The sequence below is a fragment of the Streptomyces antioxidans genome (assembly GCF_000968685.2).
In the GTDB taxonomy this organism is placed as follows: domain Bacteria; phylum Actinomycetota; class Actinomycetes; order Streptomycetales; family Streptomycetaceae; genus Streptomyces; species Streptomyces antioxidans.
On sequence record NZ_LAKD02000024.1, the window covers coordinates 1 to 104,233 of the forward strand.

The 104,233-nt window shown below is 71.0% G+C and carries 92 protein-coding genes and 1 tRNA gene; 50 read left to right on the plus strand and 43 right to left on the minus strand.

Annotated elements, in window-relative coordinates; translation table 11 throughout:
- Positions 1-188: 188 nt before the first annotated feature.
- Complete coding sequence (locus VT50_RS09610; RefSeq protein ID WP_046088214.1) at positions 189-872, minus strand: DedA family protein; 684 nt, start codon at positions 870-872, stop codon at positions 189-191.
- Positions 869-1,651, minus strand: a complete 783-nt coding sequence (locus tag VT50_RS09615) for an MBL fold metallo-hydrolase (protein WP_046088213.1) — start codon at positions 1,649-1,651, stop codon at positions 869-871. Before VT50_RS09615 ends, VT50_RS09610 begins: the two co-directional genes overlap by 4 nt.
- 107 nt (positions 1,652-1,758) lie before the next feature.
- On the opposite strand from VT50_RS09615, the gene VT50_RS09620 reads away from it, so the two are divergent.
- The 3 genes from VT50_RS09620 to VT50_RS09630 all read left to right on the plus strand — a co-directional run bounded on the left by VT50_RS09620 (position 1,759) and on the right by VT50_RS09630 (position 4,478).
- Positions 1,759-2,316, plus strand: coding sequence for a MarR family winged helix-turn-helix transcriptional regulator (locus VT50_RS09620; RefSeq protein ID WP_046088212.1), 558 nt, complete (start codon positions 1,759-1,761; stop codon positions 2,314-2,316).
- Entirely contained in the window at positions 2,309-3,178 is an 870-nt protein-coding gene (locus VT50_RS09625; RefSeq protein ID WP_046088211.1) for a DMT family transporter, read from the plus strand. The genes VT50_RS09620 and VT50_RS09625 overlap by 8 nt, the downstream gene beginning before the upstream one ends.
- Before the next feature lie 274 nt (positions 3,179-3,452).
- Positions 3,453-4,478, plus strand: coding sequence for a dipeptidase (locus tag VT50_RS09630; protein WP_046088210.1), 1,026 nt, complete (start codon positions 3,453-3,455; stop codon positions 4,476-4,478).
- Between the two features lie 10 nt (positions 4,479-4,488).
- Here the strand turns inward: VT50_RS09630 and VT50_RS09635 are convergent, their stop codons facing one another.
- Positions 4,489-5,289: an alpha/beta fold hydrolase gene (locus VT50_RS09635; RefSeq protein WP_046088209.1), complete on the minus strand. Its 801-nt coding sequence runs from the start codon at positions 5,287-5,289 to the stop codon at positions 4,489-4,491.
- The gene (locus VT50_RS09640) at positions 5,286-6,488 is read right to left on the minus strand and encodes an FAD-dependent oxidoreductase (protein ID WP_046088208.1); all 1,203 of its coding nucleotides are present in this window, start codon (positions 6,486-6,488) and stop codon (positions 5,286-5,288) included. The genes VT50_RS09635 and VT50_RS09640 overlap by 4 nt, the downstream gene beginning before the upstream one ends.
- Before the next feature lie 182 nt (positions 6,489-6,670).
- On the opposite strand from VT50_RS09640, the gene VT50_RS09645 reads away from it, so the two are divergent.
- Positions 6,671-7,408, plus strand: coding sequence for a TetR/AcrR family transcriptional regulator (locus VT50_RS09645; RefSeq protein ID WP_046088207.1), 738 nt, complete (start codon positions 6,671-6,673; stop codon positions 7,406-7,408).
- 73 nt (positions 7,409-7,481) lie between these two features.
- On the opposite strand, the gene VT50_RS09650 is transcribed toward VT50_RS09645, so the two are convergent.
- Positions 7,482-8,015, minus strand: a complete 534-nt coding sequence (locus VT50_RS09650; RefSeq protein ID WP_046088223.1) for a GNAT family N-acetyltransferase — start codon at positions 8,013-8,015, stop codon at positions 7,482-7,484.
- 243 nt (positions 8,016-8,258) lie between these two features.
- On the opposite strand from VT50_RS09650, the gene VT50_RS09655 reads away from it, so the two are divergent.
- The 5 genes from VT50_RS09655 to VT50_RS09675 all read left to right on the plus strand — a co-directional run bounded on the left by VT50_RS09655 (position 8,259) and on the right by VT50_RS09675 (position 14,435).
- Positions 8,259-10,856, plus strand: a complete 2,598-nt coding sequence (locus VT50_RS09655) for a SpoIIE family protein phosphatase (RefSeq protein WP_240529107.1) — start codon at positions 8,259-8,261, stop codon at positions 10,854-10,856.
- Positions 10,853-12,019: a sugar ABC transporter substrate-binding protein gene (locus VT50_RS09660; protein WP_046088206.1), complete on the plus strand. Its 1,167-nt coding sequence runs from the start codon at positions 10,853-10,855 to the stop codon at positions 12,017-12,019. The genes VT50_RS09655 and VT50_RS09660 overlap by 4 nt, the downstream gene beginning before the upstream one ends.
- A gap of 24 nt (positions 12,020-12,043) precedes the next feature.
- Positions 12,044-12,826 carry an ATP-binding cassette domain-containing protein gene (locus tag VT50_RS09665; protein WP_046088205.1) on the plus strand — a complete coding sequence of 261 codons (783 nt, stop codon included), beginning with the start codon at positions 12,044-12,046 and terminating at the stop codon, positions 12,824-12,826.
- Positions 12,823-14,034 (plus strand): sugar ABC transporter permease, encoded by a 1,212-nt coding sequence (locus VT50_RS09670; RefSeq protein WP_107424763.1) that lies wholly within the window; start codon positions 12,823-12,825, stop codon positions 14,032-14,034. Before VT50_RS09665 ends, VT50_RS09670 begins: the two co-directional genes overlap by 4 nt.
- A gap of 122 nt (positions 14,035-14,156) precedes the next feature.
- Positions 14,157-14,435, plus strand: coding sequence for a hypothetical protein (locus tag VT50_RS09675; protein ID WP_046088204.1), 279 nt, complete (start codon positions 14,157-14,159; stop codon positions 14,433-14,435).
- On the opposite strand, the gene VT50_RS09680 is transcribed toward VT50_RS09675, so the two are convergent.
- Positions 14,432-15,058: an aminoglycoside phosphotransferase/kinase family protein gene (locus VT50_RS09680; RefSeq protein WP_046088203.1), complete on the minus strand. Its 627-nt coding sequence runs from the start codon at positions 15,056-15,058 to the stop codon at positions 14,432-14,434. The two genes, VT50_RS09675 and VT50_RS09680, sit on opposite strands and share 4 nt — an antisense overlap.
- 300 nt (positions 15,059-15,358) lie before the next feature.
- Between VT50_RS09680 and VT50_RS09685 the strand changes: the two genes are divergently transcribed.
- The 3 genes from VT50_RS09685 (at position 15,359) to VT50_RS09695 (ending at position 19,593) form a co-directional block, all read left to right on the plus strand.
- Positions 15,359-17,482 (plus strand): alkaline phosphatase family protein, encoded by a 2,124-nt coding sequence (locus VT50_RS09685; RefSeq protein WP_420822183.1) that lies wholly within the window; start codon positions 15,359-15,361, stop codon positions 17,480-17,482.
- A gap of 138 nt (positions 17,483-17,620) precedes the next feature.
- The gene (gene proP, locus VT50_RS09690) at positions 17,621-19,084 is read left to right on the plus strand and encodes a glycine betaine/L-proline transporter ProP (RefSeq protein WP_046088202.1); all 1,464 of its coding nucleotides are present in this window, start codon (positions 17,621-17,623) and stop codon (positions 19,082-19,084) included.
- A 137-nt stretch (positions 19,085-19,221) separates the two neighbouring features.
- Positions 19,222-19,593, plus strand: a complete 372-nt coding sequence (locus tag VT50_RS09695; protein WP_046088201.1) for a nuclear transport factor 2 family protein — start codon at positions 19,222-19,224, stop codon at positions 19,591-19,593.
- A gap of 34 nt (positions 19,594-19,627) precedes the next feature.
- On the opposite strand, the gene VT50_RS09700 is transcribed toward VT50_RS09695, so the two are convergent.
- Positions 19,628-20,431, minus strand: a complete 804-nt coding sequence (locus VT50_RS09700; protein ID WP_046088200.1) for a helix-turn-helix domain-containing protein — start codon at positions 20,429-20,431, stop codon at positions 19,628-19,630.
- 81 nt (positions 20,432-20,512) lie between these two features.
- On the opposite strand from VT50_RS09700, the gene VT50_RS09705 reads away from it, so the two are divergent.
- Entirely contained in the window at positions 20,513-20,824 is a 312-nt protein-coding gene (locus tag VT50_RS09705) for a 4a-hydroxytetrahydrobiopterin dehydratase (protein WP_046088199.1), read from the plus strand.
- 19 nt (positions 20,825-20,843) lie between these two features.
- On the opposite strand, the gene VT50_RS09710 is transcribed toward VT50_RS09705, so the two are convergent.
- From VT50_RS09710 to VT50_RS09750, 9 genes are all read right to left on the minus strand, one after another.
- Positions 20,844-22,211 (minus strand): cryptochrome/photolyase family protein, encoded by a 1,368-nt coding sequence (locus tag VT50_RS09710; RefSeq protein WP_046088198.1) that lies wholly within the window; start codon positions 22,209-22,211, stop codon positions 20,844-20,846.
- 60 nt (positions 22,212-22,271) lie between these two features.
- Entirely contained in the window at positions 22,272-23,048 is a 777-nt protein-coding gene (locus tag VT50_RS09715) for an anti-sigma factor (protein WP_079343801.1), read from the minus strand.
- Complete coding sequence (locus VT50_RS09720) at positions 23,045-23,629, minus strand: sigma-70 family RNA polymerase sigma factor (protein ID WP_079343802.1); 585 nt, start codon at positions 23,627-23,629, stop codon at positions 23,045-23,047. Before VT50_RS09720 ends, VT50_RS09715 begins: the two co-directional genes overlap by 4 nt.
- Before the next feature lie 184 nt (positions 23,630-23,813).
- Positions 23,814-24,989: a S1 family peptidase gene (locus VT50_RS09725; protein WP_046086719.1), complete on the minus strand. Its 1,176-nt coding sequence runs from the start codon at positions 24,987-24,989 to the stop codon at positions 23,814-23,816.
- 183 nt (positions 24,990-25,172) lie between these two features.
- Positions 25,173-26,003 (minus strand): aldo/keto reductase, encoded by an 831-nt coding sequence (locus VT50_RS09730; protein ID WP_046086718.1) that lies wholly within the window; start codon positions 26,001-26,003, stop codon positions 25,173-25,175.
- 79 nt (positions 26,004-26,082) lie between these two features.
- Positions 26,083-26,898, minus strand: coding sequence for an effector-associated domain EAD1-containing protein (locus VT50_RS09735; RefSeq protein ID WP_046086717.1), 816 nt, complete (start codon positions 26,896-26,898; stop codon positions 26,083-26,085).
- A 58-nt stretch (positions 26,899-26,956) separates the two neighbouring features.
- A complete protein-coding gene (locus VT50_RS09740; protein WP_046086716.1) occupies positions 26,957-27,631 on the minus strand; it encodes a hypothetical protein in 675 nt (224 codons plus the stop codon).
- Between the two features lie 19 nt (positions 27,632-27,650).
- Complete coding sequence (locus VT50_RS09745; protein WP_107424764.1) at positions 27,651-29,477, minus strand: AMP-dependent synthetase/ligase; 1,827 nt, start codon at positions 29,475-29,477, stop codon at positions 27,651-27,653.
- Between the two features lie 186 nt (positions 29,478-29,663).
- Complete coding sequence (locus VT50_RS09750) at positions 29,664-30,557, minus strand: LysR substrate-binding domain-containing protein (RefSeq protein WP_046086715.1); 894 nt, start codon at positions 30,555-30,557, stop codon at positions 29,664-29,666.
- A gap of 167 nt (positions 30,558-30,724) precedes the next feature.
- On the opposite strand from VT50_RS09750, the gene VT50_RS09755 reads away from it, so the two are divergent.
- On the plus strand, positions 30,725-31,831 hold the full coding sequence (locus VT50_RS09755) for a bile acid:sodium symporter family protein (protein ID WP_046086714.1): 1,107 nt from the start codon (positions 30,725-30,727) through the stop codon (positions 31,829-31,831).
- Positions 31,832-31,833: 2 nt separating this feature from the next.
- Here the strand turns inward: VT50_RS09755 and VT50_RS09760 are convergent, their stop codons facing one another.
- The 10 genes from VT50_RS09760 to VT50_RS09800 form a co-directional block, all read right to left on the minus strand.
- Positions 31,834-32,571 carry a class I SAM-dependent DNA methyltransferase gene (locus tag VT50_RS09760; protein WP_046086713.1) on the minus strand — a complete coding sequence of 246 codons (738 nt, stop codon included), beginning with the start codon at positions 32,569-32,571 and terminating at the stop codon, positions 31,834-31,836.
- Positions 32,572-32,664: 93 nt separating this feature from the next.
- Positions 32,665-34,638, minus strand: coding sequence for an exo-alpha-sialidase (locus tag VT50_RS09765; RefSeq protein ID WP_420822182.1), 1,974 nt, complete (start codon positions 34,636-34,638; stop codon positions 32,665-32,667).
- Between the two features lie 263 nt (positions 34,639-34,901).
- Entirely contained in the window at positions 34,902-35,264 is a 363-nt protein-coding gene (locus tag VT50_RS09770; RefSeq protein WP_046086711.1) for a MerR family transcriptional regulator, read from the minus strand.
- A gap of 210 nt (positions 35,265-35,474) precedes the next feature.
- Positions 35,475-36,341, minus strand: coding sequence for a formate dehydrogenase accessory sulfurtransferase FdhD (fdhD, locus tag VT50_RS09775; protein ID WP_046086710.1), 867 nt, complete (start codon positions 36,339-36,341; stop codon positions 35,475-35,477).
- A gap of 5 nt (positions 36,342-36,346) precedes the next feature.
- Positions 36,347-37,219 (minus strand): 2Fe-2S iron-sulfur cluster-binding protein, encoded by an 873-nt coding sequence (locus VT50_RS09780; RefSeq protein ID WP_046086709.1) that lies wholly within the window; start codon positions 37,217-37,219, stop codon positions 36,347-36,349.
- Entirely contained in the window at positions 37,216-39,054 is a 1,839-nt protein-coding gene (locus tag VT50_RS09785; protein ID WP_046086708.1) for an NADH-ubiquinone oxidoreductase-F iron-sulfur binding region domain-containing protein, read from the minus strand. The genes VT50_RS09780 and VT50_RS09785 overlap by 4 nt, the downstream gene beginning before the upstream one ends.
- 2 nt (positions 39,055-39,056) lie before the next feature.
- Positions 39,057-41,006, minus strand: a complete 1,950-nt coding sequence (locus tag VT50_RS09790; protein ID WP_046086707.1) for a molybdopterin oxidoreductase family protein — start codon at positions 41,004-41,006, stop codon at positions 39,057-39,059.
- 27 nt (positions 41,007-41,033) lie between these two features.
- A complete protein-coding gene (locus tag VT50_RS09795; protein WP_046086706.1) occupies positions 41,034-42,032 on the minus strand; it encodes a 2-dehydropantoate 2-reductase in 999 nt (332 codons plus the stop codon).
- A gap of 128 nt (positions 42,033-42,160) precedes the next feature.
- Positions 42,161-42,283, minus strand: coding sequence for an MFS transporter small subunit (locus VT50_RS40955; RefSeq protein ID WP_276207301.1), 123 nt, complete (start codon positions 42,281-42,283; stop codon positions 42,161-42,163).
- Positions 42,280-43,668 carry an L-lactate MFS transporter gene (locus tag VT50_RS09800; RefSeq protein WP_046086705.1) on the minus strand — a complete coding sequence of 463 codons (1,389 nt, stop codon included), beginning with the start codon at positions 43,666-43,668 and terminating at the stop codon, positions 42,280-42,282. The genes VT50_RS40955 and VT50_RS09800 overlap by 4 nt, the downstream gene beginning before the upstream one ends.
- A gap of 175 nt (positions 43,669-43,843) precedes the next feature.
- Between VT50_RS09800 and VT50_RS09805 the strand changes: the two genes are divergently transcribed.
- Positions 43,844-44,521 (plus strand): GntR family transcriptional regulator, encoded by a 678-nt coding sequence (locus VT50_RS09805; RefSeq protein ID WP_046086704.1) that lies wholly within the window; start codon positions 43,844-43,846, stop codon positions 44,519-44,521.
- Positions 44,522-44,589: 68 nt separating this feature from the next.
- Here the strand turns inward: VT50_RS09805 and VT50_RS09810 are convergent, their stop codons facing one another.
- Positions 44,590-44,862, minus strand: a complete 273-nt coding sequence (locus VT50_RS09810; protein WP_046086703.1) for a ribosomal protein L7/L12 — start codon at positions 44,860-44,862, stop codon at positions 44,590-44,592.
- 222 nt (positions 44,863-45,084) lie between these two features.
- Between VT50_RS09810 and VT50_RS09815 the strand changes: the two genes are divergently transcribed.
- The 16 genes from VT50_RS09815 (at position 45,085) to VT50_RS09890 (ending at position 66,577) form a co-directional block, all read left to right on the plus strand.
- Positions 45,085-46,266, plus strand: a complete 1,182-nt coding sequence (locus VT50_RS09815; RefSeq protein WP_046086702.1) for an ROK family transcriptional regulator — start codon at positions 45,085-45,087, stop codon at positions 46,264-46,266.
- A 359-nt stretch (positions 46,267-46,625) separates the two neighbouring features.
- Positions 46,626-48,155: a sugar ABC transporter ATP-binding protein gene (locus VT50_RS09820; protein WP_046086701.1), complete on the plus strand. Its 1,530-nt coding sequence runs from the start codon at positions 46,626-46,628 to the stop codon at positions 48,153-48,155.
- A 71-nt stretch (positions 48,156-48,226) separates the two neighbouring features.
- Positions 48,227-49,228, plus strand: a complete 1,002-nt coding sequence (locus VT50_RS09825) for an ABC transporter permease (RefSeq protein WP_078840742.1) — start codon at positions 48,227-48,229, stop codon at positions 49,226-49,228.
- Positions 49,225-50,283, plus strand: a complete 1,059-nt coding sequence (locus tag VT50_RS09830; RefSeq protein WP_046086699.1) for a substrate-binding domain-containing protein — start codon at positions 49,225-49,227, stop codon at positions 50,281-50,283. Before VT50_RS09825 ends, VT50_RS09830 begins: the two co-directional genes overlap by 4 nt.
- A gap of 59 nt (positions 50,284-50,342) precedes the next feature.
- Positions 50,343-51,533 (plus strand): Gfo/Idh/MocA family protein, encoded by a 1,191-nt coding sequence (locus tag VT50_RS09835; RefSeq protein ID WP_046086698.1) that lies wholly within the window; start codon positions 50,343-50,345, stop codon positions 51,531-51,533.
- Between the two features lie 13 nt (positions 51,534-51,546).
- Entirely contained in the window at positions 51,547-52,554 is a 1,008-nt protein-coding gene (locus tag VT50_RS09840) for a sugar phosphate isomerase/epimerase family protein (RefSeq protein ID WP_046086697.1), read from the plus strand.
- Between the two features lie 283 nt (positions 52,555-52,837).
- On the plus strand, positions 52,838-55,291 hold the full coding sequence (locus VT50_RS09845; RefSeq protein ID WP_046086696.1) for a PQQ-dependent sugar dehydrogenase: 2,454 nt from the start codon (positions 52,838-52,840) through the stop codon (positions 55,289-55,291).
- Between the two features lie 70 nt (positions 55,292-55,361).
- Positions 55,362-56,855 carry a ThuA domain-containing protein gene (locus VT50_RS09850; RefSeq protein WP_078840741.1) on the plus strand — a complete coding sequence of 498 codons (1,494 nt, stop codon included), beginning with the start codon at positions 55,362-55,364 and terminating at the stop codon, positions 56,853-56,855.
- 640 nt (positions 56,856-57,495) lie between these two features.
- Entirely contained in the window at positions 57,496-58,638 is a 1,143-nt protein-coding gene (locus tag VT50_RS09855) for an inositol-3-phosphate synthase (protein WP_046086695.1), read from the plus strand.
- Positions 58,635-59,819 carry an SCO3242 family prenyltransferase gene (locus VT50_RS09860; RefSeq protein ID WP_046086694.1) on the plus strand — a complete coding sequence of 395 codons (1,185 nt, stop codon included), beginning with the start codon at positions 58,635-58,637 and terminating at the stop codon, positions 59,817-59,819. The genes VT50_RS09855 and VT50_RS09860 overlap by 4 nt, the downstream gene beginning before the upstream one ends.
- The gene (locus tag VT50_RS09865; protein ID WP_046086693.1) at positions 59,816-60,718 is read left to right on the plus strand and encodes a sugar phosphate isomerase/epimerase family protein; all 903 of its coding nucleotides are present in this window, start codon (positions 59,816-59,818) and stop codon (positions 60,716-60,718) included. The genes VT50_RS09860 and VT50_RS09865 overlap by 4 nt, the downstream gene beginning before the upstream one ends.
- A 404-nt stretch (positions 60,719-61,122) precedes the next feature.
- The gene (locus tag VT50_RS39950; RefSeq protein ID WP_420822184.1) at positions 61,123-62,007 is read left to right on the plus strand and encodes an EboA domain-containing protein; all 885 of its coding nucleotides are present in this window, start codon (positions 61,123-61,125) and stop codon (positions 62,005-62,007) included.
- Positions 62,007-62,894 carry a TatD family hydrolase gene (locus tag VT50_RS09875; RefSeq protein ID WP_046086692.1) on the plus strand — a complete coding sequence of 296 codons (888 nt, stop codon included), beginning with the start codon at positions 62,007-62,009 and terminating at the stop codon, positions 62,892-62,894. Before VT50_RS39950 ends, VT50_RS09875 begins: the two co-directional genes overlap by 1 nt.
- A 13-nt stretch (positions 62,895-62,907) precedes the next feature.
- Complete coding sequence (gene eboE, locus VT50_RS09880; protein ID WP_046086691.1) at positions 62,908-64,086, plus strand: metabolite traffic protein EboE; 1,179 nt, start codon at positions 62,908-62,910, stop codon at positions 64,084-64,086.
- Positions 64,083-65,522, plus strand: a complete 1,440-nt coding sequence (locus VT50_RS09885; protein ID WP_206269383.1) for an alkaline phosphatase family protein — start codon at positions 64,083-64,085, stop codon at positions 65,520-65,522. The genes eboE and VT50_RS09885 overlap by 4 nt, the downstream gene beginning before the upstream one ends.
- Positions 65,519-66,577: a sugar phosphate isomerase/epimerase family protein gene (locus tag VT50_RS09890; RefSeq protein ID WP_046086690.1), complete on the plus strand. Its 1,059-nt coding sequence runs from the start codon at positions 65,519-65,521 to the stop codon at positions 66,575-66,577. Before VT50_RS09885 ends, VT50_RS09890 begins: the two co-directional genes overlap by 4 nt.
- Positions 66,578-66,641: 64 nt before the next feature.
- Here the strand turns inward: VT50_RS09890 and VT50_RS09895 are convergent, their stop codons facing one another.
- The 4 genes from VT50_RS09895 to VT50_RS09910 all read right to left on the minus strand — a co-directional run bounded on the left by VT50_RS09895 (position 66,642) and on the right by VT50_RS09910 (position 73,223).
- The gene (locus VT50_RS09895; RefSeq protein WP_046086689.1) at positions 66,642-68,033 is read right to left on the minus strand and encodes an OFA family MFS transporter; all 1,392 of its coding nucleotides are present in this window, start codon (positions 68,031-68,033) and stop codon (positions 66,642-66,644) included.
- A gap of 76 nt (positions 68,034-68,109) precedes the next feature.
- Entirely contained in the window at positions 68,110-70,245 is a 2,136-nt protein-coding gene (locus VT50_RS09900) for an acetate--CoA ligase family protein (RefSeq protein ID WP_046086688.1), read from the minus strand.
- Positions 70,246-70,247: 2 nt separating this feature from the next.
- Positions 70,248-71,495 (minus strand): formyl-CoA transferase, encoded by a 1,248-nt coding sequence (gene frc, locus VT50_RS09905; protein WP_046086687.1) that lies wholly within the window; start codon positions 71,493-71,495, stop codon positions 70,248-70,250.
- A 12-nt stretch (positions 71,496-71,507) separates the two neighbouring features.
- Positions 71,508-73,223: a thiamine pyrophosphate-binding protein gene (locus VT50_RS09910; protein ID WP_046086686.1), complete on the minus strand. Its 1,716-nt coding sequence runs from the start codon at positions 73,221-73,223 to the stop codon at positions 71,508-71,510.
- Positions 73,224-73,422: 199 nt separating this feature from the next.
- On the opposite strand from VT50_RS09910, the gene VT50_RS09915 reads away from it, so the two are divergent.
- The 4 genes from VT50_RS09915 (at position 73,423) to VT50_RS09930 (ending at position 77,507) form a co-directional block, all read left to right on the plus strand.
- On the plus strand, positions 73,423-74,640 hold the full coding sequence (locus tag VT50_RS09915; protein WP_046086685.1) for an ATP-grasp domain-containing protein: 1,218 nt from the start codon (positions 73,423-73,425) through the stop codon (positions 74,638-74,640).
- Between the two features lie 13 nt (positions 74,641-74,653).
- Positions 74,654-75,550, plus strand: coding sequence for a succinate--CoA ligase subunit alpha (gene sucD / locus VT50_RS09920; protein ID WP_046086684.1), 897 nt, complete (start codon positions 74,654-74,656; stop codon positions 75,548-75,550).
- A 193-nt stretch (positions 75,551-75,743) separates the two neighbouring features.
- Positions 75,744-77,288 carry an aldehyde dehydrogenase family protein gene (locus VT50_RS09925; RefSeq protein WP_046086683.1) on the plus strand — a complete coding sequence of 515 codons (1,545 nt, stop codon included), beginning with the start codon at positions 75,744-75,746 and terminating at the stop codon, positions 77,286-77,288.
- Between the two features lie 134 nt (positions 77,289-77,422).
- Positions 77,423-77,507 (plus strand) — tRNA-Leu (locus VT50_RS09930).
- A gap of 580 nt (positions 77,508-78,087) precedes the next feature.
- On the opposite strand, the gene VT50_RS09935 is transcribed toward VT50_RS09930, so the two are convergent.
- A complete protein-coding gene (locus VT50_RS09935; RefSeq protein WP_053048593.1) occupies positions 78,088-78,420 on the minus strand; it encodes a hypothetical protein in 333 nt (110 codons plus the stop codon).
- Positions 78,421-79,370: 950 nt separating this feature from the next.
- On the opposite strand from VT50_RS09935, the gene VT50_RS09945 reads away from it, so the two are divergent.
- From VT50_RS09945 to VT50_RS09990, 11 genes are all read left to right on the plus strand, one after another.
- Complete coding sequence (locus VT50_RS09945; RefSeq protein ID WP_158083193.1) at positions 79,371-80,252, plus strand: TauD/TfdA family dioxygenase; 882 nt, start codon at positions 79,371-79,373, stop codon at positions 80,250-80,252.
- 70 nt (positions 80,253-80,322) lie between these two features.
- On the plus strand, positions 80,323-82,089 hold the full coding sequence (locus VT50_RS09950) for a S9 family peptidase (protein WP_240529108.1): 1,767 nt from the start codon (positions 80,323-80,325) through the stop codon (positions 82,087-82,089).
- A gap of 216 nt (positions 82,090-82,305) precedes the next feature.
- Complete coding sequence (locus tag VT50_RS09955) at positions 82,306-83,778, plus strand: Gfo/Idh/MocA family oxidoreductase (protein ID WP_143645206.1); 1,473 nt, start codon at positions 82,306-82,308, stop codon at positions 83,776-83,778.
- Positions 83,765-84,481, plus strand: coding sequence for an SDR family NAD(P)-dependent oxidoreductase (locus VT50_RS09960; RefSeq protein ID WP_075200374.1), 717 nt, complete (start codon positions 83,765-83,767; stop codon positions 84,479-84,481). The genes VT50_RS09955 and VT50_RS09960 overlap by 14 nt, the downstream gene beginning before the upstream one ends.
- A gap of 11 nt (positions 84,482-84,492) precedes the next feature.
- A complete protein-coding gene (locus VT50_RS39265; protein WP_046086679.1) occupies positions 84,493-85,212 on the plus strand; it encodes an alpha/beta hydrolase family protein in 720 nt (239 codons plus the stop codon).
- Positions 85,209-85,811, plus strand: coding sequence for a nucleoside/nucleotide kinase family protein (locus tag VT50_RS09965; RefSeq protein WP_046086678.1), 603 nt, complete (start codon positions 85,209-85,211; stop codon positions 85,809-85,811). Before VT50_RS39265 ends, VT50_RS09965 begins: the two co-directional genes overlap by 4 nt.
- Positions 85,811-86,527, plus strand: coding sequence for an alpha/beta hydrolase (locus tag VT50_RS09970; RefSeq protein WP_046086677.1), 717 nt, complete (start codon positions 85,811-85,813; stop codon positions 86,525-86,527). The genes VT50_RS09965 and VT50_RS09970 overlap by 1 nt, the downstream gene beginning before the upstream one ends.
- Positions 86,524-87,660 carry a glycosyltransferase gene (locus tag VT50_RS09975; RefSeq protein WP_046086676.1) on the plus strand — a complete coding sequence of 379 codons (1,137 nt, stop codon included), beginning with the start codon at positions 86,524-86,526 and terminating at the stop codon, positions 87,658-87,660. Before VT50_RS09970 ends, VT50_RS09975 begins: the two co-directional genes overlap by 4 nt.
- Before the next feature lie 2 nt (positions 87,661-87,662).
- Positions 87,663-88,172 (plus strand): DUF402 domain-containing protein, encoded by a 510-nt coding sequence (locus tag VT50_RS09980; protein WP_046086675.1) that lies wholly within the window; start codon positions 87,663-87,665, stop codon positions 88,170-88,172.
- The gene (locus VT50_RS09985; protein WP_046086674.1) at positions 88,166-88,774 is read left to right on the plus strand and encodes a dTMP kinase; all 609 of its coding nucleotides are present in this window, start codon (positions 88,166-88,168) and stop codon (positions 88,772-88,774) included. The genes VT50_RS09980 and VT50_RS09985 overlap by 7 nt, the downstream gene beginning before the upstream one ends.
- Positions 88,771-90,003 (plus strand): MFS transporter, encoded by a 1,233-nt coding sequence (locus VT50_RS09990; protein WP_046086673.1) that lies wholly within the window; start codon positions 88,771-88,773, stop codon positions 90,001-90,003. The genes VT50_RS09985 and VT50_RS09990 overlap by 4 nt, the downstream gene beginning before the upstream one ends.
- On the opposite strand, the gene VT50_RS09995 is transcribed toward VT50_RS09990, so the two are convergent.
- The 7 genes from VT50_RS09995 to VT50_RS10025 form a co-directional block, all read right to left on the minus strand.
- A complete protein-coding gene (locus tag VT50_RS09995; RefSeq protein WP_053048591.1) occupies positions 89,954-91,201 on the minus strand; it encodes an ATP-grasp domain-containing protein in 1,248 nt (415 codons plus the stop codon). The genes VT50_RS09990 and VT50_RS09995 overlap by 50 nt on opposite strands.
- Entirely contained in the window at positions 91,198-92,436 is a 1,239-nt protein-coding gene (locus tag VT50_RS10000) for an aminotransferase class III-fold pyridoxal phosphate-dependent enzyme (RefSeq protein WP_078840737.1), read from the minus strand. Before VT50_RS10000 ends, VT50_RS09995 begins: the two co-directional genes overlap by 4 nt.
- Positions 92,433-93,281, minus strand: coding sequence for a phytanoyl-CoA dioxygenase family protein (locus VT50_RS10005; RefSeq protein ID WP_046086671.1), 849 nt, complete (start codon positions 93,279-93,281; stop codon positions 92,433-92,435). The genes VT50_RS10000 and VT50_RS10005 overlap by 4 nt, the downstream gene beginning before the upstream one ends.
- 614 nt (positions 93,282-93,895) lie before the next feature.
- The gene (locus VT50_RS10010; RefSeq protein WP_158083194.1) at positions 93,896-94,570 is read right to left on the minus strand and encodes a histidine phosphatase family protein; all 675 of its coding nucleotides are present in this window, start codon (positions 94,568-94,570) and stop codon (positions 93,896-93,898) included.
- Positions 94,571-94,584: 14 nt separating this feature from the next.
- On the minus strand, positions 94,585-95,421 hold the full coding sequence (locus VT50_RS10015; protein WP_046086670.1) for a hypothetical protein: 837 nt from the start codon (positions 95,419-95,421) through the stop codon (positions 94,585-94,587).
- Positions 95,418-96,479, minus strand: a complete 1,062-nt coding sequence (locus VT50_RS10020) for a nucleotidyltransferase family protein (RefSeq protein ID WP_158083195.1) — start codon at positions 96,477-96,479, stop codon at positions 95,418-95,420. Before VT50_RS10020 ends, VT50_RS10015 begins: the two co-directional genes overlap by 4 nt.
- A 220-nt stretch (positions 96,480-96,699) precedes the next feature.
- Complete coding sequence (locus tag VT50_RS10025) at positions 96,700-97,353, minus strand: alpha/beta hydrolase (protein ID WP_158083196.1); 654 nt, start codon at positions 97,351-97,353, stop codon at positions 96,700-96,702.
- Positions 97,354-97,455: 102 nt separating this feature from the next.
- Between VT50_RS10025 and VT50_RS10030 the strand changes: the two genes are divergently transcribed.
- From VT50_RS10030 to VT50_RS10040, 3 genes are all read left to right on the plus strand, one after another.
- Positions 97,456-98,163 carry a hypothetical protein gene (locus VT50_RS10030; protein ID WP_158083197.1) on the plus strand — a complete coding sequence of 236 codons (708 nt, stop codon included), beginning with the start codon at positions 97,456-97,458 and terminating at the stop codon, positions 98,161-98,163.
- Between the two features lie 243 nt (positions 98,164-98,406).
- Positions 98,407-98,817: an O-methyltransferase gene (locus VT50_RS10035; protein WP_338058315.1), complete on the plus strand. Its 411-nt coding sequence runs from the start codon at positions 98,407-98,409 to the stop codon at positions 98,815-98,817.
- On the plus strand, positions 98,814-99,617 hold the full coding sequence (locus VT50_RS10040; RefSeq protein ID WP_046086665.1) for a hypothetical protein: 804 nt from the start codon (positions 98,814-98,816) through the stop codon (positions 99,615-99,617). Before VT50_RS10035 ends, VT50_RS10040 begins: the two co-directional genes overlap by 4 nt.
- 220 nt (positions 99,618-99,837) lie before the next feature.
- Here the strand turns inward: VT50_RS10040 and VT50_RS10045 are convergent, their stop codons facing one another.
- The gene (locus VT50_RS10045; protein ID WP_046086664.1) at positions 99,838-100,530 is read right to left on the minus strand and encodes a 2-phosphosulfolactate phosphatase; all 693 of its coding nucleotides are present in this window, start codon (positions 100,528-100,530) and stop codon (positions 99,838-99,840) included.
- Positions 100,531-100,731: 201 nt separating this feature from the next.
- Between VT50_RS10045 and VT50_RS10050 the strand changes: the two genes are divergently transcribed.
- Complete coding sequence (locus tag VT50_RS10050; protein ID WP_046086663.1) at positions 100,732-101,487, plus strand: class I SAM-dependent methyltransferase; 756 nt, start codon at positions 100,732-100,734, stop codon at positions 101,485-101,487.
- A 1,130-nt stretch (positions 101,488-102,617) separates the two neighbouring features.
- On the opposite strand, the gene VT50_RS40345 is transcribed toward VT50_RS10050, so the two are convergent.
- The 3 genes from VT50_RS40345 to VT50_RS40960 all read right to left on the minus strand — a co-directional run bounded on the left by VT50_RS40345 (position 102,618) and on the right by VT50_RS40960 (position 104,031).
- Positions 102,618-103,022 carry an RNaseH domain-containing protein gene (locus VT50_RS40345; RefSeq protein WP_338058316.1) on the minus strand — a complete coding sequence of 135 codons (405 nt, stop codon included), beginning with the start codon at positions 103,020-103,022 and terminating at the stop codon, positions 102,618-102,620.
- Positions 102,992-103,369, minus strand: coding sequence for an RNaseH domain-containing protein (locus tag VT50_RS41310; RefSeq protein ID WP_420822185.1), 378 nt, complete (start codon positions 103,367-103,369; stop codon positions 102,992-102,994). The genes VT50_RS40345 and VT50_RS41310 overlap by 31 nt, the downstream gene beginning before the upstream one ends.
- 533 nt (positions 103,370-103,902) lie before the next feature.
- The gene (locus tag VT50_RS40960; RefSeq protein WP_020867494.1) at positions 103,903-104,031 is read right to left on the minus strand and encodes a hypothetical protein; all 129 of its coding nucleotides are present in this window, start codon (positions 104,029-104,031) and stop codon (positions 103,903-103,905) included.
- Between the last annotated feature and the right edge of the window lie 202 nt (positions 104,032-104,233).

The following is a 104,233-nucleotide window of genomic DNA, read 5'->3' on the forward strand; positions in this document are numbered from 1 at the left end:
GCCCCTGGTATCGGGAAGGGGCGGGGAGGGGAAAACCCAGCCGGACACCCCGCAAGACGCCAAGGCCCGGGCAACGGCGCCCCTCGCCGCGGAAGGCATGCCGGGCGGGCCGGAGCGGCAGGGACTGCCGCAGCGGGTCGGGCGGTCGAGCCCAGGCATCGAGCCCGTGCCGGGGCGCGAAGGCGGCGTCAGCCCGCGGCCTCGCTCCGGGCGTCGCCCGCCGTACGGCGCCGCAGCCGCCGCCACAGCGCGGGCGCCGTGCTGATCACCACCGTCAGGACCACGGCCGCCGCAACGCCCTCCCACGGCTTGGGGAAGAGCGAGCCGCCCAGGATCCCGATCAGCTGATACGTCGCCGCCCAGGTCAGCGCCGCGGGCCCGGCGCCCCGGACGAATCTCCGCAGCGGCCAGCGCGCCAGCAGACAGGCCAGCATCACCGGAATCCGCCCCGCCGGGATCAGCCGGGACAGCACCAGAACCGCCACCCCGTGCTCCTCCAGCCGCTCCCGCGCCTGCCCCAGCCGCTCCGGCGCCGCGTGGTCGTGGATCCGTTCCAGCCACCGCGAGCCGTTCTTCGAGCGCACGCCGCGCCGCCCGAGCCAGTACAGCGTCACATCGCCGGAGAAGGCCGCCAGCGAGGCCACTCCGAAGACCACCAGCAGCGACAGCGGGGGAGCGGTCTGGTGGATGGCGACCACCGCCGCCGAGGAGACCACCGCTCCGGTGGGCACCACAGGCACCAGCGACCCGAACACCACCAGCAGGAAGAGCGAGGGGTAGCCCACCGCCTGCTGTGTCGACTCGGACGGCACGCTCCGTGCCAGATCCCCCAGCGCGGCCAGGTCCACCAGATCCGTCAGGTCCCCCGTCATCTGGCGGGCTCCAGCCGCACGCACTCCCCGTGCACCAGCCGGTGCACCACCGCGTCGGGGGCGAGCCGCCCTGCGTGGCGTACGAAGTCGTCGCCCGGGGCGTGGAATTCATGCGGACGGATCGCGTCCATGCCGATCGGCCAGTACGTCCCGTAGTGCACCGGCACCGCGCAGCGCGCCTCCAGCCGCGCCAGCGCCTGCGCCGCGCGGTCGGCGTCGAGATGGCCGGGGCCGAGGTACGGGCCCCAGCCGCCCACCGGGAGCAGCGCCACATCGCAGGGGCCCACCGCCTCCGCCATCCGGTCGAAAAGCCCGGTGTCCCCCGCGAAGTACGTGGTCGACTCGCCGCTCAGCACATAGCCCAGCGCGGGCACCCGGCTCGGCCCGTACGGCAGCCGCCGCCCGTCGTGCGCGGCCGGTACCGCCCGGATCCGCACCTCGCCGACCGCGCATACGTCCCCCGGCGCCACCTCGGTCACCCGCAGCCCCCGCGCCGCGACCACCCGCCGCAGCCCGGGCACCGACCGCCCGGCCCCGCGCGGCACCACCAGCCGGGTGCCGGGCAGCAGCTTGGCCAGCGAGCCGGGGTGCAGATGGTCGGCGTGCAGATGCGAGACCAGCGCCACGTCCGCCATCGCCGCGGCCCCCGGTGGCACGGCTCCCCGGCGGCGCCGCAGATGGGCCAGCCGCCGTACGAAGAGGGGGTCGGTCAGCACCCGCACACCGGAGTCCCGCACGGTCGCGGTGGCATGCCCCCACCAGGTGATCTCCACCGACATCTGCCGCCTCCTCCCTCGGGCCATCCGTCCCCGCCCCGATCCTCTCACCCCGCGCCGCCCGCGCCGGGTGGTGCATGGAATCGGGCCCGACCGGGTATGCATGACTCATGCATGATGAGAACGAACCCGATGAGAGGGAACGCGTGGCGAATCTGCTGGGGGCCACGGCGCTGGCGATCACGGACGATCTGCTCAGCGCCCCGGCCGCCGCGTCCCGCCTGAGCATGAGCGCGGCCGCCGCGCTGATCGTGCTCCGTGCCGACCCCGGGGTGAGCGTGACCGAGCTCGGCCGCCGGGTGGGGCTGACCCAGTCCGCGGCGGTGCGCATGGTCGACGGGCTGGAGCGGGACACCCTGGTCGAGCGGCGGCGCGGGATCGGCAATTGGACCGGGGTCCACCCCACCGCCAAGGGACGGCGGACCGCGGCCCAGCTGCTGACCTCGCGCACCTCCCGGCTCACCGGACTGCTGGACGGCCTCGGCGAGCCGGAGGTCCGCGACCTCGGCGCACTGCTGGCCACGCTGCTCGACGGGCTCTACCAGGGCAGTGGCGGCCCGGCCGACCGAATGTGCCGGTTGTGCGACCGGACCGCCTGTACGCCGGACGGTGTGGAGTGCCCGGTCGGGGCCGCGGAGCGGGCCGCCGCCCGGGCGGATCATGGGTGAGCTGCTGGCCGTCGCCTCGGCGCTCTGCTTCGGCACCACCCACTTCCTGAGCGGCCTGGTCTCCCGTCACCGGCACGGGGTGACGGTCGCGGCCTGTGCCCAGGCGGGCGGCACGGCGGTCAGCCTGGTCCCGCCGCTGCTCACCCGGCACGCCAATGCCCCGCCCGCGTCCCTGGGCTGGGGCGCGCTCTCGGGGCTCGGCACCGGTGTGGGCGTGGCATGCCTCTACTGGTCGATGAACCAGGGGCCGATGAGCGTCGTGGTGCCGGTCAGCGACGTCACGGCGGTCGGCCTCCCCGTGCTGGCCGGCATCACCCTCCTCGGCGACCGCCCCTCGCCCCCGGCCCTCACCGGCATCGCGCTTGGGCTGCCCGCGCTGTGGCTGGTCTCGCGGGGGAAGCCGCGCGGGGCACGCGGGCCGCGGGCGGGGCATGGGCCGGGCGCGGACCGGCCGCGAGCGGCCGTCGTCCTGGCGCTGGTCGCCGGAGTGGGCCTGGCGGTGCACTTCTTCGCGCTCGCCCGGATACCGGCCTCGGCCGGATGGTCGCCGGTGGTGGTCAGCCGGGCCGTGTCGGTGGCCGTCATCCTGGCGCTGTTCCCCGCGACCGGCGCCTCCTTGCGGCTGCCCCGCCGGGCGGCCGCCGTGGCGGCGGTGGCGGGCGCGCTCGGCACCCTGGCGACCATCCTCTATCTGCTCGCCACGCGGCAGGAGCTGCTGTCCGTCGCCGTGGTGCTGTCCGCGCTCTATCCGGCGGTGCCGGTGCTGCTCGCGCTGACGTTCCTGCGGGAGCGGATCACTCGGCCCCAGGCGGTGGGGCTGCTCGGCGCGGGGCTGGCCATCGGGCTGATCGCCCTCAACTGACGGCGTGCCGCCCGCGGTCTCACGGGGACGCCCGGCGGATCGTGACGCCTGCGGCGGGCCGCTCCCCTCCCCGACGCCTGACGCTATGCGGCTCCGCCGTGCGGTGGGGCCGGGGTTCAGGGGCTGAGCCCCTGGTACCGGGAAGGGGCGCGGAGAGGGAAGCCCCCTCCGCCGGGCGGAAATCCGTGGACCGGCGGGCCGGCCGTACGGCACGATGACCGCCGCCAACCCCGGGCGCCCGGGGGCCAGTCCACGAAAGGCCGTCGTCGTCCGTATGAGCCCTGCACTCCACCAGCGCGCCGTCGTCGCCGACGCCCACAACGACCTGCTGATCGCCGTCACTGCCCGTCCGCCGCACCGCTGGGCTGGCTACTTCCGGGAGCGCTGGCTGCCGCAGCTGCGCGAGGGCGGGGTGGATCTCCAGGTGCTCCCGGTCTTCATCGACGACCGGTTCCGCCCCGAGGGCGCGTTGCGCGAGACGCTGCGGATGATCGAGTGCGCCCACACCCTCGCCGAGGGCAACGCCGACGAGGTACGGCTCTGCCTGGACGGCGACGACATCGACGCCGCGCTCGCCGATGGCCGGATCGCCCTGGTGCTGGCCCTGGAGAGCGCCCCCGGGCTGGACGCCAACGTCGAGCTCCTTCCGGCCCTCCACCGCCTCGGGGTACGCATAGCCTCGCTCGCCCACTGGGGGCGTACCGCCCTCGCCGACGGCAGCGGTGAGGACGCCACCGGAAGCCGGCTCACCGAGGCCGGGGTACGGGCGCTGAAGGAGATGGAGCGCCTGGGCATCCTCTTCGACGTCTCCCATCTCGGCGCCTCCGGGGTGGCGCACGTGCTGGAGCTGGCCACCCGCCCCGTGATGGCCACCCACTCCTCCGCCCGCGCGCTGCTGGACCACCATCGCAACCTCACCGACGAGCAACTGCGCGGGATCGCGGACACCGGTGGCACGGTGTGCGTCAACTTCCTCGGCGAGTTCCTGGCCACCGCCCCGGCCGACCGCACGGTGGACCGGCTGGCCGATCACATCGTCCACATCGCCGAGGTGATCGGCGTCGGCCATGTGGGTCTGGGGCCGGACTTCATCAAGGAGGTCAGCGTGGACACGACCCCGCCCTGTTGCGAGGGCGTCGAGTACGCCCAGCTGCTGGTCCCCGGTCTCGAAGGTCCCCGCGGACTGCCTCTGGTGACCGAGGCACTGGTCCGAAGGGGCCTTCCGGAGGCGGACATCGAGAAGATCCTCGGCGGCAATGTGCTGGAGCTCTTCCGCGCGGAGCTGGGGCGCCCCGGCTGAGACACGGCGGCTACCGCTCGGCGGCGGCCACGGCCAGGAACGCGTCGATCGCGGCGAACGTGGCCTCCGGGGCCTCCCGGGTGGGGAGGTGGCCCGCGCCCGCGATCAGCTCGAAGCGAGCGCCGGGGATGGCGGCGGCGTACGCGCGGCCGTAGTCGGGCGGTACGACGGTGTCGTTCTCGCCCCACACCGCGAGGGCGGGCACCGTCACCCGGGCGAGCCGGTACAGCAGCTTCGGATCGGACTTCACCGGCCCGGCATAGGCGGCCAGCGCCCGAAGCGCCGTGGGCGAGGGCCCCCGCCGCACCCCCGCCGCACCGGAGCCCTCTCCGGGTCCGGTTCCCTGGGCGAGCCCGAGCCCCTGGGCGCCGGGGCCCTCAGCGGGTGTTGAGTCGGGCGGGGGCGTGGGGAATTGGATTTCGTGTCCCTCGAGTCGTGGTCCGAACGCGCCCATGACGATCAGCCCGCCAATGCGGCGGCCCCGGTCGCGTACCGCCATCTCCGCGGCGATCCAGCCGCCGAAGGAGCTGCCGAGGACCAGGACATCGCGCAGATCCTGATCGTCCAGCAGGTCCAGGTACGTCTCGACGAGGTCGCCCACGCCCGAGAACCACTCGGGCCGAGGGGTGTCCTCCCAGCCCGGGTGGGTCGGAGCCAGCACCCGGGAAGTGGCGGCGAAGTGGTCCACCACGCCGCTCACGCTGGCGGGTCCGGCGCCGCCGTGCAGGACGAGCACGGGGCGGCCCGCGCCCACGTCCCGCACCGTCAGGGGCAGGCCGGGGTAGGGCTCCCATGCGGTGGGCGTCGTCATCGGTCCGCACCTCCGGCGGCGGTCATCGTGATGAAGGCGTCCCGCAGGATCCGCAGGGCGTCCGGCTGGAAGAAGTCCACGAGGTGGTCGGCCGATTGCCTGGCCGCCTCCTCGGCGCGCGGGAACATGGCTGTCTCGTAGGCGTTCAGCGCCGTCTCCAGGTCGTCGTGGGCGGCCAGGGCGAGGGCGAGTTCCGCGCCGTCGAGCATGGCGAGGTTCGCGCCCGCCCCGGCGAAGGGGGACATCAGATGGGCGGCGTCGCCCAGGAGCGTGACGCCGGGCACCCGGTCCCAGCGGTGGCCGATGGGCAGGGCGTGGATGGGCCGGGCTACGAGCGGGCCCTCGCTGTCGGCGATCAGCGCGCGCAGCCCCTCGTCCCAGTCGGGGAAGAGGTCGAGCAGCCGCTTCCTGGCCGCCGCCGGGTCCGCCGGGTCCGCCGGATCCGCTGGGCCTCCCGGGCCCGACCGGTCGGTGAGGCCCGAACGGCTCCACTCCTCCGGCGCCTTGACCGCGGCGTAGACGCGGATCCGGCCGTCGCCGTTGCGCTGGGCGAACAGCCCCTTCTCGTCCGCGAGGGCGAACATCGAGCCCCGGCCCACGAGTTCGGCCACGGCCGGATGCCGGGTGTCCACGTCGTTCAGGAGGCCGTCGACGAACGACACCCCGGTGTAGACCGGTTCGGCGTCGGACAGCAGGGGCCGGACCCGGGACCATGCCCCGTCCGCGCCCACCAGCACATCCGTCTCGACGGACGTGCCGTCGGCCAGGGTGAGCGTGGGCCGCCCCGCCGGGCCGGGGGCGACCGCCCTGACCTTCTGGCCCCAATGGACGGTCCCCTCCGGCAGCGACCCCAGCAGCAGGTCCCGTAGCGCCCTGCGGTCGATCTCGGGACGGCCGTTGCCGCCACCGTCTTCCGGCGGGAGGAGGTGCAAGCTGACGTCGGCGTCCTTGCCGAGCAGCCGCAGCTCCCCGCCCTCGGGGCGGCTCAGCGGCCGGAACGCCTCGAGCAGCCCGGCGTGCGACAGCGCTCGCTGGCCGGACTCCTCGTCCAGGTCCAGGGTGCCGCCCTGGTCGCGTGCGGTCGCCGACGCGTCCAGCTCGTAGACGGTCGAGGGGATGCCGTGCACATGGAGGACGCGCGCCAGCGTCAGCCCTCCCGGCCCGGCTCCGACGATGGCGATACGGGGTGGTGCGGACATGGGTCGTGCGGACATGCGTGGTGCGGACATGGGTCGTGTGGGCATGGCGATGGATGCCTCCCTGGGCCTCCCCGGCTCCTCGGCGCGTGTGCGCCGCCGGATGGGAGGAGCGTAGGGCGACGAACGCGTTCGTGGCAAACACGTTCGTTACGAACGAGTTCGCCAAAGGGTACGATGGCGCCATGACAGCGCACCCCACCGCCCCGCGGAGCCGCCGGGAACGTCCCGCGAAACCGGCCCTGACCCGGGAAGGCATCATCGCCACCACGGTCGACCTCATGCGTGCCGAGGGCCTGGAGCGGGTGACGATGCGCCGCCTGGCCAAGGAGCTGGACACCGGCCCCGCGTCGCTCTACGTCTACGTCCGCAGCATGGCCGAGCTCCACGCGGCCGTCCTGGACGAACTCCTCGGCGGCGTCGACCTGACCCCGGCGGCGGCGGACGGTGAGTGGCGCGACCGGCTGGGGCGGATCCTCACCTCGTACACCTCGGTGCTGTTCGAGTACCCCGGTCTCGCCCAGTCCGCCCTGGTGGCCCGCCCCTTCGGCAAGCACTATCTGAAGCTGGTGGAGGCCCTGCTGGCGCTGCTGGACGAGGGCGGCCTCGAGCCCGACCGGGCCGCGTGGCTGCTCGATCTGCTGCTCCAGTTCGCCACCGCGACCGCGGCCGAGCACGCCCACCGGGCTCCCGGCGACGCCCCCCAGAGCGAGTCGGACTGGCAGGCGCTCGCCACGGTGGTGCGGGACGTCTCGCCGCGGACCCATCCGCATATCGCCGCGCTCGGCACACGGCTGCTCTCCGGGTCCCCGCAGGACCGGCTGGCCTGGGGCTTCGACGTCCTCATCGCCGGGGCGCGGCACGCCCCGCCGCCGGACGTGCTCGCCCCGTCCCCGGTGCATACCCGGGGCACCGAGGGTTGAGGCGGCGGCGCCCAGCCGCGCCCGGCGGGCCGCTCGCCATTCACGGCTGTGGTCGTGTACGCGGTGGGTCCGGTCAACTCCGCCGTAGCGCCTTCACCATGACCAGCTCCCTGGTCACGCCGTCGGCCAGCAGGTCCCCGGGCTCCCGGGTGGCGGCGAAACCGTGCCGCTCGTAGAGGGCGATCGCCGACGCGTTGTCCGGGATCACCGCCAGCCGCAGCGCGGTGGCGCCCATCCGCAGGGCCCAGGTCTCGACCGCCGCGATCAGCAGCCCGCCGACGCCGTGGCCGCGTGCCTCGGGGCTGACCCAGACCGACCTCAGCTCCGGCGGCCGCCCGTCCCCGTCCCCGCCCCCATCTCCGCTCCCGGGATCTCCGTCTCCGCTCCCGGGCATGCCGCCCGCCATCCCGACCGCCCGGCCGTCCAGCAGGGCCACGACGTGGTACGCGTCCGGCATCGCCAGCCGGGCGCGCCACCGCTCCTCGCCGCCGTGGTGCCAGTCGGCGAGCCGGGACTTGAAGGCGTGCGGCGCCTCGGCCAGCGCGGCCCGGCGGACGTCCCGCCACAGTGGCCAGTCGTCCATCGTGACCACCCGCAGCCGCACCACGCGGCCCATTCTCCCGCATCGCCAGTCGCCGTCGGGCCGCGTCGCGCACAGCCGTCCCCGCCGGGAGATGGCCGGGTTCCCCCCGCTGTGCCATGCTTTGAGAAGAGGCGCCATCCCTTTTGAGGGGGCGCGGCAGCGAAGGCCCCGCCGGTGGTCATGACCGGCCGCCGCGCGGAGGCCGATCAGGGGCCCGGGTACGCCACGAGACCGGCGGTCCACGCACGGAGGCGGTGCAGGCGTGCTGTGACCGGGCATGTGCTGACGTTCACGGGGACGGCGTTGGTGGCTGTCTATGTGCTGGACGCGGAAGGTGCCGAGCTGCGATTGGCCGAGACGGTGCGCGGCGCCGGACGGTCGTACGCGCTACCGGCCCGCTATCCCCTGTCCGGGCGCTCTCCCGTCGCCGATGCCTTCCGCGCCGGGCGCCCCCTGTGGCTGACCCCCACCGAGCTCGCCACCTACGGCCCCACCGGGCCCACCACGCCCGAGACCCCCACCACGCCCGGCGTCTCGCTCGGGGCGCTGCCACTCGGCGGGGACGGCAAGGGGCTCGGATGCCTGGTCGTGGTGGACGAGGCACCCGGCGGGATCGACGCCGACCGCCGCGGCTTCATCGAGCTCTACGCCCACCACGTGGCCGCCGGAGTCGAGGCGGCCGGTCCGCAGGCACTCACCCAGCCGCGGCCCGAGCTGCCCGGCCTCACCCTGGACCGGCTGCGGGTCGGCTCGTTCGTACTGCTCCTCGACAGCGGGCGGATGACCGCAGACACCCAGGTGCTCGACCTGTTCGGCATCCCCGGGGAGGACTTCGACGGCCGGGTGGAGACCCTGCTGGCGGTCGCCGTCCCGGACGACGTCCCCGCCCTGATGTCCGTCCTCGAGCCCGACCTGCTGACCTCCGGCACCGCACAGCTGGAGTTCCGGATCCGGCGGCCCAACGGGGAGCTGCGCTGGCTGGGGCTGCGCGCCCGGGTCGAGACGGGGTCGGACGGCATGCCCTGGCGCATGCTCGGCATGATCGCGGAGACCTCGTACCTGCGGCCGAGCGCCGACGAGGTGTCCCTGGTGCAGCGGCTGTCCGCCGCCCTGGCCGGGGCCACCACCGTACGGAACGTGGCCCGGGCCGTGGTCGGCGCGCTGCGCGATCCGCTCGGGGCGGGTCGGCTCGCGGTCGCCGAGCTCCAGGCCGATCAGCTGGTGGTCGGCGTCCTCGCCCCCGCGGAACCCGCCGCCTGGCCCGAGGTGTGGCGGGCCGCCTGGCGCTCCGAATGGCCCGAGCCGCCCAGCCACGCCCTGCCCACGCTGGCCGAGGCGCTGCGGGAGGGGCAGGTCAGCATCTTCCCCGAGGGCGCCGATCTGGAACCCGGGCTCGCCGGTATCGGCCCCGGCGGACTCGCCGTACTCCCGCTCCCCTCCGACGGCCGGATCGTCGGCGTATGCCTGATCGGCTGGGAGGAGCGGCATGAGTTCGGCCCGGAGGAGCGCTCGCTGCTGACCGCGACCGCCGGTCTGGTGGGCCAGGCCCTCGTACGCGCCCACGCCCTGGACGCCGAGCACGAGCTGGCCACCATGCTCCAGCGCAGCCTGCTGCCACGGAAGCTGCCGGAGCTGCCCGGCGGGGTGGCCGTCACCCGCTATCTGCCCGCGACGATGGGCCTTGAGGTGGGCGGCGACTGGTACGACGTGATCCCGCTGCCCGACGGCCATGTGGCACTGGTCATCGGGGACGTGCAGGGCCACAGCGCCGCGGCCGCCACGATCATGGGCCAGATGCGCACCGCCATCCGGGCCTACGCGGTGGAGGGCCACCCGCCCGATGTGGTCGTGGCGCACGCCAACCGCCTCCTCGTCGGCATGGAGACCGACCTCTTCGCGACCTGCTGCTACGCCGATCTCGACATGGAGGAGGGCGAGGCGTGGTTCGTCCGGGCCGGGCACATGCAGCCGCTGCTGCGCCACCCGGACGGCACCACCGAGGAGCTCGACGTCGAGGGCGGCCCGCCGCTGGGCGTGGTCGCGGACGCCGAGTTCCCGATGACCGCGGCCGGGCTGTCCTCCGGCACCCTGCTCGCCCTGCTCACCGACGGCCTGGTCGAGTCCGCCCGGCTCGACCTGGACGACGGGGTGCGCCGGGCCTGCCAGGCGCTGGCCCGCGCCGATCCGTCCGACCCCGGCGGGGTGGCGGACGCGCTGCTCGGCGGGGACAGCCGCCGGGACGACGACGTCGCGCTGCTGTTGCTGCGCTACGACGGGATGCGGGTGCGGCCCACCCGGGCGAGCTGGACCGTGTGGCGGCTGCCCGACGCGGTGATGCACGCCCGCCGCTTCACCGCGCGCACCCTGCGCAACTGGGGGCTGGAGAACGAGCTGGACGTGGCCCTGCTGGTCACCTCCGAGCTGGTCACCAACGCCCTGGTGCACACCCGCGGCGAGGTGCGGCTGAATCTGACGCTGACCGCGGACCGGCTGCGGATCGCGGTGAACGACCTCTCGCCGCGCACCCCCGTCAAACCCACGACGGTGGACTGGGAGGCCACCGGCGGGCGGGGGCTGCTGCTGATCGAGGCGATGTCGCAGACCTGGGGCTCGGTGCCGCTGAGCGGGGGCAAGCAGGTCTGGGGCGAGATCAACTTGTCGTCCCCGCGGAAGGAGCCCCCGGGTGGACCGGCCCCGGGTGGACCCTCCGCGGGCGGACCGCAGGAAGGGCCCGCGCCCCGGGCGGAGCTCCCGGAAGCCCCGGCCGGTGCGGCACCGGACGAGGCAGCCGCCCCGGCAGCGGACGAGGTCATTGAGGGGGTCACGGGGAGGAGGGGGCCACGGAGGAGGAGGGCGAGGGGATGATCCGCTCCCGTACACGGTCCCGTACCCGCTCCCGTACCCGCGACCGCCTCCGTGCCGCCATCGCCGTCGCGGTGGGCCTCATGCTGGCCGTGTCCCTCGCCGCCTGCGGCAAGGCGGCCCAGCTCGGCGAGACGATGAGCGTGGCCGGGAACCACCGCCACGGCCCCCTGCGGATCGGCCTGCTGCTCCCGGAGAACGAGATCGCCCGTTTCGAACGCTTCGACCGGACCCTGATCCAGCAGCGGATCAAGGAGCTGTGTCCGCGCTGCACGGTGAACTACTCCAGCGCCCAGCACGACCCGGCCGCCCAGCGCTTCCAGATCGAAGCCATGGTCTCCAACGGGATCGACGTCCTCATCCTGGACGCGGTGGACACCAAGGCCGTCCGCCACTCCGTGGTCCAGGCCCACCGCGCCCACGTCCCGGTCATCGCCTACGACCGCATCGCGGAGGGGCCCATCTCCGGCTATGTCTCCTTCGACGGCGGAAGCGTCGGCAGGCTCCAGGGCCAGGCGCTGCTGAGGGCACTGGGCCCGAAGGCCAGCGGCAGCCAGATCGTCATGATGAACGGCTCGTCGACCGACCCCAACGCGGCCTGGTTCGAACGGGGTGCGCGGTCCGTCCTCCGGGGCAAGGTCAAGATCGCCAAGTCCTACGAGACCGTCGGCTGGCGCCCGGAGAACGCCAACCGCAACATGTCCGCCGCCATCGCCGCCCTCGGCCCCTACGGCATCGACGGCGTCCTCGCCGCCAACGACGGCCTGGCCTCGGGCGTCATCACCGCCCTCAAGGCGGCCCGGATCCATCCGATCCCCCCGGTCACCGGCCAGGACGCCGAGCTCGCCGGCATCCAGCGGATCCTCGCGGGCGAGCAGTACATGACCGTCTACAAGCCGTTCAAGCCCGAGGCGTACACCGCCGCGGAGATGGCCATCGCGGTGGGACGCGGCAGATCGCTCGACGGGATCGCCACCCACCGGGTCGACAACTCCACCACCCGCGGCATCCCCGCGGTGCTGCTCGATCCGGTGGCCGTCACCGTGCACAACATCAGGAGCACCGTCATCAAGGACGGTCTGTATCGCGTCGATCAGATATGCACCAGGAAGTACGCGGATGACTGCCGCAAGGCCGGGCTCATCGGCCGGAACGGCGCACCGTAGGACGCGGAACGAAAGGAGGCGCGGATGGCCCGACCGTCGGCCCCGCCCCTGTTGGCGCTGAGCGGCGTCTTCAAGCGCTTCGGCGCGGTGCAGGCGCTCACGGACGTCGAGCTGGAGATCCACGCCGGTGAGGTCATCGCCCTGGTGGGCGACAACGGCGCGGGGAAGTCCACCCTGGTCAAGGTGATCGCGGGCGTCGAACCGGCCGACACGGGCACCCTCGAATGGCGGGGCCGCCCCATCCACATCGGCCGCCCGCACGACGCCCAGCACCTGGGCATCGCCACCGTGTACCAGGACCTCGCGCTCTGCGACAACCTCGACGTCGTCGGCAATCTCTTCCTCGGCCGCGAGATCACCCGGATAGGCGTCCTGGACGAGGTGGAGATGGAGCGCCGCACCCGCGATCTGCTGGCCACCCTCTCCATCCGCATCCCCGATGTCCGCCGGCCCGTCGCGTCCCTCTCCGGCGGCCAGCGGCAGACCGTCGCCATCTCCCGGGCGCTGCTCGGCGAACCGAGCCTGGTGATGCTGGACGAGCCCACCGCCGCGCTCGGCATCGAACAGACCGCCCAGGTCCTGGACCTGGTGGAACGGCTGCGTGAACGCGGGCTCGGAGTGCTGCTGATCAGCCACAACCTGGGCGACGTCAAGGCCGTCGCGGACTGGGTCGCGGTGCTGCGCCTCGGCCGCAACAACGGGTTCTTCGACGTCACCACCACTGCCCAGGAGCAGATCGTCTCCTCCATCACCGGCGCGTCCGACAACGCGGTGGTGCGGCGCACGGCGCGGGAGGGGGAGCTGTGAGCATCCCCGGCGGATCCAGCGCCCAGGCCGCCGAACGCTTCGGCGACGCGTTCGGGCGCAAGGTGGGCGGCGGTGCGTTCGGCGCCGTCCCCGTCCTGCTCGGGCTGCTCGCGATCTGGATCACCTTTCAGATCCTCAACCCGCACTTCCTCTCCCCGCGCAACCTCTCCAACCTCAGCGTGGACATCGTCGGCACCGGCATGATCGCGGTCGGCGTGATCTTCGTGCTGCTGGTCGGCGAGATCGATCTGTCGGTGGGCTCGGTGAGCGGCCTGGCCTCCGCCCTGTTCGCCGTGTTGAACGTCAACTTCGGCATGCCCGAGCCACCCGCCATCATCCTGGGCGCCCTCTGCGGTACGGCGGTCGGCTTCGTCCACGGCTACTTCACGGCAATGGTCGGCGTCCCCGCGTTCGTGGTCACCCTCGCCGGGCTGCTGGGGTGGTACGGCCTGATGCTCTCCATCATGGGCACGTACGGCACCATCAACCTCGACGACCAGGGCCTGGTCGCCCAGCTGACCAACTACTACTTCTCCGATGTGGCCGCCGCCTACGCCCTGGCGGCGCTCGGCACCGCCGGGTACTTCCTCACCGTCTGGCGCGACGTCAAGCGCCGCCGCGCCGCCGGAGTGCCCGCCCGCGCCCCGGTCTGGATCGCCGTCCGCACGGGGGTGCTCGCGGTGCTCGCCTTCGCCGCCGCGTATGTGCTCAACGAGTTCCAGGGGCTGCCGCTCGCCCTCCTGATCTTCCTGATCGTCCTCGTCATCCTCGACTTCGTCCTGCGCCGCACGTCCTACGGCCGGATGATCTTCGCTCTGGGCGGGGGCGTCGAAGCGGCCCGCCGGGCCGGGATCAACGTGGCCTGGGTGCGCACCTCGGCGTTCATGATGTCGAGCACGATGGCCGCCATCGGCGGCCTCTTCCTGGCCTCCCGGATCAACTCGGTCAGCCAGACGTCGGTCACCACGGACCTGCTGATGAACGCCATCGCCGCGGCGGTCATCGGCGGTACGAGCCTCTTCGGCGGCCGTGGCAGCACCTGGTCGGCCCTGCTGGGTGTGCTGGTCATCCAGTCGATCGCCTCGGGCGTCGCCCTCATGGACATCCAGACCGCCGTCCAGTTCATGATCACCGGCGGTGTGCTGCTGCTGGCCGTCGTGATCGACACCCTCTCCCGCCGGGCGCAGCGGGCCCACGGCCGGGCCTGATGGTCCGGCGGGCCCATTCGCACTAAGCGGTCGTGTCGTTCCTGCCGCCGGTCGCGGCCGTTGGGCAGGCTGCGGGCAACATTGCCGACCGATCTGTCGAGTCTTTCGGGAAAGGTGGTCCGGTGAAGAAGGTCATTCGCGTAGTGGTGCTGGGTACTTCCGTTACCTGCGCCCTGGTGTTCGGAGGCGTCAACGTGGCACAGGCCCAGCAGTGGCCCGGCCTTCCCGGCGACTTCTTCAGCGACCTCACCACCCTGGGGCCGGGCCAGCACAATCGGTGCGACTCCAGACTGTCGCTGGGAACCCCGGAGGACGGCGGAACCGGTGGAGTCGGCGCCAGCGCGCTCCAGCCCGGCTCGGCCGACGGTCCCGGATCCACCTGCCGGAACACCCGCGGCTAACGCGTCCAGAAGGAGGCGGGCAACGCCTCAACCTCGAGAGCGGCTTGGCGCAGGTAGGCGGCGACCGGCAACAGCCCGGCGTACACCGGGTCGCCGCCACCGGCCAGCCGGTCGATGACATCGGCGTTGGACCGCGCCCGTGCGGGCACCACGTCCGCGAACTCGCGCGACGACGGCCCAGCGGTGTCCCAGTCGAAGAACCCGACGAGATCGGCGTCGCGCCACACCGCGTTCCACGGGGCGGCGTCATGGTGTCCGACGATCAGCCCCGGCCGCCACGTCTCCCCGGCGAGCCAGCGCACGCCCGACGGCGGTACGAACGACTCCGTCGCATCGTGCAGCCGACGGGCCCACTTGCCGACACTCACCAACGCGGTGTCGGAGAACACCCACGCGGGCCAGGGAAACGCCTCACCCGTGGTGTCGCCCGCGAGATGGGTCAAGACCTCACGCCCGCGCCCGTCGGTCCCCAGCACCCGGGGCGCCCCGTCGAATCCCACGGCCTCCAGATGCCGCAGCACCGCGTGTACGGCAGGCGTCCAGGGCTGGGCGGGCCGGTGAACCGCGTCCCCGATACGCACCGCACCGGCGCTCCGGCCACCAGCCAGACGTTCCTCCTCCATGGCCAAGGCTGTATCCCGAGCCCGACCCACCGCGCATGCCCATTTCCCGCTCGAAGCGGGCAGCGCCCGGCGCGTCCGGGCCGCGGTGGACCGTTCCCGGTCGTAAGCGGAATCGATCCATCCCGGTAACCCGCTGTCCGCCGGGTCGCGGGGGCGTTGTGCCACGCTTGAAGCCGGTTCGCGCACATGGTGCGAATCGGTGATGCGAAGTGAGGGCGCGGCGTGCAGAAGCCCCGATGGAAGACCGTGGGGGGAACCCTGCTCCGGGTGGCGGCGGTGTGGGCGGTGTCCACGCTCACGATGCTGGCGCTCGCCGGGATCCTCCCCGACTTCCGCTTGACGTCAGGCGACGGTGACTCCGCGACGCAGATCGCCATCACGGCGGCCAGCGGCGCGGGCGCCTTCGGGGTGCTCAGCGCGCTGGTGTGGCCGCTGCTCGTACGGGCGCTGCTGCTGATGCCCGCGCTGGTGCTGGGGCTCCTGGTGTTCGTGCTCAACGGCTCGATGCTGCTGATCGCCCTCAGCGTGAACCCGGACGGGCGCGGCGCCGCCGAGCCGGAGACCGCCGTCGTGGTGGCGGCCGTGATGTCCGCCGCGTCATCGGCCACGAGCACCTTCCTGACCGTACGGGACGACGGCGCCTACCGGCGTCGGCTGGCGCGGCTGGCCGTGCGGCGCAGACGGCGGCTCGGTGAGGACGGGGGGAGCGACGAACCCCCGGGGACGATGTTCCTGCAGCTCGACGGGGTGGGGCACGCGGTGCTCAGGGAGGCGCTGCGGGAGCGTGAGAACCGGCCACCGGTGATGCCCACCGTCGCGGGCTGGCTCCGGAGCACCCACCAGGTCACGCCCTGGCGCACCGACTGGTCCAGCCAGACCGGCGCCAGCCAACTCGGCATCCTGCACGGCTCCAACGAGGATGTGCCCGCCTTCCGCTGGTACGAGAAGAAGACCGGGGAGGTGATGGTGAGCAACCGGCCGAGCAGCGCGGCGCTGCTCCAGCGCCGCGCCGCCGCCCGGGCGAGACACGACGGACTCCTCACCGTGGACGGGGCCAGCCGGGGCAACCTCTTCACCGGCGGCGCGGAGCAGCTGGCCCTGGTCCTCTCGGTCGCGGCCCGGCGCGGCAAGCACAACCGCTCCCGCTCCGGCTACTTCGCGTACTTCGCCGACCCCGCCAACGCCACCCGCACCGCCGGGTCGTTCCTCGCCGAGGTGGTCCGCGAGATCTTCCAGTCCACCCGCGCCAAGCTGCGCCGCGAGACGCCCCGGGTGAAGCGGGGCGGGCTGTATCCGTTCATCCGGGCGTTCGCCACCGTCGTGGAGCGGGATGTCGTGGTGACGGCGGTGATGGGGGACATCCTGTCCGGCCGTACCGCGATCTACGCCGACCTCGTGGCGTACGACGAGGTGGCCCACCACTCGGGGCCGCGCAGCCGGGACGCCCTGCGGGTGCTGGCCCGGCTCGACCGCTCCATCGCGCTGATCGCCAAGGTCGCCGAGCGCGCCCCGCGCGACTACCGCGTCGTGCTGCTGTCCGACCACGGGCAGAGCCCGGGCGAGACCTTCGCGGGGGCGTACGGGCTGAGGCTGGAGGACCTGGTGCGGGCCGGCTGCGGTCTGCCCGTGCCGCGGCGGGCCGGGCGGACCCCGAGCGGGGCGGAGGCGCGCGAGGCGGGGCGGGCGGCGCTGCACCGTCCGGAGAAGCCGGAGGTGGACGGGGACGACCCGATCGTGCTCGCCTCCGGGAACCTCGGCCTGATCTCCTTCCCCGACGTACCGGGGCGGATGAGCCGCGAGCAGATCGACGCCCGCCACCCCGCACTGCTGCGCACCCTCGCCGACCACCCGGGCGTGGGCTTCGTGCTCGTACGGTCCGAGGCGCACGGTGCGGTGGTGCTGGGCGCGGACGGCGCCGAGCACCGGCTGGACACCGGGGAGGTCGTGGGGGCGAACCCGCTCACGGTCTTCGGGCCCGGCGCCGAGGACGCCGTACGGCGCACCGCGCACTTCCGGAACACCCCCGACGTCATGGTCAACTCCGCCTACGACCCCGCTACCGGCACGGTGCACGCCTTCGAGGAGCAGATCGGCTCGCACGGCGGGCTCGGCGGGGAGCAGGGGCACCCCTTCCTGCTGTGGCCGGCCGGGCTGACCCCGCCGGTGGCGGCGGGGGAGGAACTGGTCGGGGCCGAACGGGTGCACCACGTGCTGCGGCGCTGGCTGGAGGAGGCGGACGGGCCCCAGGTGCCGGAGGAGGAGGAGGAGGCGACCGCCGCCCCGGCGGAGGCCGAGGCGCCCGCCGGCCCACGGCCGGCCAAGGCGCCCGACGCGGCGCGCACCGGGCGGGATTCCCGGTGGGACGGCGCCCCCGCCGCGCCCATTACCGTGGTCAGCCGGGCCGTTCCGGACAAGACCCCGTGACGTTGGCCCAGCACCGGGCCGGCCGATAGCCGATATCGGGAAGCCCGTAATGCGGTGCGGCGAATCCAAATCCGGATACGAATGCCGCGGCGATCGTCGGGTACGCGCAACAGGCCTGTCCACTGAAAAGAGTTGCTTGTGCCTGTCCCAACCGATGTCGAAGCCTCCGCGTCCGCGCCCTCACGGCACCGCCTGCTCTGGCGTGCCGTCCAGCGACGCAAGAACCCTCCACTGCGTCGGAGCGACATCACGGTCACCGAGGAGAAGACCGTCCGGAAAGCGGTGAAGGCGGCCGCGCTGGGAAACGCCATGGAATGGTTTGACTTCGGGATCTACAGCTATCTCGCGGTCACCATCGGTAAAGTGTTCTTTCCATCCGGAAATGACACGGCCCAGGTTCTCTCCTCCCTCGCGACTTTCGCGGTGGCCTTTCTGGTCCGTCCCGTGGGAGGTTTGTTCTTCGGGCCGCTCGGCGACCGGATCGGCCGTAAGAAGGTGCTGTCCTTCACCATGATCATGATGGCGTCCAGCACGCTCGCCATCGGACTGATCCCCAGCTATGCCGCCATCGGCTTCTGGTCGCCCGCGCTGCTCATCCTGTTCCGTATGCTCCAGGGTTTCTCCACCGGCGGGGAATACGGCGGCGCCTCGACCTTCATCGCCGAGTACGCGCCCGACAAGCGCCGCGGCTACTACGGCAGCTTTCTGGAGTTCGGCACGCTGATCGGCTACACCTCGGCGGCGGGACTGGTGACCATCCTGACCGTGACGCTCGCCGACTCCTCGATGGATTCCTGGGGCTGGCGCATTCCGTTCCTGGTCGCCGCGCCGATCGGGCTGGTCGGTCTGTATCTGCGGCTGAAACTGGATGACACCCCCGCGTTCCAGAAGCTGGAGGACGAGGGTTCCACCAACGCGTCCGAGCGCGAAAGCCTGCCGTTCTGGCAGGTGTTCCGCACCCAGTGGCGTGCGATGGCGCTGTGCATCGCACTGGTCGCCGCGTACAACATCACCGACTACATGCTGCTGTCCTACATGCCGACGTATCTGTCGGACACCCTCCACTACAGCAGCACCAGCGCCCTGGTCTCGATCATCATCGTGATGGTGGTGCTGATGGCGGCCATCACCTTCGTCGGCCGGTTCTCCGACCGCATCGGCCGCAAGCCCGTGCTGATGGCCGGTTCGGTCGGCTTCCTGGTCCTCGCGGTGCCCTGCTTCCTGCTCATCAAGCAGGGCGGGATCGTCCCGGTCTTCGCCGGGCTGCTGCTCCTGGGGCTGTGTCTGCTGCCCTATGTGAGTGTGATGTCCGCGTCGCTCCCCGCGCTCTTCCCGACGAATGTGCGCTACGGCTCGCTCTCCATCGCCCTCAACATCTCCGTCTCGCTCTTCGGCGGCACCACGCCGCTGGTGACCGAGGGACTGATCAGCAGCACCGGGGACGATCTGATGCCCGCCTACTACACGATGCTCGCGGCGGTCGTCGGCATCATCGCCGCCGCCGTGATGAAGGAGACGGCCCGCAAGCCGCTGGAGGGCTCGCCGCCCGCCGTGGCCACCAAGGAGGAGGCCATCGCGCTCGTGGAGTCCCAGCGGTCCTGAGTCACCCCGCCTCCATTACCCCGGCGGTAATCGACCCCCGCGCAGGGCGGCGGCAGGGTTGAGGCATCGGGTTCCGGGCCGGCGTCCTCCAGTCCGGGGCCCGTTCCCACCAGGGGATTTCATGGAGGAGTGACCAGATGACGCAGTACGACACCGCCGTCGCCCGCTACTTCGAGGCGTGGAACGCCACCGGCCCCGAAGCCCTCGCCAAGGCGGTGGCCGCCGCCTGGACCGAGGAGGGCGGCTACACCGACCCGCTGGCGGAGGCGCGCGGCCATGAGCAGCTGGCCGCCGTCATCGCCGGGGCCCAGAAGCAGTTCCCCGGCCATGAGTTCCGGCTCACCGGCGCCGTGGACGGCCACCACGACACGGCCCGCTTCAGCTGGGAACTGGTCTCGACGGCCGACGGCTCCGCCCCGGTCGCCGGGACCGATGCGATCACCCTGGCCGGGGACGGCCGGATCCGCTCCGTCCTCGCCTTCCTGGACCGGGTCCCCGCAAGCGGCTGAAGCCGCGCCCTGACGAGCGGCTGAAACCGCGCCCCTAGGGCTGGCTCAGCCGGCCCAGTGCGGCGGCGGTCTCCGGGTCGGCCGGGAGGAAGGTCTCGATGGCCAGCTCGGAGACCGTGACGTCCATGGGGGTGTTGAAGGTCGCGATCGTCGAGATGAACGACAGCACCCGCCCGCCGTGCTCGATCATCATCGGCAGCGCGAAGGGCGGGGTGTCACCGGCGGTCGCCGTCTCCCGGTCGCCGCTCTCGGGCAGCGGATAGGCCGCCACCTCGTCGTACAGCGCACGCAGCGGCGAGGAGCGCATCAGCGCCAGCTGCCGGTCCATCTGGTCCAGCAGATGGCCACGCCACTCGCGGAGGTTGCGGATGCGCGGGGCCAGCCCCTCGGGGTGGAGGGTGAGGCGCATCGCGTTCAGCGGGGGCCGCAGCAGATGCTCCGCCACCCCCTCCAGAAGCGCGGCGATGCCCCGGTTGGCCGCCAGCACCCCATAGGTGCCGTCCACCACGAGCGCCGGATACGGCTCATAGCCGGTCAGCAGCCGCTCCAGGGAGTCGCGCAGGGCGCTCATCGACGGATCGTCCACCGACCGCTCCGGATAGTGCGGGGCGTAACCGGCGGCGATCAGCAGGGCGTTGCGCTCGCGCACGGGGACGTCGAGGTGATCGGCGAGCCGGAGCACCATCTCCTGGCTGGGCCGCGACCGGCCGGTCTCGATGAAGCTGATGTGGCGGGCCGAGGAGTCGGCGCGCAGCGCGAGCTCCAGCTGGCTGATCCGGCGGCGGTCCCGCCACTCGCGCAGCAGTGTGCCCACCCGGGGCGGCGCGGCAGTCGTCATGACCCGAAGGTAGCCGACGCCGGGCGGGGCCCGTGGCAGGGTGGAAGGGCCACCGGTTCACCCGCGACGAAGGGATGTGTCATGGCCGTCGAGCCGCTTACCGACCAGGAGATCCAGGGGCGTCTTGAGCAGCTTCCCGGCTGGTCGTTCGCGGACGACCGGCTCTTGCGTACGTATGTGTTCAAGGGCCATCCGCAGGCGGCCGGGCTGGTGGCGGAGATCGCCACCATCCAGGAGGAGCTTGACCACCACTCCGATCTCACCCTCGGCTACAACAAGGTGGCCGTCACGGTGAACACCCACAGTGTCGGCGGCAAGGTGACCGCGCTGGACTTCGAGCTCGCCGGGCGGATCGAGGAGATCGCCCCGCAGCACGGCGCCCGCGCCGACTGACCGGCCCGGCGGCGCCCGGTCACCCCCGGGCGTGCCGGAAGCGGGCCAGACCCTCCTGGAGGTCCACGATCGGGTCCGGGTAGTCCAGCCGGTCCCGCTCGGCCTTCGGCAGCCGCCAGGGCGTGTGGACGCCGGAGCCGGTCACCCCGGCAAGCTCCGGCACCCAGCGCCGCACATACGCGCCGTCCGGGTCGAACCGCCGGGCCTGCGCCAGCGGATTGAGGACCCGGTTCGGGCGGGTGTCGGTGCCGGTGCCCGCCGCCCACTGCCAGTTCAGCTGGTTGTTGGCCACGTCCCCGTCCACCAGCAGCTCCAGGAAGTGCCGGGCGCCGGTCCGCCAGTCCTGGTAGAGCGTCTTGGTGAGGAAGCTCGCCACCAGCAGCCGCGCCCGGTTGTGCATCCAGCCCTCGTGGCGCAGCTGCCGCATCCCGGCGTCCACCAGCGGATAGCCGGTGCGCCCCGCCTTCCAGGCCGCGACCTCGGCCGCCTCCCCGCGCCACCGATCGCCCCGCGTACGGTAGTCGGTGTACGCGGCGTCCGGCCGGGCGGCCAGCACCTGGTGGTGGAAGTCCCGCCAGGCCAGCTGCCGTACGAACGCGTCGGCGCCCGCGCCGCCCGCCTCCCGCGCCCGGTGCACCAGCTCCACCGGGGACAGACAGCCGAAGTGCAGATACGGGGAGAGCCGGGAGGTGGCGTCGCCCGCCAGGTCGTCCTGCCGGTCGGCGTAACTCCGCAAGCCCGACCGCCACCAGGAGCGCATCCGGCGGCGGCCCGCCGTCTCGCCGCCCTCGGGCAGCCCGGGGGAGGCGCTGCCCGGGGCGAGTGTGGTGACCGCCGCCACCGGCTCCGAGCGGAGCCCGGACGGCACGCTCACCGTGCGCGGCGGGCTGAGCGGCCTGCGCTGCCCGGCCCGCTGCCAGGCGCGGAAGTACGGGGTGAAGACCGCGAAGTGGTCCTTGCCCGCCGGGGTCACCTCGCCCGGCTCCACCGCCGTCACCACCGCGCCGTGCACCCGCAGCCGCCGTCCGTCGGCCTCCAGCGCCTCGCGCAGCCGCCGTTCGCGACGGGCGGCGTAGCCGCTCACCCCGCCCGCGATGTGCACCTCGTCCGCGTCCGCCTGCCGCACCGCCCGCAGGATCTCCGCCACCACCTCCCCCCGGCGTACCACCAGCCGCCCGCCCCGCTCGCGCAGCCCCGCGTCGAGATCGGCCAGGGCGTCGGCCAGGAACGCCACCCGGTTGGGGACCGCGAACCCCGTCCGGGCCAGGCCGCGGTCCACGACGAACAGCGGCACGACCCGCTCGGCGGAGCGGAGCGCGCCGCGCAGTACGGGGTTGTCGGACAGCCGCAGATCGGAGGTGAAGACGGAGAGGGACGTGCTGCTCATCCCTCTCCCTTACCCCACCCGGCACCGCGGATCGGCCACTCCCCGCCCCCTTTCACCCGGTCACGCCGAGGGGAACGCCAACAGGACCAGCGGATCGCCCGTCGGGGCCCTCGACCCTCCGGCGGGCTCGACCGTCACCCCCATGGCCGACGCCTTCCCGACCGCGCCGCTCATGACCGCCGCCGTGCTCCGGCCCGAGGAGTCCAGCAGACCGGCCGGGCGCATCGTGCCGCCGTCGCTGAACCACAGCTGGTAGATCCGCCCGGCGGGCGGTTCGGGCAGCCCCGAGGCGAGGAACACCGCCTTGTCCAGCCCGCGCGAGACCACCACCGTGCCGGTCGAGCCGCCGGTCATCCGCCCGCTGCGGCTGTGCGCGTCGGGCGCGGCCAGCACCTGGGTCAGCTCCTCCGCCCGGGCCGCCCGCTGCTCGGAGCGGCGGGCGGTGTCACGGGCGTCGGACGCCTGCCGGTACTGCCACACCGCGGCCCCGCCGCATACGGCGGCAGCGGCCACACAGGCCGCCAGCGCGACGTTCACGGCCCGCCGCCCGGTGCGCCGCCGGGGGCCCGCGTGGGACTCCCGGGTCTCCCGCGCCGCCAGCCGGGGCGGCTCCTGGCGGACCGTGGCGATCCGCCGCAGCACATCGTCCTTCATCGTCGGTGGCGGTGCCAGGGACGAGGCCACCGCCAGCCTGGCGGCGGTCTCCCGCAGCTCCCGTACCTCCTGACGGCAGGCGTCACAGACCGCCAGATGCCGCTCGAACTCGCCCAACTCCCGCCCCGACAGGGCGTGCACCGCGTACGCCCCGGTCAAGGTGTGCAGATCCGCCCTGGTCATGCGCCGACCCCCAGACAGTCCCTGAGCCGGATGAGCCCGTCCCTGAGTCTGGTCTTCACGGTCCCGAGCGGCAGCGACAGCAGCTCCGCCACCTCACGGTAGGAGCGGCCCCGGTAGTAGGCGAGCGTCACCGACTGCCGCTGCAGCTCGGTCAGCGTCCGCATGCACCGGCGCACCTGCTCGCGCTCGAGCCTGGCCTCCACCTGCTCGGTCACCTCGTCGAACGCCGGGGTGCGCGACAGCAGCGCGGCGCGCTCCTCGCGGTCGGAGGCGGCCTGCGCCGAGCGCACCCGGTCCACGGCGCGCCGGTGTGCCACCGTCATGATCCAGGCCATGGCGCTGCCCCGGCCCGGGTCGAACCGCGCCGCGGACCGCCACACCTCGACCAGGACCTCCTGGGTGACCTCCTCGGCCTGGGCCGGGTCGCGCAGCAGACTGCGGGTCAGCCCCAGGACCGGCCCGCTGACGGCGTCGTAGAGGGTTCCGAACGCGTTCTGGTCCCCGCGGGCCACCAGCTGGAGCAGCTCTTCGAGGTCCGGTCCGCGCGCGGCGGGTCCGCCGATGTACACGGGTTCTCTCACGGGCCGTCCTTCCGGGAACGATGCGGCGCACACGGAGGTGTCGTACCCCATTCGTCGCCCGGACGGGTGCGGATTGGTCAAGGTGCTCCGAACACGTCAAGGAGTGCCGTTGAACGTCGAGCCGTGCCGGACACGCGTGAGGCCGCCGTGGTCCGTACGGCCGCGGCGGCCCCGGCGCCGGGCCTCAGCCGGTGGTGAGGGTGAGCCCGTAGGCGGTCAGGATCGGGTTCACCGGCTGGAAGTACGTCGTGCCGCCGGTGGTGCAGTTGCCGGAGCCGCCGGAGGTGACGCCCTGTGCCTCGCTGCCCGAGATGAACGAGCCGCCGGAGTCGCCCGGTTCGGCGCAGACGTTGGTGCGGGTGACCCCACGGACCGTGCCCTGCGGGTACTGCACGCTGGTGTCGTGCTGCTGGATGGTGCCGCAGTGCCAGCCGGTCGTCGAGCCGGAGCGGCAGACGGACGAGCCAACCGGCGCTTCCTGGGAGCCGGTGACGGTGACATTGGTGCCCTCGGGGCCGATCACCCAGGGCTGCGGGGTCCAGTCGGCGTTGGTGGCCACCCATGCGTAGTCATTGCCGGGGAAGCTGGAGCCCTGGAAGGTGCCCTGCGCCACCCGGTTGAAGCCGGCGGTGGTGTCGCCCTTGCTGCCGCAGTGACCTGCGGTGACGAAGCCGTTCTGGTCGGCCTTGGCCACGGTGAAGCCGATCGAGCAGCGGGCCGTGTCGTTGATGTAGAACGCCTCGCCGCCGCGCAGGTCGTACAGCGGGCCCGGCCGCTCGGCCGACTTCACGACCCGTACCACCTCGGGGTCCGCGCCGCTCGCTTCGACGAAGGCCGCCGCCTCGGTGGGCTGGGCCGACTGCACCACGACGCTGTTGGTCTTGACGTCCACGTACCAGGCGGAGACGACATCGGCGGCCGGGGAGCGCTCGGAGGCGGTGCGGTCCAGCGCCTGCTTGGCGTCGACCAGGGCCTTGAGGCTGTGCTTGACGACGGCGGCCTTGGCGCCGCCCGCCGTGATGGTGCCGCTCTGCTCCTCATCGGTGGTGGCCACGGTGAGTTCGGCGGTGTTGCCGGACACCCACGCGCCGCCGTAGGAGCCGCCCAGGCTCTTGCGCAGACCGGGTTCGGCCTCACCGGCCCGGTACTCGTTGGATATCCGCATCCGCGCCTCATCGGCCGTCAGGCCCAGATCGCGCTGCATCGAGGCCAGCATCTCGGGGGGCACCTCCCTCCGGGGGCGGGGGGAGGGTTCACCGGGGTCGGCCACCGCGGGTATGCCGCTCCCCAGGAAGAGGGCGGCTATCGCGACGGTACAACCGGCGGCCAGCTCAAGGCCGTGACGGCGTCTGCGGGACATCTTCGGTCTCCTCGGCTAGGGATGTGGTCACGCTGTGTGCCCATCTGGGCGCCAAGCGTAATTGCCGGGGACGTGCCGCGCTCGGTGGGCCGCCCATGGGTCTCGGTGGGCTGCCCATGGGTCCGCCCCGCCGCGGGGACGCGACGGGGCGGGATGGTTGCGGAGCCGGTGGCGCGGTCGGGCTCAGCCGTTGAAGGTCTCCGGGTCGAAGCCCAGACGGTTGCCGGTGTCGAGGGAGTCGATCGCCGCCAGGTCCTCCGAGTCCAGCTGGAAGTCGAAGACGTCGATGTTCTCCTTGATCCGCGATGGGGTCACGGACTTGGGGATCACCACGTTGCCCAGGTCCAGATGCCAGCGCAGCACCACCTGGGCCGGGGTCTTCCCGTGCTTCCCGGCGATCGCCGCCAGCTTCGGGTCCTCCAGCAGGCCCTTGCCCTGGCCCAGCGGGGACCACGCCTCGGTGGCGATGTCATGGCGGGCGTTGAAGGCGCGCAGCTCCGCCTGCGGCAGCTGCGGGTGCAGCTCGATCTGGTCGATCACCGGGACGACCGAGGTCTCGGAGAGCAGCCGCTGGGTGTGGGCGGCGTGGAAGTTGGACAGGCCGATGGCCTTGGCGCGGCCCTCGGAGTGGATCTTCTCGAACGCCTTCCAGGTCTCCACGTACTTGTCGACCCCGGGCAGCGGCCAATGGATCAGGTACAGGTCCACATACTCCAGGCCCAGCTTGGTCAGCGAGGTGTCGAAGGCGCGCAGGGTCGAGTCGTACCCCTGGTCGGCGTTCTGGAGCTTGGTGGTGACGAACAGCTCCTCGCGCGGGACGCCCGACGCGGCGAGCGCCTTCCCCGTACCCTCCTCGTTCCCGTATATCGCGGCCGTGTCGATGCTGCGGTACCCGGCGTCCAGTGCGTTGCGCACCGCGACCTGCGCCTCGTCGTCCGGGATCTGCCAGACACCGAAGCCGAGCTGCGGCATCCGTACGCCGTTGTTGAGCGTGATTGAGGGGACCTTGCTCACGAGCAGTCGATCCTAACGTCGGATGTGGATGGGGTGCTTCCCATTACTACAACGGTCAACGGCCCGCCGTCATTCCCGTTCACCAGGGTCGCCCGCGCAGGATGACCACCCCGTCCCGCCCGAGGCGCTCCGCCGCCCGCCGCGCCGCCCGCTCCAGCGTGGGCGCCTCGGCCAGCAGACCGTAGAGCCCGCCCGCGAAGGCCGCCGACGCCGCGCCGTCCAGCCGCCCCCGGTGGGCGACGACCACCTCGGCCGCCCCGGCGAACAGCCCGGCCAGCGGTGCGCCGTCGGGACAGCCGAGCACCACACCGGGCAGTGGGGTGCCGGTCAGCCGGCGGTAGACGGCCAGCAGCCCGGCCAGGCGCTCGGCCGCTGTGTGATGCGCCCGCCCGTCGCCGTCCTCGAAGACCAGCCCGCGCCCCTCACGGCGGCAGACCAGATGCAGCACATCCGGGCGTACGGTGAGGACCCGCCGCAGATCGGCGGCGGCCTCGGCGGGGCACCGGTCCACCGTCAGGGTGCCACGGGCCGCCCGCTGGACCGCGGCTAACTCCTGGCCGCCCGGAGTGGCGCCGGTCACCAGCACCCGCCGGATCACCCGCCCGCCCGGCCGCGCCCGTAAGGCGGTGCGGAACACCTCGTTGTGCGGATAGGAGACACAGGCGGCGGCCAGGACGCGCAGCCTGCCGTCCGCCACCCGGCCCGCGGCGACCGCCCCGGCCACCGCGGACCAGAACTCCCCGGCCGTCGTGGCCGCCGCCGGTACGTGCTCGGCGGGGAAGCCCGCTCTGCGCAGCAGCGCCACGGCGGACGGGCCGGGCGGGAAGACCCGGGCCAACTCCCCGAGCTCCCCGGCCGTCAGCGCCGGATGCCCGTCCCCGTCCTGGCCGTCCACCGTGTTCCGCCGCTCCTCGCCCGTGTTCGTACCGCTCTGTGCCCTCCCGCTGGCGTCCCTACTGCAGCGCGGCCAGGTGCAGCGGTTCCTCGAGCTCCTCCCGGAAGCGGTGCAGGGTGTGCCCCTCGCGCACCGTGGCGCCCACCGCGACCGCCGCCCGGCTCACCGCCCCGCGCGGCGCCCGCACCACCATGGCCAGCCGGTACGTCCCGCCGATGCGCGCCCCGGAGGTGTGCCGGATCTCCCAGCCCGGATCGGAGCGCAGCTCCCGCCGCGCCTCCAGACAGACCCGCTCGCCGTACGCCGTGCCGGCGCCGTCCTGGAACCCGAGCCGCGGGCCGAGGTGGGCCGCGGGCGCCGGTGCCGTCACCCCGGCGGTGAGCTGGTGCGGGGTCATGGACCAGGCCACCGGCTGGAAGGCCGCGGTGCCCCGCCGCACCGGTTCCGCCGTGAGGCTGAGATCGAGATTGACCGAGTGCAGGGCGGGGTCCGGCGCGTCCCGGGCGCAGGTCACCGACAGATGCAGCAGGTGATAGACGGCGTTGTCCGCCTCGGTGCGGAGGAAGTCCAGCAGCTCGGGATCGGGCCCGACGAGGTCGGCCGTGACCGGTGCGGCCACCGGCCCGCCCAGGACGACCCGCCCGGCCAGCCTCGGGCCGCTGGGCTGGGGTGCCTCCTCGGACAGCAGGGCCAGCTCACGTTCGGGAAGTTCGGGGAGAATGACATCGATCATTTCGTGCCCCCTTCGCGGCTCAGGTGGTGTACAGCGCCTCGACCTCGACGGCGTACGCCTGTTCGATGGCCTTACGCTTCAGTTTCAGCGAAGGCGTCAGGAGACCATGCTCCTCGGAGAACTGCGCGGCAAGTATCCGGAACGTACGAATCGACTCCGCCTGCGAAACGGTGGTGTTCGCCGCGACCACCGCCCGCCGGATCTCGGTCTCCAGATCGGGGTCCCGGACCAGCTCGCCCGGCGGCAGCTCCGGCTTGCCGCGCATCGTCAGCCAGTGCGCGACCGCCTCCGGGTCCAGGGTGACCAGCGCCGCGACATACGGGCGGTCATTGCCCACCACGATGCACTGGGCCACCAGCGGGTGCCCCCGCACCCGCTCCTCCAGGCCCACCGGGGAGACGGTCTTGCCCCCGGAGGTCACCAGGATCTCCTTCTTCCGCCCGGTGATGGTCAGATAGCCCTCGTCGTCCAGCGTGCCCAGGTCGCCGGTGGCCAGCCAGCCGTCGCGCAGCACCGCGTCGGTCGACTTGGGGTCGCCGAGGTAGCCGTCGAAGACCTGGCCGCCGCGCAGCCACACCTCCCCGTCGTCCGCGATGTGCACCGTGGTGCCGGGGATCGGCACGCCGACCGTGCCGAAGCGGGTCTGCTCGGGAGGGTTGGCGGTGACGGCGGCGGTGGACTCGGTGAGGCCGTAGCCCTCGTAGATGACGACGCCCGCACCCGCGAAGAACAGGCCGAGCCGCCGCTCCATGCCCGAACCGCCCGACATCGCGTGCCGCACCCGGCCGCCCATCGCGGCGCGCACCTTGCCGTAGACCGCCTTCTCGAAGAACTGGTGCTGCACCCGCAGCGCCGCGCCCGGACCCGGCCCGGTGCCGAACGCCTTGGCCTCCTGCGCCTCCGCGTACCGCACCGCCACGTCCACGGCCTTCTCGAAGACCCCCAGCTTGCCCTCCACCTCGGCCTTGCGGCGCGCCGCCGCGTACACCTTCTCGAAGATGTACGGCACCGCGAGGATGAAGGTCGGCTGGAACGTCTTCAGATCGGGCAGCAGCGCGGCGGCCGAGAGCCTGGGCTGGTGGCCGAGCTTGACCTTGCCGCGGATGGCGGCGACCTCCACCATCCGGCCGAAGACATGGGCGAGCGGGAGGAAGAGCAGGGTGGCGGCCTCATCGCCGCGCTTGGAGTGGAAGGCCTCCTCGTACCGCTCGACGATGTTGTCGCACTCCGCTATCAGATTGGCGTGGGTGATCACACAGCCCTTGGGGCGGCCGGTGGTCCCCGAGGTGTAGATGATGGTCGCGGGCTGCTCGGGCGTCACGGCCTGCCGGTGCCGTTCCACCAGGTCGTCCTCGACGGACTCGCCGGCCGCCAGCAGCTCTTCCAGCGCCCCGGCGTCCAGTTGCCACAGCTGTCTCAGCTGCGGCAGCCGGTTGACCACCGAGCCGACCGTCATCGCGTGGTCCTCATGCTCCACGACACAGGCGGAGACCCCCGCGTCATGCAGCATCCAGCAGACCTGCTCGGCGGAGGAGGTGGGGTACAGCGGCACGCTCTGGGCGCCGATGGTCCACAGGGCGAAGTCGAAGAGCGTCCACTCATAGCGGGTGGGGCACATGATGGCGACGCGGTCGCCGAATCGGACGCCACGGGCAAGCAGGCCCTTGGCGAGCGCCGTCACCTCGTCCCGGAACTGGCCCGCGGTCACGTTCTGCCAGCCGCCGTCCGCCGTTTTGCGCGCCAGGGCAACCCGGAGCGGGTCGGAGTCCGCATGGTCGAAGACGGCGTCCGCCAGTCCTCCGGCCTGAGGCGGCGTCGCCAACGGGGGGACGGTGAACTCGCGCAATACCTGCTCCTTGAAGCCGCTGGGCACAGCGCCGCGACCGTACCCGATCGGACACCCAATGCGGGAGAGGTGTTTTGTGCCCGGAACGCACGGATTGCCGGGCGGACAGTGAGGTGAAAGGGTATCAATCAGGCGCCGACGAGGGCGGATTGCGTGGAGTCTGGTCCTATGCGCCGCGTGTGTGGCTCATATGTAACGGTCTTCTGCACGAAATCTCTCCGATCGTGGCACAGGCCCCGCCAGGATCGCGGCGGCGAGTCGCTCCGCCGCCAGGTGTGAGGCGCCCTCCTGCCGACGCCTTCCGTACAGCAGCACGAAATCCACCGGGCCGAGGTCGGGCAGCCCCGCCCGTTCGGGGACCGGCGCCAGGCCCGGCGGAACCAGGCCCTGGGTGTGGGCCATCACCCCGAGTCCGGCACGGGCCGCGGCGACCAGGCCGTTGAGGCTGCCGCTGGTGCATACGATCCGCCATGACCTGCCGTGCCGCTCCAGCACATCCAGTGCGCGGGCCCGGGTGAGGCCCGGTGGCGGGAAGACGATCAGGGGGAGCGGACGGTCCGGATCCAGCCGCAGCCGCTCGGCGCCGATCCACACCAGCCGGTCCCGCCACACCAGCTGGCCGCCCGGCCGGTCCTCGGACCGCTTGGCCAGCACCAGATCCAGCTTGCCCGCCTCCAGCCGCTCGTGCAGGGTGCCCGACAGCTCGACGCTGAGCTCCAGATCCACCTCGGGGTGGTCGCGGCGGAACCCCTCCAGGATCTCCGGCAGCCGGGTCACCACGAAGTCCTCCGAGGCGCCGAACCGCAATCGGCCGCGCAGCCGGGTGCCCCGGAACCAGCTCGCCGCCCGCTCGTTCGCCTCCAGGATCGAGCGGGCGAACCCCAGCATCGCCTCGCCGTCCTCGGTCAGCTCCACCCCGTGGGTGTCGCGGGCCAACAGCTGCCGCCCCACGGCCGCCTCCAGCTTGCGCACCTGCTGGCTCACGGTGGACTGGCGCACCCCGAGGCGGTCGGCGGCCTGGGTGAAGCTGAGGGTCTGGGACACCGCGAGAAACGTCCGGAGCTGGGCGGGGTCGTACATGGCGACCACTGTACGCCGGGCCATCACGGACGGCGATGACAGTCAGAGCGGTATGCGGGATTCCCGATGGCCTAGATCGGGAGCACTATGGAACGGGCCCCGTCCGTGTCCGACGCCAGGCGAGAACGAACGAGAAACCAGGCCAGAAAGAGCGAGAAAGAGAACGAATGCCGCACCGCCCGCACCTGCGCAAGATCGCCCTTCCCGCCCTTCCCTCCTGGCTTCCCCTGGACGGCTTCATCCTCGGACTCATCGGCACCGTGGCGCTCGCCGTGCTGCTCCCGGTCAGCGGCCGGGCCGCCACCGTCACCGACGGGGCCACCACGGTCGCGGTCGCCTTCCTCTTCTTCCTCTACGGCGCCCGGCTCTCCACCCGGGAGGCGCTGGACGGAGTGCGCCACTGGCGGCTCCATCTGACCGTGCTGGTGTGCACGTTCGTCATCTTCCCGGGCCTCGGGCTGGCCGCGCGCGGCCTGGTGCCGTATGTGCTGACCCACCCCCTCTACACCGGGCTGCTCTTCCTGTGCCTGGTGCCCTCCACGGTCCAGTCCTCCATCGCCTTCACCTCGATCGCCCGGGGCAATGTGGCCGCCGCGATCTGCGCGGGCTCCTTCTCCAGCCTGCTCGGCGTGGTGGTCACCCCGGTGCTGGTCGCGCTGTTGCTGGGCGGCGGCGGAGGGGGCTTCTCGGCCGACTCGATGATCAAGATCGGGCTTCAGCTGCTGGCCCCCTTCCTCGCCGGTCAGCTGCTGCGCCGCTGGATCGGCGGCTTCATCTCACGCCACCGGGTGGTGCTGCGGCTGGTCGACCGGGGCTCGGTGCTGCTCGTGGTCTACGCGGCGTTCAGCGAGGGCATGGTCCGTGGGATCTGGCACCAGGTGACCCCGGCGCGGCTGGCGATCCTGCTCGGTGTCGAGGCGGTCCTGCTCACGGTGATGCTCACGCTCACCTCGTACGGCTCGCGGAAGCTGGGCTTCGTCCGCGAGGACCGGATCACGATCGTGTTCGCGGGGTCGAAGAAGAGCCTGGCCGCCGGGCTGCCGATGGCGAGTGTGCTCTTCGGCGCCCAGGCGAGCCTGGCGGTGCTGCCGCTGATGCTCTTCCACCAGCTGCAGCTGATGGTCTGCGCGGTGCTGGCCCGCCGCTTCGCGGCGCGGGCGCCGGAAGCGGCGGAGACGGGAGCCGGACACCGGCCCGAGGGCCGGGCGCTTGCGGATGGCACGGGCTCCGCGGGCGGCGCGGGCGATGCCGATGTCGTGCTGAGCCGCGTCTGACGTCAGCTTCCGGCGGCCCGGCTTCCGGCGGCCTGGTTTTCGGCGGCCTGGCCTACCGCGGTCTCGCCGTCGGCGGTCTGGTCGTCGGCGGGCGGCAGTGGCTTGCGGGCGATGAGGGACGCCTGCGGGGTCGGTTCCCAGCGCTCCGGTTCCCGTACGGTCCGGGCGCGGACCGGCAGTCCGGCCGCGGCCAGCAGCTCGGCGATCCGGCCCGGCTGCCACCGGCGGAAGGTCAGCGACACCTGATGGCCGAACGCCTCCGTGTAGGCCTTTGGCTCATCGCCCACCTGAAAGCCCACCAGCGCGTATCCACCGGGCTTCAACACCCGGTGGAACTCGGCGAACACATCCGGCAGCCGCTCCTGCGGAATGTGGATCGTCGAGTACCACGCCACCACGGCGGCGAGGGTGCCGTCCGGGATGTCCAGGGCCAGCATCGACCCCTCCTCGAACCGCAGCCCTGGGTGCTCCCGCCGGGCCAGCTCCACCATCCGCGGCGACAGGTCGATCCCGTACACGGACAGCCCCAGACCGTTCAGATGCGCGGTCACCCGGCCCGGTCCGCTGCCCACATCGGCCACCGGTCCGCCCCCGGCGTTCCGCACCAGCTCGGCGAACCCGGCGAACACCGCCCGTTCCAGGGGCTGGGCCGCCAGTTCATCGCGGAAGCGCTCGTCGTAGTCGATGGCCATGGCGTCGTAGGACGCCCGCGTGGAGTGCAAGAAGTCGGCTTCGGTCACGGCCGCCTACCCTACGGGTCCCCTTCCCGCGGCATCGGTATGGGGCTCCGCCGCGTGACAGGGGCGGGCAGGGGGAAGACCCGCCGGACATCCCTAACCGTGGGATGACCGCACATGGTCGAGGGGGAGGCGGACGAGGGCGCCGGAGCGGGGGCCGTCGAGTGGGGCGTTGAACTCGCGGACACGGCGCAGTTCGGTGTCGGACAGGGCGCGGGCGTACAGGCGGAACTCATCGAGATCGCCCGTCATGCGGGAGCGGTTGTCCACGGCCTGGCCGAGGTGGAGTCCGAAGGGCGCGCCGCGGCTCACGGTGCCCGGGGCGTCGGGGGCGGTGACCGCGGTGCCGCCGTCCACGGTGAGGGAGAGCCGTCCGCCGCCGCGGACCAGGGCGAGGTGGTGCCACTGCCCGTCGTTGTACGCGGCGTTGGTGGACACCGAGGCGCTGGTGAAGGTGGCGAAGCCGTTGACCGTGGTCATCAGCGCCCGGATCCGGTTGCTCTCGGGCTCACCCCGCAGCCAGACCTGCGGCTGCTTCTCGCCGATGCCGCCCATCCACAGGAACGGATGCTGCCCGGAGGCGGCCGAGTAGCGGAACCACAGGCTCACGGTGAAGTCGCGGGTGCCCAGCGGCAGGACGTTACGGTACGGGACCCGTACCGCGTCGTCCGTGCCGTCGAAGGACAGCGCGTCGCCGAACCGGCCGTCGTCACGGCCCGCCGCACCGCCGAGCACGGTCGCCGACCGGGCGCCGGGCGCGCGGTCGTCGGTGGTGGGGGAGGGCGGCTGACGGGAGCCCAGCCACGCCTCGGTGAAGCGGGCGAAGCGGATCTCGTCGCGGGCGTCCACCGCACCGCCCTCGTACAGCAGCCCCACCGTGTCACGGGAGATCGCGGCCATGTCGGAGTAGCCGGACCAGTCGGTGGTGATGACCTTGCCGCGGTCCACACCGTCCCAGGTGCGGGCCTCGTCCCAGGAGGAGCGGACCATCATGGTACGGCGGCGGTCGGGGTCGGCGGGGGCGGAGAAGAGCAGCCTGCTGTAGCCGTCGCGGGCCGGGTCGCGCAGCCGCAGGACCGAGCCCTGCACCTGGGGGGTGGGCAGATCGGGGATGGCGCGGAAGGGCGCGGTGAAGCTCTGGCCGCCGTCCCGGCTGATGGCGTAGTCGCGGTGGCCGAGATCGGTGCCGTCCTGCTCCCGGGCGTTGACGTAGATCGAGCCGTCGGCTCGCTCCACCAGCGTCATCTCGGACGGCTTCTGGCGGAAGGTGCCGTCCGCCGCGATCGGGTAGCTGTCCACCGCGCCGATGCGCCAGCGGTTGCCGCCGTCGTCGCTGTAGGCGAGCGCGGCGTGGTTGTCGGTGACGCGGCCGCCGCTGAAGCTCTCGGCGTTGAGGGTGAAGACCAGGCGGCCCTTGTGGCGTCCGCGCTGGAGCTGGATGCCGTGGACGGGTCCGGTGGCGTACCAGGAGTTCCACTGGTCGGGCATCAGCGAGGAGGTCAGATCGCGCGGCGCGGACCAGGTGGCGCCGTTGTCATCGCTGTACTGCAGGTGCGGGGAGCGGTCACAGGGGACGTCACAGCCCTGGGCGTCATCGCGGCCGGTGTTGTAGGTGCTGGCGAGCACGATGCGGCCGGTGCGCTGGTCCACGATGGGCGCGGGGTTGCCGTGGGTGTCACCGCCGCCGTCATTGACCACCTGGAGCGGGCCCCAGGTGCGGCCGCCGTCGGTGGAGCGCTTGAGGACCAGGTCGATGTCCCCGGCGTCACCGCAGTTGTCCACCCGGCCCTCGGCGAAGGCGAGCAGGGTGCCGTCCTTGGCCTTGACGACCGCCGGGATCCGGAAGCAGGAGTAGCCCTGCTCCTGGGCGGACTTGAAGAGGACCTGTTGCTCGAAGCCGGAGTCGGCGCGGGCCGCGGACGCGGAGGAATCCGTGTCCGCGGCCCGAACCGGAAGCGGGGTAAGGGCCAGCGCCGCGGCGGTGAGGAGCACGGCGGCGCGGCGCCGCCACGGTCTGGTACGGGGGCGGGGTGGTCTGGTGCGGGGATGTGTGCGGAGAACTGACGCCATGGTCACGGCCTGCCCTTCAGACTGCCTCGTTGAGGCACCGGCATCTGGATGTGTCGGGACCGTCGGACATCACGCCATGAGGCACCATGCCGTCAGGACATCAAGACATCCCATGTCTCACACATAACTGCGGCTGAAAGTGTCTCCTCCGGTGGTCCCCCTGGACAAGGATCGTGCGTCATATCCTCGTGCGGCCGGGCCAGTTGAGGTGGGGACGCGGCGCGAGGGGACGGTGCCCGCCCCCGGGTGAGGCCCCGCCTCGGTCAGCTCAGGGCGCTCTGACCCGCGGTGATGACCCGGTCCAACAGCGAGCGGGACAGCTCGAGATCCTCGATGGCCGAGGTCATCCGGTCCCGCTCGGCGCGCAGTTCGCCCAGCAGGTCCGGGCAGGTGGGCACAAGGTGCTCACCGTCGTCACGGAGACAGGGCAGGACCTGGGAGATGGTCGCCGTCGACAGCCCGGCGGCCAGCAGCGCGCGGATGCGCCGCACCACCGCCACATCGGACGCCCGGTAGGTGCGATAGCCGCTGGGCAGCCGCTCGGGCCGGAGCAGGCCCTGCTGTTCGTAGTAGCGCAGCAGCCGTTCGCTCACCCCGGTGCGGCGGGACAGCTCGCCGATCCGCATGGTCCCCTCCTCGCGACCGCAACCCACCGAACCCTCCAACGGCTGTCAGAGTTTACGGGCTGCGGGCTTCGGCCGGGTGCTCCGGGTGCTCGGGGCCGGCCAGGCTGGGCCGACGGGCTGCCGGGCCGGAGGGCCCGGTGGGGACCGGCCGACGCAGGGGGCGCTCCCCGTCGGCCGGCCCGCCAACCCGTGCAGCGGGCGGACCGCTCCTCAGGCCCCGCCAACCGCTGTCCGCAGGGCGAGCCGCTGCTCGCCCGCGTACACGTTCATCGAGGTGCCGCGGAGGAAGCCGACCAGGGTCAGCCCCGTCTCCGCCGCCAGGTCCACCGCCAGCGAGGAGGGCGCCGACACCGCCGCCAGGACCGGGATCCCCGCCATCACGGCCTTCTGCGCCAGCTCGAAGGAGGCGCGCCCGGAGACCATCAGCACCGACCCCGAGAGCGGCAGCAGGCCCTGCTGGAGCGCCCGCCCCACCAGCTTGTCCACCGCGTTGTGCCGCCCCACGTCCTCCCGCAGGTCCAGCAGCTCACCGTCCGGGGTGAACAGCGCCGCCGCGTGCAGACCGCCGGTCCGGTCGAAGACGCGCTGCGCCGCGCGGAGCCGGTCCGGGAGCGCGGAGAGCGTCCCCGGCTCGATCCGGACGGCGGGGCCCCCGGCGTCCCCGGGGCCGTCCGCCAGCGGCCAGCGGGCCGTCGTCCGCACCGCGTCCAGGCTGGCCTTGCCGCACAGACCGCAGGACGAGGTGGTGTAGACATTGCGCTCGAGGGTGATGTCAGGGACCGGCACGCCCGGGGCCAGGGTCACATCCACCACGTTGTAGGTGTTGGAACCGTCCTGGGTGGCGCCCGCGCAGTAGACGATGTTCGCCAGCTCGTCCGCGCGCCCGAGGACGCCCTCGCTCACCAGGAACCCGGCGGCGAGGGCGAAGTCGTCGCCCGGAGTGCGCATGGTGATCGCCAGTGGCTTGCCGTTCAGCCGGATCTCCAGCGGCTCCTCCGCCACGAGGGTGTCCGGCCGGGTGCTGACCGCCCCGTCCCGGATGCGGATGACGCGGCGTCGCTCGGTGACCCGTCCCATGTCGATCAGTCCCGGTTCTGTGCGTGGTTCTGTACGTGCTGGTAGCCGAAGCGGCCCTTGATGCACAGGTTCCCGTGGGTCACGGGATTGTCGTGCGGCGAGGTGACCTTCACGATCTCATTGTCCTGCACATGGAGGGTGAGATTGCAGCCCACACCACAGTAGGCGCACACCGTGGTGGTCTCCGTCTGCGCCGTCTCGTCCCACGTCCCCGCCTCCCGCATGTCGAACTCCGTCTTGAAGCTCAGCGCGCCGGTCGGACACACCTCGATGCAGTTGCCGCAGTAGACGCACGCGGAGTCGGTGAGGGGCGCGTCGTGCTCGGTGGAGATCCGGGCGTCGAAGCCGCGGCCCGCGACCGCGATCGCGAAGGTGTTCTGCCACTGCTCGCCACAGGCGTCCACGCACTTGTAGCAGAGGATGCACTTGTCGTAGTCGCGGACGTACAGGTCGTTGTCGACCTTGGGCTCCTCGGCCACCCGGGCGGCGTCCGCGCCGAAGCGGTCCGGCTCGGCCCCGTACTCCTCGATCCACTCGGCGGCACGCGGGGTCGTGGACAGATCGGTCGAGGAGGCCAGCAGCTCCAGGACGACCTTACGGCTGTGCCGGGCCCGCTCGGTGTCCGTGCGCACCTCCATGCCCTGCTCCACCCGTCGGGAGCAGGCGGGGGCGAGGGTGCGGGCGCCCTCGACCTCCACCACACACACCCGGCAGGCGTTCTTCGGGGTGAGGGTGTCGCCCTGGCACAGGGTCGGGACGTCCTTGCCCGCGGCGCGGCACGCGTCCAGCAGGGTGCTGCCCTCCGGGGCGCGGACCGGCTCGCCGTCCAGCGTGAGGTCGACCAGTCGGCGCGGGGGTCGCAGCGGTATCGCGGTCACTTGAAGGCTCCCAGGCGGTCGATGGCGGACTCCACGGCGTTCCAGGCGGTCTGGCCCAGACCGCAGATCGAGGCGTCCCGCATGGCCCGGCCGACCTCGCGCAGCAGCGCGATGTCCCCGGCCGCGGCGGCGCCCGTACGGTCCTTGAGCCGGTGCAGCGCCTCCTCCTGCCGTACGGTGCCCACCCGGCAGGGGACGCACTGGCCGCAGGACTCGTCGCGGAAGAACTCCGCGATGCGCAGCAGGACGCGCGGCAGCTCGACGCTCTCGTCCAGCACCAGCACCACCCCCGAGCCGAGCGTGGTGCCCGCGGCGCGCGTGCCCTCGAAGGTCAGCGGCACATCCAGCTCGTCGGGGCGCACGAAGCCGCCCGCCGCGCCGCCGAGCAGCACCGCGCGCAGGGTCTCGGGCGGCCCCGCGAGCTCCAGCAGCTCCCGCAGCGTCGCCCCGAACGGCAGCTCGTAGACGCCGGGCCTGGCGACCGTGCCGGAGACGCAGAACAGCTTGGTGCCGGTGGAGGTGTCGGTGCCGGTACGCGCATACGCCTGGGCGCCGTCGATCAGGATCGGCAACACATTGACCAGGGTCTCCACGTTGTTGACCGCGGTCGGCTTGCCGAACAGCCCCTTCTCGACCGGGAAGGGCGGCTTGCTGCGCGGTTCCCCGCGCCGCCCCTCGATCGAGTTGAAGATCGCTGTCTCCTCGCCGCAGATGTACGCGCCCGCGCCGCGCCGGATCTCGATGTCGAACGCGAACCCCTGGCCCATGACGTCCTCACCGAGGAGGCCACGGGCCCGGGCCCGGTCGATGGCGGTGCGCAGCCGGTGCAGCGCCCGGGGGTACTCGCCGCGCAGATACAGATACCCGCGGTGGGCCCCGGTGGCGTAGCCCGCGACCGTCATGGCCTCGATGAGCGCGTAGGGATCGCCCTCCATCAGGACCCGGTCCTTGAAGGTGCCCGGTTCGCTCTCATCGGCGTTGCAGACCAGGTAGTGCGGGTGGTCGGGCTGCTGGGCGGTGGCCGACCACTTCCGCCCGGTCGGGAACGCGGCCCCGCCCCGCCCGACCAGACCGGCCTCGGTCACCTCCCGGATCACCCCGGCGGGCCCGAGCGCGAACGCCCGCCGCAGCGCCGCGTATCCGCCGTGGGCGCGGTAGTCGTCCAGCGACCCCGGGTCCACCACCCCGACCCGGCGCAGCAGCACCAGGCCCTCGGCGCCGGTCTGGGGGACCGCGGCCACCGCGGGCGGCTCGGCCGCCGCCTCGTGCGGCGCCGACGCCGCGTCGGCCACCGCCCCGGCGGTGGCGGGGGCGACCACCGCGGTCTGCGGGGTCTCGCCCGCGCGGATCGCCAGGGCCGCCGGGGCGCGCTCGCACAGGCCCAGGCACGGGCTGGGCTGCCAGACGGCCCCGGACCCGGCCGAGCCCGCGGGGCCCACGGCCCGTTCGAGCTGCGCGCACACCTCGGCGGAGCCCCGGGCCGCGCACGCCAGATCCGTACAGACGTGGACGACGGTCGCCGGACGGGGTTTCACCGCGAACATCGCGTAGAAGGTCGCCACCCCGTAGCCCTCCGCCGGGGGGACCGTCAGCCGGCGGCAGAGATAGTCCAGGCCGCCCTCGCTGATCCAGCCCACCCGGTCGTTGAGGGCGTGCAGCCCGGGCAACAGCAGATCGCGCCGCTCCCGTGCCTCCCGGCCGCCACGCGCCCAGCGCAGATCCGCGTCCGTACGGTCGTCCGCGCCCTCCCAGGCGGACCCGGGCGGGCCGAGCAGCGCGTCGACCGCCGTCCGCTCCTCGTCCGTGGGCTTGCTGTCACCGAACCGCAGATCCACGATCAGCTCCTTACGGCGGTCACGGGAATCTTCTCGACCCTTATGGCCGACGCCTTGAACTCCGCCGTCCCCGCGATGGGGCAGTTCGCCTCGATCGTCAGGGAGTTGGTGTCCACCTCGTCGGGGAAGTGCATGGTCATGAAGGCGAGCCCCGGCCGCAGCCCGGGGTCGATCCACACCGGCGCCACCACCGAACCGCGCCGCGAGGTGACCCGCACCCGCTCCTCGGCCTCCACCCGGTAGCGGGCCGCGTCCTCCGGGCACAGCTCGATGTACTCGCCGCGCCGCAGCGGAGAGGCGAAACCGCCGCTCTGCACCCCGGTGTTGTACGAGTCCAGGCGCCGCCCCGTGGTGAGCCGGATCGGGAAGGCGTCATCGGTCAGATCGACCGGCGGATCGTGCTTCACCGGCCCGAAGGGGGCGAGCGGGCCGCGCTGCGCGGGATCGCTCTCCCAGAGGCGGCCGTGCAGATAGGTGGGCTCGAGACGGTCGGTGCTGGGGCAGGGCCACTGGATGCCCTGGTGCTCCTCCAGCCGCTCGTAGGTCATGCCGAAGTGGTCCGGGGAGACGTCGCGCAGCTCGTTCCAGACCTCCTCCGCGCCCTCGAACTTCCAGTCGTGGCCCAGCCGCCGCGCCAGCTCGCAGATGATGTCGATGTCCTCGCGCGCCTCGCCCGGCGGCTCCACGGCCTTGCGCACCCGCTGGACGCGCCGCTCGCTGTTGGTGGTGGTGCCCTCCGTCTCGCACCAGCCGGCGGTCGCCGGGAGCACCACATCGGCCAGCTCGGCGGTCTTGGTGAGGAAGATGTCCTGCACCACCAGGTGCTCCAGCGACTCCAGCCGCCGGACGGCCTGTTCGGTGTCGGCCTCGGACTGGGCCGGGTTCTCGCCGACGCAGTAGACGGCGCGCAGTGCGCCCGCCTCCATGGCCTCGAACATCTCGGTGAGGTTCAGCCCGTAGCGCGGCTGGATGACCACGTCCCAGGCGCGCTCGAACTTGGAGCGGACGGGCGGGTCCAGGATGTCCTGGAAGCCGGGCAGCCGGTTGGGGATGGCGCCCATGTCGCCGCCGCCCTGCACGTTGTTCTGGCCGCGCAGCGGCTGGAGTCCGCTGCCGTACCGGCCGACGTGGCCGGTCAGCAGGGAGAGGTTGATCAGCGCCCGGACGTTGTCGGTGCCGTTGTGGTGTTCGGTGATACCGAGCGTCCAGCACAGCTGGGCGCGCTCGGCGGTGGCGTAGGCGTGCGCGAGGTCGCGGATGGCGTCCGCGGGGACGCCGGTGACCTTCTCGGCGACGCCCAGCGTCCAGGGCTCCACATGGGCCGCGTACTCCTCGAAGCCGGTGGTCGCGCGCTCGATGAAGGCCCGGTTGGCGAGTCCCGCGTGGATGATCTCGCGGCCCACGGCGTGGGCGAGCGGGATGTCGGTGCCCACGTTGAGCCCCAGCCAGCTCTCGGCCCATTCGGCGGTCGAGGTGCGGCGCGGATCGACGGCGTACATCCGGGCGCCGTTGCGGATGCCCTTGAGGACGTGGTGGAAGAAGATCGGGTGCGCGAAGCGGGCGTTGGAGCCCCACATCACGATGAGGTCGGTGTCCTCGACCTCCCCGTACGACGAGGTGCCGCCGCCGGAGCCGAAGACGGCGGACAGCCCGGCCACGCTGGGCGCGTGGCAGGTGCGGTTGCAGGAGTCGACGTTGTTGGTGCCGATCACCACCCGGGTGAACTTCTGGGCCACGTAGTTCATCTCGTTGGTGGCGCGGGCGCAGGAGAACATGCCGAACGCGTCGGGCCCGTGGGCCGCCGTCACGGCCCGGAACCCGGCGGCGGCCCGGCTGAGCGCCTCGTCCCAGGAGGCACGGCGGAGCTCTCCGCTCACCGAGTCCCGCACCAGGGGGTGGGTGAGCCGCGGGTAGTGCTTCTGCTGTCGGTTGCGCTGGCGGTTACGGGCCACGACGGGCTCCTTACGGCGGTCACGCCGTCATGCGGCGTCCGGAAGGCCGGCGCCGGTGCTGGTCGCCGAGAGCAGATCGGCGAGGGCGTGCACGGCGCGCAGGGTGGGCACGGGGGTGCCGGTGAGACCGGCGAGTTCGACGACGGCGGCGAGCAGTACGTCGAGTTCGAGTGGCTTGCCCTTCTCCAGGTCCTGGAGGGTCGAGGTCTTGTGGTCGCCGACGCGCTCGGCCCCGGCCAGCCGCCGCTCGATGGAGATGGCGGGGCGGCAGCCGACGGCGGCGGCGACGGCGAGCGTCTCCCGCATCATCGCCTCGACCAGCGCGCGGGTGTCGGAGTGGCGGCAGATCTGGCCCATGGTGGCGCGGGCGAGCGCGCTGATCGGGTTGAAGGAGATGTTGCCGAGCAGCTTGATCCAGATGTCCTCGCGCAGATCGCGCTCGACGGGGCATTTGAGCCCGCCCGCGGACATCGCCTCGCTGAACTCGAGGCAGCGCCGGGAGACGCTGCCGTCGGGCTCGCCGATGGAGAAGCGGGTGCCCTCCAAGTGGCGTACGACGCCGGGCGCTTCGATCTCGGTGGCCACGTAGACGACACAGCCGATCGCGCGTCTTCGGGGGAGCGTGGCCGAGACCGCGCCGCCCGGGTCGATGGATTCGATCCGGTGGCCCGCCAACGGGCCGTCGAGCCCGTGGAAATACCACCAGGGGATTCCGTTCTGGGCCGCGATGACGGCCGTACGGTCATGGAGCAGGGGGTGTACGAGCGGCCCGCACGCCGCGTACGAGGTGGCCTTCAGGCCCAGGAAGACGTAATCGACGGGGCCGATGTCGGCCGGATCGTCGGTGGCGGCCGGGTGCGCGGTGAAGCCCAGGTCCGGACGGGGGCTGCGCACCACCACGCCGCCCGCCCGCAGCGCCGCCAGATGCGGGCCACGGGCGAGCAGATGGACCTCGGCGCCCGCGCGGTGCAGCGCGGCTCCTACGAAGGCGCCGATCGCACCGGCGCCGACTACTGCGACTTTCATGGTGGGACTCTCCGTTCGGTTGAGGGGACCGAGCGTGTGAGTGTCGTCGACTGAATATTGAATACAGTATACCCGAGAAGGGGGTCAAGGAGTCGGACGACGACACCTCAACCCCCGGTGGAGCGGGCTCAGTCGGTGAAGAGCTGGGTGGCCTTCTGGATGAGTTCGTAGACCCCGTACCCGAAGGGCAGCACCACCCAGGCCCAGACGGCCACGGTCAGCGCGGTGCGGTTGCTGGTGGGCTCGGTCATCGGTCCCCTCCCTTCTCGGCGGGTGCCGTCTCGGACCCGGCCGCCGCGGTGGCCGGTTCGTGGAAGCGCGCGTGGACCGGCCGTATCAGCTCGTTGGCGATGAAGCCGACGACCAGCAGCGCGATCATGATGGTGAGCGAGAGCGAGTACAGACCGGGACCGGTCTTCCCCGCCTCCTCCTGGTGGTCGGCCACCTTGTTGACGATGTACGGGCCGAGCACCCCGGCCACCGACCACGCGGTGAGCAGCCGCCCGTGGATCGCACCCACCTCATAGGTGCCGAACAGGTCCTTCAGATACGCCGGAACGGTCGCGAAGCCGCCGCCGTAGAAGGAGAGGATCACCAGGGCGCACACCACGAACAGCGGCTTGGAGGAGTCTCCGAGCTGTGAGATGGCCAGATACATCAGCGCGCCCACGCCCAGGTAGACCCGGTACATGTTCTTGCGCCCGATGAGGTCGGAGGTGGACGACCACAGCAGCCGCCCGGCCATGTTGGCCGCCGACAGCAGGGCGACGAAACCGGCCGCCGCGGCGGCGGACACGGGGGCGTCGGTGTCCTTGAAGTAGTCGCCGATCATGGGTGCGGCCTTCTCCAGGATGCCGATGCCCGCCGTCACGTTCATGCACAGCACCACCCACAGGAACCAGAACTGCGGGGTGCGGATGGCGTTGCGCGCGGAGACGTCGGCCGCGCTGATCATGTGCCCCTGCTCCCGCGGCGGTTCCCAGCCCGCGGGCCGCCAGCCCTCGGGCGGTACGCGCACCAGCAGTACGCCGAGGGACATGAACACCGCGTAGGTCACGCCGTGCACCAGGAAGGTGGCGGCGATGCCGCCGCTGTCGGTGCCGAAGTGCTCCAGCAGCTTGCTGGACCAGGGCGAGGCGATCAGCGCCCCGCCGCCGAAGCCCATGATGGCGATGCCGGTGGCCATGCCGGGCCGGTCGGGGAACCACTTCATCAGCGTGGAGACGGGGGAGATGTAGCCGATGCCGAGGCCGATCCCGCCGATGAAGCCGTAGCCGAGGACCACCAGCCAGTACTGGCTGGTGGCGGCGCCTAGCGCGGCGACGAGGAAGCCGGAGGAGAAGCAGACGAGGGAGACGAACATCGCCCAGCGCGGGCCGTTGCGCTCCACGAGCGTGCCGCCGAAGGCGGCGGACAGGCCGAGCATCACGATGCCCAGCTGGAAGGGGAGCGCGCTGGCCGTGCCCGAGAGGTCGAGCGAGGACTCCAGGGGCGGCTTGAACACGCTCCACGCGTAGGCCTGGCCGATGGAGAGGTGGACGGCCAGGGCGGCGGGCGGCACCAGCCACCGGCTCCAGCCCGGTGGGGCCAGGGTGCGTGAGCGGCTGAGCGGGCCGGGGCGATCATTGGTGAGCATGTGCCCGGACTTTAAGGATTCAACGAGTCAATGACTAGACGGTGAGGCACCTTGGATGTGTCGGCGGTGTGGAAGGATTGGGTAAACTGTAGACAATAACCAATTCACGGATCAGGTGAATTCGGACATCCGGTGCGTGCGGGTGTCCGGTGAACGGCGAGCCAGAGGGGGCGCGATGCTGTCCAGGGGACTGCCGCAGGGCGCGGTGCCGAAGCTGGAGCGGCCCGGGCCGCTCCGCGAGCGGGTCTACGAGGCACTGCTCGAACTCATCACCACCCGCGCCCTCCGCCCCGGCCAGCACCTCGTGGAGAGCGAGCTCGCGGGCCACCTCGGAGTCTCCCGCCAGCCGGTGCGCGAGGCCCTTCAGCGGCTCAACACCGAGGGCTGGGTCGATCTGCGGCCCGCCCAGGGCGCGTTTGTCCACGAGCCCACCGAGGAGGAGGCGGATCAGCTCCTTACGGTGCGCACGCTCCTCGAGGCCGAGGCCGCCCGGCTGGCCGCCGCGGGGGCCGACGAGAGCGGCGTCACGGCCCTGGAGGACCTGTGCGCGAAGGGCGAGCGCGCGGTCCTGGACGACGATGTGGACGGCGCGGTCGCGGCCAACGCCGAATTCCACGCCAAGGTGATGGAGCTCGCCGGAAACGCGGTGCTGTCCGAGCTGGCCGCCCAGGTGGACCGCAGGGTCCGCTGGTACTACACCCCGGTCGCCCGCCAGCGCGGCAAGCAGTCCTGGATCGAGCACCGCGAGCTGATCGCGGCCATCACCGCGGGTGACGAACACGGCGCCACGGCGGTCATGCGCGCCCACACCGAACACACCCGCCGCACCTACCACGACCGCGAGCGTCCCTGACCCCGTCCGCGGATGTGCCGGTCCGCCGGTGCGCTGGTCTGGCTGTGGCGGCGCGGACCTCGGGCGACTCACATGCGCTCGACCGCGTCCTTGGCCTCCTTCAGGCCGGCGTCGGTGAGCTGCCGGTAGACCTTGATGGCCTCGATCTTCTTGCCCTCCCGCACCAGGGCCGCCACCCGCTCCAGGCCGGGCTCCGCCACCTGGATGTCCAGATGGTCGAGGATCAGATCCAGCTTGCGCTCGATGCGGTCCGCCCGGCGCTGGAGCTTCTGGATCCGCGACTCCAGCAGCGGATACTGCAGGATGAGGGCCACGATCAGGATGTACACCGCTATGTCCATGAGCGGTGATCGTAGTGGCCGAACCCTTTCGCTGAGCAGGGGCTCCTGAGCGGGCGCCCTCATGCGCTGTCGCGAAAGCGGCGTGGCTTTGTCCTGAGACAGGAGAAAGTCATGGCCAATTGCGGCGCAAGTTCTTCCCACCCCCGACAACCGCTGCTACGTTCCCCGTGAAAGCCAGGCCATGTGGATGCCGATGACGGCGGGAGGGGCAGCGTGAGGCGCATGACGGCACGACCGGCGAACGCGCATCAGGCGCGGTTGCTCCGACTGCTGCGCGACGGCGGCCCCAACTCCCGTGCTCAGCTGGGCGATGAGATCGACCTGTCGCGTTCGAAGCTGGCCGTGGAGATCGACCGGCTGCTGGAGACCGGGCTGGTGGTCGCGGACGGCCTCGCGGCCTCGCGGGGCGGTCGGCGCTCGCACAACATCCGGCTCGCGCCCGGGCTGCGACTGCTCGGCGTGGACATCGGCGCCACCTCCGTGGATGTCGCCGTGACCAATGCCGAACTGGAGATTCTCGGCCATCTCAACCAGCCCATGGATGTGCGCGAAGGGCCCGTGGCCGTCTTCGAGCAGGTGCTGGACATGGCCGCGAAGCTCCGGGCCTCCGGGGTGGCCGAGGGGTTCGACGGGGCGGGCATCGGAGTGCCGGGGCCGGTGCGGTTCCCCGAGGGCGTGCCCGTCGCACCGCCGATCATGCCGGGCTGGGACGGCTTCCCCGTACGGGAGGCGCTCAGCCAGGAGCTCGGCTGCCCGGTCATGGTCGACAACGATGTGAACCTCATGGCGATGGGGGAGCAGCACGCCGGAGTCGCCCGTTCCGTCAAGGACTTCCTCTGCGTGAAGATCGGCACCGGCATCGGCTGCGGGATCGTCGTCGGCGGTGAGGTCCACCGCGGGACGACGGGCAGCGCGGGCGACATCGGCCACATCCAGGCCGAACCCGACGGCCGCCCCTGCGCCTGCGGCAACCACGGCTGTCTGGAGGCGTACTTCGGCGGCGCGGCGCTGGCCCGCGACGCCGAGGCGGCCGCCCGCGACGGCCGGTCCGCGGAACTCGCCGCCCGGCTGGAGGAAGCGGGCAGCCTCGCCGCCACGGACGTGGCCACGGCGGCCTCGGCGGGTGACGCGACCGCGCTGGACCTCATCAGGGAGGGCGGCACCCGTACGGGCCAGGTCATCGCCGGGCTCGTGAGCTTCTTCAACCCCGGTCTGGTGGTCATCGGCGGCGGTGTCACCGGGCTCGGCCATACGCTGCTCGCCGCCATACGGACCCAGGTCTACCGCCAGTCCCTGCCCCTGGCCACCGGCAACCTCCCCATCGTGCTCGGCGAACTCGGCCCAGCCGCCGGGGTCACCGGCGCGGCCCGCCTGATCAGCGACCACCTCTTCTCACCGGCATGACCGCCTGACCGCCACAACGGCATAACGGCACCAGGCACGACGGCACGACCGCATGACCGCCTGACCCCGCCCGGCCCCGGCCGGTCCGCACCTCGGCACAGCGCAGCAGCACCACGGCAGCACCAGCGCCACCGCACCGCCCCTCGCCGTACGCCACGACGAGGCACGAGCCGCACCACCGAGCCGCACCATCCGGCACCCCACACCCACCGGGGCCGCGCCGCTACCCCGTCGCGCCCCGCCGCCGCACCACCACCGCATCACCGCGCAGCCGCACGCCCAGCACCCGTACACCCCAGCGCCGCGCACGCCCCCAGCACCCCGCACCGCATACGAGGACCCCGCCGAGGAGGCCCGCCATGGCACCGGCACCACCCGATCCGCGCCCGCTCCTCACCATGTCCGCGATCACCAAGTCCTTCCCCGGCGTACGGGCCCTGGACGGCGTCGACCTCGATGTCGAAGCGGGCGAGGTGCACTGTCTGCTCGGCCAGAACGGCGCGGGAAAGTCCACCCTGATCAAGGTGGTCGCCGGGGTGCACCAGCCCGACAGCGGCGAGATCGTCTGGCGCGGCGAACCGGTCACCCTCAAATCGCCCATCGCCGCCATGCGCCTCGGCATCGCCACCATCTACCAGGAACTCGACCTGGTGGAGGGGCTGTCCGTCGCCGAGAACGTCTTCCTCGGCCATGAGATGGCCACCGGCGGTTTCGTCCGCTCCCGCGCCGCCCGCGCCGCCACCGCCGCCCTCCTCACCCGGCTCGGGCACCCCGAGATCGGCCCGGGGCGGCTGGTGGGGGACCTCTCCGCGGCCGGGCAGCAGATCGTCTCGATGGCCCGCGCGCTCTCCCACGACGTCCGGCTGATCGTGATGGACGAGCCGTCCGCGGCCCTCGACCCCGACGAGGTGGACAACCTCTTCCGCATCGTCGGCGACCTCACCGCCGCCGGGGTCGCCGTCGTGTACATCTCGCACCGGCTGGAGGAGATCCGCCGGATCGGCGACCGCGTCACCGTGCTCAAGGACGGCCGCGCCGCGGCCCGCGGGCTGCCCGCGCGCACCACCCCGACCCGCGAGGTCGTGGCGCTGATGACCGGCCGGGACGTGGAGTACGCGTTCCCGCGCCGCACCACGGCCCCTCCGGTCGCCACCGCCACCCCCGTACTGCGGCTGGAAAAGCTCGGCAGGGCGGGCGAGTTCGAGCCGGTCGACCTCGAGGTGGCGCCCGGCGAGATCGTGGGGCTCGCCGGGCTCGTCGGCTCCGGCCGGTCCGAGATCCTGGAGACCGTCTACGGCGCCCGCCGCCCCACCTCGGGCCGGGTGCTGGTGGACGGCCGCCCGCTGCGCCCCGGCAGCGTGACCGCCGCCGTGCGCGCCGGGCTCGGCCTGGCCCCCGAGGAGCGCAAGGCGCAGGCGCTGCTGATGCTGGAGTCCGTCACCCGCAATGTCTCGGTCTCCTCGCTGACCCGCTTCTCCCGCGCCGGATGGGTGGACCGCGGCGCGGAGCGGGCGGCGGCCCGCCGCTGCGTCCGCGATCTGTCGCTGCACCCCGACAACCCGGAGCGGCCGGTGCGCACCCTGTCCGGCGGCAACCAGCAGAAGGCCGTACTGGCCCGCTGGCTGCTGCGCGGCTGCCGGGTGCTGCTGCTTGACGAGCCGACGCGCGGAGTGGACGTCGGCGCCCGCGCCGAGCTGTACGCCGTGATCCGTCGGCTCGCCGACGACGGCATGGCCGTCCTCCTCGTCTCCAGCGAACTGCCCGAAGTCCTGGGCCTCGCCGACCGGGTGCTGGTGCTCCGCGAGGGCCGTGTCGTCCATACGGCGCCCGCGCGGGAGCTGGACGAGCACCGCGTCCTCGATCTCGTCATGGAAGGGAGCCCGTCGTGAAATCACCCGGGAGCAGGCCGGCGTCCCCGCCTCCGGCCGACCCCGCCCCGGTACCGGGCGCGGGCGCCACGCTGACGGCAGGGCCGGTCGGCAAACCGCCGGCCCGGCGCACCGACACCGATCCGCTGAGCAGGCTGCGGCGCCTGGCCGATCTGCGCAACCTCTCGCTCGTCGGGGTGCTGGCGGTGCTGATCGCCGTCGGCGGCTTCACCAAGCCCGATGAGTTCCTCAGCACCGACAACCTCCAGCTGGTGCTCACCCAGGCGTCCGTCATCGGTGTCGTCGCCGTCGGCGTGACCTTCGTCATCATCAGCGGCGGCATCGATCTGTCGGTCGGCGCGATCGTCGCGCTGGCCTCGGTGTGGGCCACCACGCTCGCCACCCAGGAGTACGGGCTCGGCGGCATCCTGCTGTGCGCGGTCCTGGTGGGGCTCGGCTGCGGACTGGTCAACGGGGTGCTCATCGCGTACGGCGGATTGGTGCCGTTCATCGCCACCCTCGCGATGCTCGCCTCCGCCCGCGGTCTCGCCCTGCAGATCAGCGACGGCAAGACCCAGGTCGTCACCGTCAACCAGGTCCTGGACCTCGGGCTCCCGGACGCCTATGTGCTCGGCATCCCACCGCTGGTGATCATCTTCGCCGCGGTCACCGCGGTGGGCTGGCTGGTGCTCAACCGCACCACCTTCGGCCGGCGCACCGTCGCCATCGGCGGCAACGCGGAGGCGGCCAGGCTCGCGGGCATCGACGTCCGGCGGCAGCGGCTGCTGCTGTATCTGCTCTCCGGGCTGTGCTGCGGCATCGCCGCGTTCATGCTGGTCGTCCTCACCGGCTCGGGCCAGAACACCAACGGCAACCTCTACGAACTCGACGCCATCGCCGCCGCGATCATCGGCGGCACGCTGCTCATCGGCGGCCGCGGCACCATCACCGGCTCCGTCCTCGGCGTCCTCGTCTTCACCACCATCACCAATCTGTTCGCCCTGAACAACCTCCAGAGCGATGTCCAGCAGATCGCCAAGGGCGCGATCATCGTCGCCGCCGTCCTGGTACAGAAGGGTCGTTCGACGCCATGAGGCATGCCATCAGCTCCTCCTCCGCCACCAGTCGCAGAAACCTCCTCCTGGGCACCGCCGCGGCGGGTGCGCTGTTCGCCGCCGGGTGCACCAGCAACGAGAACAACGACGACGGTGACAACGCCAAGCAGGCCGCCAACACGGCCAATGACAAGCCCGGTAAGGCGGTCACCATCGGCTTCGCCGGGCCCCAGGCCGACCACGGCTGGCTCAACGCCATCAACGAGCAGGCCAAGCGGCGCGCCAAGGAGTACAAGGACGTCACCCTGGAGGCCACCGAGGGCTCCAATGACACCGCCCAGCAGATCGGCCAGATCGAGACCCTGATCAACAAGAAGGTCGACGTCCTGGTCATCCTCCCCGCCGACGGCAAGGCGCTCACCCAGGTCGGGCTCAAGGCCATGCGTGCGGGCATCCCGGTGGTCAACCTCGACCGGATCTTCGCCTCCCCGCAGGCGTACCGCTGCTGGATCGGCGGCGACAACTACGGCATGGGCCTCAACGCCGGGCGCTATATCGGCGAACAGCTCAAGGGCAAGAAGAACGCCAAGGTCATCGAGTTGGCGGGGATCGACAACCTGGAGCTGACCCGGCAGCGCACCGAGGGCTTCAACGACGCCCTGAAGAACTACCCCAACATCAAGAAGGTCGGCCGCCAGGCCGCGGAGTTCACGGTCGAGTCGGGCCAGTCGAAGATGGCCCAGCTGCTCCAGGCCCACTCCGACTTCGACGCCCTGTGGAACCACGACGACGACCAGGGCGTGGGCGCCGAACGCGCCATCAAGCAGGCCGGGCGCGATGACTTCCTCATGGTCGGCGGCGCGGGCGCCAAGCACGCCATGGACGCCATCAGGGCCGACAACAGCGTGCTGAAGGCCACCGTGCTCTACCCGCCCACCATGGCCGCCTCCGCCATCGACCTCGCCCGCGCACTCGGCCAGGGCAAGGGCGTCGGCGGTCTCGCGGAGCTGGAGATCCCGGCCTCCCTCACCCTCTACTCCGCCGTCGTCACCAAGGACAACGTGGACGAGTACCTCCCCACGGGATTCAGCTGAGCCCCTCGAGGGCCAGACCCCCCACCTCGCGTCGGTTTGCGATCGTCAGAAGGAGTCCCATGGAAAATCCTGAAGCGAAGACGCTCGGCGTCGGCATGGTCGGCTACGCCTTCATGGGCGCTGCCCACTCCCAGGGCTGGCGCACCGTCGGCAGCGTCTTCGACCTCCCCGCCCGCCCCGCGATGTCCGCCGTCTGCGGGCGCGACGCGGACGCCGTACGGGCCGCCGCGGACCGGCACGGCTGGGCCGCCGCGGAGACCGACTGGCGGGCGCTGATCGCCCGGGACGATGTGCAGGTAGTCGACGTCTGCACCCCGGGCGACAGCCATGCCGAGATCGCCATCGCGGCCCTGGAGGCGGGCAAGCACGTGCTGTGCGAGAAGCCGCTCGCCAACTCCGTGGCCGAGGCGGAGGCCATGGTGGAGGCGGCGCGGCGGGCGCGGGAGCGCGGCCAGGTGGCGATGGTGGGCTTCAACTACCGCCGCGCGCCCGCGATCGCGTACGCCCGCCGGATGGTGGCGGACGGGCGGATCGGCGTGCTGCGCCACGTCCGGGTCGCCTACCTCCAGGACTGGATCGTCGACCCGGACTTCCCCCTGGTGTGGCGGCTGCGGCGGGAGTACGCGGGCTCCGGCGCCCTCGGCGACCTGGGCTCGCACATCGTGGACCTGGCGCAGCATCTGGCGGGGGAGCGGCTGATCGGCGTCTCGGCGCTCACCGAGACGTTCATCCGGGAGCGGCCGCTGCCCGCGGGCGCGGTGGCCGGGCTCGGCGGTGCCGGGGCGGGCGGAGCGGCCCGCGGACCGGTGACGGTCGATGACGCGGCGCTGTTCACCGGGCGGTTCGGCTCCGGTGCGGTGGCCTCCTTCGAGGCCAGCCGGTTCGCCGCGGGCCGTAAGAACTCGCTGCGGATCGAGCTCAACGGCGATCGCGGCTCGCTCGCCTTCGATCTGGAACGCCTCAATGAGCTGTCCTTCCACGACCACACCGAGCCCGCCGCCGACTCCGGCTTCCGCCGGATCCTGGTGACCGAGCCGGAGCACCCCTACCTCGAGGCGTGGTGGCCGCCCGGCCACGCCCTCGGCTATGAGCACACCTTCGTCCACCAGGCGCGGGACATGGTGTTCGCGATCGCCGACGGAACCGGCCCCGAGCCGTCCTTCGAGGACGGGCTGCAGGTGCAGCGGGTGCTGGCGGCCGTGGAGGAGAGCGCTGAGAAGAGCTGCGTCTACACCCCCGTACCCGTCTGAGGAGGAGGCCGGAATGCCCAGACCCTTCACGCTCTTCACCGGCCAGTGGGCCGACCTTCCCCTGGAGGAGGTCTGCCGGCTGGCCCGTGACTTCGGTTACGACGGCCTGGAACTCGCCTGCTGGGGCGACCACTTCGAGGTGGACCGGGCGCTCGGCGAGTCCGGCTATCTGGACGGGCGGCGCCAGCTGCTGGAGAAGTACGGCCTCACCTGCTGGGCCATCTCCAACCACCTGGTCGGCCAGGCCGTGTGCGACTCACCCATCGACGAGCGCCACAAGGCCATCGTGCCCGCCCGGATCTGGGGCGACGGCGACGCCGAGGGCGTACGGCGGCGGGCCGCCGCCGAGATGGCCGACACCGCGCGCGCCGCGGCGGCCTTCGGGGTGCGCACCGTCATCGGCTTCACCGGCTCCTCCATCTGGCATCTGGTGGCCATGTTCCCGCCGGTGGTGCCGGGGATGATCGAGCGGGGTTACGAGGACTTCGCCGAGCGCTGGAACCCGGTGCTCGACGTCTTCGACGCCGAGGGCGTGCGCTTCGCCCACGAGGTCCACCCCAGCGAGATCGCCTACGACTACTGGACCACCCACCGGGCCCTGGAGGCCGTCGGCCACCGCCCCGCGTTCGGGCTCAACTTCGACCCCAGCCACTTCGTCTGGCAGGACCTGGACCCGGTCGGCTTCCTGTGGGACTTCCGGGACCGGATCTACCACGTGGACTGCAAGGAGGCCCGCAAGCGGCTGGACGGCCGCAACGGCCGCCTCGGCTCCCATCTGCCCTGGGGCGACCCCCGCCGCGGCTGGGACTTCGTCTCCGCGGGCCATGGCGATGTGCCGTGGGAGGACGTCTTCCGGATGCTGCGCTCGATCGGCTACGACGGTCCGGTGTCGGTCGAGTGGGAGGACGCCGGGATGGACCGGCTCACCGGCGCCCCGGAGGCGCTGGCCCGGCTGAAGCAGTTCGACTTCGACCCGCCGACGGCGTCGTTCGACGCGGCCTTCGGCGGCGGCGACACGTAGCGACGAGCGACACATAGCGACGAGGACCCGCCCGAAGGGCCTGGGTGGGGGACCGCACACCGCGCCCCCACCCGGCTTTGTCCTGCCCGAGGATGAAGCGACAGCTGTTTTGCGTCAAAGGGGTTTCCGGACCGGACAAACCCCGCTACGGTCCTTGAGATGTACCGGTCACATAGGGGCCCCTCGCCCCGGACCGGTCATCCCGGCGCGACGGCGCGCGCCTGTGCCAGTCACGGCGGCCTGACGGCCCGCCCGTACCCCCCTCTTTCCACGGAGGATCAGCGTGCACAGGAAAAGGCTTCGACTGCGCGGGCCCCTCGCGCTCGTCACGAGCGCACTGCTCGTCGGCACGGGGCTCGCCTTCACCGCACCCCAGGCGGGCGCGGCCCCAGCGGACAGAACCGCCCCGGCTGCCGAGCAGTTCCAGCAGGTCACCCTCGCCAAGGGCGTGGAGGAGACCGGCGAGCCCATGACGCTCGCCGTGCTCCCCGACCGCTCCGTGCTGCACACCTCGCGCGAGGGCACCCTGTGGCTGACCGACGCCACGGGCGAGACCAAGGTGTCCGGCAAGCTGCCGGTCTACTCGCACGACGAAGAAGGGCTGCAGGGCGTCGGCATCGACCCCGGCTTCGCCGACAACCGCGCCATCTACCTCTACTACGCGCCCCCGCTCGACACCCCCGCCGGTGACGCCCCCACCCAGGGCACGGCCGCCGACTTCGCGAAGTTCGACGGCGTCAACCGCCTCTCCCGGTTCACCCTCAACACCGACGGCACGCTGAACACCGGCAGCGAGAAGAAGGTCCTCGACGTACCCGTGAACCGCGGCATCTGCTGCCACGTCGGCGGGGACATCGACTTCGACGCCGACGGCAACCTGTACCTGTCCACCGGCGACGACAGCAACCCGTTCGAGTCCGACGGCTTCACCCCCATCGACGAGCGGGACAACCGCAACCCGGCCTTCGACGCCCGGCGCTCCGCGGGCAACTCCAACGACCTGCGCGGCAAGGTCCTCCGGATCAAGGTGGCCGACGACGGGTCGTACACCATCCCGGACGGCAACCTGTTCGCGCCCGGCACCGAGAAGACCCGGCCCGAGATCTACGCGATGGGCTTCCGCAACCCCTTCCGGATCAGTGTCGACAAGCCGACCGGCACGGTCTACGTCGGCGACTACGGACCGGACGCCGGGGCCGCCAACCCCGACCGCGGACCGGGCGGCTCCGTCGAGTTCGCCCGGGTGACCAAGCCCGGCAACTACGGCTGGCCGTACTGCATCGCCGACAACAAGCCGTACCGCGACTACGACTTCGCCACCGGCACCTCCGGCCCGGCCTTCGACTGCGCCGCGCCCGAGAACACCTCCCGGTACAACACCGGGCTCACCGATCTGCCGCCCGCCCAGCCCGCCTGGATCCCCTACGACAACGACTCCGTGCCCGAGTTCGGCTCCGGCTCCGAGTCGCCGATGGCCGGGCCGGTCTACCGCTATGACGCCTCGCTCGACTCCCCGGTGAAGTTCCCCGAGTCGTACGACGGGAACTTCTTCGCGGGGGAGTTCGGCCGCCAGTGGGTCAAGCGGATCGAGCAGGGCGACGACGGCGCCGTGCAGAAGATCAACGACTTCCCGTGGTCCGGCACCCAGGTCATGGACTTGGCCTTCGGCCCGGACGGCGCGCTGTACGTCCTCGACTACGGCCTCGGCTACTTCAACGGCGATGAGCACTCCGCGCTCTACCGGATCGAGAACGCCACCGGCGGTCACGCGCCCATCGCCGAGGCGAGCGCCGACCGCACCTCGGGCCCGGCGCCCCTGAAGGTCGCCTTCTCCTCGGAGGGCACCTCGGACGCCGACGGCGACGACCTCACCTACAGCTGGGACTTCGGCGACGGCACCACCTCCGCCGACGCCAACCCCAGCCACACGTACGAGGAGAACGGCACCTTCACCGCGACCCTCACCGTCAAGGACCCCACGGACCGCACCGCCAGCGCCAGCGTCCACCTCACGGTGGGCAACACCGCGCCCGAGGTGACGCTGGAACTGCCCGCCGACGGCCAGCTGTTCAGCTTCGGCGACGAGGTTCCGTTCAAGGTCAAGGTGACCGACCCGGAGGACGGGACCGTCGACTGCGCCAAGGTCAAGGTCACCTACATCCTCGGCCATGACAGCCACGGCCACCCCATCACCTCGGCGAACGGCTGCTCGGGCACCATCAAGACCAACGCGGACGGGGAGCACGACCCCAACGCCAACATCTTCGGGGTCTTCGACGCCGAGTACACCGACGGCGGCGGGGGCGGTCAGCCGCCGCTGACCGCCCATGACCAGTCCATCGTCCAGCCCAAGCACCGGCAGGCCGAGCACTACGACGACAGCCAGGGCGTCTCGGTGGTCAACCACACCCCGGCCAACGGCGGCAAGACGGTCGGCAACATCGAGAACGGGGACTGGATCTCCTTCACCCCGTATGTGCTGGGCAACGCCAAGGACTTCACCGCACGGGTCTCCTCGGCGGGCGCCGGGGGCACGCTGGAGATCCACGGCGAATCCCCGACCGGACCGCTGCTCGGCACCGCCACCGTGCCGGTGACCGGCGACTGGGAGACCTTCCAGGACGTCAAGACGACGCTGGAGAACCCCCCTGACGGCAGCACCACACTGGCCCTCGTCTTCAAGGGCGGTGCGGGAGCGCTCTTCGACGTGGACGACTTCACGATCGGCACCGGCTGACGTCCGGGGCCCGGGGCGGCGACCGTATCGCGGCCGCCGCCCCGGCCCGGGAGGAAGGAGCACGACGGCTATGCACCCGCACTCTTCTCCGCACTCCAGATCCGAATCCGGCCCGGGAGCCCCTTCCGGGCGCGGGCCCGTACCCGCGCCCGGGCGGCGCTCCGGACCCCGGCGCGGGGCGCGCCTCGCCGCCGTCGGGGCCACGCTGCTGCTCGCCCTGACGGCCCTGCCCGCCGCCGCGTCCGGCGCCGCCGCGTCCGGCGCCGCCGCGTCCGGCGCCGCCGACGACGGGCGGGTCCTGGTCTTCTCCAAGACGGCCGGGTTCCGCCATGACTCGATCCCCGACGGCATCGCGGCCATCGAGGAGCTCGGCGCGCAAGGCGGCTTCGCCGTGGACGCCACCGAGGACGCCGCCGCCTTCACCCCCGACAACCTCGCCCGCTACGACGCCGTCGTCTTCCTCTCCACGACCGGCGACGTCCTGGACACCGCCCAGCAGTCCGCGTTCGAGGGCTATGTGCGGGCGGGCGGCGGCTACGCCGGCGTCCACGCCGCCGCCGACACCGAGTACGACTGGCCCTTCTACGAGGGTCTGGCCGGGGCGTACTTCCAGTCCCACCCCGCGATCCAGCAGGCCACCGTGGACGTCGAGGACCGGGCCAACCCCGCGACCGCGCATCTGGCGCCGACGTGGGAGCGTACGGATGAGTGGTACAACTACCGCACCAACCCGAGGGAGCGGGTGCGGGTCCTCGCCGCGCTCGACGAATCCTCCTACCAGGGCGGCGAGATGGGCGAGGACCACCCCATCTCGTGGTGCCAGGAGTACCAGGGCGGGCGCGCCTTCTACACCGGCTTCGGCCACACCAAGGAGTCCTACGCCGACCCCGCCTTCCGGCAGCACCTGCTGGGCGGCATCCGCTACGCCACCGGCGCCGCCCACGCCGACTGCCGCCCCGAGCAGGGCTACACCCCGCTCTTCGACGGCACCTCGACGGACGGCTGGAAGCAGGCGGGCCCCGGCGGCTTCACCCTCGACACCGGGTCCGGGACCCTCACCTCGACCGGCGGCATGGGCATGCTCTGGTACCAGGCGAGCGAGCTGCACGCGTACTCGCTCAAGCTGGACTGGAAGATGGCGGGCGACGACAACTCCGGCGTCTACGTGGGCTTCCCGGCCTCCGACGACCCCTGGTCGGCGGTCGACAACGGCTACGAGGTACAGATCGACGCCACGGACACCCCCGATCACACCACCGGCTCGGTCTACGGCTTCCAGTCCGCGGACCTCGCCAAGCGGGACGCGGCGCTGAACCCGCCGGGGGAGTGGAACACCTACGAGATCCGGGTGGAGGGCGAGCGGCTGCGGATCTGGCTGAACGGCGTGGAGATCAACGACTTCACCAACTCCGATCCGGCGCGCAGCCTGCTCCAGGGCTACGTCGGCATCCAGAACCACGGGGAGGGGGACGAGGTCTCCTTCCGCAATATCCGCGTCAAGGACCTGTCGGCGAAGGGCGGCGGCCCCCAGCGGCACCACCAGCGGCACCACCACGACGGCTAGGCGCCCCCGGTCCGCCGTCCCGACGGCCCGAGGGGAGCCGTGGGGACGGCGTGGCGGCGGGCAGGAGTACGCCGCCTCCTCCCGCCGCCACCCCCACCCTGCTCCGGGGTCCGGGGCCCCGGCCCCGGACCCCGGGCCGTCCCGGACCCGGGTGGTCCCGCTTCGGCCCCGGGCCTGGGGGCTCCCGGACCCCGGGGTGGTCCGCCTCGGTTCCGGACCCGGGGTGGTCCCGGACCCGGGAGGCCGGATTCGGGCCCCGGAGCCGGAGCGGGGCCGCCGTCCGGGCCGGGGCAGCGGTGTGGCCCTGGCCGCCCCGCCCGTGTGCCCGGCGGGTCCCCGCCCCCGTACGACCGCGGTACCCGCACGAACCGAACGCGCCCAACCCACCGGGCCGTGGGGCCCACAGCGACCCGCTCGCCCGACCCCGACACCCCGGCGCTCCGACCGAGCCGCCGCCACGAGGCACTGACGGCCCCGACGCCCCGGCCGAACCGACAGCACCGACACCCCGACGCCCCGACAGCACCGACGCCCCTAGCCCCGACACCCCGACGCCAGGACCGAACCGGCATCGCCCACGCGGATCCGCGCCACCCCGAACCACCTGCGCAACCCACGCCCAGCCCCCGGGAGGCAGCCAGTGACCACCCGCCCCGACGACCTCACCCCGCTCCGCGACGCACCCCGTACGGGGGTCTGGCTCATCGGCGCCCGCGGTTCCGTCGCCACCACCGCCGTGGCGGGCTGCGCCGCCGTCGCCGGGGGGCTGCAGCCCGCGACCGGAATGGTCACCGAGACCGCGGCGTTCGCGGACAGCGGCCTGCCCGCGCTCGCCGACCTCGTCTTCGGCGGCCATGACACCGCCGCCACCCCGCTGCCCAAGCGGGCGGAGGCGCTGGCCGCCGACGGGGTGCTGCCGCACGGGCTGCCCGCCGCCGTACGCGGCGAACTCGCCGCCGCCGACGCGGCCGTCCGCCCGGGCGGGCCCCAGCCCGGCGACGGCCGTGGCGAGGAGGAGCTGATCGACGCCTTCGCGGCCGACCTCACCGAGTTCGTCCGTACCCACCGGCTCGCCCGCGCCGTCGTCGTCAACGTCGCCTCCACCGAAGCCGCTCCGGAGGACGCCGGGACGCTGCCGCCCAGCTCCCTCTACGCCGCCGCCGCGCTGCGCGCCGGATGCCCGTACGTGAACTTCACGCCCTCCACCGGGCTCCACCACCCCCGCGTGCGCGAACGGGCCGAGCGCTCCGGGCTGCCGTACGCGGGCCGCGACGGCAAGACCGGGCAGACGCTGCTGCGGTCCGTCCTTGCGCCGATGTTCGCCCAGCGGGCGCTGGCCGTACGGAGCTGGTCCGGTACGAACCTCCTCGGCGGCGGCGACGGCGCCGCGCTCGCCGACCCGGGCGCCGCGGCGGCCAAGAACGCGGGGAAGGCGCGGGTACTCTCCGACACCCTCGGCGAACTCCCCGACGGCGAGCTGCACATCGACAACGTGCCCGCGCTCGGCGATTGGAAGACCGCCTGGGACCACGTCTCCTTCGAGGGCTTCCTCGGCTCGCGGATGATCCTCCAGACCATCTGGCAGGGCTGCGACTCGGCCCTCGCCGCACCGCTCGTCCTCGATCTCGCCCGGCTGACCGCACGCGCCCATGAGGTGGGCCGCACCGGACCGCTCCCCGAACTCGGCTTCTACTTCAAGGACCCGGACGGCGGCCCGGCCGCCCTCGCCGACCAGTACGCGGCGCTCATCGGCCTCGCCGGGCGGCTGCGGGGCCGGTCGTGACGGGCGATGCGGGGGAACGGGGGCCCTTCGGGACGTGGGGCGACTGGGCCGAACTGCTCAGGGTGTCGGCCCTGTTCACCGTGCCGGGTGACGCCCTGGCGGGCGCGGCGGCGGCCGGGCGCGGCCCCAACCGGGGCACGGCGCTCGCGGTCTGCGCCTCGCTGTGCCTGTACGAGGCGGGCATGGCGCTCAACGACTGGGCGGACCGTGACGTCGACGCCGTGGAGCGCCCCGGCCGACCGCTGCCGTCGGGCCGTATCGCCCCGGCCGCGGCGCTGACCGCCGCGACCGGGCTGACCGCCGCCGGGCTGCTCTGCGCCGCCGCGGCGGGTCGCCCGGCATTCGCCACGGCGACGGCCCTGGCGGGCACGGTGTGGGCGTACGACCTCGGCCTGAAGAACACGCCCGCGGGCCCGCCCACCATGGCCGCCGCCCGCGCCCTGGACCTCCTCCTTGGCGCCACGGCCTCCGCCCGCCCCGCCCCCGGCGCGCGCCGCTCCGCCCTCGGCCCGGCCGCCCTCCTGGGCGTGCACACCCTCGCGGTGACCACGGTCTCCCGCCGGGAGGCGGTCGGCGGCTCCCCGGCGGCGCCCCTCGGCGCCCTCGCGACGGCAGCGGCGATCGCCTGGACCACGACCAGGGGCCCGGCCCCCGCCTCCGGGCGCGGCCCTGAGGCGGGCCACGGCGCGCCGGTCGCGGTGCTGAAGGGGACCACCGGCGACGCCCCGGCGGGCGGCGTGGCCACCGCCTCCTTCGTCGCCCTGGCCAGGGCGCTCCCGCGCACGGGCCCACGTCGTGCCGCTCCGGCGGGGCGACTCGTCGCGGCGACCGCAGGCGCCGCCGGACGCGCCGCCCCGCGGGGCGGCACGCGGGCCGGGGCCGGGGCGTCCCGGCTCACCGGGGCCGTCGCCCTGCCCGGTGCGTCGGTCAGCCGCTTCGCGGCCGTCGCCGGGGCCGCCCTCGCGGGCGGGTATGTGGCCACGGTCGCCCGGCCGTTGGCGCATGCCGTGCTCAACCCGTCCCCGTACCTCCTCCAGCGTGCCGTCGGCAGCGGCATCCGCGCGATGATCCCGCTTCAGGCCGTGCTCGCCTCCCGCGCCGGGGCGCACCGTACGGCGGTGGGGCTGCTCGCGCTGGTGCCCGTCGCCCGGCGGCTGTCGAGAAAGGTCAGCGCGACATGAGCCGCACCGGCGACCCCGGCCGCCCCACCCCGGAACCCCTCCGCTTCGCCTACGGCACCAACGGTCTGACCGACCTCCGCCTGAGCGACGCCCTCGCCCTGCTCGCCGACCTCGGCTACGACGGCGTCTCGCTGACCCTCGACCATATGCACCTCGACCCGCTCGCCCCGGACCTCGCCGCCCGCACCCGCCACGTCGCCCGCGAGCTGGAGCGGCTTGGCCTCGGGGTCGCGGTCGAGACCGGTGCCCGGTACGTGCTCGACCCCCGGCGCAAGCACCACCCCACCCTGCTCGACCCGGACCCCGAGGCGCGTGGCGCCCGTATCGATCTGCTGCTGCGGGCCGTACGGGTGGCGGCCGGTCTCGGGGCACCGGCCGTGCACTGCTTCAGCGGGGTGCTGCCGCCCGGCGAGTCCGAGGAGACAGCGTGGCGGCGGCTGGCCGACGCCCTCGGGCCGGTGGTCGTGGCCGCCGGGGCGGTGGGCGTCTCCCTCGCGATCGAGCCGGAGCCGGGGCATCTCCTCGCCGACCTCGCCGGTTTCCACCGGCTGCGCACGGCGCTGGGCGATCCGGCCGCCCTCGGCCTCACCCTCGACATCGGCCACTGCCAGTGCCTGGAACCCGACCCGCCCGCCGAGTGCGTCCGCGCGGCGGCGCCCTGGGTGCGGCATGTGCAGATCGAGGACATGCGGCGCGGGGTGCACGAGCATCTGCCGTTCGGCGAGGGGGAGATCGACTTCCCGCCGGTCCTGGAGGCGCTGCGCGCGGCGGGGTACCGGGGTCTCGTCGGCGTCGAACTGCCCCGCCACTCCCACGCCGGTCCCGAACTGGCCAGCGCCTCCCTGCGGTTCCTCAAGGACGCCGAACGGGCCGCGAGCGAGGGAGGCATCCGATGCTGACCGTGACCGAGCTACGCGCCGCCGTGGAGCGGCGCCTGGACGAGGCGGGCCGCGCCTGGCTGGACGGCGCCCTGACGGACGCGGCGAAGACGGGACCGCACCCGGACACTCGGGGCCCCGCCCATACCGATTCGGGCCGCACTCAGGCCGATTCCGGCCCGGCTCAGGCCGATTCCGGCCTGGCCCCGGACGCTTCCGGTCCCGCCCGCTGGGAACTGGACTTCGCCTCCGCGGGCCGCCACGTCCGCACCACGACCCCCGCGACGACCCGCGCCACGATCACCGGCCGACCCGCTGCCGATGGCCCGGCCTCCCTCGACGGCCACGCTCCCGCCGGGCGGCCCGCCGTGGCCGGTCCCGGGGACCGTCCGGTCCCCGTGGATCGGTCTGGTGTGCCTGGCTCCGTGGGCCGGACTGGTGTGCCTGCCCCCGCGGACCGGTCCGGTGTGTCCGCCCCCGCGGACCGGACCGACGTGCCCGCCCCCGCGGACCTGCCCACTCCCGCTGATGGGCCCGGAGGGCCCCCCGCTCCCTCCGGCCACGGCGGTCCCTCCGACCGTGGCGGCCCGTCCGGCCCGGCTCACCCGGCCGAACACGCCGCCCCAATCAAGACGTTCGGCGCCGACGGCCTCACCCCCCACGACCTCCCCGACGCCGCCCGCGTCCTCATCCTGCACGCCGCGCGCGCGGACGCGCGCACCGTCGCGAGGCTGTACGCGTACGGCACCGGCGCCGAGCGCCGGGCCGTGCTGCGGGCGCTGCCGCATCTCGACCTCTTCGCCGGTCCCGACGCCGTACCGCTTGTCGAGGACGCCCTGCGGACCAACGACACCCGGCTGGTGGCCGCCGCCGTCGGACCGTACGCCGCCCGCCACCTCCCGCCGCACGGCTGGCGGCAGGCCGTGCTCAAGTGCCTGTTCACGGGCGTGCCCCTCGCCGCCGTCGCCGACTGGGAGCGGCGGGCGCGCGGGGACGGCGAGCTGGGCCGGATGCTCGGCGACTACGCCCGTGAGCGCACCGCCGCCGGGCGCCCCGTGCCCGGCGATCTCGACCGCGTACTGGCCGTGACCCAAACCCTGCCCGCCACGTCCGCCGAGCCCGGGTCGACCCGCGTGTCCGCCGAGCCTGGATCGACCGGCGCGCCCGCCGAGCCCGCCGCGTCCGGCACGCCTGCCGATCCCGCCGCGCGCGCCGCGCTCGCCGAGCCCGACGCACCCCACGCGTCTGCCGACCCCGGCGCGCCCCACGCGCCCTACGCACCCCGCGCCCTGCCCCGCGAGGAGTCCTGATGCGCATCTTCGATCCCCACATCCACATGACCTCCCGCACCACCGACGACTACGAGGCCATGTACGCCGCGGGGGTGCGCGCCCTCGTCGAGCCGTCCTTCTGGCTCGGGCAGCCCCGCACCTCGCCCGCCAGCTTCCGCGACTACTTCGACTCCCTCCTCGGCTGGGAGCCCTTCCGCGCCGCCCAGCACGGGATCGCCCACCACTGCACCCTCGCGCTCAACCCCAAGGAGGCCAACGACCCGCGCTGCACCCCGGTCCTTGACGAGCTGCCGCGCTATCTCGTCAAGGACGGCGTGGTGGCCGTGGGCGAGATCGGCTACGACTCGATGACCCCCGCCGAGGACACCGCACTCGCCGCCCAGCTGCAGCTCGCCGCCGACTACGGGCTGCCCGCCCTCGTCCACACCCCGCACCGCGACAAGCTGGCCGGGCTGCGCCGCACCCTCGACGTCGTCGGGGAGTCCGCGCTGCCCCCGGACCGCGTCCTGGTCGACCACCTCAACGAGACCACCGTCAAGGAGGCCAAGGACAGCGGCTGCTGGCTCGGCTTCTCCGTCTACCCCGACACCAAGATGGACGAGGAGCGGATGGTCGCGATCCTGCGGGCGTACGGGTCCGAGAAGGTCCTGGTCAACTCCGCCGCCGACTGGGGGCGGAGCGACCCGCTCAAGACCCGGAAGGTCGGCGACCTGATGCGCGCCGAGGGGTTCACCGAGGACGACGTCGACCTCGTGCTGTGGCGCAACCCGGTCGCGTTCTACGGGCTCAGCGGCCGTCTCGATCTGCACCTCGACGCCGAGGACACCACGGCCACCGCCACCCACGAGGGCAACTCCATCCTGCGCGGCGGCGCCGCCCCGGCCGCCGCGCCGACGGAACGGTGAGGAGGAGGACCCCATGCGCTTCCGCCACCCCGACGGCTCCACCGTCCACCTCGCCTACTGCACCAACGTCCACCCCGCCGAAGACCTCGACGGCGTCGTGGACCAGCTCCGGCTGCACTGCGAACCGGTGCGCCGCCGCCTCGGCCGCGACCGGCTCGGCATCGGCCTGTGGCTGGCCCGCGACGCCGCCCGCACCCTGAGCGCCGACCCCGCCGAACTGCGCGGGCTGCGCACCGCGCTGGACACCCGCGGCCTGGAGGTGGTCACCCTCAACGGCTTCCCGTACGAGGGTTTCGGCGCCCAGGAGGTCAAGTACCGCGTCTACAAGCCCGACTGGACCGACCCGGAGCGGCTGGAGCACACCACCCATCTGGCCCGGCTGCTGGCCGCGCTGCTCCCGGACGACATCACCGAAGGCACCGTCTCCACCCTGCCGCTCGCCTGGCGCGCCCCCTTCGACGCGGACGCCGCCCGCGCCGCCCGACGCCACCTCACCACCCTCGCCCAGCGGCTCGACGCCATCCAGGAGCTCACCGGCCGGTCCGTCCGCATCGGCCTGGAGCCCGAGCCCGGCTGCACCGTCGAGACCACCGCACAGGCCATCGACGCGCTCACCGCGCCCGGCGGCCCGCCCCTGGACCGTATCGGCGTCTGCCTGGACACCTGCCATCTGGCGACGCAGTTCGAGGACCCGCACTCGGCCGTCGAAGCGCTCACCGCCGCCGGGGTCCCGGTCGTCAAGGCACAGCTGTCCGCCGCTCTGCACGCCGAGGACCCGGGGCGGCCCGCCGTGCGGAAGGCCCTCGCGGCCTTCGCCGAGCCCCGCTTCCTCCACCAGACCCGCACCCAGGCCCCCGGGGGCGGCGTCACCGGCACCGACGACCTCGACCAGGCGCTCGCGGGCGGACTCGCGGACACCGCGCCCTGGCGTTCCCACTTCCACGTCCCGCTGCACGCCCCGCCCGAGCCCCCGCTCACCTCCACCCTCCCGGTGCTCGCCGACGCCCTCGCCCGACTCGTCGGCGGGCCCGCCCCGCTGACCCGTCACCTCGAAGTGGAGACCTACACCTGGCAGGCGCTCCCGCCCGAGCTGCGCCCGCGCACCCGCGACCGGCTCGCCGACGGCATCGCCGCCGAACTCGCCCTCGCCCGCGACCTGCTGACCGACCTCGGCCTCAAGGAGCTGCCATGAGCGACCCGAGCCACCTGAGTGATACGAGCGCCGAGACCCGCCCCACCCCGCTCCTCGTCCTCGACGTCGTCGGGCTCACCCCGCGCCTGCTCGACCACATGCCCCGCCTCAAGGCGCTCGCCCGCTCCGGCTCCCAGGCCCCGCTGGGCACCGTGCTGCCCGCCGTCACCTGCGCCGCCCAGTCGACGTTCCTCACCGGCACCACGCCCGCCGGGCACGGCATCGTCGGCAACGGCTGGTACTTCCGCGAGATGGGCGAGGTGCTGCTGTGGCGGCAGCACAACGGCCTCGTGGGCGGCGACAAGCTGTGGGACGCCGCCCGCCGCGCCCACCCGGGCTACACCGTGGCCAACATCTGCTGGTGGTACGCGATGGGCTCGGACACCGACATCACCGTCACCCCGCGCCCCGTCTACTACGCCGACGGCCGCAAGGAGCCGGACTGCTACACCCGGCCGCCCGCGCTGCACGACGAACTCACCGCGAGGCTCGGCACCTTCCCCCTCTTCCACTTCTGGGGGCCCGGCGCCGATCTGGTCTCCTCACAGTGGATCATCGACGCCACGCGCCACATCCTCCGCACCAGCCCCACCGATCTGGTGCTCACCTACCTTCCGCACCTGGACTACGACCTCCAGCGGTACGGCCCCGACGACCCCCGCTCCCGCGCCGCCGCCGCCGAACTCGACACCGCCCTCGGCCCGCTGCTGGACGACGCCACCGCCCGTGGCCGCACCGTGGTGGCGCTGTCCGAGTACGGCATCACCCCGGTCTCCCGGCCGGTGGACATCAACCGGGCGCTGCGCCGCGCCGGGATGCTGGAGGTGCACACCCAGGACGGCATGGAGTACCTGGACCCCGGCGCCTCCCGCGCCTTCGCGGTCGCCGACCACCAGCTCGCCCATGTGTACGTGCGCCGCGCGGAGGACCTGGACGCCACCCGCGCCGCCCTGGCCGGACTGCCCGGCATCGCCGAACTCCTGGACGACGAGGGCAAGAAGGACCACGGCCTGGACCACCCCCGCTCCGGGGAGCTGGTCGCGGTGGCCGCGCCGGACGCCTGGTTCACGTACTACTACTGGCTCGACGACGCCCGCGCCCCCGACTTCGCCCAGCTGGTGGAGATCCACCGCAAGCCCGGCTATGACCCGGCCGAGCTGTTCATGGACCCCAAGGACCCCTATGTGCGGGTGCGGGCCGCCACCGCGCTGGCCCGCAAGAAGACGGGGATGCGCTACCGCATGGCCGTCGTCCCGCTCGATCCGTCCCCGGTGCGCGGCAGTCACGGCCGCCTCCCGGACCGCGAGGAGGACGGCCCCGTCCTCCTCTGCTCCCGGCCCGGCGCGGTGACCGGCCAGGTGGCCGCCACCGACGTCAAGAACCTGCTCCTCCGCCTCGCCGGCCTGACGAACGCAACCGAAGGAGACACCCCGTGAAGAGGGCCCAGGACCACCCCGAACTCGCCGAGACCCTTCGCCGCCGCAGATTCCTCGGCGTCGCCGCGGGCGCCACGGCCGCCGGTCTGCTCAGTACGTCCACCGCCGCGGCGGCCGAGACCGGCACCTCCGGCGCGTCGGCCCAGAGCGCCACGGCCGGGCACGGCCGGGGCGGCCCGCTGGTGCCCCGCGGCCACCTCGGCATCCAGCTCTACACCCTTCGCGACCAGGTGCAGTCCATCGGCTTCGCCCGCGTCTTCGAGGAACTGGCCCGGTACGGTTACGACCAGGTGGAGTTCGCCGGATACACCCAGGGCACCGGCGACCTCACCCTCAAGCAGCTCAAGCGGCTGATGCGGGACAACGGGCTGCGCGGCATCGGCAGCCATGTCAACTACTACTCCGACGACCCCAACGCCTACAGCTTCGCCACCAGCCTCACCCAGGTGCTCGACGACGCCGAGGCGCTCGGCCTGCCGCATGTGGGCACCGCCTCCGGGCCCTGGCGCTACGGCGACACGGTGGACGGCTGGAAGCGCTGCGCGGAGGAGTTCAACACCTATGGCGCGGCGGCGAAGGCGCGCGGGATGAAGTTCTACCAGCACAACCACGCCGAGGAGTTCTCCTTCGCCACCGACCGGCCGGACGTCCGCCTCTACGACGTACTGCTTGCCGAGACCGACCCCGCGCTGGTCCACCTGGAGATGGACATCTACTGGGCGTATGTGGGCCAGTTCCGCTTCGGAAAGAAGGCCGACGGCTCCCCGGCGCCCTTCGAACCGCTGGACTACGTCCTGCGCGCCCCGCACCGCTATCCGCTCTTCCACGTCAAGGACGGGGAGCACGACGAAACCGCCACCGACGGCTACCGGATGGTGGACGTCGGGGACGGTGACATCGACTACCGCCGCTTCCTGACCGAGGTCGGCAGGACCCATGGCGGGCGGCGTGACCACCAGTGGCTGGTGGAGCACGACCAGCCCGCCGATTCGCTCACCACCGCCCGCCGCTCCGCCCGCTATCTGCGGTCCCTGCGGTGCGGCGGACGGGGCTGAGCGAGGGCCCCTCGCGGCGGGTCCGGACGGCCTTGGCGCCGAGCCGGACGGCCTCGCGGCGGGGCTAGACGACCTCGCGGCTGATCGGCTGCGGGTTCGGGGTGATGCCCCGGACCCGCGGCCGGCCCGGCTGCCGCAGCAGCAGGGCCACCGCCGCCGCCACCATGGAGATGCCCCCGGCGAGCGCGTACGCGCCGTCGTAACCCCAGGAGTCGACCACCATCGAGCCGAGGCCGCCGCCGAACAGTCCACTGATCAGCTTTCCGCTGTACACCAGGCCGTAGTTGGTGGCGTTGTAGTTCTCCCCGAAGTAGTCCGGGGTCAGCGCCGCGAACATCGGGTAGAAGGCGCCGCCGCCGAACCCGGAGAGGAAGGCGAAGAACAGGAACAGCACCTCGTTGTGGATGTTCCCGGCCCAGATCACCCCGAACTGGGCCAGGCCCAGCACCACGATGACGAACACCAGGGTCGGCTTCCGGCCCCACAGGTCGGAAAGCCAGCCCACCACACCGCGCCCGATACCGTTGATCACGGACATGATGCCCATGGACGAGGCCGCGACCAGTGGGCCGAAGCCCACCTCCTTGGCGTAGTCGACCTGGAAGGAGATGCCGAAGATGGACACTCCCGCGGTGAGCACCAGGGAGAACCACATCAGCGGCAGCATCCCGGTCTTGATGGCCTCCTTGGGCGTGTACTGCCGCGCCGCCGGCGGGTTCTTCGCCAGGCTGGCCGCGCTCTTGGCGTTGCCGTTGTAGCTCAGCGGGTCGATGTCGGCGGGCCACCAGTTCTTCGGCGGGTCCTTGAAGAACCAGGCGCAGATCGCCACGGCGATCAGCACGTAGACCCCGATGAGGTCCAGGACCTCGTCGAAGTTACCGGTGTCGAACCAGTAGTTGAAGATGAAGATGAACGGCAGCGCGCCATAGGCGAACCCGCCGTTGACGAACCCCGTCTTCGCCCCGCGCCGCTCCGGGAACCACTTGCCCACCATGTTGATGCAGGTGGCGTAGACGAACCCGGAGCCCAGCCCGCCGACGACGCCGAAGCCGAGGATCGCCCCGAAGACGTTGTCGACGTGGGAGAGGGCCAGGAAGCCGATCAGGCAGAGCCCGGCTCCCAGGAACATCGCCTTGCGCGCGGTCAGGATCCCCTTCTCCCGCAGCCATCCGGCCGGGAAGGCGATGCCCGCCTGGAAGAACACCCAGACGCTGAGGATCCAGAAGGTGTTGCTCTGGGTCCAGCCGTGCGCCTCCGAGAGGGTGTCCTCCGCCGAGCCGTACGCGTACTCGGACACGCTGATGGCCATCATCGCGATCCACGGCAGATAGACCATCAGCTTGCGGCTGTGGCCCAGGATGTCGCGATCGGTCTCGCCGATGCGATACGTGCGGCCCTTGCTGTCCTGCACTTCACGGAAGGGAAGGACCCCTCCCGGCTGATCTGCTGTGCTCATGTCGTCCCCTTGGCTTCGAAGGAACCCGGCCAGCGCCCCCTGTCCAAACTCTTCGTGCTCCGGGAAACGCGGGTGCTTAAGGGAGCAACCCCGCCGACCTGGCCCAGCGGTACTTGGCACCCAGGACGGCCACCGGCTTCTCGGTGGTGTACGGATAGGCCACGACCCCGCGCTCGAAGAGGTAGGCGCACGCCTCCTCGACCTCGGTGTCACCCGCGAGCGAGGCCACCACCGGTTTGGCGATGCCCCGGGCACGGAACTCCTCGACGACCCGCGCGGTCAGCTCGGCGAACACCATCGGCGGGGTGACGATGGTGTGCCAGTAGCCCAGGACCAGGGCGTGGATCCGCGGATCCTCCAGGCCCAGCCGGATGGTCGCCTCGTAGGTGGACGGCGGTTCGCCGCCGGTGATGTCCACCGGGTTCCCGGCCGCGCCGAACGGCGGGATGAAGCGGCGGAACGCGGCGTCCAGGTCGTCCGGGATCTCCATCAGGGACAGCCCGTTGTCGACGATCGCGTCCGACAGCAGCACCCCGGAGCCCCCGGCGCCGGTGATGATGACGACGTTGTCGCCCTGGGGCGCGGGCAGCACGGGCAGCGCCCGCGCGTACTCCAGCATCTCGTTGAGGCCCGGCGCCCGGATCACCCCGGCCTGCCGCAGGATGTCGTCATAGACCGCGTCGTCCCCGGCCAGCGCGCCGGTGTGGGACCCGGCCGCCCTGGCCCCCGCCGCCGTACGGCCCGCCTTGAGGACCACCACCGGCTTCCTGGGCACCGTGGCCCGTGCCGCCTCCACGAAGGCCCGGCCGTCCTTGAGGTCCTCCAGGTGCATCGCGATGCACTGGGTGCGGTCGTCCTCACCGAACCAGGTGAGCAGATCGTCCTCGTCCAGGTCCGACTTGTTGCCGAGCCCGACGATGGCCGAGACACCGGTCCTGGTGGTCCGGGCGAAGCCGAGGATGGCCATCCCGATGCCACCGGACTGCGAGGTGAGCGCCACCGGCCCCTTGACGTCGTACGGGGTGCAGAAGGTGGCGCACAGGTCCTGCCAGGTGGAGTAGTAGCCGTAGATGTTGGGCCCCAGCAGCCGCACCCCGTGCTCCTCGGCGATGGCCACGATCCGCGCCTGGAGCTCGTGTTCACCGGTCTCGGCGAAGCCGGACGGGATCAGCACCGCGTTCGGGATGCCCTTGCGGCCGACCTCCTCCAGCGCGGCGGGCACGAACTTCGCGGGGATCGCGAAGACCGCCACATCCACCTCGCCCGGGACGTCCGTGACGGTCTTGTACGCCTTGCGGCCCAGGATGTCGTCGGCCTTCGGGTTCACCGGGTGGATCTCCCCGGGGAAGCCGCCGTCGATGAGGTTGCGCATCACCGAATTGCCGATCTTCCCCTGCTCACTGGAGGCGCCCACCACCGCCACCGAGCGCGGCTGCATCAGCCGGCGCATCGAGCCCAGGATCTCCTCGCGCGAGTAGCGGCGGCGCGTCCGCGGGGCCGGGTCGCCGATCAGCAGCCGCACATCGGCGGCCAGCACCCCGCTCGCGGTGGCGAACACCGGGTTGAGGTCGACCTCGGTGATCTCGGGGAAGTCCGCCACCAGCCGGGAGACCCGCACGATCAGTTCGGCGAGCGCCGCCCGGTCCACCGCCTCCCCGCCGCGCACCCCGCGCAGCACCTCCGCGGCGCGGATCCCGTCCAGCATCGACAGCGCCTCGTCCCTCGTCGCCGGGGCCAGCCGGAAGGTGATGTCCTTCAACACCTCCACCAGCACCCCGCCGAGCCCGAACGCCACCACCTTCCCGAAGGTGGGATCGGTGACCGCGCCGACGATGACCTCCTGACCGCCGTCCGGGATCATCTGCTGCACCTGGACGCCCAGGATCCGGGCCTCGGCGTCATAGCCACGGGCGTTGTCGACGATCGTGGTGAACGCGCTCCGCACCTCGGCGCTGGACGTCAGCCCCACCCGCACCCCGCCCGCGTCGGTCTTGTGCAGGATGTCCGGGGACACGATCTTCAGGACCACGGGGAAGCCGATCCGGTCGGCGAGCGCCACCGCCTCGTCGGCGGACTCCGCCAGCCCCTCGGCCGGGGTCGGGATGCCGTACGCGTCGGTGATCCGTTTCCCCTCGGGGGCGGTCAGCGCCGTGCGCCCCTCGGCGCGGGCGGCGTCCAGCACCGCGCGCACAGCGTCGTTGTCGTACGTCACCGTCAGATCACTCCGTTCGTCTTGAGCAGCCGCACTTCCTCGTCGCCGAGCCCCAGCTCCCCGACGTAGACCTCTTCGTTGTGCTCACCCAGCAGCGGGGAGCGCTCGACCCGGACCGGGGAGTCGGAGAGCTTCAGCGGGGAGCCGACCGTGGTGAAGGAGCCGCGCTCGGGGTGGTCGACCTCGACGATCATCTCGTTGGCCGCGAGCGACGCGTCCTCGACGATCTCCTTGGTGGACAGGATCGGGCCGCACGGGATGTTGTGCGCCGTCAGCTGCTCCAGCACCTGCCACTTCGGCAGGGTGCTCGACCACTCCTCGATCAGCTGGAACATCTTGGCCAGCTTCGGCAACCGCGCCTCGGGCGAGGCCCACTCCGGGTCCCCGGCCAGCTCGGGGCGGCCGATCAGCCGGGTGATCGGCTCCCAGCCGACCGGCTGCACGATGACGTACACGTAGTCATTGGGGCCGCCGGGCGCGCACTTGACCGCCCAGCCGGGCTGGCCGCCACCGCTGGCGTTGCCACTGCGCGGCACCTCGTCGCCGAAGTCCTCATTCGGGTACTCGGCGAGCGACCCGTGGGCCAGCCGCTGCTGGTCGCGCAGCTTCACCCGGCACAGATTGAGCACCGCGTGCTGCATCGCCACGTTGACCCGCTGGCCGCGCCCGGTCTGGGTGCGCTGGTAGAGCGCGGCGAGGATGCCCGCCACACAGTGCACCCCGGTGCCGGAGTCGCCGATCTGGGCACCCGTGGCCAGCGGCGGGCCGTCCTCGAAGCCGGTCGTGGACATCGACCCGCCCATGGCCTGCGCGACCACCTCGTACGCCTTGAACTTGGTGTACGGGCCGTCACCGAACCCCTTGATCGAGGCGTAGACCAGCCTTGGGTTGATCTCCTGGATGCGCTCCCAGGAGAACCCCATGCGGTCCACCGCGCCCGGACCGAAGTTCTCCACCAGGACGTCGCTGCGGCGGATCAGCTCGGTCAGGAGCTCCTTGCCGCGCTCGCTCTTGGTGTTCAGCGTGATGCTCCGCTTGTTGCAGTTGAGCATCGTGAAGTAGAGCGAGTCCACGTCCGGGAGGTCGCGCAGTTGCTTGCGGGTGATGTCGCCGGTGACGTTCTCCAGCTTGATCACATCCGCGCCCAGCCAGGCGAGCAGCTGGGTGGCGGAGGGACCTGACTGCACATGCGTCATATCGAGGACGCGGACGCCCGACAGGGCCTGATGGGCCTCAAGAGCCTGGGACATGGTGGCGCCTCCCTACTTGTACATGGTCTGGTTCATGGTTCCGGGGGCGTACGCGTCCGGGTCCACCCAGACGTTGATCAGCGATGGCTTGCCGGACTCGCGGGCGCGGCGCAGCGCCGGGCCGATGTCCGCCGGGTCGCGGACCTCCTCGCCGTGGCCGCCGAGCATCCGCGCGAACTGGTCGTAGGGCACGTCGCCGAGGGTGTTGCCGACCCGCTCCCGGTCCTCGCCGTACTTGGCCTTCTGGCCGTAACGGATCTGGTTCATCGAGGAGTTGTTGCCGACGATGCCGACGAACGGCAGGTCGAAGCGGACCAGCGTCTCGAAGTCCCAGCCGGTCAGGGAGAACGCGCCGTCGCCGAAGAGCGCCACCACCTCCTTGTCGGGGCGGGCCTTCTTGGCGGCCATCACGAACGGCACCCCGACGCCGAGCGTCCCCAGCGGGCCCGGGTCCATCCAGTGGCCTGGCGACTTGGGCTGGACCACCTGGCCGGAGAAGGTGACGATGTCGCCGCCGTCGCCGATGTAGATCGAGTCCTCGGTGAGGAAGTCGTTGATCTCGCTGACCAGGCGGTAGGGGTGGATGGGGGAGGCGTCGGAACGGAGGCTGGGCAGCCGCTTCTCGAGCGCCTTCTGTTCGGCGGCCCGCAGCTCGTCCAGCCACTCCTTGCGCTTGCCTGCCCCGCCATTACTGTGCCTTATGGGGGGCACCCCCCCAAACCCCCCTAGGCCCGAGGCGGCCTGGGTGACGGCGGAGAGGATCAGCCCCGCGTCGCCCACGATGCCGAGGTCGATGTCCCGGTTCTTGCCGACCGTGCGGTAGTCGAGGTCGATCTGGACCACGGTGGCGTCGGGGGAGAGCCGCTTGCCGTAGCCCATCCGGAAGTCGAAGGGCGTGCCGACGATGACGATGAGGTCGGCATTGGAGAATGCGTAGCGACGGGAGAGCTGGAAGTGGTGGGGATCGCCGGGCGGCAGGGTGCCGCGCCCCGCGCCGTTCATATACGCGGGCACGTTCAGGGTGCGCACCAGCTCGGTGGCCGCGCCGGTGGCACGGGTGGTCCACACCTGGCTGCCCAGCAGGATCGCGGGCCTCTCGGCCTGGACCAGCAGATCGGCCAGCTTCTGGACGGACTCGGGGTCGCCCGCGTTGCGGGTGGAGGCGCGGTAGTGCCCGGGCTCGGGGACGCGGGCCTTGTCCACCGGCACCTTGGCGTCGAGCACATCGCGCGGGATCTCCAGGAAGGAGGGCCCGGGGGCGCCGTGGAAGCACTCGCGGAAGGCCATGGAGACCATGTCGGCGGCGCGGGCGGTGTCCGGGACGGTGGCGGCGAACTTGGTGATCGGCGCCATCATGTCCACGTGCGGTAGGTCCTGGAGGGATCCCATCTTGTGCTGGTTGTGGGCGCCCTGGCCGCCGATGAGCAGCATCGGTGACTCGGCGCGGAAGGCGTTGGCGACACCGGTGACGGCGTCGGTGGTGCCGGGGCCGGCCGTGACGACGGCGCAGCCCGGCTTGCCGGTGATCCGGGCGTAGCCGTCGGCGGCGTGGGCGGCGACCTGTTCGTGGCGCACATCGATGACATCGATGCCCTCGTCGACGCAGCCGTCGTAGATGTCGATGATGTGGCCGCCGCAGAGGGTGTAGATGACCTCGACGCCTTCTGCCTTGAGTGCTTTGGCGACCAGGTGCCCGCCGGAGATGAGGTCCTGGCTGTCGTCGGGCATGGCGAATCGCGTCCCTTCGTAGGGGGTCGGTGCGGCCTCGCTGGTGGATTGCTGGATTGCCAGATTGCATACAGTCGACGTTATCCTGTATGAACTTTGTTATCCCACCATCGGCCGAGCGATGTCCAGGGGGCGTGCGCCACTCGTTCCATCCAGCGCTGGATCAAGCGCTGTTGACGGCCCATCAGGGAGCTGGCAAATGGACCTGTACGAACACCAGGCACGGGAACTCCTCCACCACAACGGTGTCCCGGTGCCGAGGGCGGAGGTCGTGGACACGGCCGAAGCCGCCCGCGCCGCCGCCGAACGGCTCGGCGGCCGCGTCGTCATCAAGGCCCAGGTGAAGACCGGCGGCCGGGGCAAGGCGGGCGGGGTGAAGCTCGCCGACGACCCGGCCGCGGCCGAGCTGACCGCACGCCGGATCCTCGGCATGGACATCAAGGGGCACACCGTCCACCGGGTGATGGTGGCCGAACCCATCGAGGTGGAGCGGGAGATGTACCTCGGCTTCGCCCTGGACCGGGCCGCGGGCCGCTTCCTCGCCATCGCCTCCGCCGAGGGTGGTATGGAGATCGAGGAGGTCGCGGCGCGCCGCCCCGAGGCGGTGGCCCGGATCGCGGTCGACCCGGCCGAGGGGGTGACCGAGGCGAAGGCCGCCGAGATCGCCGTCGCCGGGGGACTTCCGCGCGAGACGGCCGGGACCATCCGGCGGCTGTGGACCGTGCTGACCGCGCACGACGCCCTCCTGGTCGAGGTCAACCCGCTGGTGGTGACCCGCGGCGGGGCGATCGTGGCCCTGGACGGAAAGGTCACCCTGGACGACAACGCGCGGTTCCGGCAGCCGTCATGGGACGACGGTGGCGGCGCGGGCGGCGCGGGCGGCGCGGATGGCGGCGCGGGCAATGCGGGCGGTGCGGTCGCCGCGGGTGGTGCGGGTGGTGCGGATGACCGCGCCCGGGACTCGCTGGAGGCCAGGGCCGCGGCCGCCGGGCTCGGCTATGTGAAGCTGGACGGCCAGGTGGGCGTCATCGGCAATGGCGCGGGCCTGGTGATGTCCACCCTGGACGTCGTCGCGGGCTGCGGCGCCCGCCCGGCCGACTTCCTCGACATCGGCGGCGGCGCCTCGGCCCAGGTGATGGCGGACGGTCTCTCCCTCGTCCTCGACGACCCGGATGTGCGCTCCGTCCTGGTCAACGTCTTCGGAGGCATCACCGCCTGCGACGCGGTGGCGGACGGGATCGTGCGCGCGCTGGACACGGTGCCCCTCACCAAGCCGCTGGTGGTCCGGCTCGACGGCAACAACGCCGCACGTGGCCGGGCGATCATTGGCACATTGGCTCATCCACTCGTCCACCAGGCCGACACCATGGACGGCGCCGCGGCTCGCGCGGCCGAACTCGCGGCGTCCGCCGCATAAGGGGGCTCCTCGCATGGCCATCTTCCTCACCAAGGACAGCAAGGTCATCGTCCAGGGCATGACCGGCGCGGAAGGCATGAAGCACACCCGGCGGATGCTCGCCGCGGGCACCGATGTCGTCGGCGGAGTCAATCCGCGCAAGGCCGGCACCCGGGTCGACGTCGACGGCCGTACGGTGCCCGTCTTCGGCTCCGTACGCGAGGCCATGGACATCACCGGCGCCGATGTGAGCGTCCTCTTCGTCCCGCCGCCCCACGCCAAGGCCGCCGTCACCGAGGCAGCCGACGCCGGGATCCCGCTAGCCGTCGTCATCACCGAGGGCATCCCGGTGCACGACGCGGTGGCCTTCCAGGCGTACGCACGGGCCCGCGCCACCAGGGTCATCGGCCCGAACTGCCCCGGACTGATCTCCCCGGGCCAGTCCAACGCCGGGATCATCCCCGCCGACATCACCAAGCCGGGCCGGATCGGGCTGGTGTCCAAGTCCGGCACCCTCACCTACCAACTGATGTACGAGCTGCGCGACATCGGCTTCTCCACCTGCGTGGGCATCGGCGGCGACCCGGTCATCGGCACCACCCACATCGACGCGCTCGCCGCGTTCGAGGACGACCCCGACACCGATCTGATCGTGATGATCGGCGAGATCGGCGGCGACGCGGAGGAGCGGGCCGCGCGCCACATCGCCGACCGCGTCACCAAGCCGGTCGTCGGCTATATCGCGGGCTTCACCGCCCCCGAGGGCAGGACGATGGGTCATGCGGGCGCCATCGTCTCCGGCTCCTCGGGCACCGCGGCGGCCAAGAAGGCGGCGCTGGAGGCGGCGGGCGTCAGCGTGGGAGCGACCCCGACCGAGACCGCCGGGCTGGTATTGGCCCTTCTGGCCGAAACACCCGGCAACCGAGCGTGATGTGAGCCATACCCGGTCCGCGATCGGCTCACCGCCACGCCCGGTGCCACTACCTTCCCCCGTACGCACTCCCGTGCCCCACGGGCGTCGTACGCGCATCCAGCACACCCAGCGCACCCCCGCCGTACGGGCGTCCCCGCCGTACGGCCCGCCACATCCCGCCCCGCCTGTGCAACGAGAGCGGAGATCACCGATGGCACCCACCCTCAGCCTCAAGCCCCGAACCGCCTGGGGCGACGCCTGGCAGCGCTGCCTTGCCGTCGCCCCCGAGGCGTTCCAGGACGACCGAGTCCTCAACCTCTGGGACGGCACCTGGCACCGCGACGGCCGGGCCCTCCCCGCCACCACTCCCGTGGACGGCACCCCCATCGCGGGCCCGCCACGGCTGGACGCCACCACCGCCCACCGGGCCGTACGCGCCTCCCTCGACCAGCACCGCCGCTGGCGCCACATCGCGCTCCCGGAGCGGAAGGCCCGCGTCGCCGCCACCCTCGACGCGCTCACCGAACACCGCGAACTCCTCGCCCTCCTCCTCGTCTGGGAGATCGGCAAGCCCTGGCGGCTGGCCCAGGCCGATGTGGACCGGGCCATCGACGGCGTCCGCTGGTACGTCGACGAGATCGACCGCATGGCCGAGGGCCGCACCCCGCTGCCCGGCCCGGTCTCCAACATCGCCAGCTGGAACTACCCGATGAGCGTCCTCGCCCACGCCATGCTCGTCCAGGCGCTGGCCGGCAACGCCGTCATCGCCAAGACCCCCACCGACGGCGGTCTCGCCTGCCTCACCCTCGCCTGCGCGCTCGCCGCCCGCGAGGGCATCCCGGTCACCCTCGTCAGCGGCAGCGGCGGCGAGCTCTCCGAGGCCCTGGTCCGCTCGCCCGAGATCGGCTGCGTCTCCTTCGTCGGCGGCCGGGACACCGGCGCCCGGGTCGCCACGGCCGTCGCCGACCTCGGCAAGCGCCACATCCTGGAACAGGAGGGCCTCAACGCCTGGGGCATCTGGAACTTCACCGACTGGGACGCCCTCGCCCCGCTGATCCGCAAGACCTTCGACTACGGCAAGCAGCGCTGCACCGCCTATCCGCGCTTCGTCGTCCAGCGCTCGTCCTTCGACGCCTTCCTCTCCGTCTACCTCCCGGCGGTGCGCTCCATCCGGGTGGGACACCCGCTCGCCGTCGAGAACCCCTCCGACAACCTCCCCGACCTGGACTTCGGCCCCCTGATCAACGCGGCCAAGGCCAAGGAACTCGCCGACCAGGTGTCCGAGGCCATCGACCGCGGCGCCGTACCCCTCCACCGCGGCGACCTCGCCGACGGCCCCTTCCTCCCCGGCCAGGACCTCTCCGCCTACGCGGCCCCCGTCACCCTCCTCAACCCGCCCTCGACCTCCCCGCTCCACCACGCCGAGCCCTTCGGTCCGGTCGACACCCTCGTCCTGGTCGACACCGAGGCCGAACTGCTCGCCGCCATGAACGCCAGCAACGGCGCCCTCGTCGCCACCCTCTCCTGCGACGACCCCGCCACCTACGACCGCCTGGCCCCCCAGATCCGCGCCTTCAAGACCGGCCACGGCAAGCCCCGCTCCCGCGGCGACCGCGACGAGCTCTTCGGCGGCTTCGGCCACTCCTGGCACGGCGCCTTCGTCGGCGGCGACCTCCTGGTCCACGCCGTCACCGAGGGCCCGGCCCCCGAACGCCTCCCCGGCAACTTCCCCGACTACCACCTGATGCCCACCTGACCACCCTCCGTGCCCGCCCCCGCGTCCCCCCAGGTCGGCGCGGGGGCGAGCGCCCGGCATACGCAGGTGAAACGCACTCCGAAACCTTGGTATCGTGGTCCATGTCGCCGCGGCCGAGCTGCGGGGCACACCTGGTCCGGGTGGCGGAATGGCAGACGCGCTAGCTTGAGGTGCTAGTGCCCTTTATCGGGCGTGGGGGTTCAAGTCCCCCCTCGGACACGTATTGGTAGCCACAGGCTTTCTGCGAGTGCTGGTCGAGTTCCCTCTCGGCCAGCACTTTGTATTTCCCGGAGCCGTATGTGAGCCGCAGCCCCAGCTGCCGGTAGATCGCGGCCTCGTCCCTGGGCCTGGCCTGACGCACCACGGCGGCCAGATCCTTGATCAAGCGGACGAGCCGGGCGGTCCCGTCGTGGGACATCCGGGTCCCGCCCCCACGGATGACGCACGCAGCTCGGCTTCGACCCCAGCCCGGCATGCCTTGGCCTCGTTGATCCACTGGATGACGAGGTTGGGGTCGGCGTGAGAGCCGTGAAACGACGCAGGATGGGAAGGTCGGGGATGTGGCAGGCCGGTGCCCCTGTACACGCCTCGATCTGACCTGGACGAAGAGGCTCGAATCGCACCGTGTCATGACCAACCGCGTTGCGTGCGAAAAGCATTGCACGAGAGGATATTCGGGGCGGATGAGACGCCTCTATTAGCCTTGTTGCGGCTGGTCAAAAGATCTCGTGAACGTCCCAGTAGATCTCGGCCCCGCCCCCGGGCCCGGCCTGGCGCACCACGGCCGCCAAATCCTTGATCAAGCGGACGAGCCAGGCGATCTCGTCGCGGGACATCCGGGTCCCCGTCCCTTGGATGACGCGCGCAGCTCGGCTTCGGCCCTGGCCCGGCAGGCTTGGCTCTCGGTGATCCACTGGATGACGAGGGTGGGGTCGGCGCCTGCTTCGAGGGCGGCCCGGTGGGTGGCGAGTTTGGTGTCGCAGCCGGCGATCACCTTATGAGCGGCTACCACGGCGGCAGGCTCTTGGTCGGGTGCCGCCGTGGCCGCCATGAGGTCGATGGTGTCGTCGGGCCGGTGCGGCAGGAACGCCTTGGCCAGCCAGCCGTCGACGGGTGTGACGACCTCGAACATTGCGGACTCTCCGCCGTCGCCCTGTCAGCTCGCGCGGCCCGCACGCTCAAAGAGCACTGCGAATGACCACCCTCTGTTCGTATTCTCGTTCATGCTGCGCTGCCAGGGGCTGGCTGGGGGCAAAGTTGACGCCGTCGGTGAAGCACGGTGCGATCTCTCACCACAGCGCGACCAGCCGGTCTCCCCCACATCGCTGTCGTACCGCTCGGATTGCTCGCCCGTGCGAAATGCGTGATCAGGAGACGGGGACTTGCTCACCGGAGCGACGACGGAGCGACGACGGACACCTCGAGAACGGCATCGGCCTTCCAAACCGACCGAGCATGCCCGTTGATCTCGATGCCGCACCGGAAACCCCCGAGTCCTCCGACTGTGAGGAGTCAAGTAAGCATTTTCAGTCCGGTCAGGTCCCTCATGTCGGAGCCCGCTTTATCACCGCGTCTAACGCGCACCGAGATCAGACCAACTCGCGGTGCACGCGGCGTTCGTCCAGCGCAGGTCGGTCCAGCCATCCGAGCCTGGCGCCACTCCGTGGAACGCCGGTGGGTCCCACCGGACGGACCGAACGGGCACGCGGCAGTTGCTGCCACGTGCAGCCCGCCGTTGCCACGAAAGTGATCACACCCAGCACCTCCCGGTCGCGGCGCCGCAGGCCACCGCCCTGCGGCCCGGTTGGAGTGGGAGGAACGACCCGCTGGTACAGCTCCACCACTCATCCGGTGCACGGTCTATGAGCTGCGCACCCGGCCCCTCCAGCGCAGCGGTCTCTTCCGCTCACCGCCTTGGCCTGTTTCCGCGCCATGGTGTACGCGATGGCCCAATCCCAGGGGTAAGTTCGACGCTCAACTCCGTGAAAGGGGCTGCGGAATAACGCTATCCACTTGGCACGGTCGTGGCTCATAATGACGCGGACACACGGGAGGACATACTTGTCTGGTACGCATACGGTTGTGACTGACGGCCCGATGCCGCGCATCCACACCCCTGACGAAATTCAGGTTGCCCTTTCGACGTGCATCGTTCCTGACATCGCCGACCTGGTCACCGAGGGCCAGCAGGCACTGGCGCTGAAGCAGTTGCGCAACAAGGTTGACGGCCTGTCGGAGTTGCTGGAGCAGGCCCGCGGACTGGCCGGGCGTCAGGGCGGTGTCGTCATCGAGAACTGCGTCGTGGGACGGGATTCAGTCGTCGCGCTGCTGTCGGCTGCTTTCGGATCGGTAGATCCTCTGGGCAACGGGATTCCAAGTCGGCTTGTGTTCGACGTTACTCCCCGTCGGGATGGCGAGGGTTACTCGTCGGCGGGTTCGTCCCGCGGCACCGGCGAGTTCTGGCTCCATAGCGACTCGGCGAACTTTCCAGTCCCGCACGCATTCGTCACGCTCGCCTGTGTCACCTTCGAGGCCGACCACGGTGGAGGTTCCCTCCTCATCGGTGCCGATTCGATTGCCCGTGATCTGATGGAGAGCGGGCACCAGGAGAGCATGCGGCTCCTCGGCGACCCGGTATTCCCCTTCATGTCGGGGTACCGGAACGAGGACGAGGTGGTACGTGGCCCCGTGCTGTACCGCGAGAACGACCGGTGGTGCGTTCGCTACCGCCGGCAACTGCTGGTGGAGGGTGGCCAGCGACTGGACTTGGACGACGAGCATGTACAGGCGTTGGCGGACTTCGAGACAACGATCAGCAAGCGGGAACTCCTAGCGGAGTTCACCCTTCTCCCGGGCGACGTGTGGATCTTGGACAACAGGCGTTGGCTGCACGGACGGCGCGCGTTCAGCGCGGAGGCGAATCGGTTGCTCAAGCGCTGCAAGGTGTACGGACCGGGACAGTGACTCCTTCTGCCCTGCGGGCACATCACCGACCTTCGAGTTGGATGGCACCATGGTGACTCACTTAGAAACGATGCCCGACTGGGAGAAGCGGTTTCGTGCTCCGCGTGTCGCGCTTCCCGATTGGGCGGAGAATGCTCCTGACCGCTCATTGTTCGTGTCCAATGCCACGGGGACGTACGAGCTTTACACCTGGGACCGCCAGACCGGCGAGCAACGGCAAGTAACCGACCGTGCGAAGGGCACGATGAACGGATTCGTGGCATCCGACGGGCGGACCGTCTGGTGGTTCGAGGACACCGACGGCGATGAATTCGGGGCGTGGGTATGCCAGCCCTTCGAGGGTGGTCCGACCGTGCTCGCCCTGCCCGGACTGGAGCCCTCGTATCCGGCCGGGATCGCGCTGAATGGGGACGGCTCTGTGGTCGTCGTCGGACGGTCGACGGATGAGTTCGGCTACACGGTCTGTGTCGTACGGGACGGAGGCGCTCCCGTCGAGATTTACCGGCACCACGAGTCGGCCCGCGTCCGTGATCTCTCTCGCGACGGAACGCTGATTGCCCTGGAACACACCGAGCACGGCGACGCGATGCACCCCGCGCTGCGGGTCGTGCGGCTGGATGGCTTGGTGGTCGCCGAGTTGGACGACAGCACTGGCGGTGAGCGAGAGCTGGGACTGGAGACACGCGGGTTCGCACCCGTCCACGGGGACACCAGGCTGCTCGTCGGTCATCAGCGGCGGGGCCGCTGGGAGCCGCTGGTCTGGGATGTGATCTCGGGCGAGCAGTGGGACCTGAAGCTGGACCTGCCGGGCGACGTGAGCACCGAGTGGTATCCGGACGGGGACGGGCTGCTGGTGGTGCATGACTTCCAGGCACGAAGCGAGCTTTATCGCTACGACTTGGGCGCCCGTGAGCTAATCCGTCTCGAAAGCCCTGCGGGATCGGTGGGCGCGGCGACCGCGAGGCCCGACGGAACCGTCGAGTATCTGTGGTCCTCGTCCGCCACCCCGCCCGAAGTTCGCTCGACCAACGGTCTGGTCGTGCTCGATCCGCCCGGTTTCAAGGCGCCCGTCTCAGTGCCGGTCGAGGACGTATGGGTTGAGGGACCAGGCGGCCGGGTCCACACGCTGGTGCAGAGGCCGGCGGGCGAGGGTCCGTTCCCCACGGTCTTCGACATCCACGGTGGCCCGGTCCGGCACGATGGCGACGAGTTCATGGCGGGGCCGGCCGCGTGGGTGGACCACGGATATGCGGTCGTACGCGTCAACTACCGCGGCTCGAGCGGTTACGGCCGCGAGTGGACCGACGCCCTCAAGTACCGGGTCGGCCTCATCGAGCTGGAGGACATCGCCGCAGTCCGGGAGTGGGCGGTCACGTCGGGCCTCGCGGACCCCTCGCGACTGGTGCTCGCGGGCGGGTCCTGGGGCGGTTACCTCACCCTGCTCGGCCTCGGCACTCAGCCGGACGCCTGGGCTCTGGGGCTGGCTGCCGCTCCGGTCGCGGACTATGTCACCGCGTACCACGATGAGATGGAAAACCTGAAGGCGATAGACCGCGCTCTTTTCGGCGGCAGCCCCGAAGAATTGCCCGAGCGCTTCGAAGCGTCTTCGCCGATCACCTATGTGGACCGGGTCAAGGTCCCCGTCCACATCTCTGCCGGTGTCAACGATCCGCGTTGCCCCATCCGCCAAGTCGACAACTATGTGGACCGCCTCAAGGCTCGGGGCGCGGTGCACGAGATGTATCGGTACGACGCTGGCCACGGCTCCCTCGTGATGGAGGAAGTCATCACACAGGTGCGCCTGGGGATCGATTTCGCCAAGCGGCACTTGGGCTGATAGCAGGAGGACTGTCACTTGGCAACAGATCCGGCCCTACGCCTGTTTGGTGCCGGAATGTATACCGCAACCTAACGGCCTAACAATCGAGTATCCAAGTGTGCGAGGAAATTTCATAGAAAGGGGTGTCATGCATATGTGCGTCCCCTATAAGGTCTCCGCGCGTTGGCCATCGGGCATGCAGACGTCATGTGGCTCACTAGTGACGGGGGGAATATGGACGAGGAGTTAAGGCGTAAGAAGCTCGTGCTGATCGGACTCGGGCCGCATGCCAAGCGCATCTACTACCCTATGATCGAGAAGTGGCAGGCCGAGCACGATTTCGAGCTGGCCTTGCTGGTGGAGCTGGAAAGTCAGCGCGCGCCGGTCGAGCAATATCTGCGTGAGCGTCTTGTACAGCCTGAACGGATCGTCTACCTGCCGGACAGCGCCCGCCACGGCGGTGATAAGTTCACCGCCGAGTTGGACCGCTTTGCCGAGCCCGGCGATATCTGGGGCTGCATCATCGCGACCGAGCCCAAGGCGCATGGAGTCTATGCGCGGTGGGCGATCGAGTGCGGCGCGCACATCCTGATCGACAAGCCGCTGACCGCGTTCAACCTGCGCGACCGCCAGCCGGAGGAGGCGCTCCGACTGGTCGCCGACCACCAGGAGATCCACACTGCTGCCGCGCGTCGGGGTGTGAACGTCCTGGTGCAGGCGCAGCGCAGGGCGCACATGGGCTACGAGATGATCCATGAGTATTTGACGCAGTTCACCGGCGCCTACGAAGCACCACTGACCTATGTCGACATCTACCACGCCGATGGTATGTGGAACATGCCCGAAGAGTACTTCTCCCGCGAGAACCATCCGTACAAGTACGGCTACGGCAAGATCATGCACTCCGGGTACCACTTCATCGATCTCTACGCGTGGATGCTTCAGCTCAACCAGCGGCTGGAGCGAGCCAGTTGTGAACGCATCAACCTGGTGGCCCGGGAATCCAATGCCTACGATCACCTCGGCCAGGTCGACCATCAGCTCTACGAGCGATTCTTCGCCGACGCTGCCTCTGGCAACGTGCTGACCGATCCACAGTTGAAGGAGATCCGGGGCTACGGTGAGACAGACGTCTTCCTGCTGCTGCAAGCGATGCGCGGTGACCGGGTGATTTCCACAGGCAGCCTGAATTTGCTCCAGACCTCGTTTTCTCGCCGTGCCTGGCCGAAGTTACCCGTGGACACCTACAAGGGCAACGGCCGGGTCCGGCACGAACGCGTCACCATTCAGGTAGGGCACCTGCTCAACATCCAGGTGCACAGCTACCAGTCGTACGAGGCCAAGGACTGGCATGGCGACAAGCCGGGTGTGGGTCAGTACGACCATTTCGACATCACCTTCTACCGCAACTGCCAGCTCGTCGGCGGGGAGGCGTTCGAGCTGATCACTCTCGGCGATGCGATGCAGCGGACCAACGAGACGGACAAGAGCTACATAGGGCACAACGAGGCTGCCCGGGCGGAGGTCTTCCTCGACTTCCTCCACGGTCGCACCAGTCGTGCGGGCCTCTCGCACCACGAGCTGAGCATCAAGCTGGTATCCGCCGCCTACTACGACATCCTGCGCCGCCGGTACGGAGGGCTGAGTGCTCCCGTCATACAGACGGCTCCGGGCGCGAGCGACTGGTTCAGCGATGCCAGCCGATGACATCCCAGGAGTCGTGGTCACCGGGGCCGCGGGTGGCATAGGCGCGGCAGTGGCTCGGGAGGCAGTTGCCCGGGGCTACCGGGTGCTTGCACTGGTGCGTCAGCCACCGGCCGATCCGTCGGTCCTGGACCTTCCGGGGGTACGCGTCAGCGCTGCGGAGGTGACACGACAGGACGTGTCCTACGTCGTGGCTCGTGCCCTGGCCGAATTCGAGATCTCCCGCGTCGACGTACTTGTCAACGCGGCCGGGGTCGTACGTCACGGCACGACGCTCGCCGCGACCTCGGCCGACAACGTGGTGGAGTCGCTGAACGTGCACTGCGTCGGCGCGCTGCGGATCACCCAGGCCTGCCTGCCCGCGCTGCTGCGTGCACCGCGCCCGGCGGTCCTCAATATGACCTCGCGGCACGGTTCGCTCGCGCTGGCGTCCGCCGGAGGGATACCTGGGGTCGAAGTCTCCTATGCCTACCGGATCGCCAAGGCGGCACAGAACATGTTGACCGCCTGCCTGCACCAGGAGCTGGCGCCCCGTGTGCGGGTCCTGGCGGTCCATCCTGGACAGGTGTCCACAGCGATCGCTCCCGCCGACGCCGACCGCAGCCCCGCAGAGGCGGCAAGACATCTGCTCGACCTGGCGGAGAACGCACCACAGGAGTGGTCGGGCCGATTCCTCGAACCGCCCGCAAATTTCCTCAAGTGGTAAGGAGGGCTTGCATGGGATCTGAACAGACACTGGTCCGTCTCGCCGAGACCGGGCAGGGAGTGCTGATGCTGCGCCGCCCGGTCCGGGCGCCGTCATCGGGCGTGGTGCTCGTGCATGCGCCGGGGGAGAATCGAACAGGGAACAATTACTTCCTTAGCAACGCGGCCACGCAGATGGCCGAACAGGGCATCGCGGCGGTCAGTTTCCACCTGTCCGGCTTCGGCGACAGTCTGGGGCACAAAGACGCCGGGATCTGGGGAGAGCAGGTAGCGGCGGCCGGTGCCTGGCTGGCCACCGAGGTCTCCGGTCGACCCGTGCACTTCATGGCTCGGGGCGCAGGGGCAGCCATACTGCCGGAGCAAGCCGGACTAGGGCAGCGGGTGGCGATCAGCCCTCCGACCCCCCAGGAGGTTCGGGCGCTGGCGGCGACTTCCCGCCAAGAGATCGTCACCGGCGTGCACCCGTGCCCGCCGGAAGCGGCCGCACTGTGGTCGGCACTAGGAGCCGAACCCAACCTCGTCGGTGGCTTGGAGCTGCCGGAGAAGGTTCTGGTCGACCTGGCCGCGCGGCTCGAGTTGCCGCACTGGGACCACGAGGTCGTTCCGAAGGGCCGGGACGCGCAGGTGCGCTCGCGCATCCTGCTGCCCGCCGACGACCTCCTCGTCCGCATGCAGACCACTCGCCTCGGCCTGACCCTGACCCTGATCGAATTCTTCCGGAGCTGGTCGTGAGCGGATTCCTCGCCGTGTGCGGACTGCCCGGCGCGGGCAAGAGCTCGCTCGCCGAATCGCTGCGCCTGGCCCTCTCCGCGACAGGCGCGGCATGCCAGGTCGTAGCGCCGCTACAGGCCAATTCGGAGCTGGTGCGTCGCATCAGCCGCCTCCCCAGTCCGACGGACATGGCGTGGCCGGAGCGCGAACGATGGATGAGCGACTACTTCACGCTGCGCCTTCTGGAGGCGACCGAACTGGAGATCGTGCCGGGGCTGCGTGAACGCCGCTGGGTGATCACGGATCGCTGGCTCCCTGACCAGATCGTCAACCAGGCGTTCTTTGGGGTTGAGCCGGTCACCAGGCAGCCAGCGGTGGGTCGTCTGCCGCAGCCCGTCTTGACGATGGTGCTGGACGTACCGGTCGAGACCGCCCTGCGGCGGAACGAGAACCGTTCCCGGGCTGCGGGTCCGTTCGCGCTGAGCCGGGACTTCCTGGAACACGCGCGAGAGGCGTACCGGAAGATGGCTGCGGCCGATACCACGATGCTGCTGTTGGACGCGGGTGTCCCCGTGCACCGCAACGTCGAGCTGATCCTGCGACATCTTGAAATGAGCTGATGAAACGCATTGAGCAAATAGTGCCCGTGCCGGGTGGGCACTGCTTCGTGGTAATCGATGAGCCCGACACTGCGCCAGAAGCGCTCGTCGCCTGTGGACACGGGCTCACCGGCGACCGCTGCGGTCCTGCGGAGATCCTCAGCCACTGGGCCCGGGAGCTGGCCGCGTCCGGGATCGCCGTCGTGCGCATGGACTTCCGCGGCTCCGGAGATTCCTCCGGTGTATGGGCCGAGACCACGTTTGACGGGATGATCTCGGACTACCTGGCGGTCGTCCAGTGGGCGAAGCGGGACCGTGCTGGCACGCCGTTGGTGCACGCCGGGTTGAGCACGGGCGGGGTCATCGCGGCGATGGCCGCTGCCCAGCGGTCCGACGTCACCGGGCTGCTGCTGATGTCCACGGACTTCTGGGAGGAACCCGACCCCAGGCCGTTCATCGAGGTGGTCAGGGATGGGGAGTTTCACGAGCCGTTGATGATGCCGCCGGAACGTGATGCGCTGCGCGCCCGAGAAGTGCTGGCGGCCCTGAGCTGCCCCAAGCGCCTGATTTACGGCGACCGGGACGAGTTCCTGCTGGCCGAGCTGGAGCGCTTGCTCGCATGCGGCGTCGAGGCGGTGCCGGTCCCGAACACCAGCCACCTGTTTGAGGGGGCTGCCGAGCGCCGCACCCTTCTGGACCACACCCGGAGCTTCGTGAAGGAGTTGCCCCACCAATGACGGCCTTGTCTCTCTGCCTGATCGTCAAGGACGAACAGGACTATCTGGAACGCTGCGTGGAAAGCGCCCGAGCTGCAGTTGACGAGGTGGTCATCGTCGACACGGGGTCGTCCGACGCCACCCCGCAAATCGCCCGCAGCCTGGCCGACTTATATGCCGAGTTCCCGTTCCAAGGCGACTTCTCTCAGGCCCGCAACGAGGCGCTGCGCCGGGCTTCGGGTGATTGGGTGCTCTTCCTCGACGCCGACGAGGAACTGCCAGCCGCGTCAGCGTGGGCTATGCCCGGCCTGCTGGCGGGGGCATCGCAGGACGTCGGCGGTATGACCTTGGCGCGCTACAACTTCTTCCGCAACGCGGGATTCTACGTCACTCCCGAACTAAAGCTGCACCGGCGCCATCCCGAAGTGCGCTACGAACGGGCGATCAACGAGTCGCTCTGGGGGGCCATCGGCCGCACGGGCACCAAGGTCGTGGGGTCCGGGTTGATCTTGAACCACTTCGGACACTGCCGGAGTCTGGCGTCCCGAGAGGAGAAGGCCGCGCGTTACCTCGCCACCTTCGAGGCCGAGACGTTCCGGGACCCGTCCGACCCGTTCTTTCCGGCCTTCCGGGCTCTGATCCTGCGGACGCTCGGGCGGTTCGACGAGGCCTGGAACCTCGCTGAGCAGGCACGGGTCCTCGACCCGAAGTCGCCGCTGATCAACATGTTCTACGGGCACGTGGTCCGAGCGCTCGGCGACCCTGAGCGGACCCTGGCCGCCTACGAGCACGCCCTGTCGCTGGCGTCCGAAGACCCTGCCCTCCTGAACATGACGGGTGTGGCTCTGATCGAAGCTGGCCGGCCGGAAGAGGCAGTCGAATTCTTCACCGCAGCCGGCCGGATTGATCCGTCGTTCGTCCACACCCGGATCAATCTGGGTCTGGTGGCGCAGGCCCAGGAGCGCTGGGCGGAAGCGGCCGATCTGTTCACCTCGGCGATGGCGGCCAATCCGGCGTTCGGGCATTACGACTGGAACGCCCACCTGGAGATCGACTACTTCCGCGCGACGCACTTCGAAACGCCGTTCGGCTACCACGGCCTCGGCTACCACCTCGCTTATGCCCGTATGCGCGCCGACCAGTTGGGAGTGTGACCGTGGCGGTCGCAGTGACCGTACTGCACAGGCACTGGCCTGACGCTCCCGCCGACGGGGTGCGGATCGGCGATGTGCTGATGTGCGATGTGGACTACCCCCGGCACGCCGGTATCCGCCGTTACTTCTGGCTGCTCACTTACGGCGTCCAGCTGGTCTACGAGCCGTTCGGCTGGGCCCACGACTGGTACGTGGACATCGTCTCGTTCCAGCGTGGGCGGATTGACGGCATCGAGTCGATCACGGTGCACGACCGCGAGCTGGACGTCGTGGTGGAAGGGCACGGCCCGACCTATCGGCTGATCGATATGGACGAACTGGCCGACGCACTCGAACGCGGCAAGCTGACACCAGCCGAAGCCGCCCGCGCGCTGCGGGACGCACAGGGCTTCCTGGAAGCGTTCCTGCACCGCGGTGCGCCGTTCCCCCCACCCCAGCTGGAGCAGTGGTTCGACGCCGGGCACGACTACCCGGCGCTGCCCGACGTGAGGCCCCGGAGCCGACCGTGCTGATATCGGTGACCGGCATCGACGGCAGTGGCAAGTCCACCCTGGTCCGAGGACTCACCGAGGCGCTGACCTCCCAGGGGCACGAGGTGGTTGTGGTGCGGCCCATGCACCACGACGCACAGCTGCTGCGCATGTTTGCGGGCGCACGGCGGCTCGCGCCGGACGACACCGCGTGGGCGCAGCAGGTAGAGGGCTTCATCGGCCTGCACACGTGCTGGGTGATGGCTGCAAAGACGTGCGACATCGTGCTGCCCGCGCTGGAGCGAGGGGCGGTCGTCGTGTCCGACCGCTGGGTAGCCGACCACGTCGCCAGCCAGGGATGGTTCGGAGTGACGCTGGATCCGGCGGCCGCACCGCTCGACCGCCTTCCCGCGCCCGATGTCGAGATCTTCGTCGACGTCACCGCCGCGATTGCCCAGCGACGCATCGACGCGCGGGACCCCGAAGGTTCGGTCGGGAGCGGGCCGGAGTTCCTCACCTATTTCCGGGAGCGGCTCCTCGACTGGTACGGCGACCGTCCTCACCTGCGGCTCGACGGCTCCGAGCCGCCGCAGACCGTCCTGACATGGGCGCTCTCAACCCTCAACGGAAGGCTTAGCCGATGAGTTTGCCCGCGGTGTCGTTACGCCCCTACCTGACGATGGTGGCGGCGTACTCGTTCGGGTTCGGCCTGTACAGCACGGCCAATATCGTCTTCCTCACTAAGATCGTCGGGTTGGATTCCGCCGTTGTGAGCGTCGGCCTGGGCGTCGGCGCGCTCAGCGGGCTGCTTGTCGCGGTCCCGGTCGGGCGGCTGTCCGACCGGATCGGACACCGGCGCGTGCTGCTGATTCTGCGCCTCGCACAGGCGCTGCTGTTCGCCTGCTACCCGTTCATCAGCGGTTCCACGATGTTCCTCACGGTCGCGATCGTGCTGGGCGCGGTGCTGGCCGCCGGTATGCCGGTGACCCGCGCGGTGCTGTCGGAGTTCGTCGTGCCGGACGAGCGGGTCAAAGCCCAGGCGAAGTCGCGAACCATGTTCAACGTCGGCGTCAGCTTGGGATCGGCGGCGGGCGGATTGGGCATCGCAGTGGGCACCCGGACCGCGTTCGTCGTCCTCCTCCTCTCCGGGGCGCTGGCCAGCGTACTGGCCGCCTACCTGGTAACGAGGCTGCCGCGAAGCGGGCACGGAGCGCCGGTCGTCCGTGCGGGCGCGATCCAGCCGAGCGCCCTACGCGCGCCGGGCTTCCTGGCGATCACAGCGATATCCGGTGTTCTCGCGCTCAACGCCGCCATCGCCACCGTTGCGTTGCCGCTTCTCGTCGTGGAAACGGAGAAGGTACCCGACTGGACGGTCGCGGTCTTCACCCTGCTTAACACGATCCTCGTCATCGTCTTCCAGGTACCCGCCGCACGGGGTGCCGAGGACGTCCGGGGTGCCGCGCGGGCCAGCCGCCTCGGCGGATTGTCGGTCGTCGCCTGTTGCGCGTTCCTGATGGCCTTCCACAACGGGCTGTCCCTGCCGGTCGCGTTCGGACTGCTGTTCGGCGCCCTTCTGACGATCACGGCCGCCGAACTGTTCTGCTCCGCCGGTTCGTGGGGGGTGTCGCACGCACTCGCCCCGGACGAGAGGCAGGGCGACTATTTCGCCACGTTCGGGCTGGGGTTCGGTGCCGCGCAGGTGGTCGGCCCGCCTTTGATGGCGCTCGTGGTCGAGGCGGGCCGACCCGGTTGGATCGGCCTCGCCACGGTCTTCCTCATCGCCGCCCTGGCCTATCCAGCGGTGGCCCGTTTCGCCGAGCGCCTCACGCGTATCGGTAGCTCGCAGCCAGCTCTGCATGGAACGCCTCGATGACCGGCAGTAGTGCGGCGTGGTCGGGCACTGTGCCGTAGACCAGTGCCACTTGGGTCGAGGTGCCGTTGCGCCAGCTGACGTCCTTGCCGGGCTGGCCCCGCACGTCCACGCGGCGGACGCCGGCGAGCGCCCGGACAGCATCGATTCCTGGCAGGCCCGCCAGCGAGACGGCGTCGACGGGCGGCTGAGCCCTCAGCAGGTACGTCACCTCGCTGGTGTCCGGCATGGGGTCCGGGGTAAGGCCGACTGCGGTCTGCAGCGTGGCCCGGGCAACGTCCCAGCCGGTCTGTCCATCGGAGAACATCCAGTACAGATGTCCGCCCAACCGCCCGTTGACCTCGATGATGCGCGGGCCGTCGGCGGTGAGCTTGATCTCGGTGTGGGTGCTTCCGTGAGTGACTCCAAGGGCCCGCAGGGCGCGCGTGGTCAAGTCGAGCACCGCGGCTTGGGCCTCGGCGTCCAGCGTGGCGGGGAAAAACTGCCCGGTCTCGCGGAAGGGATAGGTCAGAGGCGTCTTCCCGCAGACGAGCAGGTGCTGTACGACGCCGTCGATGACCGACGACTCGACGGAGACGTAGTCGCCCCACTGAGGCCCGGCGACGGACGGCTCGCCGCGTAACATCGTCTCGACCGTGTAGCCGGACGACAGGTCGGTCCCGGCGACCGCCTGGGCCACGTCGTCCTGCGTGTGCAGCCGGAACGTATTCCGCCCTGCAGTCCCCTGTCGCGGTTTGAGCACCGCGGGCAGACCGACCGTCTCGATGGCATCCACGACCTCCGCAGCCGAACGGACCGGTACCGACACCGTGTCCTCGACGCCGGACTCGCGCAGCTGCTGTCGCTGGGCGGTCTTGTCGCGGATCCACCGCGCGGTGTCGGGCGAGTGGTACCGCAGGCCCAGCATCTGTGCCAGTTCGGCGGTCCGCAGCACCTCGCTATCACTGAACGTGGTGATCGCATCGAGCTGCCACACATCCAGGGCGTTCGCCTGCCCATCGAGGTCTAGTCCTGTGATGTCGCAGACGGTGCCGGAGGCGGCGATCTCGCCCATTCTGGCCCGGACGATGTCCACGGCCTTGTCGACGACGAAGACCACCTCGCACAGCCCTTCGGCGGCGGGGCCGATCTGCATCGGACCTGCGGAGCCGGTGTTGTAGACGACGGCGAGGCGGGGCAGCGGCGACGCGGGGGTGCTCATGCGGCTCTCCTCCATCGCGCCAGCGCCGCGACGAACACGTCATGCAGCGCGTCCAGGTCCTCCGCATGGGCGAGGCACACGTATGACGGATGCCCTTGCAGCGCGAGCACCCCAGACGCCGCAAGATGCTGGGTCAGCAGGCCCCGCCGGGCGCCGTCGGCCACCAGGCTGGGGGTGAACCGGAAGTCCCAGAGCGAACCGCCGAAGACCGTGGCCGCACCGACCTCTTCGGCGGTACCCGCTTCCGCGGAAGCGGAGTTCACGAGTTCGACTAGGCGGCTGCCGATGCGGCGTAGCGCGGCGTAGCCGTCCCGCTCCCGCATAACGGCGCTGGTGACCTGGGCGGCGTAGACCGAGACGAGGTCCTTGCTGAAAGTGCCGCTGATCCGAGTGACGTCGAAGTCGTCGGCCATCCCGTCGTGACCGAGTAGCAGGCTCAAGGCGACACCGTTGGCGATCGCCTTGCCCATCACGATGTAGTCCGCGCTGGCGTGGAACTCCGTCAGCGCGCCGATCGGCGCCACTCGGCCCGCCGTCTTGGTCTCGTCGAGGACCACCAGGGTGCCCGCCTCGGTGGCCAGATCGAGGGCCTGTTTGAGCCAGCCGTCGTCCCGCAGGGCCAGCTGATAAGCATCGACGATCAGACAGGCGAACCGCCCCGATACGAGCTGCGCCGCCAGCGTGGACGGTTCCAGATCGGTCCAGTCCCATGGCTCCTCGTCACCGGTCACCCCGGCGCAGCCCGGCGGGGAGCGGAACTCCTCGCGGCTGGGGCTGCCCATCGGTTCGTGCCAGCGGGGGGAGTGAGCGATCAGCGCATCGTGCCACCCGGTGTATCCGCAGCGGATGATGCCGGGACGGCCGGTGCGGAACCGCGCGAGGCGAACCGCGGCGCTGACGGCGTCGGACGAGTGCTTGAAGTAGCCGACGCACCCGAACGGAGTCGGGGCGTTCTTCAGGACCTCGGCGGCGAGTTCGTCGTGGCCCCGGGCGTACCCGGGGAAAATCGCGCCGTTGCCGAGCCGCTCGGCGAAGCGCGTGTTCCACTCTGGATCGGCGTGTCCGATCACCACAGGTCCGAGCCCGCAGATGAAGTCCGCGTAGGTGCGCCCACAGGCGTCGGTGATCCGGCCGCCCCGACCTCCGGCCCATTCGATCTCGGTCCCGTCCATCCCGTACAAGCGGGTCAGGCTGGTGCTCGCGACGAGCCGCTGTGTCGTCATAGTCTTCGTCATCGTGCCGCGTTCTTGACGAATTGGCCTGGTACAACGCCCTGGTTCTCAAGCCCGGTGTACCAGCTGCCGCGCAGGTGGCGTCGTCCGACGGTGTCGTCGGTGCCGCGTGCCGCCGCGTGCCACAGGTAACAGTCGTGCAGCAGCACGTCGCCACGCCGGCAGTAGAGAGCGACTTCTCCTGGTATGTGCTCGAACGCGGACGGCATCGCGAGGGGCGGGGGCTGATCGGTACGGCCGCCCGTGTCCTGCCAGCTCTCCGGCTTCTGCTCGACCGGAGGAGCCGGCGTGGCCCACAGATGGCTGCCCGGCAGGACGCGTAGGAAGCCGTTGGCCGGACCGGTGGCGTCGAGGTGGATGGTGATTGCGGTGGAGGGCCAGCGGGTGAGGTGCGGGCCGCCCTGCCAGTCGCTGTGCCAGCCGATCCGGCTGTAACCGCTGTTGCTGTCCGAGCGGGCGTCCTGGAAGACCACCCCGAACAGACCGCCTTCAAGAAGCCAGTTGGACCCGATGAGGTCATTGACGAGTTGGCCGATATCGGGCTGATGGAAGGCCTCACGGACCTGTTGGACCACCTCGCTGACGTGGAGCACGTAGTGGACGGTTGGTGCGGCCGATCCGTCGGTCGGATCGAAGTTATCGCGGGACCTGTGCCGTCCGCCTAACCGGCCCGCAGCGACGTCGGCCTGCGCCTGGCTGCACGCAACGTCGAGCTGGTCGATGTACTCGTCGGGCCACAAGCCGCGGATTACCGCGAACCCGTGCGCCAGGTAGTAGTCCTTAACGTGGTCCATTTCCGCGGGGCCGAAGACCCCCACCTCGACGTCTAGTGATCCGTACGATGTCATCGTTGCTCCTGCGTGAATGTTGATGGGGACCACATGATGTTGTTGGCGCTCAGCGGGAAGTCCGCGTCAGGGAAGGACGCCGTGGCGGCAGGAGTTCAAGGTGAGTTTTCCGAACTCCGGTGGGCCGCACTCACCTTCGGTGAGGCGATCAAGGATGAGGGCCGACACGTGGTGTCGGCTGTTGCTGCCGGACGGGACGAGGCAGCGGCGGTCGACGCGATTGTCACCGATCTCGGTGTCAGCAGCGACGAGGCGGCTACCATCGTCGATCTGCTGTGGACGAGCGTGCGCGATGGCGAGTTGACCACCGAACTGTGCCATCCGCTGGTGCGTCCGGCCTTGCAGCGCTGGGGGCAGTGGCGGGTGCGAGCCGATGCCGGGTACTGGTTGGACCGTGCGGCGCAGCGGCTTGCGGGCTTGCGGCGTGCTGGGTGCAGCGTGGTGTTGACCGACGTGCGCATGCCGTGGGAAGCCGACTGGGCGCGGCAGGAGGGGTTCCTGCTGGTGCGCCTGGACATCCCGGACGAGATCAGGCGTAGCCGGGCCACGTCTCGCGACGGTTCCATGCTCACTCCTGACGTTGAACGAAATGCGACTGAGACGGCGTTGGACGATTACGCTGGGTTCGATCTGCGGCTCGACAACTCTGGTGCCATGGAGCCGGTGTTGGTGGCGATTGGTGCGGCGCTGGCGGAGAGGTGGCCTCGGTCGTCCAGGATGGACACCTCCCACTCCTGACGGTGCTCCAGCAGCGTCAGGCCGCCCGGGGCGAACTCGTCAGTCATCCAAAAATCCTCCAGCGGTCTGCCGGTCACGACCAACCAAAGGGCCTTGAGTACGAGGCTGTGCGTAACGAGCAGGACGCACTCACCGGCATGCACCTGGGAGATTCGCGCTAGGCACTTAGCGGCCCGCCGGTACAGATCGTGGAAGGACTCGCCACCGGCCGTCGCCTCAAACTCGAGTGGCGCGGACCAGAACCGGTCGTGCGCCTCGGGCCAGCGCTCGGCGACATCGGCGAAGCTCAGCCCCTGCCACTGCCCGAGATCCATCTCCTCCAGGCCTGGAAGCTCGCTGACGGTGAGCCCACGTGGCTCAGCGATCAGTCGCGCAGTGCTCAACGCCCGGCCGCTGGCGCTGGAGTAGATGGCCATCAGCGGCTCTTCATTCAGCCGCACGCCGAGGAGACGGCTCTGTTCCCGGCCGAGGTCAGTTAGGTTCGATTCCTGGTGGCCTTGCAGGAGCGCTTTGGCGTTCCACTCCGTCTGGCCGTGCCGGGTGGCGAACACCTGGGTAGTTGACCTCATCTAGTCTTCCTGATCATCGATACTGACTCGACCCGCCAGCCCGCTCGGGTGAGGTTCTTGACGAGCTGGTTCGGATACACCCCGTTGGGCGTCACCACCGTTCCGCCCAGCAGGGACACCCCTTCACGTGAAAGTCGTGCCTCGACGAATGTACTGAGTACGCGGGACCAGCCCCTGCTGCGCTGGTCGTCGTTGGGGATCACCACATCGACCAGTTCGCCCGCGGAGCCGTCCAGCGATACCAAGGCGTGCGCGACTAGGACACCGGCGCATTCCACGACGTAGGAGCGCAGCGTCTGGGCAGACCAGCCGTCGTTCAACCAGTCGCTGACGAATTGGCTGACGCGTGAGGGCGGCACCGGGGCGTCGAGGGCCTGAGTGATCGCCCGGCTCACACAGTGCACGGCGAAGTGTTCTTCACCCGCTGCAAGTTGGCGGATGCAGGTTTCGGCGGGCAGGTCCGGTTCGGCGATGTCGGCGATGTCCTTGCGAATGCGCAGGATCTGGTCGACGAAGCCGCTGGCACGCAGGGCGTCGCCGAATGCTCCGCCGTGGTCGGACGGGCGTACTTCGACTCTGACCTGGCTGATGTCATGGGGCAGGGCGGCGAGAGCGGCCCTGAGTAGGTCCTGCCAGTGGACCGGGGGCCGGTCCGCGAGCTGAACAAACTGGCGTTCGCGGCGATCGGTCAACGGATGGACTCCGTCACGCCACAGCACGGCGTGGTCCACGGATGTTCCGATGACCCCGGCGTGCCCGTCGATGTGGGTGTCGTCGGGAGCCAGTGCTCGCAGTCGATCCAGGTCGGCCGGGGTGATATCACGGATGTTCATGCTCGTGGCGGAATGCTGTAGGTGATTTCGTACTCAAGGGCCACGGGCTGGCTGCGGGCGACGAGTCCGGACAGTCCCCGGTGCAGGGCGCTGCCACGGAGTCCGGGCAGACGGTCACAGGGGTCGGGGAAGCAGTAGACCGGTGCCCCGTGCCGCAGTGCGCGGCGGACCTGGGAGGGCGAGACGCAGTCGGTGTGAGAGGCCGGGACACCCGCGACACGGCCCGCGCGCCGGGGAATCCGGCTGCCGTGGGGCAGTCCTGTGAGCAGTTCGGCGATCGCGGGCATCAGATGCCCGTGTTCCTGCGACTCCGCCACGGCTTCGGCGAGCCGGGTGAGCCCGCGCCGCACGGGCTGACCCGCGAGGCGACGTGCCGCAGCAGTGACGTCCGGCCCGGCGGTGAGCAGGTGGGAGAGGTCCAGCAGGTCCCGAGCGATGACGGTGCGCCGCTCGTGCATCTCGACGGCGAAGATCGACAGTAGCGATGTCGCCGACGGTACGGGGATCGGTGCACCGGACACGGCGTACGACTCCCGCTGCTCCCAGTCGCTCTCCAGCATCGGGTAGTGGCGGAACGGCGTGATGCCCGGACCGGGGACAGTGATGTCGAGGTAGATCGGGTGGGGCATCTCGTCCGTGGGCTTCTGCAATGCTGCGGCCGCCCACCAACCCGTGGCCGAGCGGCGTGCGATCACTGGGCGGGTGACGTGGTAGCCCGCCGTCTTCAGGGCGGTCAGGACCTTCGCTAAATCACCGAGGTGGCGCACCCCTATGTCGAGGTCGCTGAACTGCCGCCGTTCGTCCGGATACCAGCGCTGCAGTGCGAAACCGCGGAGGAGCACGGCGTCTACGCCAGCGTCGCCGAGGGCCGTGCTGACCTCGACCGCCGAGGAGGCGAGAACCTTGGCGGAGGTTTCGTAGTAGGAGAGGTCACCGGCGGACTCGGCAGGGTCCAGCCACGTGGCAACCTGCGGCACTACCTTGTGCGCGCGGGCCTGTTCAGCAGCCGGTTTGGCTATGCCTCGCTGGATTTGGTCGGCGAGCATTGCTGCGGACACCGCTGGAGTCATATAACGCCCCCGCTTCTTGTTCAAACAGAAGAGAGAACGCCGACCAACTGCAGTCGGCCGGCGTTTTGTTCCTCACCAGTCCTACTTCTTCCCGGTCTTGACCGGAACGATCAGGTAGTCCCTCATGGTGCACCTCCCCCCGGAGTTGGCACATGAATGCGAACAGACAGTCGCGCGGACCAACCCTTGCTCGCTCTCCCACTGATCGTCAAGAGTCGCTCGGGATTGCTCCCGCCTCGGCCATCCATTTGCGAACAGTTCTGGCCGTTAGGGCGGTTGAGGAATGTGATTGCAAAGGGTCGGCCACGTCAGACACGGATATCACCTGTGCGCCGTAGTCAGAAAGATCGTTATCGGCCAGCCGAAAGCGCGGATCCCGACCGCCGTGGACACACAACACCGGAATGTTCAGTTCCGCGAGGCGATCACGCGGTGCCAGGCGCTCGCGGTCCCGAAATACCCTCGACGGGAGCAACTGTTCACCGCCGCGCACGCCGGCTAGCCCGGTCACGACGAAACGCACGCGCTGCACTAGGTCCGAGCCGATCAGCACCATGGCGGTCGGCGGGGTGTGGACAGCGGACAGCACCGTCGTAACACCGCCGATGCCGATGCCGATGAGGACATGCCGAGTGTCCTGTGGGTGCTGCCCGGCCACAGCGGCGCGGGCCCGGCACACCTGGGAGGTCATGGCTTCCCAAGGTTTCGGGGACCACTCGGCGCTGGCTCCGGCAAGTCCGCTGCCTTCCGCGTCGAACCCGTACGCGGCGATCCCTTCATCCCGCAACGCTCTGGCGAATACCGAACCCCGGCGATGCTTGCCGTGCCGGTCGAAAGTGAAGTCGGGGACAACGGTCGCCACGCCAAGTGGTGGGCCCTGTGGCATATGGCCCACGATGGAGAGTTCGCCGTCTAAGAGGTGCCGAGTCCGTCCGCTCATTTCGCAATCTCTATCATCGCGAAGGTGTCTGGAGTGGAGCGGTACCTTATTCCGGTCGCCAAGAGCGACCCGGTCCTGGTGACGCGGCCGGAAACGGTCCGTCATGTCGTCGCGTTCTTCCCCGCACCTACGGAGCCCCGCAGCGGGCGGTTCGGTGCCTTCGCCCAATGGGCCAAGCTGTGGGCCGGGCGCGGTGTCGCCAGTGTCGTATCCGACCTGCCGGGTGGTGACAGCACGGAAGAGGTGGAGCCCGTGCACTGGGCCCGCCAGGCTGCGGCGGTGGTCGAGCAGGCGCACCGGCTCGCTGACGGGAGACCAGTACACCTGCTAGCCCGCGGCGCCGCCACGGCCTTGCTGCCCGTCACGCACGAACCTGGTGTCCGGATCGGACTGTCGCCGCCCACCACGGAGGAGTGCCGACAAGCGCTGACTGCGCTGAGCGGTAACGGGCCGGCGGATGCGGACTCCTTGGCCTGTGCCATCGGCCTACGGGAGGCCGATCTGGACCTTGACCGCAGCGTTGCGCCTCTGCTGGACTGGGCAGCGGATCAACTCACTGAAGTGCGGTGGGACCTTGAACTCCACGCTGGCCACCGCGCACCACGTGCCGCCTCGGCCCTCGTCTTCTCGGACGTCGATCCCCTGGCTCGACTGGAGGTCACAAGAGTCGGGATCGGACACGTGTTGGCGGGGCTCTTCGATGAGCTCGCCGATACCGCCAATTGGGGTTGACAGCGGTCGGTGGCCAGACAGTCGCGACAGTCGTTGACGTACGCGGGTAGGGGGAGCATGTCCAGTTCCGGAACAGACGCCTACGCACACCTGACTGGCCTGCCTGATCTCGTGGTAGAGGCAGTCGAGCTCGCCAGGCGGCTGGACTTCCCGTCCTCGTGCCGTCCAGAACAGGGGCGCCTCCTACACGCTCTGGCTGCCGGTGCTCGAGGGAGCATCGGGGAAACGGGGACCGGCTGCGGGGTGGGTCTGGCCTGGATGACTGCGGGCCGTCGACCCGGCGTCCGGATCGTCAGTGTCGAGCGGGACGAACGGCGCGCCGAGGAGACTGCCAAGCTCTTCGCGGACACCCCCGACGTGGAGATCCTCTGCGGCGACTGGACCCGCATTTACGAACGCGGGCCGTTCGACTTGCTCGTCCCCGACGGCGGCGGCAACGGCAAGAAGACGTCCCCAGCGGACCCGGAGCGCCTGCTCCATCCGGCCGGCACGATCGTTGTTGACGACTTCACCCCCATGACGCAATGGCCACCGCTGCTCGACGGCCAGCCGGATGCCGCCCGCCTGGCTTGGCTTGAGCATCCCGGTCTGCTCTGCACAGAGGTTCGGCTAGCCCCGGACCTCTCAGCGCTCGTCGGCACGAGGCGGCCATGACCGTTGTCGCGCACCTCGACGTCGCCGCACAGGTAGCCGACTTCCTCGGCGGGTGGGGGAACACCCCTCGCGGCCTGTTCTCCGAATCTGGCGACGTGGCATCCAGCGACGCTTCGTCGACGGCGATCGGCGATGGCAAGGCCGAGCGGATCGTGCAGTCCCTTGGCTACATCCTCAGCCAGGGCGAGATCCGGAGCCCGCAAGGTGTGTCGGCTGGGATGTTCTCGCGGCGCTTGGCCCACATCCGCGTCGACTTCTCGGTGGCACCACCCGCCGATCACCGGGCTGCGATCATTGGTCACGAGGTCGCCCACGCCTTGGATCCTGGCCCCTACGACTTCGACCACCCTTGGGCCAAGACGGAAGAGGAGATCGTCCAGGCACAGCACGCGCAACTGGTGGCCTGTCTGAGTAGCCACGCGTTCACCCGAGGCGTTCTGGGGGTCAACCCCGGGCCGGGTCAGCTGGCCCTTGCCCGGTACGTACTACAGGTCCTGGAACACCTCGGTGCACGCGAGGATCTGCCCGGGCGCGGCATCGAACAGCGTGTGGAGTCAGTTGTCTGCCTGATGGCAGAGGCGATGACCGCACCCACCTGGGTGCGGAGCCCGGACCGTGAGATCGCGGTGGACCGGGGCGTCGGGGTCATGTGGCTCTCCGTCGGGGTGGCTGCCAGCGATGACGGTCCTCCGTCCGGGGTTGCCTCCGTCGCGACACGCCACTGCGCTCAGGCCCGCAGCCGGTATGCCGACGATCCGCGCTTCACCGCCGATCTCGACACTGCCCGGCCGGTCGCGTAGATGCTCAGAATGTTGTGTCACGTCAAGCCGGTCGAGGGAGTTCTTCGGGCATCGTTGCAGTATTTCGGCCAGAACGTTCGAGGATCTTGAAGAGCTCTCCGCAGATGGCTTGATTGAGACAGCGTTGCGCGTCGTGTGAGGATCTTTCCACGTTCGCCGCCTCGTACGAGACCGCCATCCGTACCTAATGCCTCGAGGAACGTTCCGTTGGGGCGGCCGATCAGCCGGTCTGGGTGGGGCAGCTGCGCAAGGTCATTAGAGGGCCGTCGAGGGTCGCCGTCATGGCGAAAGGGAAGCGGTTCGCTTCCAGGCACAGGGCGATGTCTTCGGCGTGGATGCCCTGGTAGCCGTGGCGAAGACCATCGGCAAGGTCTTCTGCGGCGGTCGAAGCGGCCGCGCGATGCAGGTAGGGGGCGGGATCGGCGTTCGGGTCCCTGGTGAGTTCGGCGATGTATTGGGCACATGCCAGGTCTTCATCGGCGAGACCGCCGTCACCGGTGATCACGAAGGTGGCCTCGGTGGTGTCCCGGTGGCGGAGGAGGCGGGCGGTCGCGGCGGCGACGGTGAAGCTGGCGCACATCAGGAGCGGGGCGTGCCGGGCGGCCTGGGCGCCGGTGGTGCCGTTGAGGGTCTTCTGTACCAGTGTGCGGCCGGATAGGTCGAGGGAACGCAGCTTGCCGGGTGAGTTCACGGTGTCGAAGCCGGGTGCGGGCGGGCCGTCCTTGAGCGCGACCCAGTCTGGGTGGCGGCTCTTCAGAGCGCGGGCTTGGTCGAGGGTCTCGGCGAGGACGATCCGGTCCGCTCCCTGGGCGAATGCCCAGGCCGCTGCGGTGAAGGCGCGCATTACGTCAACGACGACGACCGCCGTCGGGATCCGGGTCAACTCTGCGGTGCTGACGAAGTGGGCTTGCATCCGGAAATGATCGTCTATACAGAATGCGTAGGGAAAGGGGCTCACCTGCGGTGCGGAAGCTGCCGCTGGTGTACCAGCATGGGGCTGACCGAAGGGCCCGCACGCGCTGCTGGCGAACGCCCGACGAGAAGTCAGGGGTAGTCGGCTACGGCCATCAAATTGCCGCCACGACCAGGTTGGACGGACAGCTAGGGTGCCGTCATGACGAATGACGCCGATCTCCGCAGGCGCCGGGCTTCCTCCTTCGGCACCGCCGCCGCCACGTACACTGAGCACCGGCCCGGGTATCCGGAGGCCGCCGTGGCGTGGGCACTGGAGCCTGTGGCGGGGCGGGGCACATTGAACGTACTGGACCTGGGAGCCGGGACAGGGCTGCTGACACAGGACCTGCTGCGGGCCGGTGCTCGGGTGACGGCTGTTGAGCCGGACGAACAGATGCTGGCCGAGCTGCGGCGTCGGCTGCCGAAGGTCCCCACGTACGCGGGCAGCGCGGAGGAGATTCCGCTGCCGGACGGATCCGTGGACGCCGTGTTGGCGGGGCAGGCGTTCCACTGGTTCGACCAGGACCGGGCGCTGCCAGAGATCGCCCGGGTACTGCGGCCGGGCGGGGTGGTGGCCGGGCTGTGGAACACCTACGACGACCAAGCGGCGTGGGTCGTCGAGCTCGGGCGGCTCGCGCCCATCTACGTGGGACGCGAGGGAGAGCTGACGATGGTGGGTCATCCGGCGTACGAGCCGGTGGAGGCTGGGGAGTTCGCCCACGCTATGCCGCGCAGCGCAGAGTCCCTTACCGCGACCCTAGCCACGCACTCCAGTATCCTGGTGCTGCCTCAGGACGAACAGGAGCGGCTGCTGTCCGGTGTACGGGCTTATCTGGACAGCCACCCGGAGACCGGGGACGGCCGCACATTTGACTTCCCGCTCGTCACTGTCGCCGAACGCGCGGTCAGGCGCTGAACGCCGCGGCGGCCACCGGCCACGCCGGCGTGACCATGGCCGGGTGGGCCTGCCGCTGCCTATGAGGCACGGCGCACCGCGCATGCCGAGAGCGTCGTATCTCGCGGAGCGGCACCCTGTTGGACCAAGTCCATCAGTCGGCCAAATCTCCTCGGCACCCGCAGGTGATCATTGGAGCTGTGGCTGATCGAGGTAGGGGGTGCTCGCGCTGGTCTACGAGGCTCATGGAGCTTCAACCAACTCGAAGGTCAACGCCGACCGGCAGCGCCAACGACCTCCTACCTCCTGGTCATGTTCCGTCACCCCTCGGCATATGTGCCGTTGCTGAGAGTGCTCATATGGATAGTCTGGCAAGTCGGGGCAGGGCGAGCTGTCAGGGTGGGAGGCGTCGGCGGCGTGACATGGGGGAGCACTACCAGAATCTCGCCAGCACGTATGACGGCAACTGGGTCTGTAGTCCGGACTTCGTGTGGTGGATGTCCGGACAGATCGCCTCAACTCTGCGGCTGTCGGCAAACGACCGTATGGCCGACATCGGGTGCGGCTCGGGCCTGTTCGCCGGCGATGTAGCGGAGGCCCGACGCCCACACCACTCTGTGCTGTGCTTGGACCCTTCGGCGGCGATGCTCCCAATAGATCAGCTCCGCACGGCACGAACCACAACCTGTGCCGAGGATGACGAGGACGCTGTTGAAGAAGTGGCGACGGAAGTACAGGACCGTCGCGGCTGCGCAGATCCCGCACTGCAGAAGTCAGCGTAGTGGTACTGGTGTCCGATCAGGCGGCTGAAGATGCCTATGAATCGGACGGTGGCCCGTCCGTCCTGAGAGATTCGGTGGCGCTGTGCGCTGTCTGTCACCGTCCTGAGGGAGGAAACGGATAGTTCGCGGCTCCACGTCACCATGAGCTCTTCACGGGCGTGGGTGGCCGCGAAGAACACCAGGCAGCGGGCTCGCCGCTCCTCCTGCCGGTTCCGGTACTCGAGAAGGCACATCCTTCGTGTGCTCCCCGAGCTCGATTCACAGGTCTTGAGCACGGCTCGCAGCCGAGCTCAAGACCTGTCGACTGGCAGCGACAGGCCCGTTCTCGAGGCGTATGAACAAACTAGGGTAGCGATGCGAAATTTATGACTACAGCGCCTGGGCCGTCATCGTGGGGAAGAAGGACAATTGCTTCTGCTCCTCCCGCGGTTCCGGCTCCCCTGCGAACCCGGGGACTGCACCAGTGTCCGGGTCTGCGTCGCCGGCGGCATCAACCGAGGGGGTCTCATCCTCTTCGGCGCGAGTCGGCAGGACATACTCCTGCGCCAGGCCTGCAAGGTGTAGTGGCAGTGGCAGGCTCAGTGCGTCAGGCAGGTCCGGCGCCTCACGGAGCTGGTGGGCTGCGAGCGCCAGAGCCTCGGGTGAGTCATCGTCCCCAAGGTGGCAGCCGAGGACTGCGAGCTCCACGAGACCGGGGTTCCAAGCGGCCTTATCCGTATCGACGGTCAGCTTTCCCTTAGTGTTTATACGAGGGGCGAGCTTGTCGGCTGCCACCGACAGCTTGAACGTCCGTGCCTTCGGGGTTGTGGACCAGAAGACGCGGGCCGTATCCGGGGTGGCCGTAGGTCCGTCCACAGATGCGCTGCAAGGCCGTTAGCTCCGCCTGGGTTCACGCCCCACCACTGCGCCGTTTCCCGCCCGCGCGCCGTGCGGACCCAAACCAGACGTAGACCGTGGCCGAGGTGGTGGCCGCCTTCACCTCTCCCTACGACGACGGCAACCCGATCGCGGGAGGACGCGGACAGGTCGCTCGCTGCTACTCCTACACCATCACCCCCATGCGCGCCCTGGGTGCCTTGGTAGCGACGCGCTTGCTGAAGGCTTGCCCCCGCCAGGGGCAGACCTCAGAGAGCGGGAACTGGACACCGTCTACCGGAATGCTTTCAAGGTCAGGGCACAGTTGGTCAGCGATGCCGGTGGCGGAGAGTTGACGTCTAGCGAGATAGCACACGCCGTTGGCCCCCACGCTCTGGTCGAACGGCATCGGCGGAGTGTCAGTATCACCCAAAGGTTCACCAACACCTCGCTGGGCGACTCCCCTCATGTCGCGGCATGCCTGCGATTCGACGTAACCCTGGCCCCGGGCCGACCGGGGGTGCTGTCGTCCCACGACGTGTCGGAAGCAGCTTGCCCTCCGCCGCGCAGCCGCCAAGGCGATGGTCTCCATCTCGATCGTGACCGCGACCGTTGACCGGTGTGGCGGTCTGCGCCAGCCTTGCGTCACCCGTGGTTGGAGCCGCCCGAGAGCCGCTGCCATCGATATGGGCAAGGGCCTGGTGTCGGCACGGCCCCCGAGCTTCTCGTGGAAGAGCTTCACCCAGCTGCGGAACTGGTGAAGCAGCACGAGATCGACGCGGGCCATAGGCCACGTTCCCTAGATCTCGGCCCTGTCCTCGGACCCGGCCTGGCGCACCACGGTGGCCAGGTCCTTGATCGAGCGGACGACTTGGGCGATCTCATCTCCGCCGCGCCGTAGGAGGTGGCGGCGTGTCGTCGATGTCACGGCGCGCCGCCGACGGCTTGAACCCGGGGACTACGGCAGGAGCAGCTCGCCCCGCAAGACGGGCGTGTACGTATGGTGTGTGTCCGAGGGGGGACTTGACCCAAAACCCCAACCGATCATGTTGCGGGCTGACCTGGACCTTCATGGTGGAGAGCCACTGATCGCAGTGCCCCAAGTTCGCTGTGAAGATGCGAATCCCGGC

What these genes read in the sequence shown, in the direction of transcription:
- VT50_RS09865 (WP_046086693.1), top strand. Translation starts at nt 59,816, where the DNA reads ATGAGCCGCACCGGCGACCCCGGCCGCCCCACCCCGGAACCCCTCCGC.
- VT50_RS09710 (WP_046088198.1), bottom strand. Translation starts at nt 22,211, where the DNA reads ATGAGCAGCACGTCCCTCTCCGTCTTCACCTCCGATCTGCGGCTGTCC.
- VT50_RS09660 (WP_046088206.1), top strand. Translation starts at nt 10,853, where the DNA reads ATGATCCGCTCCCGTACACGGTCCCGTACCCGCTCCCGTACCCGCGAC.
- VT50_RS09695 (WP_046088201.1), top strand. Translation starts at nt 19,222, where the DNA reads ATGACGCAGTACGACACCGCCGTCGCCCGCTACTTCGAGGCGTGGAAC.
- VT50_RS09830 (WP_046086699.1), top strand. Translation starts at nt 49,225, where the DNA reads ATGAGGCATGCCATCAGCTCCTCCTCCGCCACCAGTCGCAGAAACCTC.
- VT50_RS09990 (WP_046086673.1), top strand. Translation starts at nt 88,771, where the DNA reads ATGAGTTTGCCCGCGGTGTCGTTACGCCCCTACCTGACGATGGTGGCG.
- VT50_RS09800 (WP_046086705.1), bottom strand. Translation starts at nt 43,668, where the DNA reads ATGCTCACCAATGATCGCCCCGGCCCGCTCAGCCGCTCACGCACCCTG.
- eboE (WP_046086691.1), top strand. Translation starts at nt 62,908, where the DNA reads ATGCGCTTCCGCCACCCCGACGGCTCCACCGTCCACCTCGCCTACTGC.
- VT50_RS09705 (WP_046088199.1), top strand. Translation starts at nt 20,513, where the DNA reads ATGGCCGTCGAGCCGCTTACCGACCAGGAGATCCAGGGGCGTCTTGAG.
- VT50_RS09960 (WP_075200374.1), top strand. Translation starts at nt 83,765, where the DNA reads ATGCCAGCCGATGACATCCCAGGAGTCGTGGTCACCGGGGCCGCGGGT.
- VT50_RS10015 (WP_046086670.1), bottom strand. Translation starts at nt 95,421, where the DNA reads ATGAACATCCGTGATATCACCCCGGCCGACCTGGATCGACTGCGAGCA.
- VT50_RS09805 (WP_046086704.1), top strand. Translation starts at nt 43,844, where the DNA reads ATGCTGTCCAGGGGACTGCCGCAGGGCGCGGTGCCGAAGCTGGAGCGG.
- VT50_RS09680 (WP_046088203.1), bottom strand. Translation starts at nt 15,058, where the DNA reads ATGGAGGAGGAACGTCTGGCTGGTGGCCGGAGCGCCGGTGCGGTGCGT.
- VT50_RS10050 (WP_046086663.1), top strand. Translation starts at nt 100,732, where the DNA reads ATGACGAATGACGCCGATCTCCGCAGGCGCCGGGCTTCCTCCTTCGGC.
- VT50_RS09685 (WP_420822183.1), top strand. Translation starts at nt 15,359, where the DNA reads ATGCTGGCGCTCGCCGGGATCCTCCCCGACTTCCGCTTGACGTCAGGC.
- sucD (WP_046086684.1), top strand. Translation starts at nt 74,654, where the DNA reads ATGGCCATCTTCCTCACCAAGGACAGCAAGGTCATCGTCCAGGGCATG.
- VT50_RS09835 (WP_046086698.1), top strand. Translation starts at nt 50,343, where the DNA reads ATGGAAAATCCTGAAGCGAAGACGCTCGGCGTCGGCATGGTCGGCTAC.
- VT50_RS09610 (WP_046088214.1), bottom strand. Translation starts at nt 872, where the DNA reads ATGACGGGGGACCTGACGGATCTGGTGGACCTGGCCGCGCTGGGGGAT.
- VT50_RS09700 (WP_046088200.1), bottom strand. Translation starts at nt 20,431, where the DNA reads ATGACGACTGCCGCGCCGCCCCGGGTGGGCACACTGCTGCGCGAGTGG.
- VT50_RS09645 (WP_046088207.1), top strand. Translation starts at nt 6,671, where the DNA reads ATGACAGCGCACCCCACCGCCCCGCGGAGCCGCCGGGAACGTCCCGCG.
- VT50_RS09815 (WP_046086702.1), top strand. Translation starts at nt 45,085, where the DNA reads ATGACGGCACGACCGGCGAACGCGCATCAGGCGCGGTTGCTCCGACTG.
- VT50_RS10005 (WP_046086671.1), bottom strand. Translation starts at nt 93,281, where the DNA reads ATGACATCGTACGGATCACTAGACGTCGAGGTGGGGGTCTTCGGCCCC.
- VT50_RS40955 (WP_276207301.1), bottom strand. Translation starts at nt 42,283, where the DNA reads ATGACCGAGCCCACCAGCAACCGCACCGCGCTGACCGTGGCCGTCTGG.
- VT50_RS09740 (WP_046086716.1), bottom strand. Translation starts at nt 27,631, where the DNA reads ATGATCGATGTCATTCTCCCCGAACTTCCCGAACGTGAGCTGGCCCTG.
- frc (WP_046086687.1), bottom strand. Translation starts at nt 71,495, where the DNA reads ATGTCCCAGGCTCTTGAGGCCCATCAGGCCCTGTCGGGCGTCCGCGTC.
- VT50_RS09820 (WP_046086701.1), top strand. Translation starts at nt 46,626, where the DNA reads ATGGCACCGGCACCACCCGATCCGCGCCCGCTCCTCACCATGTCCGCG.
- VT50_RS10000 (WP_078840737.1), bottom strand. Translation starts at nt 92,436, where the DNA reads ATGACGAAGACTATGACGACACAGCGGCTCGTCGCGAGCACCAGCCTG.
- VT50_RS09850 (WP_078840741.1), top strand. Translation starts at nt 55,362, where the DNA reads ATGCACCCGCACTCTTCTCCGCACTCCAGATCCGAATCCGGCCCGGGA.
- VT50_RS10045 (WP_046086664.1), bottom strand. Translation starts at nt 100,530, where the DNA reads ATGCAAGCCCACTTCGTCAGCACCGCAGAGTTGACCCGGATCCCGACG.
- VT50_RS39265 (WP_046086679.1), top strand. Translation starts at nt 84,493, where the DNA reads ATGGGATCTGAACAGACACTGGTCCGTCTCGCCGAGACCGGGCAGGGA.
- VT50_RS09875 (WP_046086692.1), top strand. Translation starts at nt 62,007, where the DNA reads ATGCGCATCTTCGATCCCCACATCCACATGACCTCCCGCACCACCGAC.
- VT50_RS09630 (WP_046088210.1), top strand. Translation starts at nt 3,453, where the DNA reads ATGAGCCCTGCACTCCACCAGCGCGCCGTCGTCGCCGACGCCCACAAC.
- VT50_RS09810 (WP_046086703.1), bottom strand. Translation starts at nt 44,862, where the DNA reads ATGGACATAGCGGTGTACATCCTGATCGTGGCCCTCATCCTGCAGTAT.
- VT50_RS10040 (WP_046086665.1), top strand. Translation starts at nt 98,814, where the DNA reads ATGACCGTTGTCGCGCACCTCGACGTCGCCGCACAGGTAGCCGACTTC.
- fdhD (WP_046086710.1), bottom strand. Translation starts at nt 36,341, where the DNA reads ATGGGACGGGTCACCGAGCGACGCCGCGTCATCCGCATCCGGGACGGG.
- VT50_RS09950 (WP_240529108.1), top strand. Translation starts at nt 80,323, where the DNA reads ATGCCCGACTGGGAGAAGCGGTTTCGTGCTCCGCGTGTCGCGCTTCCC.
- VT50_RS09615 (WP_046088213.1), bottom strand. Translation starts at nt 1,651, where the DNA reads ATGTCGGTGGAGATCACCTGGTGGGGGCATGCCACCGCGACCGTGCGG.
- VT50_RS09955 (WP_143645206.1), top strand. Translation starts at nt 82,306, where the DNA reads ATGGACGAGGAGTTAAGGCGTAAGAAGCTCGTGCTGATCGGACTCGGG.
- VT50_RS09770 (WP_046086711.1), bottom strand. Translation starts at nt 35,264, where the DNA reads ATGCGGATCGGCGAGCTGTCCCGCCGCACCGGGGTGAGCGAACGGCTG.
- VT50_RS09755 (WP_046086714.1), top strand. Translation starts at nt 30,725, where the DNA reads ATGCCGCACCGCCCGCACCTGCGCAAGATCGCCCTTCCCGCCCTTCCC.
- VT50_RS09910 (WP_046086686.1), bottom strand. Translation starts at nt 73,223, where the DNA reads ATGCCCGACGACAGCCAGGACCTCATCTCCGGCGGGCACCTGGTCGCC.
- VT50_RS09975 (WP_046086676.1), top strand. Translation starts at nt 86,524, where the DNA reads ATGACGGCCTTGTCTCTCTGCCTGATCGTCAAGGACGAACAGGACTAT.
- VT50_RS09895 (WP_046086689.1), bottom strand. Translation starts at nt 68,033, where the DNA reads ATGAGCACAGCAGATCAGCCGGGAGGGGTCCTTCCCTTCCGTGAAGTG.
- VT50_RS09765 (WP_420822182.1), bottom strand. Translation starts at nt 34,638, where the DNA reads ATGGCGTCAGTTCTCCGCACACATCCCCGCACCAGACCACCCCGCCCC.
- VT50_RS09640 (WP_046088208.1), bottom strand. Translation starts at nt 6,488, where the DNA reads ATGTCCGCACCACCCCGTATCGCCATCGTCGGAGCCGGGCCGGGAGGG.
- VT50_RS09750 (WP_046086715.1), bottom strand. Translation starts at nt 30,557, where the DNA reads ATGTACGACCCCGCCCAGCTCCGGACGTTTCTCGCGGTGTCCCAGACC.
- VT50_RS09635 (WP_046088209.1), bottom strand. Translation starts at nt 5,289, where the DNA reads ATGACGACGCCCACCGCATGGGAGCCCTACCCCGGCCTGCCCCTGACG.
- VT50_RS09885 (WP_206269383.1), top strand. Translation starts at nt 64,083, where the DNA reads ATGAGCGACCCGAGCCACCTGAGTGATACGAGCGCCGAGACCCGCCCC.
- VT50_RS09925 (WP_046086683.1), top strand. Translation starts at nt 75,744, where the DNA reads ATGGCACCCACCCTCAGCCTCAAGCCCCGAACCGCCTGGGGCGACGCC.
- VT50_RS09935 (WP_053048593.1), bottom strand. Translation starts at nt 78,420, where the DNA reads ATGTTCGAGGTCGTCACACCCGTCGACGGCTGGCTGGCCAAGGCGTTC.
- VT50_RS09665 (WP_046088205.1), top strand. Translation starts at nt 12,044, where the DNA reads ATGGCCCGACCGTCGGCCCCGCCCCTGTTGGCGCTGAGCGGCGTCTTC.
- VT50_RS09995 (WP_053048591.1), bottom strand. Translation starts at nt 91,201, where the DNA reads ATGAGCACCCCCGCGTCGCCGCTGCCCCGCCTCGCCGTCGTCTACAAC.
- VT50_RS09915 (WP_046086685.1), top strand. Translation starts at nt 73,423, where the DNA reads ATGGACCTGTACGAACACCAGGCACGGGAACTCCTCCACCACAACGGT.
- VT50_RS09715 (WP_079343801.1), bottom strand. Translation starts at nt 23,048, where the DNA reads ATGACCAGGGCGGATCTGCACACCTTGACCGGGGCGTACGCGGTGCAC.
- VT50_RS09625 (WP_046088211.1), top strand. Translation starts at nt 2,309, where the DNA reads ATGGGTGAGCTGCTGGCCGTCGCCTCGGCGCTCTGCTTCGGCACCACC.
- VT50_RS09725 (WP_046086719.1), bottom strand. Translation starts at nt 24,989, where the DNA reads ATGTCCCGCAGACGCCGTCACGGCCTTGAGCTGGCCGCCGGTTGTACC.
- VT50_RS09620 (WP_046088212.1), top strand. Translation starts at nt 1,759, where the DNA reads ATGCATGATGAGAACGAACCCGATGAGAGGGAACGCGTGGCGAATCTG.
- VT50_RS09795 (WP_046086706.1), bottom strand. Translation starts at nt 42,032, where the DNA reads ATGAAAGTCGCAGTAGTCGGCGCCGGTGCGATCGGCGCCTTCGTAGGA.
- VT50_RS09970 (WP_046086677.1), top strand. Translation starts at nt 85,811, where the DNA reads ATGAAACGCATTGAGCAAATAGTGCCCGTGCCGGGTGGGCACTGCTTC.
- VT50_RS09840 (WP_046086697.1), top strand. Translation starts at nt 51,547, where the DNA reads ATGCCCAGACCCTTCACGCTCTTCACCGGCCAGTGGGCCGACCTTCCC.